The 90,725-nt window shown below is 54.1% G+C and carries 91 protein-coding genes, 3 tRNA genes and 1 pseudogene (1 of these 95 cut by a window edge); 48 read left to right on the top strand and 47 right to left on the bottom strand.

Annotation, left to right across the window (positions count from 1 at the left end; genetic code table 11):
• Positions 1-475: 475 nt before the first annotated feature.
• On the bottom strand, positions 476-1,006 hold the full coding sequence (locus tag TW80_RS09270; protein WP_045996921.1) for an adenine phosphoribosyltransferase: 531 nt from the start codon (positions 1,004-1,006) through the stop codon (positions 476-478).
• Positions 1,007-1,016: 10 nt separating this feature from the next.
• Positions 1,017-1,883: an S-methyl-5'-thioadenosine phosphorylase gene (locus tag TW80_RS09265; RefSeq protein ID WP_045996920.1), complete on the bottom strand. Its 867-nt coding sequence runs from the start codon at positions 1,881-1,883 to the stop codon at positions 1,017-1,019.
• A gap of 175 nt (positions 1,884-2,058) precedes the next feature.
• On the opposite strand from TW80_RS09265, the gene TW80_RS09260 reads away from it, so the two are divergent.
• From TW80_RS09260 to TW80_RS09250, 3 genes are all read left to right on the top strand, one after another.
• The gene (locus TW80_RS09260; RefSeq protein ID WP_045996919.1) at positions 2,059-3,675 is read left to right on the top strand and encodes a SulP family inorganic anion transporter; all 1,617 of its coding nucleotides are present in this window, start codon (positions 2,059-2,061) and stop codon (positions 3,673-3,675) included.
• A gap of 96 nt (positions 3,676-3,771) precedes the next feature.
• Entirely contained in the window at positions 3,772-4,692 is a 921-nt protein-coding gene (locus tag TW80_RS09255; RefSeq protein WP_045997142.1) for a calcium/sodium antiporter, read from the top strand.
• Positions 4,693-4,766: 74 nt separating this feature from the next.
• Positions 4,767-5,015, top strand: a complete 249-nt coding sequence (locus tag TW80_RS09250) for a peptidase (RefSeq protein ID WP_204218481.1) — start codon at positions 4,767-4,769, stop codon at positions 5,013-5,015.
• Here the strand turns inward: TW80_RS09250 and TW80_RS09245 are convergent.
• Complete coding sequence (locus TW80_RS09245; RefSeq protein ID WP_045996918.1) at positions 5,012-5,620, bottom strand: flavin reductase family protein; 609 nt, start codon at positions 5,618-5,620, stop codon at positions 5,012-5,014. The genes TW80_RS09250 and TW80_RS09245 overlap by 4 nt on opposite strands.
• Positions 5,621-5,689: 69 nt before the next feature.
• On the opposite strand from TW80_RS09245, the gene TW80_RS09240 reads away from it, so the two are divergent.
• Together TW80_RS09240 and TW80_RS09235 are read left to right on the top strand one after the other, a co-directional pair.
• Entirely contained in the window at positions 5,690-6,199 is a 510-nt protein-coding gene (locus TW80_RS09240; protein ID WP_045996917.1) for a GNAT family N-acetyltransferase, read from the top strand.
• Positions 6,200-6,220: 21 nt separating this feature from the next.
• Positions 6,221-7,012, top strand: coding sequence for an EcsC family protein (locus TW80_RS09235; RefSeq protein ID WP_045996916.1), 792 nt, complete (start codon positions 6,221-6,223; stop codon positions 7,010-7,012).
• Here TW80_RS09235 and ptsP read toward each other — a convergent pair.
• The 4 genes from ptsP to TW80_RS09215 all read right to left on the bottom strand — a co-directional run bounded on the left by ptsP (position 7,003) and on the right by TW80_RS09215 (position 11,541).
• Positions 7,003-9,246: a phosphoenolpyruvate--protein phosphotransferase gene (gene ptsP / locus TW80_RS09230; RefSeq protein ID WP_045996915.1), complete on the bottom strand. Its 2,244-nt coding sequence runs from the start codon at positions 9,244-9,246 to the stop codon at positions 7,003-7,005. The genes TW80_RS09235 and ptsP overlap by 10 nt on opposite strands.
• A 35-nt stretch (positions 9,247-9,281) precedes the next feature.
• A complete protein-coding gene (locus TW80_RS09225; protein ID WP_045996914.1) occupies positions 9,282-10,520 on the bottom strand; it encodes an aspartate kinase in 1,239 nt (412 codons plus the stop codon).
• Between the two features lie 100 nt (positions 10,521-10,620).
• Positions 10,621-11,025, bottom strand: a complete 405-nt coding sequence (locus TW80_RS09220; RefSeq protein WP_045996913.1) for a DUF1178 family protein — start codon at positions 11,023-11,025, stop codon at positions 10,621-10,623.
• A gap of 42 nt (positions 11,026-11,067) precedes the next feature.
• Complete coding sequence (locus tag TW80_RS09215) at positions 11,068-11,541, bottom strand: NUDIX hydrolase (RefSeq protein ID WP_045996912.1); 474 nt, start codon at positions 11,539-11,541, stop codon at positions 11,068-11,070.
• Positions 11,542-11,575: 34 nt separating this feature from the next.
• Between TW80_RS09215 and TW80_RS09210 the strand changes: the two genes are divergently transcribed.
• From TW80_RS09210 to modC, 4 genes are read left to right on the top strand one after another with little or no spacing between them, the layout of a single operon-like run.
• A complete protein-coding gene (locus TW80_RS09210) occupies positions 11,576-12,733 on the top strand; it encodes an acetoin utilization protein AcuC (protein WP_045997140.1) in 1,158 nt (385 codons plus the stop codon).
• Between the two features lie 41 nt (positions 12,734-12,774).
• Positions 12,775-13,515 (top strand): molybdate ABC transporter substrate-binding protein, encoded by a 741-nt coding sequence (modA, locus tag TW80_RS09205; protein ID WP_045996911.1) that lies wholly within the window; start codon positions 12,775-12,777, stop codon positions 13,513-13,515.
• Positions 13,512-14,207, top strand: coding sequence for a molybdate ABC transporter permease subunit (gene modB / locus TW80_RS09200; RefSeq protein WP_045996910.1), 696 nt, complete (start codon positions 13,512-13,514; stop codon positions 14,205-14,207). Before modA ends, modB begins: the two co-directional genes overlap by 4 nt.
• Complete coding sequence (gene modC, locus TW80_RS09195; RefSeq protein ID WP_045996909.1) at positions 14,207-15,268, top strand: molybdenum ABC transporter ATP-binding protein; 1,062 nt, start codon at positions 14,207-14,209, stop codon at positions 15,266-15,268. The genes modB and modC overlap by 1 nt, the downstream gene beginning before the upstream one ends.
• On the opposite strand, the gene TW80_RS09190 is transcribed toward modC, so the two are convergent.
• From TW80_RS09190 to neuC, 3 genes are read right to left on the bottom strand one after another with little or no spacing between them, the layout of a single operon-like run.
• A complete protein-coding gene (locus tag TW80_RS09190) occupies positions 15,265-16,548 on the bottom strand; it encodes a 3-deoxy-D-manno-octulosonic acid transferase (protein ID WP_045996908.1) in 1,284 nt (427 codons plus the stop codon). The two genes, modC and TW80_RS09190, sit on opposite strands and share 4 nt — an antisense overlap.
• Positions 16,545-17,804: a 3-deoxy-D-manno-octulosonic acid transferase gene (locus TW80_RS09185; RefSeq protein ID WP_052700936.1), complete on the bottom strand. Its 1,260-nt coding sequence runs from the start codon at positions 17,802-17,804 to the stop codon at positions 16,545-16,547. The genes TW80_RS09190 and TW80_RS09185 overlap by 4 nt, the downstream gene beginning before the upstream one ends.
• A complete protein-coding gene (neuC, locus tag TW80_RS09180; RefSeq protein ID WP_045996906.1) occupies positions 17,788-18,912 on the bottom strand; it encodes a UDP-N-acetylglucosamine 2-epimerase in 1,125 nt (374 codons plus the stop codon). Before neuC ends, TW80_RS09185 begins: the two co-directional genes overlap by 17 nt.
• A 180-nt stretch (positions 18,913-19,092) precedes the next feature.
• On the opposite strand from neuC, the gene TW80_RS09175 reads away from it, so the two are divergent.
• Positions 19,093-19,166 (top strand) — tRNA-Cys (locus tag TW80_RS09175).
• A 68-nt stretch (positions 19,167-19,234) separates the two neighbouring features.
• On the opposite strand, the gene TW80_RS09170 is transcribed toward TW80_RS09175, so the two are convergent.
• From TW80_RS09170 to TW80_RS09160, 3 genes are read right to left on the bottom strand one after another with little or no spacing between them, the layout of a single operon-like run.
• Positions 19,235-20,266 carry a site-specific integrase gene (locus tag TW80_RS09170; RefSeq protein WP_045996905.1) on the bottom strand — a complete coding sequence of 344 codons (1,032 nt, stop codon included), beginning with the start codon at positions 20,264-20,266 and terminating at the stop codon, positions 19,235-19,237.
• The gene (locus tag TW80_RS09165) at positions 20,266-20,454 is read right to left on the bottom strand and encodes a hypothetical protein (protein WP_045996904.1); all 189 of its coding nucleotides are present in this window, start codon (positions 20,452-20,454) and stop codon (positions 20,266-20,268) included. The genes TW80_RS09170 and TW80_RS09165 overlap by 1 nt, the downstream gene beginning before the upstream one ends.
• A complete protein-coding gene (locus tag TW80_RS09160) occupies positions 20,445-20,660 on the bottom strand; it encodes a helix-turn-helix domain-containing protein (RefSeq protein WP_045996903.1) in 216 nt (71 codons plus the stop codon). The genes TW80_RS09165 and TW80_RS09160 overlap by 10 nt, the downstream gene beginning before the upstream one ends.
• Positions 20,661-20,772: 112 nt before the next feature.
• Here TW80_RS09160 and TW80_RS09155 point away from each other — a divergent pair, with 112 nt between their 5' ends.
• Together TW80_RS09155 and TW80_RS09150 are read left to right on the top strand one after the other, a co-directional pair.
• Positions 20,773-21,186 carry a helix-turn-helix domain-containing protein gene (locus TW80_RS09155; RefSeq protein WP_045996902.1) on the top strand — a complete coding sequence of 138 codons (414 nt, stop codon included), beginning with the start codon at positions 20,773-20,775 and terminating at the stop codon, positions 21,184-21,186.
• A 5-nt stretch (positions 21,187-21,191) separates the two neighbouring features.
• Positions 21,192-21,461, top strand: a complete 270-nt coding sequence (locus TW80_RS09150) for a hypothetical protein (RefSeq protein WP_045996901.1) — start codon at positions 21,192-21,194, stop codon at positions 21,459-21,461.
• A gap of 577 nt (positions 21,462-22,038) precedes the next feature.
• Here the strand turns inward: TW80_RS09150 and TW80_RS09145 are convergent.
• Entirely contained in the window at positions 22,039-22,230 is a 192-nt protein-coding gene (locus tag TW80_RS09145; protein WP_045996900.1) for a hypothetical protein, read from the bottom strand.
• Between the two features lie 533 nt (positions 22,231-22,763).
• Between TW80_RS09145 and TW80_RS09135 the strand changes: the two genes are divergently transcribed.
• A complete protein-coding gene (locus TW80_RS09135; protein ID WP_045996898.1) occupies positions 22,764-23,282 on the top strand; it encodes an HD domain-containing protein in 519 nt (172 codons plus the stop codon).
• 604 nt (positions 23,283-23,886) lie between these two features.
• Here TW80_RS09135 and maiA read toward each other — a convergent pair.
• The 5 genes from maiA to hppD form a co-directional block, all read right to left on the bottom strand.
• Positions 23,887-24,531, bottom strand: coding sequence for a maleylacetoacetate isomerase (maiA, locus tag TW80_RS09125; protein ID WP_045996897.1), 645 nt, complete (start codon positions 24,529-24,531; stop codon positions 23,887-23,889).
• Positions 24,528-25,775, bottom strand: coding sequence for a fumarylacetoacetase (gene fahA / locus TW80_RS09120; RefSeq protein WP_045996896.1), 1,248 nt, complete (start codon positions 25,773-25,775; stop codon positions 24,528-24,530). The genes maiA and fahA overlap by 4 nt, the downstream gene beginning before the upstream one ends.
• Positions 25,776-25,841: 66 nt before the next feature.
• Complete coding sequence (hmgA, locus tag TW80_RS09115) at positions 25,842-27,194, bottom strand: homogentisate 1,2-dioxygenase (protein WP_045996895.1); 1,353 nt, start codon at positions 27,192-27,194, stop codon at positions 25,842-25,844.
• Entirely contained in the window at positions 27,191-27,574 is a 384-nt protein-coding gene (locus tag TW80_RS09110; RefSeq protein WP_045996894.1) for a Rieske (2Fe-2S) protein, read from the bottom strand. Before TW80_RS09110 ends, hmgA begins: the two co-directional genes overlap by 4 nt.
• A 43-nt stretch (positions 27,575-27,617) precedes the next feature.
• Positions 27,618-28,730 carry a 4-hydroxyphenylpyruvate dioxygenase gene (gene hppD / locus TW80_RS09105; protein ID WP_045996893.1) on the bottom strand — a complete coding sequence of 371 codons (1,113 nt, stop codon included), beginning with the start codon at positions 28,728-28,730 and terminating at the stop codon, positions 27,618-27,620.
• A 161-nt stretch (positions 28,731-28,891) separates the two neighbouring features.
• On the opposite strand from hppD, the gene TW80_RS09100 reads away from it, so the two are divergent.
• Positions 28,892-29,353, top strand: coding sequence for an Lrp/AsnC family transcriptional regulator (locus TW80_RS09100; protein WP_239450506.1), 462 nt, complete (start codon positions 28,892-28,894; stop codon positions 29,351-29,353).
• Positions 29,354-29,371: 18 nt separating this feature from the next.
• Here TW80_RS09100 and TW80_RS09095 read toward each other — a convergent pair whose 3' ends face one another.
• Positions 29,372-30,058, bottom strand: a complete 687-nt coding sequence (locus TW80_RS09095) for a GntR family transcriptional regulator (protein WP_052700934.1) — start codon at positions 30,056-30,058, stop codon at positions 29,372-29,374.
• A 159-nt stretch (positions 30,059-30,217) separates the two neighbouring features.
• Here TW80_RS09095 and TW80_RS09090 point away from each other — a divergent pair, with 159 nt between their 5' ends.
• The 8 genes from TW80_RS09090 to TW80_RS17835 all read left to right on the top strand — a co-directional run bounded on the left by TW80_RS09090 (position 30,218) and on the right by TW80_RS17835 (position 37,862).
• Positions 30,218-31,696 carry an FAD-binding oxidoreductase gene (locus TW80_RS09090; protein WP_084625737.1) on the top strand — a complete coding sequence of 493 codons (1,479 nt, stop codon included), beginning with the start codon at positions 30,218-30,220 and terminating at the stop codon, positions 31,694-31,696.
• A 136-nt stretch (positions 31,697-31,832) separates the two neighbouring features.
• Positions 31,833-32,885 (top strand): TRAP transporter substrate-binding protein, encoded by a 1,053-nt coding sequence (locus TW80_RS09085; protein WP_045996891.1) that lies wholly within the window; start codon positions 31,833-31,835, stop codon positions 32,883-32,885.
• 66 nt (positions 32,886-32,951) lie between these two features.
• Complete coding sequence (locus tag TW80_RS09080) at positions 32,952-33,440, top strand: TRAP transporter small permease (RefSeq protein ID WP_052700931.1); 489 nt, start codon at positions 32,952-32,954, stop codon at positions 33,438-33,440.
• Positions 33,437-34,762, top strand: a complete 1,326-nt coding sequence (locus TW80_RS09075) for a TRAP transporter large permease (protein WP_045996889.1) — start codon at positions 33,437-33,439, stop codon at positions 34,760-34,762. Before TW80_RS09080 ends, TW80_RS09075 begins: the two co-directional genes overlap by 4 nt.
• A 69-nt stretch (positions 34,763-34,831) precedes the next feature.
• Positions 34,832-35,590, top strand: coding sequence for an electron transfer flavoprotein subunit beta/FixA family protein (locus tag TW80_RS09070; RefSeq protein ID WP_045996888.1), 759 nt, complete (start codon positions 34,832-34,834; stop codon positions 35,588-35,590).
• Positions 35,590-36,516 (top strand): electron transfer flavoprotein subunit alpha/FixB family protein, encoded by a 927-nt coding sequence (locus tag TW80_RS09065; protein WP_045996887.1) that lies wholly within the window; start codon positions 35,590-35,592, stop codon positions 36,514-36,516. Before TW80_RS09070 ends, TW80_RS09065 begins: the two co-directional genes overlap by 1 nt.
• A 276-nt stretch (positions 36,517-36,792) precedes the next feature.
• Positions 36,793-37,593, top strand: a complete 801-nt coding sequence (locus TW80_RS09060) for an endonuclease/exonuclease/phosphatase family protein (RefSeq protein ID WP_045996886.1) — start codon at positions 36,793-36,795, stop codon at positions 37,591-37,593.
• Between the two features lie 38 nt (positions 37,594-37,631).
• On the top strand, positions 37,632-37,862 hold the full coding sequence (locus TW80_RS17835) for a tyrosine-type recombinase/integrase (protein WP_275041303.1): 231 nt from the start codon (positions 37,632-37,634) through the stop codon (positions 37,860-37,862).
• Between the two features lie 144 nt (positions 37,863-38,006).
• Here the strand turns inward: TW80_RS17835 and TW80_RS09050 are convergent, their stop codons facing one another.
• From TW80_RS09050 to TW80_RS18370, 8 genes are all read right to left on the bottom strand, one after another.
• Positions 38,007-38,996: a hypothetical protein gene (locus TW80_RS09050; RefSeq protein WP_045996884.1), complete on the bottom strand. Its 990-nt coding sequence runs from the start codon at positions 38,994-38,996 to the stop codon at positions 38,007-38,009.
• On the bottom strand, positions 38,993-41,464 hold the full coding sequence (locus tag TW80_RS09045) for a hypothetical protein (RefSeq protein ID WP_045996883.1): 2,472 nt from the start codon (positions 41,462-41,464) through the stop codon (positions 38,993-38,995). Before TW80_RS09045 ends, TW80_RS09050 begins: the two co-directional genes overlap by 4 nt.
• 397 nt (positions 41,465-41,861) lie before the next feature.
• Positions 41,862-42,920: a type IV secretion system protein gene (locus tag TW80_RS09040; protein WP_045996882.1), complete on the bottom strand. Its 1,059-nt coding sequence runs from the start codon at positions 42,918-42,920 to the stop codon at positions 41,862-41,864.
• Entirely contained in the window at positions 42,920-43,297 is a 378-nt protein-coding gene (locus TW80_RS09035) for a hypothetical protein (RefSeq protein WP_052700929.1), read from the bottom strand. Before TW80_RS09035 ends, TW80_RS09040 begins: the two co-directional genes overlap by 1 nt.
• On the bottom strand, positions 43,290-43,604 hold the full coding sequence (locus tag TW80_RS09030; protein WP_045996880.1) for a hypothetical protein: 315 nt from the start codon (positions 43,602-43,604) through the stop codon (positions 43,290-43,292). The genes TW80_RS09035 and TW80_RS09030 overlap by 8 nt, the downstream gene beginning before the upstream one ends.
• The gene (locus TW80_RS09025) at positions 43,588-45,147 is read right to left on the bottom strand and encodes a relaxase/mobilization nuclease domain-containing protein (RefSeq protein WP_045996879.1); all 1,560 of its coding nucleotides are present in this window, start codon (positions 45,145-45,147) and stop codon (positions 43,588-43,590) included. Before TW80_RS09025 ends, TW80_RS09030 begins: the two co-directional genes overlap by 17 nt.
• Entirely contained in the window at positions 45,141-45,617 is a 477-nt protein-coding gene (locus TW80_RS09020; RefSeq protein ID WP_204218480.1) for a plasmid mobilization relaxosome protein MobC, read from the bottom strand. Before TW80_RS09020 ends, TW80_RS09025 begins: the two co-directional genes overlap by 7 nt.
• On the bottom strand, positions 45,614-46,486 hold the full coding sequence (locus TW80_RS18370) for a helix-turn-helix domain-containing protein (RefSeq protein ID WP_239450505.1): 873 nt from the start codon (positions 46,484-46,486) through the stop codon (positions 45,614-45,616). The genes TW80_RS09020 and TW80_RS18370 overlap by 4 nt, the downstream gene beginning before the upstream one ends.
• 101 nt (positions 46,487-46,587) lie before the next feature.
• Here TW80_RS18370 and TW80_RS18070 point away from each other — a divergent pair.
• The 9 genes and pseudogenes from TW80_RS18070 (at position 46,588) to TW80_RS08970 (ending at position 56,628) form a co-directional block, all read left to right on the top strand.
• Positions 46,588-46,654, top strand: a tRNA-Cys gene (locus TW80_RS18070).
• A gap of 441 nt (positions 46,655-47,095) precedes the next feature.
• Positions 47,096-48,079 (top strand): annotated as a pseudogene (locus tag TW80_RS18365) (DNA-methyltransferase).
• Between the two features lie 16 nt (positions 48,080-48,095).
• A complete protein-coding gene (locus TW80_RS09000; protein ID WP_157033229.1) occupies positions 48,096-50,216 on the top strand; it encodes a DEAD/DEAH box helicase family protein in 2,121 nt (706 codons plus the stop codon).
• Complete coding sequence (locus TW80_RS08995) at positions 50,203-50,418, top strand: DNA modification system-associated small protein (protein ID WP_157033228.1); 216 nt, start codon at positions 50,203-50,205, stop codon at positions 50,416-50,418. Before TW80_RS09000 ends, TW80_RS08995 begins: the two co-directional genes overlap by 14 nt.
• Complete coding sequence (locus tag TW80_RS08990; RefSeq protein WP_045996877.1) at positions 50,415-51,056, top strand: AAA family ATPase; 642 nt, start codon at positions 50,415-50,417, stop codon at positions 51,054-51,056. The genes TW80_RS08995 and TW80_RS08990 overlap by 4 nt, the downstream gene beginning before the upstream one ends.
• Positions 51,013-52,401, top strand: coding sequence for a hypothetical protein (locus TW80_RS08985; protein WP_157033227.1), 1,389 nt, complete (start codon positions 51,013-51,015; stop codon positions 52,399-52,401). The genes TW80_RS08990 and TW80_RS08985 overlap by 44 nt, the downstream gene beginning before the upstream one ends.
• A complete protein-coding gene (locus TW80_RS08980) occupies positions 52,398-52,778 on the top strand; it encodes a hypothetical protein (protein ID WP_045996875.1) in 381 nt (126 codons plus the stop codon). Before TW80_RS08985 ends, TW80_RS08980 begins: the two co-directional genes overlap by 4 nt.
• Before the next feature lie 7 nt (positions 52,779-52,785).
• The gene (locus TW80_RS08975) at positions 52,786-55,257 is read left to right on the top strand and encodes a sigma factor-like helix-turn-helix DNA-binding protein (RefSeq protein WP_045996874.1); all 2,472 of its coding nucleotides are present in this window, start codon (positions 52,786-52,788) and stop codon (positions 55,255-55,257) included.
• A 198-nt stretch (positions 55,258-55,455) separates the two neighbouring features.
• Positions 55,456-56,628 carry a hypothetical protein gene (locus TW80_RS08970; RefSeq protein ID WP_157033226.1) on the top strand — a complete coding sequence of 391 codons (1,173 nt, stop codon included), beginning with the start codon at positions 55,456-55,458 and terminating at the stop codon, positions 56,626-56,628.
• 964 nt (positions 56,629-57,592) lie between these two features.
• Here the strand turns inward: TW80_RS08970 and TW80_RS08960 are convergent.
• Together TW80_RS08960 and TW80_RS08955 are read right to left on the bottom strand one after the other, a co-directional pair.
• Positions 57,593-57,668 (bottom strand) — tRNA-Ala (locus TW80_RS08960).
• An 81-nt stretch (positions 57,669-57,749) separates the two neighbouring features.
• Positions 57,750-58,070, bottom strand: coding sequence for a TIGR02300 family protein (locus TW80_RS08955; protein WP_045996871.1), 321 nt, complete (start codon positions 58,068-58,070; stop codon positions 57,750-57,752).
• 111 nt (positions 58,071-58,181) lie between these two features.
• On the opposite strand from TW80_RS08955, the gene TW80_RS08950 reads away from it, so the two are divergent.
• The gene (locus tag TW80_RS08950) at positions 58,182-58,874 is read left to right on the top strand and encodes a M48 family metallopeptidase (RefSeq protein WP_045996870.1); all 693 of its coding nucleotides are present in this window, start codon (positions 58,182-58,184) and stop codon (positions 58,872-58,874) included.
• A 33-nt stretch (positions 58,875-58,907) separates the two neighbouring features.
• The gene (locus TW80_RS08945; protein ID WP_045996869.1) at positions 58,908-59,555 is read left to right on the top strand and encodes a GntR family transcriptional regulator; all 648 of its coding nucleotides are present in this window, start codon (positions 58,908-58,910) and stop codon (positions 59,553-59,555) included.
• Here TW80_RS08945 and TW80_RS08940 read toward each other — a convergent pair.
• The 11 genes from TW80_RS08940 to mdh form a co-directional block, all read right to left on the bottom strand.
• A complete protein-coding gene (locus TW80_RS08940) occupies positions 59,552-60,385 on the bottom strand; it encodes a tellurite resistance TerB family protein (protein ID WP_052700927.1) in 834 nt (277 codons plus the stop codon). The two genes, TW80_RS08945 and TW80_RS08940, sit on opposite strands and share 4 nt — an antisense overlap.
• A gap of 173 nt (positions 60,386-60,558) precedes the next feature.
• Entirely contained in the window at positions 60,559-61,947 is a 1,389-nt protein-coding gene (gene lpdA / locus TW80_RS08935; protein ID WP_045996868.1) for a dihydrolipoyl dehydrogenase, read from the bottom strand.
• A 64-nt stretch (positions 61,948-62,011) separates the two neighbouring features.
• Positions 62,012-62,422, bottom strand: a complete 411-nt coding sequence (locus tag TW80_RS08930; protein ID WP_045996867.1) for an MAPEG family protein — start codon at positions 62,420-62,422, stop codon at positions 62,012-62,014.
• Between the two features lie 4 nt (positions 62,423-62,426).
• Positions 62,427-62,972, bottom strand: coding sequence for a L,D-transpeptidase family protein (locus TW80_RS08925; RefSeq protein WP_045996866.1), 546 nt, complete (start codon positions 62,970-62,972; stop codon positions 62,427-62,429).
• A gap of 136 nt (positions 62,973-63,108) precedes the next feature.
• Positions 63,109-64,296, bottom strand: a complete 1,188-nt coding sequence (odhB, locus tag TW80_RS08920; RefSeq protein ID WP_045996865.1) for a 2-oxoglutarate dehydrogenase complex dihydrolipoyllysine-residue succinyltransferase — start codon at positions 64,294-64,296, stop codon at positions 63,109-63,111.
• The gene (locus TW80_RS08915) at positions 64,296-67,253 is read right to left on the bottom strand and encodes a 2-oxoglutarate dehydrogenase E1 component (protein ID WP_045996864.1); all 2,958 of its coding nucleotides are present in this window, start codon (positions 67,251-67,253) and stop codon (positions 64,296-64,298) included. The genes odhB and TW80_RS08915 overlap by 1 nt, the downstream gene beginning before the upstream one ends.
• Positions 67,250-67,702: a hypothetical protein gene (locus tag TW80_RS08910; RefSeq protein ID WP_045996863.1), complete on the bottom strand. Its 453-nt coding sequence runs from the start codon at positions 67,700-67,702 to the stop codon at positions 67,250-67,252. Before TW80_RS08910 ends, TW80_RS08915 begins: the two co-directional genes overlap by 4 nt.
• Positions 67,703-67,773: 71 nt before the next feature.
• The gene (sucD, locus tag TW80_RS08905; RefSeq protein WP_045996862.1) at positions 67,774-68,655 is read right to left on the bottom strand and encodes a succinate--CoA ligase subunit alpha; all 882 of its coding nucleotides are present in this window, start codon (positions 68,653-68,655) and stop codon (positions 67,774-67,776) included.
• Positions 68,656-68,712: 57 nt separating this feature from the next.
• Entirely contained in the window at positions 68,713-69,906 is a 1,194-nt protein-coding gene (sucC, locus tag TW80_RS08900) for an ADP-forming succinate--CoA ligase subunit beta (RefSeq protein ID WP_045997131.1), read from the bottom strand.
• Between the two features lie 388 nt (positions 69,907-70,294).
• The gene (locus TW80_RS17635; protein ID WP_052700926.1) at positions 70,295-71,875 is read right to left on the bottom strand and encodes an FkbM family methyltransferase; all 1,581 of its coding nucleotides are present in this window, start codon (positions 71,873-71,875) and stop codon (positions 70,295-70,297) included.
• Positions 71,875-72,837 carry a malate dehydrogenase gene (gene mdh / locus TW80_RS08890; RefSeq protein WP_045997129.1) on the bottom strand — a complete coding sequence of 321 codons (963 nt, stop codon included), beginning with the start codon at positions 72,835-72,837 and terminating at the stop codon, positions 71,875-71,877. The genes TW80_RS17635 and mdh overlap by 1 nt, the downstream gene beginning before the upstream one ends.
• Positions 72,838-72,997: 160 nt before the next feature.
• On the opposite strand from mdh, the gene TW80_RS08885 reads away from it, so the two are divergent.
• A complete protein-coding gene (locus tag TW80_RS08885; RefSeq protein ID WP_045996861.1) occupies positions 72,998-73,753 on the top strand; it encodes a sulfite exporter TauE/SafE family protein in 756 nt (251 codons plus the stop codon).
• Between the two features lie 32 nt (positions 73,754-73,785).
• On the opposite strand, the gene TW80_RS17630 is transcribed toward TW80_RS08885, so the two are convergent.
• Positions 73,786-74,415 (bottom strand): PRC-barrel domain-containing protein, encoded by a 630-nt coding sequence (locus TW80_RS17630; RefSeq protein ID WP_052700925.1) that lies wholly within the window; start codon positions 74,413-74,415, stop codon positions 73,786-73,788.
• 114 nt (positions 74,416-74,529) lie between these two features.
• Positions 74,530-74,844, bottom strand: a complete 315-nt coding sequence (locus tag TW80_RS08875; RefSeq protein ID WP_052700924.1) for a hypothetical protein — start codon at positions 74,842-74,844, stop codon at positions 74,530-74,532.
• 164 nt (positions 74,845-75,008) lie between these two features.
• On the opposite strand from TW80_RS08875, the gene TW80_RS08870 reads away from it, so the two are divergent.
• Genes TW80_RS08870 through TW80_RS08855 form a run of 4 tightly spaced genes read left to right on the top strand, consistent with a single transcriptional unit; the run spans position 75,009 to position 77,623 of the window.
• Complete coding sequence (locus TW80_RS08870; protein ID WP_045996860.1) at positions 75,009-75,851, top strand: HpcH/HpaI aldolase/citrate lyase family protein; 843 nt, start codon at positions 75,009-75,011, stop codon at positions 75,849-75,851.
• Entirely contained in the window at positions 75,848-76,393 is a 546-nt protein-coding gene (locus TW80_RS08865; RefSeq protein WP_045996859.1) for an NnrU family protein, read from the top strand. The genes TW80_RS08870 and TW80_RS08865 overlap by 4 nt, the downstream gene beginning before the upstream one ends.
• A 4-nt stretch (positions 76,394-76,397) precedes the next feature.
• A complete protein-coding gene (locus tag TW80_RS08860; protein ID WP_045996858.1) occupies positions 76,398-76,601 on the top strand; it encodes a DUF1737 domain-containing protein in 204 nt (67 codons plus the stop codon).
• Positions 76,598-77,623 (top strand): MaoC family dehydratase, encoded by a 1,026-nt coding sequence (locus TW80_RS08855; RefSeq protein WP_045996857.1) that lies wholly within the window; start codon positions 76,598-76,600, stop codon positions 77,621-77,623. The genes TW80_RS08860 and TW80_RS08855 overlap by 4 nt, the downstream gene beginning before the upstream one ends.
• A gap of 115 nt (positions 77,624-77,738) precedes the next feature.
• On the opposite strand, the gene TW80_RS08850 is transcribed toward TW80_RS08855, so the two are convergent.
• Positions 77,739-78,290 carry a nucleotidyltransferase domain-containing protein gene (locus TW80_RS08850; RefSeq protein WP_045996856.1) on the bottom strand — a complete coding sequence of 184 codons (552 nt, stop codon included), beginning with the start codon at positions 78,288-78,290 and terminating at the stop codon, positions 77,739-77,741.
• A gap of 475 nt (positions 78,291-78,765) precedes the next feature.
• On the opposite strand from TW80_RS08850, the gene sdhC reads away from it, so the two are divergent.
• The 7 genes from sdhC to TW80_RS08815 are packed head-to-tail and all read left to right on the top strand — an operon-like array spanning position 78,766 to position 83,703.
• Positions 78,766-79,155 carry a succinate dehydrogenase, cytochrome b556 subunit gene (gene sdhC, locus TW80_RS08845; protein WP_045997126.1) on the top strand — a complete coding sequence of 130 codons (390 nt, stop codon included), beginning with the start codon at positions 78,766-78,768 and terminating at the stop codon, positions 79,153-79,155.
• 12 nt (positions 79,156-79,167) lie between these two features.
• Positions 79,168-79,539 (top strand): succinate dehydrogenase, hydrophobic membrane anchor protein, encoded by a 372-nt coding sequence (gene sdhD, locus TW80_RS08840; protein ID WP_045996855.1) that lies wholly within the window; start codon positions 79,168-79,170, stop codon positions 79,537-79,539.
• Between the two features lie 20 nt (positions 79,540-79,559).
• Positions 79,560-81,365: a succinate dehydrogenase flavoprotein subunit gene (gene sdhA, locus TW80_RS08835; RefSeq protein ID WP_045996854.1), complete on the top strand. Its 1,806-nt coding sequence runs from the start codon at positions 79,560-79,562 to the stop codon at positions 81,363-81,365.
• The gene (locus TW80_RS08830) at positions 81,365-81,688 is read left to right on the top strand and encodes a hypothetical protein (RefSeq protein WP_045996853.1); all 324 of its coding nucleotides are present in this window, start codon (positions 81,365-81,367) and stop codon (positions 81,686-81,688) included. The genes sdhA and TW80_RS08830 overlap by 1 nt, the downstream gene beginning before the upstream one ends.
• On the top strand, positions 81,685-81,981 hold the full coding sequence (locus TW80_RS08825; protein ID WP_239450504.1) for a hypothetical protein: 297 nt from the start codon (positions 81,685-81,687) through the stop codon (positions 81,979-81,981). Before TW80_RS08830 ends, TW80_RS08825 begins: the two co-directional genes overlap by 4 nt.
• 42 nt (positions 81,982-82,023) lie before the next feature.
• The gene (locus tag TW80_RS08820) at positions 82,024-82,803 is read left to right on the top strand and encodes a succinate dehydrogenase iron-sulfur subunit (protein WP_045996852.1); all 780 of its coding nucleotides are present in this window, start codon (positions 82,024-82,026) and stop codon (positions 82,801-82,803) included.
• Between the two features lie 54 nt (positions 82,804-82,857).
• The gene (locus TW80_RS08815; RefSeq protein ID WP_045996851.1) at positions 82,858-83,703 is read left to right on the top strand and encodes an urea carboxylase-associated family protein; all 846 of its coding nucleotides are present in this window, start codon (positions 82,858-82,860) and stop codon (positions 83,701-83,703) included.
• On the opposite strand, the gene deoD is transcribed toward TW80_RS08815, so the two are convergent.
• The 3 genes from deoD to TW80_RS08800 all read right to left on the bottom strand — a co-directional run bounded on the left by deoD (position 83,700) and on the right by TW80_RS08800 (position 86,869).
• Positions 83,700-84,404: a purine-nucleoside phosphorylase gene (gene deoD, locus TW80_RS08810; protein ID WP_045996850.1), complete on the bottom strand. Its 705-nt coding sequence runs from the start codon at positions 84,402-84,404 to the stop codon at positions 83,700-83,702. The genes TW80_RS08815 and deoD overlap by 4 nt on opposite strands.
• Before the next feature lie 65 nt (positions 84,405-84,469).
• The gene (locus tag TW80_RS08805) at positions 84,470-84,796 is read right to left on the bottom strand and encodes an H-NS histone family protein (protein WP_045996849.1); all 327 of its coding nucleotides are present in this window, start codon (positions 84,794-84,796) and stop codon (positions 84,470-84,472) included.
• 105 nt (positions 84,797-84,901) lie between these two features.
• Complete coding sequence (locus tag TW80_RS08800; protein WP_045996848.1) at positions 84,902-86,869, bottom strand: protein meaA; 1,968 nt, start codon at positions 86,867-86,869, stop codon at positions 84,902-84,904.
• Between the two features lie 135 nt (positions 86,870-87,004).
• On the opposite strand from TW80_RS08800, the gene TW80_RS08795 reads away from it, so the two are divergent.
• The 3 genes from TW80_RS08795 to TW80_RS08780 form a co-directional block, all read left to right on the top strand.
• The gene (locus tag TW80_RS08795) at positions 87,005-88,363 is read left to right on the top strand and encodes a 1-acyl-sn-glycerol-3-phosphate acyltransferase (protein ID WP_045996847.1); all 1,359 of its coding nucleotides are present in this window, start codon (positions 87,005-87,007) and stop codon (positions 88,361-88,363) included.
• A gap of 233 nt (positions 88,364-88,596) precedes the next feature.
• On the top strand, positions 88,597-89,877 hold the full coding sequence (gene ccrA / locus TW80_RS08790; RefSeq protein WP_045997124.1) for a crotonyl-CoA carboxylase/reductase: 1,281 nt from the start codon (positions 88,597-88,599) through the stop codon (positions 89,875-89,877).
• A gap of 390 nt (positions 89,878-90,267) precedes the next feature.
• A protein-coding gene (locus tag TW80_RS08780) for a helix-turn-helix transcriptional regulator (protein WP_045996845.1) crosses the window boundary here: on the top strand, positions 90,268-90,725 show its 5' portion. The gene runs 280 nt beyond the window's last position; the window shows 458 of its 738 coding nt (coding positions 1-458); its start codon is at positions 90,268-90,270; its stop codon lies beyond the right edge, outside the window.

Raw genomic sequence — 90,725 nt, 5'->3', positions numbered from 1 at the left:
TGCCCTCGAGAATTTTCCTCAGTCTGGATCGGACAAACTTTGGAAGCATGCGTTGCAGCCAGATTACTCATGCTAAGTCCCGCACGGCAGTCATCGGCGAGCAAAAATGAGCCAAACAACGTTTGCAGCTGCGACGAATGGCGGGGCGTTCAAGTCTTGGAAGATACGTTAGCCGGAAAAGCGAGAAGCCGGATGAGCTTTGGGCACTTCACGTCACGGAACCTTTTCTGCCTTAAAGCGTTGTACATCGTGGCGAAGCGTAAATCGGCATCCATATGATGATAAATCGCGTATGTTTGGGGTCTTCGGAGCGCTAGTTGCATGCTCATCAACGAGGCAAAAAGCGCCGCTTGTGGCAATGTGGCCTGAAAGCCACCCTACTAGTCAGCAGTCTGGACCAGTTGAAGCGGCCATCGGCGCTACTGCAGCGAAGGTCTGAAAAGTCCCGCAAACCTGCCGTCCAAGTGTTCGGTTACTATTCACCTTCAAACGAACATAGTGCGTGCACGTCCATTCCAAGGCCTTCAAGTCTTTTGCGGCCGCCGAGGTCGGGTAGGTCGATGACGAAGGCGCAGCCGACGACTTCGGCACCCATGCGTTCGATCAGTTTGATCCCGGCTTCGGCGGTGCCGCCGGTGGCAAGTAGGTCGTCGACGAGCAGAATTTTTTCACCTGGTTGCAGCGCGTCGTCGTGGATTTCGACGATGGCTTCGCCGTATTCGAGCGTATAGGCCTGTTCGATGGTTTTGCCGGGCAGTTTGCCTTTTTTACGGATGGGTACGAAACCTTTGCCCAGTTGGTGTGCGATGGCGCCGCCCAAGATGAAACCGCGCGCTTCTAGTCCGACAACTTTGTCGATGGGTTGTCCCGCATAGGGGTGAAGCAGTTGATCAATCGCAATCCGAAAACCACGTGGATCGCTGAACAATGTTGTCACATCGCGGAACATGATCCCTTCGTGTGGAAAATCAGGAATGGTGCGGATGTAATCTTGGACGGTTTTCATGTTGGTCTTTCTACAGGATACGGCCAGCGACGGCGTCTAGTTTGGCGACAAGATCAGGGTCGCGTTTTTCGAGGGCGGTCATTACCGCATATTCAAGCGCCCGATCACAGCCGTGCGGGCAAGTTTCGCGTTTTGCCCCGAGTAGCGCCGGGAGTCGAGAGACAAGATCGCGGGCTTTGGTCCCGTTGCCTTGTAGCGTTGCGATAATTTCGGTGATGTCCACTGCCCCATGGTCTGGGTGCCAACTATCGTAATCTGTGATCATCGCGACTGAGGCATAGCAAATCTCTGCTTCCCGAGCGAGCTTGGCTTCGGGCATGTTGGTCATACCAATCACATCGCAGCCCCATTCGCGGTACATTTTGCTTTCGGCCATGGAGGAAAACTGCGGCCCTTCCATCGCTAGATAGGTGCCACCCCGGTGTACGGTGATGCCCGCATCGCGGCCGGCGGTTTCGCAAGCGTCAGAAAGACGTTCGCAGGTGGGGTGGGCGACGCTGACATGTGCAACGCAACCCGTGCCAAAGAACGATTTTTCGCGTGCAAAGGTTCGGTCGATAAATTGATCAACGATGACAAAGTCGCCGGGTGCGAGCTCTTCTTTGAACGAACCACAGGCGCTGACGCTGATGATATCTGTGACGCCTAGGCGCTTGAGCGCATCGATATTGGCGCGGTAAGGAACGGTCGTCGGCGAATGCAGGTGCCCACGCCCGTGGCGCGGCAGGAAGGCCATATCAACACCGTTCAGTCGCCCGGTTAGGATGTCATCGGATGGGCTGCCCCAAGGGCTTGAGACGCTGACCCATTTCGGATCTTCGAGTCCGTCCATATCATAGATGCCCGATCCACCAATGATCCCAATTTTCGTTTGCATATTAACCACCTGCATTGAATTCGTCGCGCTTGAGTTTGACCGGGATGGTTGCAAATGTGAACCCCGCAGTCGTGCTGAAGGCGCAACAATAAAAGGCACTCACGCCCCAAGGGGTGACAATTACGCGCAGGTCCGGTAGGGCAGGCATAATATCCCCATCTAGACAGGATTCCCCATGGCCCGCGCTTTACTGGCGAGTTTCGCAGATAGTCTATCAATCAGCGATCCAAACGCACCTTTGACCCCGAAACAGCTTCGGATTGACGTATTGTCAGGTTTGACCGTTGCACTTGCTCTTGTGCCAGAAGCGGTGGCCTTTGCCTTTGTTGCGGGTGTGGCACCGTTGGTCGGGCTTTATGCTGCATTTATCGTGGGGCTGATTACGGCGGTCTTTGGTGGTCGTCCTGGGATGATCTCGGGAGCGACCGGGGCGCTGGCCGTTGTGATGGTTAGCTTGGTATCGCAGCACGGGGTGGAATACCTGTTTGCGACTGTCGTTTTGATGGGCCTGATCCAAATTTTCGTTGGCGTAATGCGCTGGGGCAAATTTATTCGCCTTGTGCCGCACCCGGTGATGTTGGGTTTTGTGAACGGTCTTGCGATTGTGATTTTCCTTGCACAATTGGGTCAGTTCAAAGTGCCCGGCACAGCCGAGGCCGTAGGGCATGGCGTCGGTGGCGGTGAGTGGCTGTCAGGTGGCCCGCTGGCGCTGATGCTGGGGCTGGTGGCTCTGACGATGGCGATCATCTATTTTATTCCAAAGCTGACAAATGCGGTCCCGGCACCGCTTGCTGGCATCGGTATTGTTGCTGCGATCGTGATTGGCCTTGGTCTGGACGTGCCACTGGTCGGTGATCTGGCCAGCATCGAAGGCGGTCTGCCACCGTTCCATATTCCGATGGTGCCTTTGACGTGGGAAACGCTCGAGATCATTGGGCCATATGCGCTGATCCTTGCTGCGATTGGTTTGATCGAAAGCCTGCTGACACTGAACCTTGTTGGTGAAATGACGGGCAACCGTGGTGGCGCAAGTCAAGAATGCATCGCGCAGGGTGCAGCGAACACTGTCACAGGTTTCTTTGGCGGTATGGGTGGTTGCGCCATGATTGGTCAGTCGATGATCAACGTCAAATCTGGCGGTCGTACGCGCGTGGCCGGCATTGCGGCGGCGCTGTTCCTGCTGATGTTCATCTTGTTCGCAAGCAGCCTGATCGAGCAAATCCCGCTTGCTGCGTTGGTTGGGGTGATGTTCATGGTTGTGATCGGGACCTTTGCTTGGAACTCGTTGACGATCCTACGCAAAGTTCCCCGCACTGATGCTTTTGTCACGATCCTTGTAACCGTCGTGACTGTTGCAACCGATCTGGCGACCGCCGTTGTGGTTGGTGTGATCGTTTCGGCGCTTGCCTATGCATGGAACAATGCAACACGCATTAACGCCAAGACACATGAAACGCCAGAAGGTGCGAAGGTTTACCAAATTCGTGGGCCGCTGTTCTTTGGGTCTTCGGATGGTTTTGCGGAATTGTTTGATGTCGAAAAAGATCCGTCATTGGTCATTATCGACTTTGACGAAAGCCGCGTCGTTGACCAATCAGCGCTGCAAGCGATCGAAGCAATTGCTGGAAAATACGAGGCTGCTGGAAAACGCATTCAGCTTCGTCACCTTAGCCATGATTGCCACCAACTACTCGCAAAGGCTGGGCATTTGATCGTCGATAGCGACGACGACCCTGACTATGCGCTGGCCGTTGACTACGGCGTTAAGACTGGGATCTTGGGCGGACATTAACCCCCTTGAATTTGGACGCGCTGCACCACAGATGTGTGGCGCGCCCATATGGCCAGTGGCGCCGCAACCGCGCGTTCACGGCCACGGACATCTAAGATGATTATTGATGCAATTTACGCTGCCGGAGGGCTTGCGGCCCTTGTTCTGTGTGGTGACGTGCTTGTGCGCGGGGCAGTGGCCGTCGCGCAGCGTGCCGGGTTGTCACCGTTTGTCATTGGATTAACGCTTGTGGGTTTTGGTACGTCGATGCCGGAGCTTATGACCAGCCTGATCGCCGCCTATCAGGGATATTCGGGTATCGCGTTGGGCAATGTTGTCGGTAGCAATATCGCAAATATCCTTTTGATTTTGGGCATCACCGCAGCGATGGGCGCAATTCCGGGTCGGGCATTGCTAGAACGTGACGGCATGGTGATGATTGGGGCGACAGCGCTCTGCGCGGTGTTTATCCTATATGGGCAGATTGGTCGCGTCGCGGGGCTGCTATGTCTTGCCGGGCTTGTGGGCTATTTGGTTGTGACTTTGCGCAGCGGTCGCCCTGAAGGGACTGCAAAAGAACAAACCACGGGCATGCCAGTTTGGGTGGGTCTTGGGGTGTTTATATTGGGCCTCTTGGGGGTCATGCTCGGGGCGAAATTCCTTGTCCAAGGTGCCAGTGCGATCGCGCGTACCTTCGCCGTGTCAGAGGCGGTCATTGGCCTGACCATTGTCGCTGTTGGGACATCCTTGCCAGAACTCGTGACTTCGGTGTTAGCTGCGCGCAAAGGTCAGGGTGAGATTGCGATCGGAAATATTATTGGCTCTAACATATTTAATGTGCTGGGCATTTTGGGGGTGACGGCAGCAGTCTATCCCATGACGGTTCCAGCCGATATGGCAGGCGTTACGCTTGGAGCCTTTATCATCGCTGCGGTCGCCCCGGCAATCGGGGCAAGGTTCTGGGGGCAAGTTCCACGCTGGGTCGGATTTTTGTTTGTCGCTGGCTACACGTGTTATGTCGTTGCAATTGTTGCTTGAACGCAAATTTCGCGCTAATCAAATAGTGTCACTCGCCGGGTCCACGGCGGACATTACCAAAGAAAACGATATCAATGACACTGATGACATTTGCTGTGTACGAGCAGCAACTGAAATGGGTTGCATTCGCCTTGGGGATCGCCAGCACGATTTGCGTGGTGCAGGGTTGGCAACTCGGGGCGATGCTATTTAGTCTGCCATTTTGCTTGATCTGGATGTACTGTGGCTGGCTCAGAAACGAGCGCCAGCTCAAATACATCAACATGCTCTTTACGGCACTATACGTCTACGGCATCGCCCGGTATTTCGTGGTCGCGGCCTAGCTTTGGCCCGGTCGTTTTAGGGTAAAGGTGTCCTGAATGACTGCGTAGTCTTGGTAGCCCATCCGCGCGAGCATGCCGAATTTTGTGACGTCGAAATAGCCATCAGTCATGCAATCATCGCGTAGATGCACACCCACGACCTCGCCAAAGACAGCAAAGGTTGCGCCGCCTGGCAAAGACACGATTTCGGTCAGTTTGCATTCAAGCGATGCAGGTGCATTCGCGACGCGCGGGCAGGGGATCTGGGTGCACTCAGCCTTGGGAACGCCAGCGAGTGTGAATTCATCGGTGCCTTTGTCCCATGGGCCAGAGGTCTGGTTCATCACGTCCCGGTCCGCAAATTCAACGATGTTGACCGCAAACACCCCGGTTTCGCGGATATGCGCAACAGTGTCCTTGGTCCCGTCGCGGTCTGGCTTCGCGCTGGTTGATGAAAACATCACCTGCGGCGGCTCATACGCAACCGCGTTAAAGAATGAATAAGGCGCAAGGTTATCTTGTCCATCTGCACCGCGCGTTGAAATCCAGCCAATAGGACGTGGAGAAACAATTGCATTGAATGGGTTATGCGGTAGGCCGTGTCCATTTTTTGGCTCGTAGTACATCGTGTTGTCTTTTCCTTGGGTTTACGAACAGGTAGCTTGCCCCGACGAGACTGGCCATGTGAAAGAATAATGCAGCAAGCCGCAATGACAATGGCCGAAGAAACGGCTGCCGACTGGTGGGAGGTCGAAGCGCTCTATGATTTGTGCTTTGCGCCGGGCCGATCCGCCCTGTCATCGTATCGTTTGCGCGACGGTGTGGCACCAATAGCACCGCTTTGTATCACGGCCCGTGACGAAAACGGTGTGCTCGCGGGGGCCGTGCGCAATTGGCCTGTGTGTATTGATGGTAGCTTGGTCGTTTTGCTGGGGCCGATTGCGGTGCATCCGACCCGCCAAGGCGAAGGCGTTGCAGCCATGCTCATGCGCCAATGTCTGGCTGTGGCGGCGCAACACGGCTGGGATCGGATCATGTTGGTCGGCGATGCGCCGTACTATCAGCGATTTGGGTTTGCCAAGCTGAACGGGGTTGAAATGCCGCCACCCACCAACCCTGATCGGGTGCTTGGGCTGGCGTTGCGTGACGGGGCTTGGGATGGCGTTGTTGGTGTCGTGACCCAAGCGACTGATTGTAAATCCTGAAATGATCCCCATCTTAAGGCTATGAAAGCCTTTGATCACGAACCCGCGACAGTTCTCGCCCCGCAATTGCCAGAACCACTGGATCACGCCGCGCTAGATGAAATTGTCGCGCTTGCGCGCAAGCAAAAACAGGCGGGTGGGCTGCTGATCAAAGCGATATCTACGGTCGGTGGGCAAGTCGAAGATGGGCTTAAGATGCTGCCTGCCGGATTTCGCAATCAGGTCGAGATAGCCGCGCGAAAAGCTCTAGAGCACAGCTACACCGTAGCGGCAAAGTCGCGGGGCGGCTTGGGGCGCTCTGTTGGTTCTGATCGGGTTCACAAGGCGCTTAGCACCGTGTCAGGCGCGATTGGTGGACTGGGTGGTTTGCCCACAGCGCTGGCCGAATTGCCGGTTGCCACGACGGTCATTTTCCGTGCTGTGCTACATGTCGCCGAAAGCTATGGCGAAGATCCTGATGCTGTAGAAACTCGTGTCGCCTGTCTGGCGGTGTTTGGTTCAGGTGGCCCGGGTGAGCAAGACGATGGATTGGATACGGCCTTTATCGGGGCGCGTCTTGGGCTATCGGGTGCGGCTGTTCACGGGTTTATCCGCAAGGTCGCGCCTCAATTTGCTGCTGTCATGTCACAAAAGCTTGCCGCGCAAACAGTGCCAATTTTGGGCGCTGCTGCTGGGGCGGGCACAAATTATGCCTTTGTCGATTACTACGTCTCGCTGGCCCATGTGCATTTCGGATTGCGAAAACTTGGGCGTATCCACGGGGATGCCCAAGTCACCGAAGCATTTCATGCGGCTTTGTCTGATCAGACCTGATAGACCAACCAATCGGCGACGGCCCGTCTGACGGATTGATCGCCACGCGCGATAGCATCGTCCATGACTTGCTTGACCTCATTCAGATCAACCCGCCGCAGCAGATGTTTGACCGGACCAACAGAGGCCGGGCGCATCGACAAAGTCCGCATTCCTAAAGCTGCGAGGCACAGGGCTTCGACCGGGCGTCCGGCATCCTCGCCGCAAAACGACAGGGCCGTGTTGGATTTATTGCAGCGTTCAATCACCTGCGAAATGAACGACAGAAAACTGACATTCAGCGTATCGTAACGCTTGCGCACGCGTTCATTTTCGCGATCCGCAGCAAAGAAGAATTGTTTCAGGTCATTCCCGCCGATCGAGATGAAATCGACCTCGTCAAAGAACACATCCGGTGCAAAACCAAGCGATGGTGTTTCCAGCATCGCACCGACCTCGAGCGTGGATGGCAAGTTGTGCCCCAAAATCTTTTCACGCTCGATCGCCTTGTCCATTTCCGCTTTGGCTGCGCGAAATTCCTCGAGCTGGGTGATGAAGGGAAACATCACCGCCAGAGGTCCGCCGTCGGCCGCGCGCAGCAGGGCTTGCAGTTGCATCCGCAAGACGCCGGGTTTGTCCAAACCAACCCGGATCGCGCGCCAACCCATAGCCGGGTTTGGTTCGTCGTTGGGCTTCATATACGGTAGAACTTTGTCCGAACCGATGTCCAGTGTCCGAAACGCGACGCGCTTGCCCTTGGCCGAAGACACAACACGCGAATAAAGCGCCGATAGCTCTGCGCGGCGGGGCATCTTATTTCGGACCAGAAACTGTAGTTCCGTCCGGAACAGGCCCACGCCTTCGGCGCCGGACCCTTCTAGCGAGGGAAGGTCCGCAATCAGCCCTGCGTTCATTTGAAGCGAAATCGTAGTGCCGCATTTCGTTGTCGCCGGTAGATCACGGATCGAAGCATAGCGTTCTTGGGCGCGGGTTTGCATCGCCAACTTGTCACGGAATGCGGTATGGACGGTTTCATCAGGCCGCAGGTGCGCAATACCCTGGTCGCCATCAACCAAGATGGTGTCGCCATTTAGGGCCTCGCGGGTGACGCCCTTTGCGTTGATCACCAGCGGGATAGCCCACGCCCGTGCGATCACTGTGGCGTGGCTGCCGACAGAGCCCTCTTCGAGGACGATACCTTTGAGCGTCTTACCGTATTCCAACAACTCGCCGGGGCCAATGTTGCGCGCGACAAGAATTGCGTTCTCGGGCATATCGTTTCGGGCGTCGGCACCTTGGCCTGTGAGAATCCGCAATAGGCGGTTCGACAGGTCGTCCAGATCGTGCAGGCGCTCGCGCATATAGGAATCGCCCGCTTTGCTTAGGCGACTACGCGCGAGCGATTGCTCTTTTTCGACGGCTGCTTCGGCAGAAAGCCCGCTGATTACATCGGCTTCCATGCGCCGCATCCAACTGCCCGAGTTCGCGAACATGCGATAGGCTTCGAGAATTTCGGTCTGGTCAGAATCGGTCGAGTGGGCACCTAGCAGCATGCTGTCGACGGTTGATCGCAGTTCATTGACGCCGTCACGCAGTCGCGCCAGTTCGATATCCGGATCGTCAGAGATGGGGTTTGTCACAACCACACGCGGTTCGTGCAGGTAAACCTTGCCTTCGCTCGTGCCTTCTTGGGCGACGGAGCCACGCAATAGAACATGTTGTTGGTGGCGGGCAGAAAGGGCTGCGCCTTCGCCGACAAAGGCACCTAGTTCGGTCATTTCCGCCAAAACCATTGCCACGATTTCAAGCGCATAGACCTCGTCTGCGGTGAATTCGCGTGCGGCTTTGGATTGTACAACAAGCACCCCAAGAGAATCGCCTAAGCGCTGAATGGGCACACCGCAGAAGGATGAATAGCGTTCCTCGCCGGTTTCCGGCATGTAACGGAACCCTTTTTCGGCGGGGGCATCGGCAGTGTTAATGACCGTGCGGCTTTTGGCGGTGCGACCAACAAGGCCCTCGCCAAGGCGCATACGGGTTTGGTGAACGGCTTCTGCTTGCAAACCTTTGGTTGCGCATAGCTCGAGCGTTTCTGGATCACGGAATAGATAAATCGAGCAAACCTCGGTCATCATCGAGGTTGCAATGAGCTCAACAACTTCGTCGAGCCGCGCCTGGCCTTCGTTATCGGCAGCGAGCGCCTCTCGCAGACGGCCAAGCAGCTTGCGGCTTTCGGTTTCAATCCGTTCTGGCATTGGTCCCCCGTGTGAGGCAGACCAATCGTTTCAGATCAGCCAGCCTTTTCCAATTCGAATGCATCATGCAGGGCCTGAACGGCAAGTTCCATGTATTTTCTGTCGATGAGGACGGAAATTTTGATCTCTGAGGTTGTGATGACCTTAATGTTCACACCTTCAGCGGATAAAACCTCGAACATTTTAGCAGCAACGCCTGTATGGCTGCGCATTCCGATGCCGACCACGGATACTTTGGCGACGCCTTCATCAGAGACCATATCGTGGAAATTGATATCGCCTTTGTCCTTGGCTTCTTGCATCGCTTTTTCAGCGCGCATCACCTGATCAACAGGACAAGAGAAGGTCATATCTGTCCGACCCTCTTCTGAGATATTTTGAACGATCATATCGACGTTGACGCCTGCATCGGACAGCGGGCCAAAAATCGCGGCTGCGATTCCGGGGCGGTCTGCAACCGAAATGAGGGTCATTTTTGCTTCGTCACGAGAATAGGCCACACCGGCCACGACGTTGGATTCCATGATTTCCTCCTCATCGCAGACGAGCGTCCCTGCGTCGTCCGATGGTTCTTCGAATGATGATAGTACGCGCAGGCGCACCTTGTAACGCATTGCCAATTCGACAGAGCGCGTTTGCAATACTTTCGCGCCCAATGACGCTAGCTCTAGCATTTCTTCAAATGCAATTTTGTCGAGCTTGCGCGCCTTTTTGGTGATCCGCGGGTCTGTTGTGTAGACACCGTCAACATCGGTATAGATGTCGCAACGTTCCGCGCCAAAGGCCGCAGCAAAGGCAACCGCAGTCGTATCAGAGCCGCCGCGGCCCAATGTCGTGATACGTCCTTCGGGGCTGATCCCTTGGAAACCGGCGACAACGGCGACTTTCATGCCTTCGCCAAATTTGGCGTTGATATTGTCGGTTGGGATTTCTTCGATCCGGGCACTGGAGTGCGCCGAAGTCGTCTTAACGGGTACTTGCCAGCCTTGCCAGCTACGGGCGGGGATATCCATCTCTTGCAGGCGTAGCGCCATCAGGCCAGCAGTGACGTTTTCACCCGATGAAACAATCGCGTCATATTCGCGCGCGTCATATAGTGGTGAGGTTTCATTTACCCAGCCAACCAATTCGTTGGTCTTGCCGGACATCGCCGAAACGATGACAATAACGTCGTATCCGTTGGCAACTTCGACGGCGACGCGTTTTGCCGCGCGGGCGATCCGGTCCAGATTGGCAACCGATGTGCCGCCAAATTTCATAACAAGCGTTGGCATGGTCGTGTCCCCCGAGGTTTCCACCCCTGTAGTAATTCCGCAGGTGTCTTAATGGGGTGTGCGCAATAGAGCAATGCGCAACCGACATGTTTAGGCGCGACTAATTCGTCTTTTTCTTTGGAATAAAAGGCAGAGGTAGAACCGGGATGCCATCATCAACCAGTTTTTTCGCCTCTTCCATCTTGGCCTCGCCATAGATTGGGCGTTCAGGTTTGACCCCGTCATGCATGTCGCGAGCTTCTTTGGCGAAATCGCTGCCGACATAATCTGACGTGCTCTCGACCTTTTTGCGTAACTCTTCGATCGGATTCGCCTCAGATTTTGGCGCGGCGATTCGGTTCGAAGTACTGACCGAGGGTGCCATGATCGATTTGGTCACGACTGACGATCCGCAGGTTTCACAATTGATCATTCCGGCTTTGCTAAGCTTGTCAAAAGCATCGCCAGATTGAAACCAGCTTTCAAAAGCATGGTCTTGGTCACATTTGAGATTGAAGCGGATCATGATTGTTAAATAGGCGTTTTACTGGCGCTTGCAAGCTTGTCGTTAGTGCAGGAAATTCTGTGGTTTGAATGACGCGACAATCCGCTTCAGCTCTGGTTCCTGTAGTTTTTTCGCAGCCTTTTTGGGGCTTAGCCATTTGCGCTTGCGCTGTCCTTTTTCGGGCCAGTCGCTGAGCACGTTGCGGGCGTGCACCGGGTAGACCATCACGACAATCGGCGCCTCACCCGTTTTGAGAGGTTTGACATAGCTATAAACCCCAAGGCAGCGGTCGGTTGCATCGCCGGTAATCCCTGCTTCTTCATAGGCTTCTGTGGCGGCGGCCTGCGCTGGGGTTTGTTTATGCATTGGCCAACCTTTGGGCAAAATCCATCGCCCCGTATTGCGGGTTGTTACAATACAGATTTCCAGCTTTCCGTTGTGCATGCGCCAGCAGAGTGCAGCAAACTGCGCGCGTACATCCGTCTTTCGTCCCGTTCTGAGCTTGATCGGAAGTTGGCGAAAGGCGATTTTTGCCATGGTTCTATTCTCGTTTTGGGGTACACCCCGGAAGATGCCGGACGTTACGCATGACCAGCCCATACAGGCAAGCCCTTTCCCGAGGTTCATAGGCTCCGAGATATATCGGAACTCAAGCTACGGGGCGTGGCATCCATTGCGCGTTCCGCGTGTTTCTACCGTAATGGATCTGACCCGTGCTATGGGCTGGCTACCTGCGAGGCAGTATATCACAAGCCCAAGGGCCAAGCCTGCCGCACTGACCGGGTTTCATACGCCCGCTTACTTGGCCGCGCTCGTCCAAGCGGAACGTGATCAATCTGTAACCGAAGCCACACGCGCGCGTTTCGGTCTGGGCACCCCTTCCAATCCCGTATTCCCCGAGATGTTTCGGCGCCCCGCAACAGCTGCGGGTGCGTCGCTGTTAGCCGGAGAGTTATTGGCCAAAGGTGGAACGATTTTCTCGCCCGGTGGTGGTACGCATCATGGAATGCCTGATCGGGCGAACGGGTTTTGCTATCTGAACGATCCGGTCCTCGCGATCCAGTCGCTTCGCCGCAATGGCGCGCAGCGCGTTGCCTATGTTGATATAGATGCCCATCACGCGGATGGGGTCGAATACGCCTTTGCCGAAGAGCCGGATGTGCTGCTGCTATCTGTGCACGAGGCAAACCGTTGGCCCCGAACGGGCGCATTGAGCGACCGAGGCGTCGGTCAGGTCTATAACTTGCCAGTGCCTGCGGGGATGCATGACGATGATATGGCGCTCGTGCGTGATGAATTGTTGCTAACTGCGGTCGCAGCATTTCGGCCAGATGCGATTGTCTTGCAGTGCGGTGCCGACGCGGTCACCGAAGACCCGCAATCCCGGCTATGCCTGTCAAATAATGCGCATTGGTCAATTGTTGCCGCACTGGCCACGATCGCGCCGCGCTATTTGGTTCTGGGTGGCGGAGGGTACAACCCGTGGTCAGTTGGCCGTTTATGGTCTGGGGTTTGGGCCACGTTGAACGGCATCGAAATTCCTGATCGGTTGCCTGTTGATGCCCAGTCGGTCTTGGCTGACTTGACGTGGAAAACCCACCGCCGCAATCAATCCCCGCAGAAGCATTGGCTAACGACAATCCGTGATGAGCCGCGCAATGGCGCAATCAGCGGCGAAATTCGGCGCGACTTGCGCGTGCTCGGCTCTGCCTTGCGCATCTGGGTCTAGCGCCTCTTGCGCCCTGTGTCGAAGCCACCGATAGTCTGCGCATGTTAAACCGACTTTTCTTTGTAATTCTGTGGGCTACGCTTTTTGCGGGGCAGGTTGCACGTGCAGAAGTCACAATCTTTGCTGCGGCGAGCCTCAAGGAACCTGTCGATGCAATCGTCGCAGAATTCCCCGGTGCGGTCGTATCATACGGCGGTAGTGGGACACTTGCGCGACAAATCAGCATAGGTGCCCCGGCAGATGTGGTCATGCTGGCCAATTCCGATTGGATGACATTCTTGCGCGATGGTGGACATGTTCAGCCGCAATCGGTCTTTGGTTTTGCAAGCAATAGCTTGGTCTTGATTGGTGGGCCTGGTCAACCGCCAGTGCAATTGGACCATGCGTCACTTGCTGCGGCTTTGCAGGGTGGGCGACTTGCCGTGGGGCTAACAAGGGCTGTACCAGCGGGGATATACGCAAAAGAAGCGCTGATTTATCTAGACCTATGGGACGCAGTTCGCGATCAATTGGCCGAAGTCGACAATGTGCGCGCGGCACTGGCGTTGGTTGCGCGGGGGCAGGCGCCATTGGGGATCGTCTACGCTACGGATGTGCGGATCGCCAATGATCTACAGGTCGTTGCCCAATTTCCACCAGAGGCTCATGCCCCCATCCGTTACACTGCTGCGCTGACAAATGATGCGTCTGATCAGGCTGTAGAATTTATCGCATACTTTCGGTCTGAGGCAGGGCAGGCGATACTCCAAGAGGCGGGATTTTTGCCGCCAGTCGCACAATGATTGCGGGGCTTGGCCCGCAAGAATGGACAGTCATTGCCCTGTCCATTCGGGTGGCTGTGGTGGCCATGATCGCGGCGTTGCCAGTGGCTGTCGGGGTTGCCTATGTCTTGGCGCGCAAACGCTTTCCGGGGCGTCAGATTTTGAACGGTATCGTACATTTACCCTTGGTGCTGCCGCCCGTGGTGACGGGGTATTTGTTGCTTGTCATCTTTAGCAAAAACGCACCTGTCGGCGCGTTTCTTGAGGCGACATTCGGGATCAGTTTTGGCTTTCGCTGGACTGGTGCTGCATTGGCAGCAGCAGTGATGGCGTTTCCGCTTATGGTGCGTGCCATCCGGCTCGGGATCGAGGCGGTCGATCCAGGGCTTGAGGAAGCAGCGGCGACCTTGGGGGCGTCGCGTTTGCGCATTTTTATGACTGTGACACTGCCGCTCATCACGCCAAGTGTTCTCGCTGGCGCAGTCTTGGGGTTCGCCAAAGCGCTGGGCGAATTTGGGGCGACAATCACCTTTGTTGCGGCGATTCCGGGGCAGACGCAGACGATACCATCAGCGATCTACGGGTTGCTGCAAGTGCCCGGTGCCGAAGGTGCGGTTCTCGGGTTGGTAATCGTGGCTGTGATCTTGGCGATGGGGGCGTTGCTGCTGTCTGAATGGCTAGCACAGCGCGCCGTGCGCAAGGTTGGTCGCTGATGCTAGAAATTGATGTGCGAAAATCCCAGGGTGCATTTCAATTGAATGCGACATTTGAGGCACCCGATGGTGTGACCGCTGTCTTTGGGCGCTCGGGGTCGGGAAAAACGACGCTGGTGAATGCAATTGCCGGGTTGGTCACACCGGACGCGGGGCGCATTGCCGTGGATGGCACTGTGATCTTTGATGCCAGCCGCCGGATTAATCTGCCCCCGCAAAAGAGGCGTGTGGGATATGTGTTTCAGGACGCGCGGCTATTCCCGCATATGACGGTCTATCAGAATTTGACCTATGGCGGCAGACATGACGCAGAACGCGTGATTGATATCCTTGGGCTGACGCAGCTGTTAGGGCGCAGACCCGCTGGATTGTCAGGCGGTGAACGCCAAAGGGTCGCGTTGGGGCGCGCGCTTATGTGCGATCCGCAGGTCTTGTTGATGGATGAGCCACTGGCGGCATTAGACGCGCAACGTAAATCCGAGATATTACCATATTTTGAAAGGCTCAGGGACGAGACACGCATTCCCATTGTCTATGTCAGCCACGATGTGTCAGAGGTCGCCCGGCTTGCCACAACGGTGATTGTATTAGACGTGGGCCAAGTCGCTGTTGCTGGACCCGTTGGGCAGGTGCTGTCGCGCGCAGATGTCGTTCCCGTGATTGGAACCCGTGCCGCAGGTGCAGTCATCGTGACCAAGGTTGCCGGGCGGTTGCTAGATGACGACCTGACGGAATTGCAATTCTCTGGCGGTCGTTTGGTTTTACCGGGGCAATTGGGGGAAATCGGCCAGCATGTGCGCGTCCGAATTCCGGCGCAGGATGTAATCCTGTCACGCGATGTGCCCGGCAATATGAGCGCGCTTAACGTGTTGCCCGTCACGATTACACAGATCAATCCGGGGCGCGGGCCGGGTGTTGCTGTGGGCCTCAAGGCGGGCGACGACCATCTGCTTGCGCGCGTCACCCGGCGCAGCGCGGGACGCATGGAATTGGCTGTGGGTCAGCAGCTCTATGCGATTATCAAGGCAACCGCCGTGGGGCCGCAGGATATTGGAACCTAAACTGAGCGTTCAATCGCGTCCAAAGTCTTTGTGACAGATCCTGCGTGATCTTGGTAGAATTGCGTGATTTGCTGGTCTGTTACCTCAACGGGGTGCTGCACTGCGCCTAGCAATTCAGCAGGGGTTTGCACATTATGACAAACGCCAGCAGCGATGGCCTCTTGGGCTGGGTAGGCGATTGTCCATATGTGTGGACCAACAATGACAGGTTTCCGCAGGGCGATCGGCTCGATTACGTTGTGCGCGCCTTTGGTGACGAACCCACCGCCAACGATGGCCCGATCCGCGAGCGAAAGATAAAAATACATCTCGCCCATACTGTCCCCCAGCAGGACATTGCAGGCAGGTGCGGCAGATTTAAGTTTGAGCTGATCGTCAAGAATATCGGACCTGCGTGCAAAACTAATCCCTGCATCCCCGAGCATTTGCGCCACCTCGTCAAAGCGTTCGGGCGCACGGGGAACATAGACGAAAAACGCATCAGGCGTGTTGCGGATCATGTCAATATAGATCGGGTCTTCGCCCTCAACCACAGAAGTCAGGGTAAAGCTGGGGCGGCCATCGACCAATTCCTGTTGAACCTCTTGCGCTGCAATCAGGTGGGCTTGCGGTATGGGTTGCTCAAACCGCAATTCGCCAGTGATATGGATGTTATCCATCCCAGCCGCCGCAAACCTATCGCGCTGATCTGCGGATTTCACAAAGCCCCCGGCAAAACCGCCCATCAGCGCAGCACGCAGTCCAAGCCCTTGGGTGTCTTTGTCAAAGCTCTTTTGCGGGTACTGCGCGTTGCACATAAACAGCGGTGTGCCCAGTTTGCGACATGCAATAATCATGCGGGGCCAGACCTCGATCTCCATGACGAGCCCATATTTGGGCGCGAAATGGCGAATAAAGCGGCGGTACGCAAACCCCAGTTCCAGCGGCACCCAGATCGACCTGACCTTGCCTTGTGCAATTTCGCTCGCGAATTCGCGTTCTGCCTCGCGTCGGCCCGCCGGGGTGAAATGTGTGGTTAGCACCGTTTCTCCGCGATCGAGCAAGGCGCGGATCAGGGGCGTAGCCGAACGCATTTCGCCCAGTGAAACTGCATGCACCCAAACGGGGTGAGTAAGTGCACTGCCATAACGGCCAAAACGTTCGCCTAGATGTTGCGCATAAAGCGGATCTTTGCGGCCACGGCGGCGCAAATATAATAGCGCAAAGGGCAGCAAGAGCCACCAGATGACCTCGTACAGCGCCATCGCGATACGTAGCTTTATTGGGGGGAACTGTTTCATTTAGGTGTCCTTAACAGCCCAAGCAGATCAAGCGCGAGCTGATCAGTCGATAGCGAAGCCTTTTCAACCACAGTTGAAGCGCGCGCGGCCAGATCAGCTAAATCGGCGTTGAGCAGGGCGTTTGCAATATCTTCGGGTGTCTTCACTGAGATTGCGGCGTTGCTGGCATGTAGCTGCGCAAAGTCAGACGTGAAATTACCGTATCGCGGGCCATGCAATATCGCGGTGTTTAGGGCTGCGGCTTCCCATGGGTTATGCCCTTCGACATCGGTAAACGTGCCGCCAATCAATGCGGCGTCGGTCAATCGGTAAATCAGTCCCAGGTCGCCATAAGTATCACAAAGCCAAACCGGATCGTCAGCTTTTGGATGCTGAGATTTCGATTTTCTGGGGATGTTTGGATCAGCCTCTTCAGGGCGTTTCGGATCGCGCGGCGCGATAATGAGCAGGGCGTCAGGCAACTGGCGCAACAAGAGCTCATGCGCTTTGCAGGCTATCACTTCGTCTCTTGGGTGGGAGGGCGCAACAACCCAGGTAAAGCGCCCCGCGATTTGTGCCCGAAGCTGGGACAGCTCTGCCTCTGAATGCGAAAGGGCAGGGGCCGCAGGTTTTAACGACCCAGTAATAGCTGCCTCTACCCCAAATTGCCCAAGATGTGTGGCGGTTGTCGCGTCTTGGGCCGTTACCAACTTCATCGCCTGATAGAGATCGCGATATAACGACTTTGCCCGCTGATGGGCCTTGAACGATTTGTCTGCCAAGCGCGCCGCGATAATCGCTTGGGGGATATCGCGCTGGGCAAGATCGCTGACAAAGCCGGGCCAGATATCTTGCTCTGCCCAAATGCATAGATCCGGCTCGAAGTGATCCAAGAACCGACGTCTGTAGAGCGGCGCATCAATCGGCAGAAACTGGTGTATTGTGCGCGGCGGCAGGTTTTGGGCAAACACTTGTGCCGATGCTCGCGTGGTAGAGGTGACTAGGAACGACAGCTCTGGTTGCTTGGCCGCCATCCGCGCGATCAATCCGCGCAAAGAGAGCGTTTCGCCCAAGCCTACCGCGTGCAGCCAGACCAACTGGCCTTTGGGGCGCGGGGCCAGATTGCGCCCTTGCTTTTCTGTCCAGCGGGTTGGGTGCTCTTTCCCCTTTGACAGTCGTTTTCGCAAAATGCGACCTGCCACCAGCGGAAACAGATAGGATCCCGCCAAGTAGATCCGCAGCAATGAACCGCGTTTCATCTTAGTCGGCGCTGTCATGAAAAGTTTTCTGAAGATTGCCATTCCAGAAGCTATCAGTATTGAGCACGGCAGTAAAACGTTCAGCGGCACTCCCCCCACCAAAGGCATCATGGCGCGGATAGGCTTTGCCCCATTCATTGTTCAAAAACGCGTCAATCTTATCGATCTCTGACGCATCCGCAAAAAACACCGACGGAGATTTCGCACGGTTCGTTTGGCGGGACCCGATATCAAGCGAAGGCACCCCGATAAATGGCGCCTCGCGCACCCCAGCCGAAGAATTGCCGATCATTGCACTTGCGTTCTTCATGAGCTCGGAAAAATGGGCAAATCGCATCGACGGCAACACTCGGAACCGATCCGACGGCAAGCGGTCAATCGCTGCAAAAATGCTGGCAGAGCCGGGGTCGTTGTTCGGGGCAATCACAACGAAATTTTTGCCGGACCGATCAAGCGCGGCGAACAAAGCGTCCGCCTGCGCGCCCATCGTTTCAGCCTCAGATGTGACCGGGTGAAAAACACAAATGCCAAAGTCGTCAAAGGGCAGGGCGTAACGTTCCTTTACTTCGGCCATGGTGACACCCGACGCGCCAGCATGAAAATCTAGCTCAGGCGATCCAATCGGGTGAATGTCATCTTGTGCCTCGCCCAACGACATAACCCGCTTGGCCGCATCTTCTGACGATACGAAATGCGCGCTTGCCAGCTTGCTGTTACAGTGACGATATATCTCGTCGATTGTGCCCGAGACTTCGCCCCCTTCGATATGTGCACAGCGCACATAGTTTGTCGCACACACCAAGGCGCAGGCCAATGCCTCGACGCGGTCTCCGTGTATCACAACAAGGTCAGGCGCGTGCTCTTTGATGAAATCAGAGAAGCCAATGACTGTCTTGGCCAGGATCATATCTTGCGGATCACCAGCGCGCTGATTCAAAAACTCATGCACCGCAACGCCGGGGGTCCGATGGACCTCAAGCTTGGTCAGGCCGTATTGCGCGAGCATATGCATGCCGGTGACAAAAAATGAGGTGTCAAACCCATTGTCGCGGGCCGCAATTGCCAGTGGCTCCAGCTTGCCAAAGTCAGCACGCGTGCCAGTCACAAATAAAATAGATCGCGCCATAGGGTGTCCAAATGAGTCAGTTATTGGCGGTCAGATTACTCAGCCGGTTCGCGAAAGGAAACCATGCGCGGCACGCACGCGCCGACCGGATGCAAAAAAGTCGACAGCCAAAGCGCAACAGCTCGCAAATCCCCTTGACGACCACGTCCCATCAGCCTAACCACAGCGCACACCACGGATGGCGAGTTGGCGGAGTGGTGACGCAGCGGATTGCAAATCCGTGTACACCGGTTCGATTCCGGTACTCGCCTCCAATAAAATCAATGACTTGCGTCATTTTCCTGCTCCTTCACTGCCGCTTTTGAAACAACCGTTGAAACTTTCACGTTTCGGTCCCGTCTTGTTCTTTTGAATTACGAGCACTCTGTGCACGCCTTGCCAGCTCTCGCTGGCGAACTTGACCACCATACTTTTTAAGCATTTCCACACCAGAATGCCCTGTAACCGCTTTGACCATCTCGTCGTCACAACCAGCTAGATAGAGCTCGATGGTTGCATTCTTTCGAAGTCCGTGAGTCACATATTCTTGGGCTCGGTCAAATTCCAACCCAGCCTTCACGTCCCTCATTTCTCCAGCCAAAGAACGGTAAGATGCGGGGCCTCCGGAGCGATTTGTGAGCACGGTACGTCCAGCCTTCGGAACCTCTGATAAGAAATCTTGCAGCCTCTTGGTCAAAGGTATCCAAAGTGGCTTATCTGTCTTGCCTTGATTGAAATCCCAAGCACCATCTTGGATGTCAGACCACCGGATTTTACGCGTGTCTCCAATTCTTTGACCAAGGCCAATGCTCAATTCGTATAGAAGTCTGGCCCGTGGCGTCGCTTTTTGCTCGAATTCTTCCCGCAACTCATCAGGCCACGGTTCCCAACCATCCCCCGCCTGCTCAAGAAGAGGTATGCCGTGAGCGGGGTTGGATTGATCACGTGGCAGGAATCCAATCAAGCGGGCGTGGTTCATGAGGACCACCATTACCTGCACTAGGTAGTTAGCTCGCCTCCACTTGTCAGCATTTGCTTGTTGCAAACCATAAATATGCTTGGTCTCGATCTTTGCTGGGTCTTTTTCCCCCCAAATTTCCCGGATATGACCGATATAGGTCCTGTAGTCTTGTTTGGTTCGGGGCTTTAATTTTTCAAATTTCTTGCTCTTATAATAGCTTAGGATGAGGTTTTCGAATGTTCGACGCCCAGAACTGACTGAAGGAGCTCCATTCACCAATTTGTTGTAGTGCTCCCAAAATTCAGCGGATCCGAAAGCCTCTTTCATCATTACTGACTGCCCTCGAGACCGGCGAATAAACCGCAAATAACCGCGATCCGAATAGACGTATTTGGGTAATGCTGAGCGTGTCATTATTTCATCCGCAAATCTTCGACAAAGAAATCATCCGCTCCGACATACTCCCCCATGCCCGCCTCGACGGTCACGCTTCCGTCTGGACGAATTTCAAATCTTGCATGTAACCAACCTGCTTTTCTGGCCTCTGCAATCAGCAGAGACACAACTTGCTTCGCCTTAGAATGAGATTGAACTACAGGCATTTGCGCTGCCCTGCATCGTTATCCTCGAGCTTAGATTGCACCATGTGCGCATCTAGGAATTCTACAACAGCGCGCTCAGGAACAAGAAACTGCCTACCGATACGCACGTGGCGTAGCTGTTCAGAGGCCAGCAACTTTCGCACTCTTCGGACTGAGATACTCAGCCGCTTCGCAACGTCTTTTGTTTCCAACAGGGCTTCGCTCATGTCTTCCCTTTCGCAAGATCAATGGTATACATTCGGTGACTATTATGTCGTTTCAGTGTATATTTAGGCCAAATATGGCCACTTAAGACCAAATAAGGCCAAAGACTGCAAGATGTCTAGCGAAAATGTGGAAATAGGGGCTCGCCTTAAGGAGCTCCGAAACAAAACTGGTCTGAATCAGCAAGAGTTTGCTGAAACAATCGGTGTTTCGTACAGGTCTTATCGAGCCTACGAAAGTGGGCAGCGAGAAGTCACGACTGCAGTGCTAACCAAGCTTTATGACCTTATGGGGCATAGCCCCATGTGGGTGCTGACTGGACGGCGAACCAGTCTCAGCGAAACTGATATGAGGGTTGTGAAACAGGCGATCTTAGCGGGCTTACAAACGCTTTCGCCTGAAGCCCTCAATAACAGCAAAGAGAAAGCTTCTGAGTTTCTGCAACTAGTAGTCAAACTGAGCCTACAACAAGGCGCTTGTTTATCCCTTGAGGATACGAAGGCAATTTCCCGTCAAGATTTTGAGTAGTAAAAATGAACCAATTTGCACCAAACCCCAAGCTCACCCTGCAGCTAGAAGCCTCATGGCGTCTGCAGCGATTGGCGAAGAAAAGTTTCTTCTCATTGACTATATTGATGATTGCGTCCGCTATTGGACTGGTGTGGACGATGCCTTTCCCCGAAGTTCAGCCCATCCTTATAGCTGCTTTCTGTGTATCTGCTTTTGCAGCATTGAAAGTCCGAAACCTGAAACTACTAAGCCAAGAAGTCATCTGCACACTACATCGCAAAGACGAAAGCTAGATCGTGACATAGCATCGATTTGACCTGCTGGGTTGTTGGGAAATCTCGGAAATTCGAAGTTTCAACTTAAAGGCATGTTGAAATTGAAAAAATCAACGGCACCTCGTACAGTACAAATGGCATCGGTACAGGACCAAAGAGACTAAAAGAGGCATCACTTGCAGACATCCGTTATCGATTTCTTTCGTGGTTGCGGTGGCACCAGCGCTGGTTTAGCCTAGGCTGGTATGAATGTGCTCGCCGGTATCGACTATGATGAGAGTGCGCTTAAGACCTACAAACACAACTTTCCTGACGCAAAAGTTCTTTCGACAGACATCTCCAAGCTAACTTGCAAGCAACTAGAAGAGGCGATTGGTGAAGTACCGAGATCAACAGGCGAAACAGCTTGGTGTTAGGCGACAATCACTGATTAAGCGCTGGATCGCTGAGCGGTTGGACTAGGCCGTGATGGGGGGCTTTCTGCCCCCGCGCCTGCGGCGCTCCCCCGAGGATAGTTTTGGGAAGATGAGGCGCCATTCTCATCAAGTTGAGTCTACGCCGAAGTCAAGTTCGTTACCGGAGTCAGATGATCGCTTCACGTGTCAGACACTGCTTCAGTGTCTGCGGTCAAAGGCTCGTTATCACAACAAATCCAGTCGGATAGCGCTTTTCTGTCAATATCTTGGTTGCGGTGGCCAAGCTCGTCGGCCACCGCAAGAATTGGCGCGAGGCGGTCCATCAAGCTCGTGCCCTTAGCAGGCCTTGGGTTGCCGCCTTTTTTCGTCATTGGAAACCACCTCCAAAGGCTGTCAGACCAGTTGCAAACAACGCGCTTAACAAAACGCAGGTGAGGGCATGGCCGATTGGGTACCAATTTACACGCGAAACAGGTTTCATCACAAGGTCCAAGCTCTTTAAGGTCAACCCTCACGAAACCCTATCTTTCATTCATCTGGTTGTTTCGCTTGATCCCGCTCTCCGATTGGAAAATCAGAGGCTATTTGAAGGTCAGACGGCGAAGCCGCCTGCTCCTGCAAATCTGCCACGTGGCGAACGCGGGTGGGGGCGAGGCAATGCAATTCGACAGGGTTGGTGCGGCCCGCAGGCGCAGCCGAGGACCCGGCCCGGTCTAATTGGGTTGCTCGAGGGGGAGGGTCGCGCCCTCAACCTTCTTTCCTTAGGGTCGGACGCGGTTGGCGCACCGCCCGTTTCCGGTGCGTCCGCGTTTGGCGTAACTGAGCCCAGAGAGATCGATGCTTACTTGAATGCTACAGAAGGTAACCCTATATAAATATTTGATTATATCGTTCGGAGGTCGTCATGCTGAAATCTACGGAAGACGCTTTCAACTTGCTCGAACGATTGGGCGCACCACCACGTTTGATAAAACACCTCGAACTGGTTGGGGAGGTCGGTGATGAAGTCAATTCAAAGCTTGATGACCTTGGGGTTCAGTACGATAAACGCTTCATTCAAATCGGCATTGCCGTACATGATGCGGGTAAAATCGTTCATCCCAGCGAGCTTGAGAAAGGTGGTAACCTGCATGAAGCAGCGGGCGAAAAATTACTTCTAGAACATGGTGTTGAGGCAAAGATTGCTCGGTGCTGCCTCAGCCACGCACAATACGCCAGCATGGGTGCATCGTTCGAAGAACTTATTGTCGCGCTTGCTGACACATTATGGAAAGGCTCACGAGCAGCCGACCTGGAGCTACAAGTTATCGATGACGTCGCCGCCCGGCTGCAAACTGATCGATGGGGATTGTTTCAAACCTTCGATAGCTGCTTCGAAGAAATCGCCGCCGCCGGAGATGAACGCCTATCTCGAAGCATTTGATTTACAATAGGCTATGTCCAAAAAGATGGAGCAGGTTGTTCCCACAGCCGATAACGATGATCCATTTGGCCGTGGTAATTAGGGGTTGAAGGGGGGACCGGCGGTCCACTGATCGGCGCGCAGCAGCGTCCGGCTTGTTCCAAGCCCAAGCAGCTAATCGGGATTCAACGACAGCTTTGGGCCGTTAGTGGCGTCGGGCTGAAAAGGGCGGAAAGGGGACATTCGCTGCGCGTGCGAATTATGATCGGCTGAGCGTCGAAGCGGACATTCACGGTATGGGTCATTTTTAGCTCGATTGATTGGTAAGCGCTGCGACGAGGTGGCGGTTTTTATAGGTTTTTGTTAGGGTGGTCACCTGTGGATTCCAATCACGCGACGCAACCGTGTTTGCTTGGAAGTCCAAAACGACCGAATTTCCCTCATTTAACAATGAGACGATGTGTGGTCCCATGACCTCGCGAAACTTTGACATGCACCGCATGTAGTCCGAAATCGACGACATTTCTTCAGAATAAAGACCATTTAGCCACTCATCTGCAAATGTACCTCTATACAGGGGACTCCATGCTTGCTGTTGGTGATGATGTCGAAACGAGCGCAAATTTTATCCGAGGGGCGCGTGATTATCAGGATCGCGCGCGGGGCCGCGGAAGGCATCAATGATTTCGCAGCTTCGGGCCACGCGCTGTATCCTTTGCAAGTCGTCGACAGGAACGCTCCAACGGGTGGCATTGTAAAGTTGGGGAACAAGGCACAGATCAGCTTGGGTCAGTGACGCGCCCATGCAGAAGGGACCTTCCGGATCGAGCATGCGTTCGACTGCTTCGAGACCAGTTCGAATGAAGTGTCGCATCCACTCTGCGCGCGTCTCTTCGCGCCCCGTCAGGGCCACTGCATGGGTCGCGACACGTAGGTTGCAAACGGGGTGCAGATCACAGGCAATAGCCATGCTGATCGCACGCATCCTAGCCGCCCGAGCAGGCTCTGCTGGAACTAAAGACACCCGCCCCGTCTCTTCGAGGTAGTCGAGGATGGCAAGGGATTGTGTCAAGCGGTGGCCGTCAATATCGAGCACCGGAACAAGTCCCTGCGGGTTGCGCGCGAGATGGGTCTCGCCAGACTGTTTTCCAGACAACAGGTCGACTGGGCAGCTACGCCAGCGAAGGCCTGACAAGTTCAGCGCGATCCGCACCCGCCAACTGGCAGTTGAGCGCCAGTAGTCGTACAAGATGATCTCACTTGAGCTCATGACGTAGCCTCGGAAGCCCAATCGGGCAGAGTAATAGCGGGCTGCACGGTGCCGCTGCACGTTCCGAAACCGATCCGGTATCCATCCCCGCACGCAGCTCCATAAAGCGTAAGGGTATCTCCATCTTCGAGGAAGCAACGTTGTCCGCCAGCGACCTCGACGGGTTCTTTGCCTCCCCAAGACATTTCGAGAAGCGATCCCCGGCTGTCCTTGTCCGGACCCGAGATCGTACCGGATCCCAAAAGGTCGCCTGTTCGCATGGAGCATCCGCTGGTCGTGTGATGGCACAGCTGTTGAGCGGCCGAGTAGTACATCTGCCCATAGTTGGTGCGACAGATAATCGTCTCGGAAGCACCCTGTGGCGCAAGCCCGACGCTCAGCTCGATATCATACAGCATCGGTCCGGGTTCATGTAGGTACGGAAGGAGCGGGCGATCGCGTTCCGGCGAGGTGGTTCGAAAGGGTTCCAGCGCCGCGCGGGTCACGATCCAAGGGCTGATCGTCGTAGCCGTCGCCTTGGCTTGGAACGGACCCAGAGGTTGGTATTCCCAAGCTTGGATGTCACGCGCCGACCAATCATTCAGCAACACATAGCCAAAGATCATTTCGTCGGCCTCTGCCACTGATACCATCCCGCTGGAGGGTCCTCCGACGATAGCTCCCAACTCAAGCTCCAAGTCGAACCGAGCCGATGGAGCGAACTGCGGCAGGGCCTCATCGGGGCGCTTTACTTGCCCCCAGGGGCGATGAACCGGCGTGCCAGAAACGACTACGGAAGAGGCCCGACCGTTGTAGCCGATGGGAATGGACAACCAATTCGGCGGCAAGGCATTTTCAGGTCCGCGAAACATTGTGCCAACATTGGTTGCATGGTGCTTCGACGCGTAGAAATCAGTGTATTCCGTAACGGTAAAAGGCATTAGCAAGCGCACATCGGACTGGGCCACGAGGTGCGGAGAAACTGCCGCCCCGTACGCAGGATCGCCAAGCAGCACCATTAGGCGAGCGCGCAGGGCATCCCACGTCGCGGGGCCGGACGCCATGACACTGTTCCATGTCGGTGCGGAGAACAGGTCAGGGTCCAGCCCGTGGTCCACGCGCGCCACATCGAGCACACAGTCGCCGATGGCGACACCCATTCGGGCACCGCTCCCATCGTCGAATACGCCATATGGCAGGTTATTGAGCGGAAAATCACAGTCGGGGGCATTTGCTGCCTCGACCCAAGATGTCATCAACGGCATCGTGCGCCTCGTATTTCTTTTTAGTCCAGATATTTTGGGGTGTGCGGGGGGCTGCCCCCGCACGGATCACTTTTTGCCCGGCGTCCCGTCGAATTTCTTCTCAAGGCTGTCCCAACAGTCGATGTAGTCGTCCTGCAAGGGTGCCTCTTTCGCGGCGAATTTGGTCAGGTGCTGGGGGAAGCGTGTCTCGAACATGAAGGACATCGTGTTGTCCAGCTTTTCGGCTTTCAGTTCGGCATTCGACGCACCTTCAAAGGCGTTCCGGTCGGGACCATGCGGCAGCATCATGTTGTGCAGGCTCATACCACCGGGGACAAAGCCCTGCGGTTTGGCATCGTACTGGCCGTAGATGTTGCCCATCAGCTCGGACATGATGTTCTTGTGGTACCACGGCGGACGGAAGGTGTTTTCCGCCACCATCCAGCGTTCGCGGAACAGGACAAAGTCGATATTCGCCGTTCCGGGCACACCACTGGGCGCGGTCAGAACCGTAAAGATCGACGGATCAGGGTGGTCGAACAGGACCGCGCCCACCGGACAGTAGGTCGACAGATCGTATTTGTAGGGTGCGTAGTTGCCATGCCATGCGACAACGTCCAGCGGGCTTTGCGCGATCTGCGTTTCGTGGAACTGGCCACACCACTTGATGGTCAGGGTCGACGGCACCTCGCGATCCTCATAGGCCGCAACGGGCGCTTTGAAGTCACGGGGGTTGGCAAGACAGTTCGCCCCGATCGGGCCACGGCCGGGCAGTTCGAATTTCTGCCCGTAGTTTTCACAGACAAAACCGCGGCACGGGCCTTCCAGCACCTCAACGCGATAGACCAGACCACGGGGGATGATCGCGATTTCCTGAGGAGCAAGGTCGATCACACCCAGTTCGGTGCAGAACCGCAGCCGGCCCTCTTGCGGCACCACCAGCAATTCACTGTCGGCGCTGTAGAAATAGCTGTTCACCATGCTTTCGGTCACAAGGTAGATGTGGCTGGCCATGCCGATCTGCGTGTTCACATCGCCCGCCGTCGTCATGGTGCGCATGCCTGTCAGCCACGTGGTTTCGCCGGTCGCCTCGACCGGATCCCAGCGGTACTGGCCAAGGCTGATCACATCGGGATCAACGCAAGGCGCGGATTTCCAGTAAGGAAGATCGATCTTCGTGTACCGCGCCGAATGTTTGACCGACGGGCGAATGCGATAGGTCCACGTGCGCTCTGGCGGGTTCGCGGTAAAGGCCGTGCCAGACAACTGTTCGCCATAAAGACCATAGTTACATTTCTGCGGGCTGTTCATGCCCTGCGGCAACGCACCGGGCAGCGCCTCGGTCTCAAAATCGTTTCCGAACCCCGGCATATAGCCTTCGTGCGTGCCAGTCACATGCGGCGCGCGGGTTAGCGTCGAAGAGGCGGTCATGTCTTTCATCTTTCATCCTCCGTTCTGTCGGGCATCTCGGTCCCGATTCTGATTTCATCGTCACATTCGACGACCGGCACTGGGTCGAGGCCGCATTCCGCCCCGGACAGAACCGAGCCGGAAAGGATGTCGAAACTGGCGCCATGCGCGGTGCATAAGAGCTTGCCGCCACAAGCCGAAACGACTTGGTCGCCGCGATAATCAAGCGGCAAGTACTGGTGGGGGCACGCGTTGACGTAGGCTCGGATACCCGATGAAGTTCGGACAACAATCATCGGGAAACGACCGCGTGGGCTGTCGATCACAATGGTGCGTATCGTGCCAACCGCATTACTGGCGCAGACCACGGTTCCCGAAGGCGGCGCGGTTGAATAATCTCTCCAGCTCATGAGGTTGCCCCCAAGCTGGCTTGAGAACGCGGCCCCGTCCCAGTCATTCCGCGGGCTCGGTGTTCAGGACGCCTCGGCGGATCTGGTCCTCTTCGATTGATTCAAAGAGCGCTTTGAAGTTGCCCTCGCCAAACCCGTCGTCCCCTTTGCGCTGGATGAACTCAAAGAAGATCGGGCCAATCACCGTTTTCGAGAAGATCTGCAAAAGGATACGGGTCATCCCACCGTCGATCACGCCTTCCCCGTCGATCAAGATGCCGCGATTGCGCATTCTTTCCAGCGGTTCATTGTGGTCTTTGACGCGCTTGTGAGACATCTCGTAATAGGTGTCCGGCGGCGCAGGCATGAATTCCATGCCGGCTTCGGCGATCCGGTCGGTGCCGCTGTAGATGTCCTCTGTCGCGATTGCGATATGCTGGATACCTTCGCCCTTGTATTCGCGTAGGTATTCCTCGATCTGGCTGTGAGCATCCGTACTTTCGTTGATCGGGATGCGGATTTTCCCATCGGGCGAGGTCAAGGCGCGGCTGACTAGGCCAGTCTGCTTTCCTTGGATGTCAAAGTACTTGATCTCGCGGAAATTGAATGTCTCGGCGTAGAACTTGTACCACGTATCCATATTGCCGCGGATCACGTTGTGGGTCAGGTGATCGAGATAATAGAAACCGAATCCTTCGGGACGCGGGTCATGCTCGTCCAGCCAGTCGTATTCCGCGTCGTAGCAGCTGCCGAGTGTTCCGTAGGTATCGACGAAATACAGCAAGGAACCGCCGATGCCGATCACGGCCGGCACATCCAGCGACTTGCCAGGGCCAGTGTATTCAGTCGCCCCCAGATCCAGCGCGCGTTTCAGGGCCACCTGCGCATCTACAACGCGCCAAGCCATGGCCGGAGCGCATGGCCCGTGATTGCGCACGAAGCTAGCGGCGTGAGTTTCCGGCTCGGCGTTCAGCAAGTAAGTGATGTCACCCTGACGGTAGAGGGTGATCGCCTTACTCTTGTGCTTGGCCACCGGGACAAAGCCCATCTGGCGGAATATCTGGTCCAACTTCTCCGGCTCTGGGTGGGCAAATTCGACGAATTCGAATCCGTCCGTGCCAGCAGGATTGGCGGCGTTGATTACGGCCTTGGGTGCGTCGTGCGGGAATGGTCCCATCGGTGGTGTCCTCGTTTTTTTCAGTGCTGTTGCCTTCAAAAAGGCGGTCGAAAAGATACGAAGAAAATGCACTGGACTGGATGCAAGGTGTATGTAAAGTTGTGCGCCTATCTCAGTAATTGCACACGGTTCGTGCATAAAATTTGGAAATTATGCGCACTATGCACCTAGATGAATTTGATCATGCGATTCTCGTGGCCCTGCAGCGGGACGGCAATTTGACAAATGCGGCCCTATCCGAATCCGTCGCTTTGTCGCCAAGCCAGATTTCGCGGCGGCGCGCCGCTCTGGAGCAGGCCGAGATCATCCTGGGCTATTCCGCGCGGTTGAATGCCGGAAAGCTCGGGTTTGGTATGCGGGCGATCACCCGTGTGAATCTGCGCAGCCACGGGCAGGAGCGCGAAAACGACTTTGCGCGGTTCGTGCAGCAGCGTTCGGAAATCTGCGCAGCCTTTTCGGTTTCGGGAGATTCGGACTACGTACTGGACATTCGGGTGCGTGGCCTAGACGCCTATGCGCAGTTTATCCACAACCACTTGCTGCCGCATCCACAAGTCAGCCAAGTCCGGTCGGACTTAGTGCTGATGACGCTCAAGGACCAAGGCGGCGTGATATTGAAATAACTTTGACAGTCCGGAAACTTATGTCACCGGTGATTGCGGTGGTTGGACTGCAGATTCCCGGCTTCTGCGGTAGTGATCAGCCAGCATGCGGACATGCCTTTCGATGATAGCTTGCCCCTGCTGGATGTCACCGGCTTCGCAGGCTGCCAGCAGAGCTGCGTGCTGGTCCATAGAAATCTGATTATCAGCGTGCATCTCGGTAAAGAGATGTGTGCGCAGTGCCATCAGCGGACCTATGGTGGAGCCGTAGACCCTGGCCATGGACAGGTTGCCGCTGCTGGTGACGATGGCTCGGTGAAACCGCATATCCGCCAGAGCATAGGCGGCTGCGTCTTTGGCTCGGATCGCTTTGTGCATATCCTCCATCGCTTGTCTCATTCCGCCCAGCAGAGTGTCGGGCGCACGGTCAAGCGCCATCTGTAAGCAGGCGCTTTCAAGACAGACACGGTGATCACAAAGATCAAGGACAGTCTTTTCGTCGGGGGTGAAGACAAACGTGCCCCGTTTCGGAAAAATCCGGACCAAACCTTCGATCTGAAGCAAGGCCAACGCCTCGCGTACGGGCGAACGGCTGATCGACAGCGCATCCGCGAGCCGCTGTTCGGACACCTTTGAGCCGAGCTGCAGTTCACCCACGATGATAGCTTCACGGATGCGATCGGCAGTCAGTTCCATCAACGACTGCGGGGGGGAGATGGGCTTCATCCGTGGGACCTTCAAGGCGGCTATCGCTTAATACCTGTATCTACCATGGCAGATTTATGTTGACAACGGCATCCCTGCCAGCCCATCTTCCGCTGAAATCGAATCTACCATGGTAGATACAATTATGGCGGCGCAGACCGGCAATAGACGGAGGACACCTTGAAGATCGACAACGAAATCCGTGTTCGGACAGGGGATTGCCTTCTTGACGCTTGCCGAGCACTTCTTGGTGAGGAACGCGTGCTGACCGGCACGTCTATGGATCCTTATCTGGAAGACTGGACGGGACGTTTCATTCCCTCGACGCAAGATCGCCCGCATGCTGTCCTGCGCCCTAGATCGACCACTGAAGTGGCTGCAGTTGTACGCCTGTGTGCCGAACATAGCATTGCAGTGGTTCCCCAGGGCGGACGAACCGGACTGTGTGGCGGGGCGCTTCCCGTTGTAGGGCAACCGTGCGTTATCTTGTCCCTCGACGGTATGGCCACGATCCGACGTATCGACACCAATGCACGCACGCTTACGGTCGAGGCAGGCGTCGTCCTTCAGAGTGCGCAGGCTGCAGCGCGCGACAAAGGGCTGGTTTTTCCTTTGACCTTCGGTGCTCAGGGCAGCTGCATGATCGGTGGCGCGCTGGCGACTAATGCCGGAGGGTCGAACGTGCTTCGTTACGGGAACACCCGTGAACTGTGTCTCGGGATCGAAGCCGTGCTGGCCGATGGATCGATCGTTTCAGACCTTGGAGGCCTACGCAAAAACAACACTGGTTACGATCTTCGGCATCTCTTGATAGGCTCCGAAGGAACGCTAGGCATCATCACGGCGGCAGTTTTCCGACTTGCTCCTGAACCGCGCGTGCGCGTCGCGGGCTTCATGGCGCTGGCTCAGCTGGACACAGCGGCAGAGGTGCTGAACCGAATGCAAGATTGCACGGGCGGCGCGGCCGAAGCCTTTGAATTTATGTCGGATCGCGCGACCGAGATGATTTGCCAGGCGTTTCCCGACATACGTCCGCCGCTTGAAAGCCCCGCCCCGAACGGCATTTTTTTTGAACTCGCATCTAGCCGCGTATCGGATGCAGCGCTGGATACCGATGGCAGCCCCGTGTTGCACTCAGCAGTGTTGGATGCTCTCGGAACATTGATGGACGAAGGGTTCGTGACAGACGCCATGATCGCTCAGTCAGAACAGCAGCGATTAGACTTATGGCGACTGCGCGAATCCGTCCTGGAGGCGATGATGCACCACGGTCCTGTATATCCCTTCGACATCTCGCTGCCTTTGTCGCGCATCGCGGAGTTCCTTAGCCGTGTCGATCCTGTCATGCAGCAAATCGGCTTTGTCCACGTCACGGTCGGTCACTTGGGGGACGGAAACCTGCACTACGCGCTAACTGCTGCTCCCGGGCATGACTGGAACGCGCTGCCATTGGATGCGGCACGAACGGTGATCCTTGATGTGCTCACCGAACTAGGAGGAGCATTCTCGGCCGAACATGGCATCGGGCAGGATAAGCTCGACGCCATGCGGTATCACAAGCAACCCGCTCAGCTTGCGGCCCTGCGCGCGATCAAGTCCGCGCTGGATCCGGAGGGCATCTTCAATCCCGGCAAACTGCTGCCCGATCCACACGCCTGACGCCGCACCTATCCTCGCATGCATTTGACCTGCCCGGGCCCGCTTCGCGGTGCAGCGGATGGCGTGTGCCAAAATCCCCGCGACCGCTCCTAACAAAAGGCGATCGCATAACCCGAACCAGATCAGGGAGGATCTTATGTTCGAACCGAAACCCACACGCCGCACAGTTCTAGCAGTGCTAGGTGCTGCATTGGCCACACCAGCACTGGTGCAACATGCCAATGCCGCTGAAGTAACGCTGAGGCTGCACCATTTTTTGCCTGCCGTAGCCCCCATGCACACAGAAGTGCTAGCCCCCTGGGCCGCACGACTGGCCGAAGCGTCGCAAGGTGCCATTGACGTACAAGTCTATCCGGCCATGCAGCTTGGCGGCAAACCGCCCCAACTGGCCGAGCAAGCGAAATCCGGCATTGTCGACATCGCCTGGGCTTTGCCGACATACACCACTGGCCGCTATCCGGTCGCCGAAACCATGGGCCTACCATTTCTAGCCAAGGGAGCCGAGGAAACCTCGGACGCGCTCTATACGCTAATGCAGGAGTTTGGCGGCGACGAATTCGCAGGCATGAAGCCACTCGCATTCTGGAGCCATGATGGCGGCAAGCTGCACATGCGCGGCTCGGCGATCCGTACGGCTGAGGACCTTAAAGGAAAGAAGATCCGTAGCCCCAATGCCGGAATGGGTGATCTTCTGGCGGCGCTCGGGGCAGAGCCCGTCTTCTTCCCGGTCACGGAGATGGTTGTCGGCCTGAGCAATGGTGTGATCGATGGATGTTGTCTGCCATACGAAGTCGTTCCGCCCTTCAAGCTGCATGAGCTGACCGCAGCTTCCAGCGAAGCCATGGCCGGTGCGCGCGGGCTTTACGCGAATACCAACGCGTTGCTGATGAACCAGCGCAGCTATGAGTCCCTCTCAGACGACCTGCGGCGTGTGATCGACGAAAATTCGGGACGGGAACTGTCGCGTCACATCGGTCAGGTTACAGAGTCACGGTTCGAAACTGCAGGGCGGCAGATGGTTGCCGACCATGGGAACGAGATCGCCCAAATCGACGCTGCGGAAATCGCCCGTTGGAAAGAGGCGGCCGAACCGGTTTACGCATCATGGATCACCCGCCTGAATGAGGCAGGCCACGACGGCGCAGCGATTTTGGCCCGCGTTAACGCGCTGCTAGATCAGGGGGGCTGAGGCATGAAACAACGGTCGACGAACTGGACCGTCGTCTGGCCTTCGCAAGGGAGGGGTTCCTCTCCCTTGCGTATTTGGTTGGATCGATTGGCCCGTGTACTTGCTGCCCTTGGCGGGCTTGCGATCCTCGCTACAGCGCTGGCCGTTACCCTCTCGGTTTTGGGCCGCAACATAGGTATCGGCGGCCTGCGCGGCGATTTTGAGTTGGTGGAATTTTCCTGCGTGTTAGCCGCTGGGCTATTCCTCCCGTTGTGCCAAGTCAGCCGCGGTCATGTGATGGTGGACCTTTTCACCAACTGGCTACCCTCTGCGGTCCGGAGGGTTATTGACCGCCTCTGGCTGGCTCTGTTCGCTGCAGGCTGGGGCGCTTTGACGGTCCTGACCCTCGAAGGGATGCAGGACAGCATGGCATATGGCGACCGCTCGATGATGCTCTCACTGCCTCTGTGGTGGACCTTCGTGCCATCGATCCTGGGCGGAGGCGCAGCCTGCCTGATTGCCAGTGCCCAAGTGGTTTGGCCGGGTGCCATGTCCACAACTGAAGCAGGAGCATGACCGTGGAACCTGTGACTCTTGCTATTCTTCTCGTTGCGATCTTGGTTGCGGCAATCCTGCTTAGGGCACCGATTGGCCTTGCCATGGCAGTGGTCGGCGCGGTCGGTTACGTCGCATTGTCCGGTTCGGCGGGCCTGCTAGCCTACCTGTCTTCGGCTTGGCCGGACAAGTTTCTGTCCTATGATCTAGCAATCATTCCGCTATTCATCCTGATGGGGCACCTGGCGACCCGATCGGGCATTTCTACGGCATTGTTCGCTGCATCCAATGCCTGGATCGGGCATTGGCGCGGTGGTTTGGCCATGGCCGCCGTAGCGGGTTGCGCAGTTTTCGGATCGATTTCGGGGTCGTCCATTGCTACGGCCTCGACAATGTCAAAGGTTGCCTTGCCGGAAATGCGCAAGCATGCCTACAGCCCGGCTCTGTCCTCGGGAGCGCTGGCAGCGGGTGGCACGTTGGGCATCTTGATTCCGCCGTCCATCGTGTTGATCATCTATGCCCTGTTGACCGAACAGAATATCGTCAAGCTATTCCTTGCAGCAACCATTCCCGGCATCATGGCGGTTCTCGGGTTTATCATTGCCATCGCGGTGATCGTCCGGCTGAAGCCTGACGCTGCTCCCGTACAGGCACGCGCCGGACTGTCAGTTCGACTGGCCAGCCTGAAAGAGATCTGGCACATCGTCAGTATCTTCGTGATCGTCCTTGGTGGGATCTATGGCGGCTTCTTCACACCTGCGGAAGGGGCGTCGATCGGGGTAGTCCTCACCGGATTGGCAGGTCTTCTGACACGCAGGCTCGATCTTGGTGCGCTGGTGGGTAGCCTGGTAGATACTGCAAGCGCCAGCGCGATGATCTTCGCGATCATCTTCGGCGCAGACCTGTTTAACGTGGCCATCGCGCTGTCTCGTCTGCCCTTAGCCCTATCAGACTGGTTCGCGGCAGCGGACGTCGCGCCTATGACCGTGCTGCTGCTTATCGTGGTCTTCTACCTCGTGATGGGCTGCGTAATGGACAGTCTGTCAATGATCGTGCTGACGGTGCCAGTTTTCTTTCCCACAATGATGACGCTGGATTTTGGCCTGCTTCCAGAACATCAGGCATTGTGGTTCGGCATCCTCACTTTGGTCGTCGTTGAAGTCGGCATGATCACCCCACCGGTCGGGATGAACCTTTTCGTCATCGCAGCGATTGCACGGGATATCCCGACGCGTGCGATCTTTCAGGGGACTATCCCATTCATTTTGGCGGAGCTGACACGCGTCGGATTGCTGATTGCCTTCCCAGCTCTGAGCTTCTGGCTGGTCAGGGTCTGGAGTTGAATAATTCGCCATATGGCGCGCGGCGTGGCAAAGGGTCCATCGCGCGCCCCAATAAGAGAAAGGAAACTTATGAAGGTCCTCGTACCGGTCAAGCGCGTGATCGACTACAACGTGAAGGTCCGCGTAAAGGCGGATGGCGCAGGGGTTGATCTAACGAACGTAAAGATGTCGATGAACCCTTTTGACGAAATCGCAGTCGAAGAAGCGATCCGCATGAAAGAGGCCGGCAAGGCCACCGAAGTGGTTGCTGTCTCCATAGGTGTGAAGCAGGCTCAAGAAACTCTGCGGACCGCTCTGGCGATGGGGGCCGACCGTGCAATCCTCGTCGAGGCTGCTGATGATGTGCATACCGACATCGAGCCGCTGGCTGTCGCGAAGATTATTGCCAAGATCGTCGAGAGCGAACAACCCGGCCTGATCGTGTTGGGCAAACAGGCTATCGATAATGACATGTGCTCCACAGGCCAAATGCTGGCAGCTCTTTTGGGTTGGCCGCAGGCGACCAATGCGAACACAGTGGAAATCAACGGTGACAGCGCGGTCGTTGCGCGTGAAGTGGACGGGGGCCTACAGACCGTGAAGATAAAGCTGCCGGCGATCATCACCACCGATCTGCGGCTGAACGAACCGCGCTACGCGTCGCTACCGAATATCATGAAGGCCAAGAAGAAGCGGCTAGACCTAAAGACCATCGTAGAACTTTGCGTTGATGTGACGCCACGTCTGGAGATTTTGAGAACCTCTGAACCGGAGACCCGCCAAGCCGGTGTGATTGTAGGCTCGGTCGAAGAACTGGTCGCTAAGCTAAAAGAGAAGGGGATTGTTTAATGGCTGTTCTGCTGCTTGCCGAAGTATCGGACGGTAAATTGGCCACCGATGCGGTCTCCAAAGCGCTAACCGCGGTCAAGGACCTGGGCTCTGTGACGGTGTTGGTCGCAGGTCAGTGTAGCGAGGCCGCCGCGGCCGAGGCAGCCACGCTGGAGGGTGTTGCCAAAGTACTTTCCGCTGCGGACCATGGTTTCTCCCGCATGCTGGCCGAGCCGGTTGCCGACCTGATTTTGTCCATTGCGGGCGACTACACGCACATAGCCGCCGCCGCCACGACAAACGCTAGGAATATCCTGCCACGCGTTGCAGGACTGCTGGATGTCATGGTGATTTCAGATGTGACAGCCATTGTCGATGCCGACACGTTTGAGCGACCAGTTTACGCGGGCAATGCGATCCAGACGGTAAAATCCAAGGACACCACCAAGATCTTGACTATCCGCACTACGTCCTTTGATCCTTCGGCCAAAGGTGGCGCGGCCACCGTGGAGCGGTTGGATACAGTCGCCATGTCTGACTTGTCCGAGTGGGTTCAGAACGAGGTTGCTGAGAGCGATCGCCCGGAACTTACCTCGGCCGAAATAATAGTGTCGGGTGGCCGTGGCGTCGGTTCCGAGGAAAACTTTGCCATAGTCGAGAAGCTCGCCGACAAGCTCGGCGCAGCGGTGGGCGCATCGCGCGCCGCAGTGGACAGCGGGTTTGCCCCGAACGATTGGCAGATCGGCCAGACCGGCAAGGTCGTCGCGCCGAACCTTTATGTTGCAGTGGGCATCTCGGGCGCGATCCAGCACCTAGCCGGCATGAAGGATTCCAAGGTAATCATCGCAATCAACAAGGACGAAGAGGCGCCCATATTCCAGGTCGCCGACTACGGTCTTGTCGCTGACCTTTTCGACGCGGTTCCGGAACTGACCGAGAAACTATAATCATGCTGGCTGAGCAGTACCCGGGCTCGCATGAGTTATTGGCTCGCCAGCCCGGGCACTGTCCTTCCGATAGTTAGCATATCGAGTGGCGGCTTCGACGGTTTGCGCTGCAGCAAATTAGGGCATGGTGATCGGCAGCTTTGGGCCGTTGGCGTAGACCATATCCGGGCCGAGCGCTTATGATGCAGCAAAGCGGAGAACGGCAGAAAAGAGCCCATCTTGCAGTATTTCTGTAATGCAGCGAATGTAAGGTTTGGATAGTGATAGGTGGGCGATATGGACATCATGTGTTTAAACGGTTGGGGAGGGAAACTCTTCGAATACCTGCTACCCTACATCCAAACGGCCGCTCCTGAAATCCTATGCTTGCAAGAGGTCGTCCATAGCCCAGCCTCCGATAAAGACTGGCTGACGTATCGAGATGGCGACCATATCCTACCGCAGCGCGCAAATTTCTTCCGTGACGTATGCCGAGTGTTGCCAGATCATGTCGCTATATTCTGTCCTGCCGCGCAGGGCGTGTTGTGGGATGATGATCTATCCATCCCGTCACAGTGGGGGCTGGCCACATTCGTCCATAAATCCATCCCGATCATTGGTCAGGCTCAAGGTTTCGTCCACAAGACTTTCTCGCCAGTTGGCTATGGTGAGCACCCTCGCTCCCGTAGCGCGCATGGTGTGCGCTTATACGACTACAATTCCAATCGTTCTGTTAGCGTTACTCATATGCATGGCTTGCGCGATCTAAATGGAAAAATGGACACACCCGAACGTGCGAAGCAGGCGCAGAATCTGCTTGATATTTCGCGGCAAGTATCGACGGCAGAAGACGTGCAAGTGATTTGTGGTGATTTCAACGTCGAGCCGGATAGCGAAACGCTTCGGATCTTAGCCGATGCAGGTTTTTCTGAACTGGTGACAGGACGCGGGTTCACCAGCACCCGAAACTCTCAATACAAAAAACCGGGCAGGTTCGCCGATTATATGATGATCAGTGATGCCGACCTCGTGCGGAAGTTTGATGTGGTTTACGATCCAGAGGTTTCAGATCACTGCCCGCTTGTACTGAGTATTTAACAGAAGCAGCCGTTCCACTTTTTTAGCTAACTTCAGCAATGTCCCGCAATCCAGTCTTTGGAGCAGGTCGAGATCTCGCCATCGCAGCGAATGTCTCCTACGGAACGCATTCGATGCGGCGCACGAAGGTGACGCAGATCTACAAGAAGACTGGCAACTTGAGAGCGGTCCAGCTTCTACTTGGACACACCAAGATGGACAGCACAGTCCGATACCTTGGCGTCGAACTCGAGGATGCCTTAGCGATTGCTGAAGCAATTGAAATCTAGGCCAAAGGGCCGTTCGAGAGGACGGCCCATTGCGGACATTGACCGGAAATCCAAACGCTGCATTGCAGCCCGTCAGACCAGACATTCGCTGCACTAGAAGCCGACGCAACATGTGGGCATGATGCGTCCCCAAAGGAGCAGCCCTTAGGACTGGTAGCAGTAGTCCAGTATTTCCCCAAAATTGACCTCTTCGCGTTCTAATCGGCGTTCGAGCTCTTCCAACTCGTCGATGCTCTGATATTCATCGCTGAACTCGACACTGAGCTGGAAATTTCCATCTTCCTGTTTCCCGATGTCCGTTAGCTGGTTGCTGAGTGTTTTCAGAACATGGGATGCCAGCTCGACTTGAAGCTTTCTAAATCTAATCAGGCGATGACAGATAAAGAAGTCTGAACGGTCGGGATGTGACGATGCTCTTCCGCTCCAACCTGTGGGCCGAGTGGCAGTAAACAGCGCTTCGTCTTGCGTTTTCTTCCACACGCGAAAGTCAAAATAGTTCTTCGGGTTTGGGTTTTCATGTGTTGGCCGAGGCATATGCTTCGCCCCACCATCATGGGCATACCTGTCCAAGGTCTTAAGGATGCGATTTTGGTAACGCACCTTCCTCCTTACAGAACTCTTCCAATCAAAAATGAGGAGACGCTTGCGTCTCAAAAAACGAACTTCGCGCCGCAAGGTTTCGTCATCGCGGTCCCAGTTCCGCCTAACACGTCGAGGCAAATATTGAAAAATTAAGCTCATAAATCTGAAGACTGAGTTGGCGGGGACGGCGCGGAAATACTGACCTTCATCCTCACACTCTTGCAGAATGTAAACTGCTTTGCCGTAGTAAATGAGGCTTTGGACTACCTCTTTGACTACCTCCTCTACAATGGAATGCCCACCCGAATAGCTCTGCCTGCTGACGAATGCTCCCAACAACTGGTCCTGCAGCTCTTGATTATTTGATGTAATCCGAAACGTGTTCGCGTCTCTCCGCGAGCTGCCAAAGAACATGTTGTGGAAGTCGTCATTGAACATGTTTTGACTGAAGTTTCCCATTCGGTCAACGGGACGAAAAACTAACGCCTCCAAGGCATTTGGTAAAATCTCATGATTGACAAAAAACTCAGGAGCACTGCGAGAAACTCTCATTCTGTCTCTCCTTTTCGCTGCCCAATCTGCGACTTAAAACTGGTGATTTGGTAATTGATTTTATCTTCTGACAAGTCCACCTCATCTAGCACGTGCAACGCAAAGAAGACGTCGCTGGCGCTGTAGTAGCCACCTCTAAATTCGTCGACGATATGGCTTGGATGCTTTGGTCCGTGAGAGGAATAACGGTCGTTGTATCCTGCATCTCGCAACAGGGCTTCGAACTTCATCTTCCACTCGGTTCTAATCAAGCTCCTTGGGGAAGCGTTCATGCTAAAGCTCCTGCTGTCGCTCAACAGCATCGTTCTTTCCAGATACCCCTTGCGGTCTGGTGCCGCTTCTAACAAGCCTTCCCAAATTTTCATTGGGATAGTCTTGAGCGCCTCATTCTGATGATGTTCAGCGTACAGAATTGAATACCCTAAAAGCGTCGCTAGGTCTTTGTTGGCACTTGAAACAAGATGAAGCCGAAACTCTTGGTTTACGTCCAAGTTGGGGTCGGTGAATTTGAAATTTGCCGCCAAAAACGCCAACCCGAAGAATGTCTGGAAAACACGTTCCAATACTTCCTCATCGTTCTGGTGGAGTGCATCGACGCATTCATTCGCAAGTACGAAATATGTCTGTCCAAAGTGGTCAGGCAGGCTTGCGTCATGGGCACGTGAAGCAAACAAATGACTCCCCAAATTTCTGTCGGACAAGAGCTTCATCAATTCACTACGCTGGACTTCAAATTGGTTTTGAAGTTTCTCAAAATCCAACGTTGGAAGCTTGTACATTTCGTCATCGTATAGCTGGTACTTAGCGTACCGCGTAAACAACCGCTCCAAGTCATCGTACCAGCCTGGCAGTTTCCAGTTGGAATGGAGGGTGCTCAAGACCACTTGGGTTGCTGCTGCTGGATGTCCTGATGCCACAAGAGTCTGGGCAAACTTCGGAAGTTCAGTACTTTCGAAATCCGCGACGGCTTCGACGATTTTGAAGTACTCTTCCAAAGCAGCTTTAATGGTAAGTTGCTGCAAGTACTTTGGTCGGGATAAGCGACGCTGCTCAATCTTTTGTTCAAAGACTATCCGCTTTTGAAGTGGGCGAATTTTGACCTGTAGAAAGGCTGGAAGATTCTTACTTGCGGCAAACGACCAGTCATCTTCTGCAAAAAACCGCATCAAATCCTTGTCAAAGGTCTGTATCCTGCGCAGCGTCTCAAGGAAGAAATTTTGAGCGATTGCGGCCCAAGTATCAGCCAATGCAATTGCGTGTTTCGACGTTTCACTATTCTTGCTGTCAAGCTCTGGCAGGTATTGTTCAAGCAAAAGCCGTACGGCCGCGAAATCGTCTAACCCTGTCTGAAAATATAGTCCATGCGCATACACAGACGCACGGTGCTGGAGGTCTGAAACCAGCCGAAGTGAAAGCTCCCACTTCTTTGCTCTTAGTGCTAGTTCAAGATGATGGTGAATTTTTTCGAGGACTGCACTTTCAAGCCAGTCTAAATCTGGTCGTTCTTCAGGTGTGATTTGAGAACTAGTTCGGAGGGCCATTGAAGTCGCTGAATCGCCAGCTAAGAACCAGTTTGGATGAAACTGAATCCGTGGGAACCAGTAGCTGTCCTCTGGAATTTTGTGCTTTTGCTTCAAGTAATAGGCTAGCAGGCCCGAGTACCTGCTGGTTAGAAGTGGTAGATTTTGCTCAACTTTGCTTTGCTCGCTTTGAAGTCTTTCGTTTATGAAATCGAGTTGCTTCAGCTTCGTTCTAGCCAACTGGGAAAAGTGGTTCTGATAGGAAATTGAGTTCCTGTCTTGAGCGACCCGTTCAATGTGCTGGGCGATTTTTGGAAGAATCTCACCGTCAATCAACGGCGTGAGCTCAAAGAACTCAAACAATCTCCGACCGATTGGGAAAAGTGTTAAGACAGATAACACAGTCAAGCAGCTTGAAACCACATATACTCCAAGCCCTGTTTGGTGGCCAAATATGTTGATGGCTGTGACCGTGAGACAAAAGGTGGTCGCAAAGATGAGGGTTGAAGTGTATAAGTTGCCGACTTGTTCGCCTATCAACAGGCTGACGATTTTTCGGTTCAATTTGGCGTAACCAGTGCTGAGAATGATACCGATGGTGGCAAAATAAATCGAAAAAATTGCAGCTAAGAGAACCGCATAGAACTCAAGTTGTTCGTTATAGTCGTCGTGTGTGGCAGCATCAGGCCAACTCGTAAGATGAAACACATCGACTATACGATGCTCTGCGAATTCCAATGCCAGTAAAGCCAAGCCAACGGTGAGAAATTTTTTTAAGCCAATCCAGATTAGTTGCCAGCCAATCCGCGATTTCTGAATCTGCGCTCTGACACCTGAGGTGCCATGATTCCTCAGCTTTTCAGCACGAAACAACTGCCGCGAGATCCAACCTCTCGCTTTCCAAAATCGGCCTGTGGAAACCGCCCAAACTCTTAATCGTGTTAACAATTCTTATTCCCAACCAGTTATCGTGACCTTATATCAACGTGGGCTTGCAGGTTTCAGCTATTGAGCGTGCCTTTTTCAAATATGAAGAAAAGTGTTACTCCCTAATACCAGACTAACTCACAAAGAATGTTGCTCTGTCCGGCCGTGTTCTGCAACCTATTGCTGAATGTTTTTGCATACGTTGCACAGCAGCTTTAGAAATTGTCGTTCAACTGTATGCATTTGCTGCGAATGGCTGCTTCCCGCCCTTGCCGCATCCCCTTGCACATGCAGCATGACAAATGCAGTCATTCAGCGCAAATCAATCAAGGTGGGTTTGTCCGCAAATAGGCGAACTTGGCTTTGACGATCTCGAACGTCTGCTCTCGAACAAAGCAAACACTATCATAGTGAAGCCTCAATTCCTTCTTTCATCCGTGCGGTCCTTGCTGGCTCGGTCGAGCCTTTCGTTGCGTGCCATGATGCGCGCTAGGCTCGCGCCAGTCCCGGTGCTTTGACGGGGTGGAGGGATTGGGGTTGGGTTTACTGGGTTTTGACTGGGTGGGCCAGTTGGCGTGCGTGGCTGCATCTGCGATCCGCGACGCGGCGATCCCAAGCCCAGATAGGCCTGACGACTGACGGCCCCGACGACTGATCCGGCCAAACCGGCGTTAAGATCACCGGAAAGAGTGCGCACAATGAGAGGGATGAACAGCACCAGTGCAAAGGATAGAAACACAACCATCAGGAACGGCAACGCCATACCGATGCTGCTGATGTCTGTGGCATCGCCTAGTTCCGCTTGCAGGAGGTCAATCAGGCCGAAAATCACTGAGAACACACCTGCGATGACGACCGGGTAGAGCGACCAACTGACCAGCGCCGCCAACCAGCGTTTGAAATAGTCTTCTGTGACCTTGAACAGCGACAGCGCAATCATGATAGGGGCAAGGCCCAGCAACAGCGTTGCGACCATCTTTGCCAAGACCATAATCAGCGCCGCAACCCCGCCCAGAAGAGACAACAGCACGACAAGCAGCACGCTCATCATCGCTCCTGCCATCCAATTAAGCTGCGCGCCGATCTGGTTGGCATAGGCAGACAGATCATTGGTAAGCTGATCAAACCGCTCCGCGAAAAACGCGCTACCTGTGCCGGTACCACCCGTGATCGAGCCAATAAAAAGCCCTGCCACGTTGTCGATACCGTCAATAATGCCGCCTGAGACCTGATTGAACTGAACCCAGTTGAAGGCGAAGATCTGGATCAGGACGATCTTAACCAGCAGGTAGAACACATCTGCGCCACTCATCGGCCGGATTTGCAGCGACATGTTGATGAACAGAAAGATGAGCGCCAATGTCATCATCAGCAAGATGGCGTTGCCCATGCCAGAGGCGATTGTGGCAAATTGCGATTCCGCGATAGTGTCTAGCCCCTGATCGGCGGCGTCAACGATGAACTGAACCATGCCCATTATTCAATCTCCCCGCATTGCGCGGCGACCGTATTGCGCAGTGTTTCCATGTTCGGGAAATACTCAACTTCCACCCAAGTGTCATAGTTTGCGCGCGGTCCCTGATTGAAACCAAGACGCTCAAATTCAGAAGCGATGACGGACCAGTCCGGTCGCAAAACATGGCAACCGCAAGAACCGTCCTCGATCACAGCGCGGTGTCGCATGAGACTATAGAGCTTGTCGGCAGCCACACTACGCCAAGCATCGCGAAAGGTGGAAAAGGTCAGCTCATCTGGTCGTTCCAGAATGGCACATCCAAATTCATCAAGGCGGGCGCTGTCATCGGCATGGACCTGCCCACCGATCACCAAACATACTGCAACTGTTCTAAGCATCTTTCTCTCCTTCATTCTGTGATTTCGAGGGCTGCGGGACTGTCGAGGCGGCATGCCGCCAGCCAAGAATAGCTGCCTGATTGCCATGCTCCCGCACGACCATTTCAAGCCCGAGCAGGAACCCGAGCGAGCATTGTTCCGCATAGCGGCGAGCGCTCTCACCCAATGTGAAAGCGTATCCAGCGGTGATATGTTCATGCCGATTAATCAAAACGCTGACCCGCTCCAACGCATCAGCAGCGGGGTCTATACCGGGTCGCCAAACCTGCCATGGGTTTGACGGCTTGTTTTCAGTGACGGAGGCCATGTGGTTCCTCCGCGTCGGTCTTTCGGTTCAAGGCGTGTCGATCTGTCTCTGTGCCTTCTGGACGCTCTCCAAGCTGTCCTTGAGCCTCTGCGATAGCTCCGCGTAGGTCTGATCTTCGGCCATCCAGCCGTTCAATGCAGCGACCAACGAAGCCTGCGACCTCACCAGCCCGATCACGCAGAGCTTCAAGCCATCCAGTTCCGCCTTTGTGTCCTGCGCCCATCGCGCCTCGCAGGCTTTCAATTCCTGCGCAGAGGCTTTCGAGGCCTCCGTCAACTGCTCGACGTAATTCAGCAATTCGCGCTCCAACGGCGTCAGACCATCCATCCCTTACGACCCTTCGATCTTGAGGCAATCGACCGTCCGGTTTCCCAGACGACATTGCGCTATGCTGACCTGATCCGTGATGGGCACCAGATAGGTCGCCTCCTCCCGCACCACTGGCCTCACGCCCGAATAGCTCTCCCTGGGCTGCATGATCGTCCCAATCGCCCAGATCGACAGGCCCGAGCTGATCATCACGCACAGGCTCACTCCCATCATCCACATCACGCGGCGAGGGTCCGGCTTCCTGTTCTGGTTGCTCTGCATCAAGAGGTGCTTCCGCACGCTCAACAGATACGTTTCCATATCGGTCTTGATTATAGCCAGCCCGCTTTCGGCAGTGGTCCTCAAATCGTCTCTGAAGCTCTGCAATTGAGCTTCCATCAAGGCGGCGTTCTCGCGGCGCATCTGTTCCAGGTCCGCGTTCAGCTTTTCGCTCAAGCGTTGTTTCGGCTCTCCAGTCTTCATGGAAAAATTCTCCTTTCAAGCGCCAGCGCTCGTTGGTTATAGGGTCTTTGACGGTGATGTAATTCTTGCCAGCGCGGGGCACTTCAAAACCCGCCTCTTTAAGCGCACCGGTCAGCGCGGCACGATCCGTGATCAGACCCTCATATATCTGATCACGGATCCAGCCGTGCAGCGCCTCGCGTCCGGCAGCGCGATCCGGTGCCTCAGCCACCCTCTTCGTCTCAAGAGCACGGCTTGAGTCCATTGGATCATCCCAACTGTGAGTTTTGTTCAACAAGTCACGAACGCTGTTAAAGGCATGTTCGTGACCGGGCGGCGCAATGTTGAGGCTAAGGCCGGTTTGAAGTTCTATGCTTGGCGTGCAGAAATGCAGCTCAACGCGATCTTCATGCGTATGTCGCACCCATAGGCAGGCATATTGATCGGCGTCCAATCCAGCAAATGCGATTTGTTCGAATTGATCGATGACCTCGTGTTGCTGATCTTCCGAAGGCGCATCTTCGGTGGAAAAACTGACGACGCCCGCTTTGTACGCGCGCTTATTTCGACAACTATCGATCAGATCAATTATGCTTTTTGGATCGCCGCGCAACACCTCTGGCAACGGATCGCGTATGACTGTTTTCGGGTGCCCAAAATCATCGCGGATCAGGTCGCGATTTTCGTCATACGCTAGAACTGTGCGCGCGATCAGATAATTGACTGGGGCAGCACCCCCTCCCGTACCGTTGGAGAAAAACTTGATCAACATTCGGGTGGCTTTCGATGCTGAGCGATTATGTTTGCCAATCCACGCTCAATGCCGACGAGCATTGCCGCTATTCGCAGGGCATCGATCTCGCTCGCGCGACCGGTGCGGGTTGCAGTGTTGAGCCATCGAGCAACTTGATTGAGGTTACCGCCATAGCTCGCCACCGCACGAACAAGATTAGGATCAACTGTCGGAAATGGGCGCGGACGCCGCCGCTCGGTTCCAACGACAAGTTCGCGAACGAAGGCAGATACTGATTGCAGTTGGGCATCAGCCCGCTCGCGAACGAGAACCTTAAGTTCGTCCGAGCATTCAACGTAGATTGCCTTGGGTCGTTCCTTCGGCGCACAGGAATTGTGCGGCTTGGTGGGGTTCGAAGGGGAGGCTTGCCCCCCCTCGCAAGGGTTCTTCAAATCTCTAGGGATTTGTGACCTTGCTCTTAGCGCTTCTTTGGGATCGATCTCGCTCATGATATGAGGCCCGCAGCTTGAATTTGCGCCATCGTGACCAATTTTGAGGCAAGCAGCGCCGCGACTTGCGGAGCTGTGATGTGTTTGCACATCGGGCTGCGATCATTGATCCAGCAGGCCAACCGCGCATGGTGATCGGCTTGCAGCGCTGCCGTCTTCTCTCGGTCGTCTACCTGCTTCTCGACATAGCGCTGCCAGCGCCGCGATTGAAACCAGTTGTCAGAAAAGCAGACCTTGGAGCGAGTGAACCCTGCGCTGTCGGTTGCGTAGGCTTGGACGGCTTGCAGCAAGGCCTCCGGTGCAATCCCTTCCTTCATGGCTTCTTTGATCTGGGCAAGACAGGCTGCTTTGCCCCGTAATCGGTCGGGCGGATATGCCGCCAAAACCTTCTCAGCCTCCCCCGCCTCGCGCCTGCGCGAAGGAGGTTCCTTTACAGGTTCAATGGTAAGGTTCCTGTCCCGATTTGAGACTACCCCCGTCTCACCCTTGAGACTTTTCCCTCGCTTTTTTGAGACGTTTCCCCCCGTCTCATTTTGAGATGAAACCCCATTGGGACCGCTGTCCCCACGTTTCGGACGCGAGCTGGGTCCAAGAGTGATATCAAGGTGCAGTTCATACTGATTGGACCCACGCCCGCCATCGCCGTCACCTCGAGCATGGCGCGTTACAAGCCCACATTCTTCCAAGCTCGTCATATGCCGAAACAGCGTTGCGCGGCCCATCTCGCATTCGTCTGCCAACCGCTGGGCGCTTGGATTGCACTGGCCAGTTTCTTTGTTGTGGAAGTCCGCTAGTTGGATCAGCACAATCTTGGCTGCAGGTTTCAAGCCTTTGACGTTCGCGGCCCAGATCAATGCCATGCCACTCATGGCTTTTCCTCCAAGGAGGTCGATAGCGGTTTCAGGGTGTTTGAAACATTCTTGTTTAGTTCACGGTTTGTACGGGGCTGTTTTGAAACATAGCCCCCTTGAAATGAACGGATAAATGGCCGGATTGCAAATCCGTGTACACCGGTTCGATTCCGGTACTCGCCTCCAATTATCACCACATTACAGACACTTAGACGGATGCAATGGGCATGACCCCCTATAGCCCCCACCTAAGGACTCCGTTCTTGGTAGGTCACCGATCCGCATCACTGTTCGCTTCGAGACTTGTGTACGGCCAGCTACAGGAAAAACGGGTTCAGTTAGCACCCCAGGAAGTCACATCGCAACAACCAGATCTAGACACATCGGCAGCACGAGTTCGATAAGCGATAGCAGCGCTATGCTCGAAAAAAAGCCAAGGTCGCCGGTCGCACTAGACGGTTTCAACATAGCCTATCTACAACCCCGGATACCAGACCACCTTGGAAAGATGCACCATATATGCTCTACATAAGCCAACTTGATCTGAATACTCAGTCAGAAGTTGATTCCGAACCGGCCGACAAACAGTTCTTGGCCCAATAAAAACATGATGAGACAAATACTTAAATGAAAGATGGCGCTTCAAACCCGAAAGGCACACCTGACCCAAAATCGGTAAAGCCAGCTTACGAAACACCCTTTGGTAGCGTCCTAGAGGGGAAAATTGAAGATGCTCTGGAGAGCGAACACCTCAATCGCCTAAAGGGCAAGGTCAATCTAATTCTGACATCGCCTCCCTACCCATTGGTCCGGAAGAAACAGTATGGCAACTCAAACGGACAGGAGTATTTGGATTGGTTGTCTTCATTGGCAGTTGGCCTAAGCGACTTGCTCGCAGATGACGGCTCAATCGTCGTGGAAATTGGCAATGCTTGGGAACCGGGCTCGCCCACAATGTCAACTTTGCCACTGGAAGCGCTCATGGCTTTCAAACGCAAAGCCAACCTAAATCTCTGCTAACACGTTATCTGTCACAACCCAGCGAGACTTCCCAGCCCAGCCGCGTGGGTCAATGTGAAGCGTATACGACTGAAAGACTCTTTCACTCACGTTTGGTGGATGTCGAAGAGCGAGTATCCAAAGGCTGATAACCGCAAGGTATTGAATCCTTATAGTAAGGATATGAAGCGCCTGCTCAAAAGAAAGAGCTACAATGCCGGAGCTCGCCCTTCTGGTCACGTGATTTCTGAGACTGGTTTTTTGAATGACCATGGTGGAGCCATCGGGCCAAATGTCCTTGATCTAGAAGGAAACGCCTTCCCCGAAGCACTTTTAAAGTACTCTGGAACTCAGTGGGACGCCAAGTACAGAGCGTATTGTGAAGAAAAAGAGCTGCCTGCGCACCCCGCGAGGATGCAATCGGCGCTATCCGCTTTTTTCATTCAGTTCCTAACCGATGAGGATGATCTGGTGTTCGACCCATTCTTAGGATCGAACACGACCGGGGCTGTTGCGCAAGAACTCGGACGCCGCTGGTTGGGCGTGGAAGCCAAGAGCGAATATATTGAAGGCTCGAAGGGGCGCTTTGAAGAGATTGTAGAACGCACCTAGATTATGGAATTTCTTTTTGACGGTTACTGAAAGCGAAAAAACCAACGAAACCCACACGTACTTTGGCAACCTTTCCTCGCTGCCATTGGAAACGGAGTATCGCACCACCAAGGATGATCCAGTCGGCCACTTCTATGCGAGGTGTCTCAGGAATTCAGGCCTCTATGAAAGGGCCGTGGGTTACTTTAGCTCCTCTGTTTTCCATGTTGTCGGCGCACCAGTTCAAGAATTTGCATTGAAAGGCGGAAAAATCCGTCTAATTTGTTCTCCCTCGCTTAGTCCCGAAGATATTGAAGCAATCGCCGGAGGGTATGCTGACCGAGACAAAGTGATATCAGACGCTCTAAAAAAGGATATAGACCGACTTATTGCAGACGAAAACACCAATCCAAACACTCGAATTCTATCAACTTTGATTGCCTGTGGCACGCTCGATATCAAATTGGCCACACCAAAAGTAGGTCGAGGAATCTACCACGAAAAACTAGGTGTGTTTTCCGACACCCTTGGACACCACGTCTCTTTCCGAGGATCGACAAATGAAACTTGGAACGGGTGGCATGATGATGGCAACTTTGAAACCATCGAGGTCTTTTGTAGCTGGCGAGGTGGCCTTGAAGAAGAAAGGGTCAACAAACACCTGAACCACTTCCACTCCATGTGGAGTGGCGAGTATACAGATTTGGATGTTATCCCATTTCCCTCTTCGGTTCGGGAGTATTTGGATAAATTTTCACTCGGCAGCCTGAAAGACCTGAGAACCGTCGAGGCTAACCCGCCCTCCGAAAAACGAGATAGGGATCCTCTTGAGCACCAAAAACTCGCCGTCCTTCGCTGGAAGCAGCAGAGCTGTCGAGGAATATTCGAACACGCGACCGGAACTGGCAAGACATTTACGGCCATTTTGGCAATTAAGGAGCATGTGCTTACAGGCAATCCCGCACTGATTTTGGTGCCCAGCAAATTGCTACACGGCCAATGGCATGAGGAGATTGTATCTGAGATTCCAGAGGCCACGATTTTGCTGGCCGGTTCTGGAAACACCAAATGGAAACAAACCGGACGGCTCGCTGCAATGTGCGCCCCTGACACCAGCTTAGGGGCTCGTGTCGTAATCGCAACAATGAAGACTGCAAGCTCTGCTCAATTCCGCGCGTTGGTTGGAAGTGGAGCCAATTTGCTAATCGTGGCCGACGAAGTTCATCAGATCGGTAGCCCCCAAAACTCAAAGTGCCTTGAGATTAATGCCGAATGTCGCCTTGGGTTGAGCGCTACACCGAAACGGTTTGGCGACCCTGAGGGAACATCTAAGATTTTCAACTATTTCGGACCGGTTGTTCCGCCTGCGATATCGCTAACAGATGCGATAAAGATGGATCGTCTAGTTCCGTACGAGTATTTCCCACACCCAGTAAACTTGAGTGCTTCCGAAGCAGACGAGTGGCGTGAGTACACTAGACGCATTCGCAATGAGATGGCGCGGCTCAAAGCGGATGAAACCGGTCACAAGGTGCTTACGGAACGCGTCAAGATGTTGCTGATACAAAGATCAAGGATCGCAAAGAAGGCAACTGCAAAGGTCGATCTAGCGCAGCGGGTTGTGTTGTCTGAGTATGCCGAAGGCCAAAGCTGGCTGGTCTACTGTGAAGACAGTGAACAACTTGCAGAAGTGATCGATTCACTCCGAAGCAATGGCATGAGCCCTATAGAATACCACTCAAACATGAGTGGCGACGGTGAAGCCACTCTTGAGTGGTTCAGGAAATACGGTGGCGTTCTCGTATCCATTAAGTGTTTGGATGAGGGAGTAGACATTCCCGCAGTGTCTCACGCGTTGATACTTGCCTCTTCCCAGAACCCTCGACAGTTCATTCAACGGCGGGGCCGAGTTCTGCGAAAGTCAGACCACAAATACATGGCGGTGGTTCACGACGCTATTGTAGTTCCTGTTGACCCGGAATCCGAACCAGATCAGCTTAGCCTGCTAAGCTCAGAACTGGTCAGGTCTGTGGAGTTCGCCGCCAATTCCATCAACCGATCAGCAAGTGCAGAGTTGAGAGAAATAGCAATCAGAATGCAAATCGATGTCGACGGTTTGCTCTCTCTAGAAGGTATAGAAGAAGATGACGACTCCTGAAAATGACATTGCGCTATCAACATTGATTGCTGCCAGAGAAAGCATCGCACCAAACCTAGACGATGATATCGTGCAAAAATGCTACCTGATCCAAAAAAAGTACCAATTCAGTGACGACAGAAGTCTTTCCCTAGCAGCAATGGAGCGACTGGTTGAAGCCGCCCTTGAACGCAGAGTTCCCTCTGCAGAGGACGCAAAATGAAATTAGTACAACTCAAAGCTAAAAACTTCATGCCATTCAAGGAACAACTGTCCCTTGATTTTCCCACCGACGAGTCGCGCAATATTATGCTGGTTCTGGGTGACAACATGCGCGGCAAGACATCCCTACTGAATGCAATCAGATGGGGACTCTACGGAAAGGCGATTGGAAGACACTCTCGACAAATTCCGTTGCATTTGATCGCGAACAAGGATGCAACTTTAGAGGATGATTGGAGCATTGAGGTTTTTCTTAAATTTCAAGAGGGGGAAAACCTTTACGAAGTGAGACGCACAGCAGACCGCCGCTCACATGTCGTCGCCCCTTCAAAAAACGCTGATTTCCAAACAAGTGTTTATCTTCGCAAGAATGGGAAATTGGTTAGCGGAGCAGATGTAGAATCCGAAATCAATCAGGCTGCGCCTGAACAGATTTCGCGCTTCTTCCTCTTCGACGGCGAACTTCTACAAGAGTACGAGGAACTGCTGGTCGAAGGTAGCGATCAAGGAAGACGAATTAAGGACACCATTGAACAAGTTTTGGGGGTTCCATCTCTCACCATGGGGCGCGACGAGCTGAAGGCGATGCTCCGAGATGCGCAAAAAAAAGCAAGCTCAAGCCATGGCCCAAATCAATAGCCTTAAGGGAGCAGCTCAGGACTCTGAACGATTGACCACGGAGCTAGAGGCAAGGGAAGAGGACTTAAAGCAGCTTGCCGACACGCTTTCCAACACCCGCACTCGTCGAGAAAACTTGGACGAAGAGCTCGAAGCTGCCGCATCATTGATAGCATTGGATGAACGCTTGAAAGCTGCAAAGCAAAAAGTGGGTGAGCTAAGAACTGCTATAGACGAGAAATCAGACGAACGCCGAAAAGTAATTTCCTCATCTTGGCTCGATATGCTGAGCGCGAAGATCTCCGCTAAGAAGTCATCTCTTCTGGCGCAACAAGAAACGTTGCAAGAAAGTAGCAATGAGGATGCAATCCTTAGCAACAGACTCGTGGAAACACAGCGGCTATTAGAAACCGCGACCTGCCCGACGTGTCAGCAGCAAATCTCTGACGAGCGCAGGGAGTATTTCGGCCGCATTGTTGCAAAACTCGAAGAGAAAGTTGCACGGCAGATCGACGCATCATCTGATTTACGATCCATCATGATGAAACTATCTAAGCTGGACCGCATAGGTCGAGTCGGAGCCAAGGACCGCCTACAATCGCTCGAAAAAGAACTACGAACTGCGAACGTGAACCTTCAGAAAACTGAAAACGCAATAGTAGAGCTTGAAGACAAGATTGAAGGAAGCGATCCTACCGCGCTGACTCGAAAACGCCTCGAACGGGACGAAAAACTGCGTGAAGAAGGGCGTCTGACGGAAGACATAAAGCTGGTAAAATCGGATATTCAAAAAACGAACGAAAAACTGACAGTACTTCAGTCTCGAATTCGTGGAATGTCAGGAGGGAGATCGGAGCGAGCTACTGCCAAGGTAACCTTGGTCAGCGAGCTTCACGATGTCTTTGATGCCAGTATCGAGCACCTACGCGACCAACTGCGATCCACAGTCGAAGCCAAGTCCAGCGCAGCATTTAGGGCGATGACAACCCAGTCCGCCTACCAAGGTCTGAAAATAAACGAAAACTATGGTTTGAGCATACTCGACAGCGCCGGACGCGAAGTTTCCCTCCGTAGCGCGGGGGCGGAACAGGTCGTAGCATTGTCGCTTATCGACGGCCTAAACCGTACTGGGCGATCAACCGGACCGGTCATAATGGACACACCATTCGGTCGTTTGGACATGCAGCACCGGGACAATATCCTCAGCTACCTGCCGAGTGTAACAAGTCAGTTTGTACTTCTTGTCCATAGTGGGGAAATCCGGCCGGAGACCGACTTGGCTTCGGTCAAAGACAAAATTGGTGCCGTGTACAAGATATCCGAGATATCTGAGACACAATCAAAAGTAGAAAGGGCGTCGATTTGATTGAGCAAGAAGTTGTTACAATCGGCCTTACCCAAGAAGCCGATGACATGTTGGAAGCGATGGTTGATGACGGCACATTTGCACAGAAAGTCGATGGATATCGCTTCGCCTTCTCCTTGGCGCTTGCCCAAGGTGCACAGCCCGGTGAACTATCCAAACGCAAGACCATTTTTAATGTCGGAACAGTTGATCCCGACAATACCCTCCAGAACATCATCGAAGAGCTCGCGCCTGAATTGCTTACCAAGTCGAGCCCGTATCGGGCAATCGAAAGGCTCGCGGAGTGGGGCGTGCGTGAACTGTACCAGCAAGCAATTGGACCGGGCATCGACTTTGTCGGTCTCCTGACAGAGGTAGAAGAAGTGAACGGGGAGTAAAAACTAAATGTCGAGCCCGTTGCGTGCCTATCTGATGATTTTTGGTCTTGATAACGGTCCGGTAACTAGAGTGCACTCTGACCTGAAGGACATAGTTGGGGACTGGGATGCTCGGGCGACAGAAAACACCTCCGCAGTTTTACATGTTGGATTTGATCGGGTGGCCACGCGCCACTTTCAAACCTTAGCTCAAGAGTTTCCCGGTCAAGTTCTGCTAACAAAAGGCGCAAAGGCCTGTTTGCCCAAGGGCTATGCGGCCTCAAAAGGCTCAGTTGGGAGTGTTCGCGACGAAGAAATCTTCCTGGGTTTGACCGGTTGGGGCTATGTTGCGGATGATCCGTCTCCACCGCCACCTTCCAAACCCACCGAGACAAAAAGTGCAGTCGGTGGTACAGCACAAAAAGAACTTTGGATCGAAGGCTACTTGATGGCTTTCCCGAAAGACAGAGATCAACTGGACCAAGCCAGTATATTATGTGACGCGAGTTATTTAGAGAACGAACACGTTTTACCACATGCGCTTCGGAAATCTCTGGGGCAATTTCGCCAAAACCATCTTACCCTAGGGAACTCTAGCGATCCTTGCCTTGTCGCACGGCACTCTCCACCGTGGCTACAGGAACGTCGTTTCGATACCCTGCCGATTTCAGTCCGTGTATCAAATGTCTTCTCGCAGAACGGAATCAACTCGGTTTCTGACCTAGCTTCATTCACGACGGCGGGCTTGCTGCGCATAAAGAACTTCGGAAGAACGAGTATCAAAAACGTTATAAGCGCCCTGAATCAAGGTATTGCTGAAGGCCCCTTTTCGGAGAAAGATGAACTGGCGAAAGGGTTAAACCTCGCTTTCTTACCGTCACTTCGAAATGCACTGGAAAACCTGAATGATAGAGAAAAGGACATTGTTAACAAGCGTATGGGTCTCGACACCGCGCAAATGACTCTGGCCGAGATCGGAGACCAATACGAAGTGACCAGAGAGCGTATTCGTCAAGTCGAAGCCAAGGCTGTTACCAAAATTATTGCCACAGAAATCTGGGATGACATTTTCGAAAGAAAAATTCTCGAATTCCTCGATGATCGAAGCGAACCATTGCCTCTGCGGGCATTGGAGTTGTTGGACGATTGGTTTGAAGGTGCGCAAGAGAAACCAAAGGTGTTCTCTTACTGGTTGGACGCAATTCCGACTCTGGATGCCCACCTCATCTCGATAGATGATATCGACTATGTCACAGAGCTAAACCAAAACGATTGGGAAGTCGCGGAACGAGAAGCGAAGGCCCTAATTCAAAGCGGCATCGGGTCGGGTTGGTCTGAAGAACTGTGCAGAGACAATGTACGCGGCCTGCTCGCCAGCAAAGGGCGGGAACTCAGAGATGTTCTTTGGGAGCGAGTCAGTGTTCTTTGCCATTTTGCAGACACCGGATCAGGTAGAATACTCCAGTCGTATGGAAGAGGCGCTGAGCAAGCTGTTCTAGTAGTGATGGAAGAAAGCGATAACGCTTTGCACTTCACCGACTTGGCAGAAGGAGTGGCTTCGCGTTTTGAACAGGAATTCGATGTCAGACGTGTTCACAATGCAGCATCTAACGTTGGCCTTCTTCTGGGAAGGGGGACTTACGGCCTGAGAAAGCACATACCCTTGTCGAACGAGGAGTTTAGTAATCTTGGGGATCTAGCAGAGGAAATTGTGCTGGATGGTCCGGAAGAACGACAGTGGCACGCCTCTGAAATCCTCGGGCTGTTGGCGGACCGCGCCGAATTGCAGTATGCAAATGTTGATCAGTACATTGTCAGCGCCTCGCTTGGTGGCCGCGAAGCGGTTGAAGACCTCGGTAGATTGGTTTGGCGCAAGCAGGGAGCAGATGGGACAGATAACCATGCTCGGATCGACATTCGGCAAGCATTGCTCTTTATTCTAGAAGAAGCCGGGCACCCCCTTCATACAAAAGAACTCCGAAAACGACTGAATGAGAAAAGGGGAACCAAACAGGCTTTTCAAATTGTACCTGCTGACCCTCTTATTCGAGTAGGAACATCGTTGTGGGGCATCAATGATCGTGACGTTCCTATCAAACGCCAAGATCAAAAGCATCTCGCCACCTTAGCTAAGTCAATTCTTGGCGAAATTCAGCACGGCATCCACGTTACAGAAGCAACCAAATATTTTTACAGCCTCCCCAAAATGGACCCCGAAGCACTTTTCAGCCTACTGACTTTGGATAACTCTCTTCGCGTCAGCGTCGGACGATATCTCTTTTTGGCAGACTGGAGTGAACCAAGGCGCGTATCTCTCCCGGACGCTCTTGCGGAAGTATTGGCGAATGCTCATGAACCACTATCGCTCAACGAGATACTTGTACAATCTACTGCAAAAATGGGTCGAGCGTGCGAAAAAACCGCACTGTCCAGCGCATTGCAAGGCTCATCCGCAATACTTGATGAATGGGGCAACTGGTTTCTTTCCCCCGCCAATTAATTGGATTTGACCTCCTAAATCCGCACGAACGGGCTCAGTGAAAGAGCCCTGATAGATCACCAACCTGAATTGAGTTTTTTCCAAATGCCCGACTTCTCTATCGATGTTTCTTCGGACAGAATTCTAGACAAGCGCACTCGTCAATATTTCGAGGAAGTCTCACGTTCATATTCGAATGGATGCTATCGGAGTAGTCTCGTGATGCTTTGGACGGTAGTAATATGCGATCTTGTATATAAACTTCAGACACTTCGTGATTTGCACGGTGACAAGAAGGCCAAAAAGCTTCTGGAAGATGTCGAAGTCAAGCGAGCCGCAAACCCGACCAGCCCGGATTGGGAGGTGTACCTTCTCGACGAGGTATCAAAACGCACAGCTCTTCTAGAAACCGGAGAACACACTCAACTTCAAAACCTTCAGAAGCTTCGACACCTTTCAGCGCACCCAGTGCTGTCTGGGGCGGATCTTTTGTTCCAGCCCACAAAAGAAATGGTCAGGGCAAACATTAGGTTAGCGCTTGAATCTCTGCTACTTAAACCTCCAATGTTCTCTAAAAGAATAGTTGAAGCATTGGTTTCTGACATTGCTTCGAACAAGGCGATCTTGATTTCTGGGGCTAAGCTCAAATCTTACCTAGAAGCACGTTACTTTCCCAATATGCGTCCGGAAATCGAATTGGAACTCTTCAAGGCACTGTGGAAATTTTGCTTTAAGCTGAGAAACACGGACACCGACACCCATCGAGACATCAATTTGGTAGCATTGAACGTGGTTTTCGAGCGCAACTCAGCGACTCTGCGCGCAGCAATCGATGGTGACCAGCCCTATTTTAGTGACGTCGGCCCGGATGATGATCTGCTTAGTGCTTTGGTGAATTTTCTGACTGATCAGCCTTCTCTATTCCAGTCTCTCAACAACGCTGCTCAGGTTCTTATCGAAGGTCACATAGATGGTGACATCAACCTAAAGGTATCAGCCAGTTTTTTGCACGCAGACTTCCCCAGTCAGCTAAAAGCACTGTCAGCCGAAGACGGAGGTACCTTCCAGAAACTGAAGGAAAAAAACTGGCGAGGCTTTCTGGAGGTTGCCGAACATGAAGGGCACCTTCAAGAGGCATGTGGGCTTGCGATCGAGCACTACGGAAGCTCCGGGTCATTTGACAACGCCGATAAGAGGTTCGGTCGGTTGGTAGCGCCAATTCTTGAGCACCTCGATTCAACACGCCTAGAAGAACTGTTAGGTGCTATTGAAGACAATTCTCAAACTTATGACCGACGACGTGCAAAGACTGACCATAGCGAGGTCAAGGAACGGGCCAACGCCCTTGGGGTAGATACAAGCCCTTACAAGAATTTCGAAGCCACTTTGTGATGATCTAAGGACGCGCGGCTTAAGCTTAGGCATAGGCCCGCGTTACCGCTTAAATGCATCGCCACACGTCCGCAGACGTCCGCCAAGGCCCGTTGTTGCTTTTGGTGGCGGTCTACTCAGCCCAAGGCGCATCGCCTGCCTATGTGCCCAGCAATATGCCAACCCAATCGGCGCATTGTCCAGTGAATCAAGCACGCGGTTGTACCCGGCATATGAGTGATGCGCCCTCTCTTTTGGGTTCGGACGCGGAAACGGTCAACTCCATCAAAACTCTCCAGAGTTCCACGCGTCAGACACACCAAGTCGGATGGACGCAAAAGCGACGTGATCTGGCTCGGCGAAATATGTCGACAAAGCGGGCTGCAATCTGTGATCCAAACCGCCAGCCCTTTCAGCGCATCGGCCTCTTTGACTTTTGCGGCCTCACGCTCGATCTGAGCATCATTGACATACCGCTGCCAACGGTCAGAGCTCAACCAGTTATCCGAAAAGCAAACCTTGGAGCGGGTGAAGTCCGCGCTTTTATTGGCATATGGGCCGTCACCCACATGTCCTGGGCCATTTGTTTGCTGGGAAAGACCCAGACTTTATTGCTCATCCATGTATCGGCTGAAGCCATGATCCGTCCAACAATCAAATGCTGGACAGGGGATAATACATTGTCACCGCTCACCTGCGGACGGCAACGTTGGCTAGTTCAGCGTTGGATCGCTAAGCTCCTCGGCTGAGGCGCCTCTGAGTGATCTTTTGTTCGCAGTGAAAACGTCTATTCACGCTTTCCATAGGTATCGATGATGTCTTTTTGAACGACGACGTGGTGGTAATAGGTTGCTCCGCGGCGATACAGACGAGTGTGTCCGGTCATCTTTTCAAGGTGCCACCCTAGAACACCTTAGTGTAACAACCCTCAAAGAAATCCGCGCGAAATCATCGGGTTGCTGAATTTTCTAGAAATATTGGTATTTGGTGGAGCCTAGGGGAGTCGAACCCCTGACCTCTTGCATGCCATGCAAGCGCTCTCCCAACTGAGCTAAGGCCCCATTTGCAACATCGGTTGCGAGGTGCTGTCTATGCAGCGATCCGGGCGAGATCAAGTGCAAATCGCGCCCGGGATCAGAAAATTAATCTTCGTCGTTGGATGCGACGTCTGCGAGCTCGTCAAGCGAGACTGTATCGTCATCATCGTCGTCATCGAGAACATCGTCGCCCAGATCTACGTCATCGGCGTCGTCGTCCAATACCAGATCGTCATCATCAGCAACGTCTGCTGCCTTCTTGGATTGCGCGTCTTCAGCATCTGCGACCATCGTCCGGGTTTTGGACGTATCGACAGTAACCTCATTGCCTGTGTAGGGGCTAATGATTGGTGTCGCGTTCAGGTCGTAAAAGCGTTTGCCAGTTTCAGGGCAGACACGCTTTGTGCCCCATTCTTCCTTAGGCATAGGCTATCCCTTCAAAATCTTGTCGTACCCTTGCGGGTGATCGGTGCCAACTGCCATAAGCAGGCAGGCGTGTCAAAGCCTTTGACACATGAATAATGCGAGTACCTCGATATGGGACGTCATACGCTTGAAGGCAACCCCCCGATTGCAGTGAGTTTGCGACGATCTGCGCGTGCGCGGCGATTATCGTTACGTGTTTCGCGTCTTGATGGGCGTGTGACACTGACAATGCCCAATCGAACGCCAGATCGTGAGGGAATCGCCTTTCTAGAGGGGCAAGAGACCTGGTTGCGTGGGCATTTGGCGAATATTGGGCCGGTGAGGCCTGTTCGGCCGGGGGGGGCGGTCCTGTTACGTGGTCGCGAAGTCCCCATTCGTACTGCCGATATTCGGCGGTTGCGGGTATTACCCGATGCTATCGAAACGCCAGTGGCCCTGTCAGAGGTCGGGTCAGCGTTACGTGCGAAATTTCGGGTGATGGCGCGTGATGCGCTGGCGGCGGCCTCTGATCGTTATGCGGCGCAGTTGGGTGTAACCTACAATCGGATAACGATTCGCGATACGCGGTCGCGTTGGGGATCGTGTAGTAGTGCAGGGGCGTTGATGTATTCGTGGCGTCTGATCATGGCGCCGCCAGACGTGTTAGATTACGTCGCTGCGCATGAGGTCGCCCACCTACGCGAGATGAACCATTCGGCGGCATTTTGGGCGGTGGTTGCGCAGATATGTCCTGAATACAAAACGCATCGTCAGTGGTTGCGCGATCACGGAGATCAGTTGCATCGGTTTTCATTCGCGGATTGACGAATGCAGATATTGTGATCACATAGACCTAATATGATCCAGCCACGTCCCATTGATCCTGCATCTGCTGCCCACGAGCGCGTATATCGCGCGCTGCGTACCCGTATCATGCATGGTGAAATTGATCCGGGCGAGGCTCTGACCTTGCGCGGGATCGGTAAGGAATACGAAGTTTCGATGACGCCAGCCCGAGAGGCCGTGCGCCGGTTGGTTGCCGAAGGCGCATTGTTCTTGTCGACTTCGGGGCGCGTGTCGACGCCGGCCTTGACCAATGACCGTATTGAGGAATTGGCAACCCTGCGCGCGCTGCTCGAGCCAGAGTTGGCGTCACGCGCTTTGCCGCGTGCGCATTTTGCGCTGATTGACCGATTAGAAGCAATTAATCAGAGCGTCAGCCAAATGATTTCGCGCCAAGATGCGGCGGGCTATATTCGTATGAACCTAGAGTTCCACAGGACGCTGTATTTGCGGGCACAGGCACCAGCGATGCTTGCGATGACGGAAACCGTATGGCTGCAACTGGGACCGACGATGCGGGCGCTCTATGGTCGGTTAAACCGGACAGAGCCGCCTTATCATCACAAGCTGATCCTAAGCGCCCTGAAGGCTGGGGATGAGCCGGGGTTGCGCCTCGCTGTACGCACCGACGCGACACAAGGTCTACGGATGCTCAAAACCTAAGGTTTCGTTGCCTCGAAAGCGAGATCAAGGACGCGACGGAAATCTTCACCGGGCATGCCCAAGCCGTAGGCCAATTCAGACGCAAACGCGTGTTCATTGGGCTGCATCCGATTGCTGGCGAGAGCGACTGTCAGAACGCCTTCCATCATCATGTCTTTCTCGCGGTCGCGTAGACCTTTGCCAAAGGCGATGAAGTCGTTTTCGTCCAGCCCATGGGACATATCTATTGAATCAGCAATCTGGATTACCTCGGACGAAGGGTAGTCCCGACCAGTCAGCCGCTTGGCTGTGCTACGGATGTGCGCGATTTCCTTAGCATCAACGATCCCATCGCATTTTGCCATGTGACACATGGCCGATAGGATGCGCTGCGCTGCCTTTTTGCGCATTGGGCCGTTGGGGTCGTACCCCAGCAGAGATTTCATCCGGCGTATGATGACGGCAATCAGAGCAAGGCAAACAGCGGCGATAACACCATAGACGGATAGATTACGCTCCCAGTCATTTCTGGCGACCGGGTCAACCTCGGCAGGAATGAGATTAAGCGCCTGAGCCGCGATAATCTTGTCCTCGCTATAAAGCTGTTCGTAGGTTTCGGTACAGCCGTCGTTAGACAGTGCATAGCTTGTGATGTCACTGGTAATCCGCAGCCCCATAATCATGAGGTCTTCGGTCAAGTAGCACAGTGACATAAACTGGTCGTCGGGGTCAGGTATCCGAGTTTCAGCGACGAATTCTAGCCCATCAACTCGTGCAACGCCAAAATCGGCTGCCTGCGCCGATGTACCAAATGAGACGAGTAAAAATAGGGCTGCTGCGATGTTTTTCATTCGGGCTCTCAATAACTTTTACACGTTAAATCACTAATAAGGGCCAAAAATATGGCGGCGATGTGTCTGACATCGTCGTCCAATCATTGGTGGTATTCTACACCGTATCGCGCAGCGTGCCAATCAACAGAAAGTCATAGCCGCGCCGAAACTGTCCGGCGCGGCCAATGTGTTTAGACGTGGATTGCACCGTCACCACAAGCCAAAGCTGCCTCGCGGACGGCCTCGGAGTAGGTTGGGTGGGCATGACAGGTGCGTGCGATGTCTTCTGCTGCTGCGCCAAATTCCATCGCGACACAGATTTCGTGGATCAGGTCGCCTGCCATTGGGCCAATGATATGTGCGCCCAAGATGCGGTCTGTTTTCGCGTCCACCAGCATTTTGACAAAGCCATCACCCGCAAAGTTCGCCTTGGCGCGAGCGTTACCCAAGAATGGGAACTTGCCAACCTTATAGGCGCGACCAGCGGCCTTTAGGGTTTCTTCGGTTTCGCCGACGCTGCCGACCTCTGGGTGGGTGTAGATCACGCCGGGGATTACACCGTAGTTCACGTGCGGATGCTGACCGGCGATGCCTTCGGCGACGGCCATGCCTTCGTCCTCGGCTTTGTGCGCCAGCATAGGTCCTTCGATCGTGTCACCGATGGCATAAATGCCGGGTACATTGGTTGCATATTTCGCATCCGTTTTGATCTGACCACGTTCTGTCAATGCAACGCCAAGCGCATCAAGGCCCAGACCTTCGGTGTAGGGCTTACGGCCTGTTGCGACCAGAACGGTGTCGGCTGTGATTTCGTGCTCGCTATCGTCTTTGCGTAGCTTGTAAGAAACAGTTGCTTTGCCACCTTTGGTGGTTACACCCTGAACCGCAGCGCCAAGGTTAAATTTCAGGCCCTGCTTGGTCAGCATTTTCTGGAACTGACGTGCCACTTCGGCGTCCATACCGGGGGTGATGGCGTCAAGGAATTCAATCACTGTTACTTCAGCGCCGAGGCGCGAATAGACTGAACCCAGTTCCAGACCGATGACGCCTGCGCCGATGACTACCATGGATTTTGGTACTTTGTTCAGTTCCAATGCGCCAGTCGAGGTGACAACGGTTTTCTCGTCGACTTCGATGCCGGGCAGGACAGATGCTTCTGATCCGGTCGCGATGATGATATTCTTAGTCTCGTATGTGTCGTCACCAACCTTGACCTTGCCGGCCTCGGGGATCGTGGCCCAGCCTTTGATCCAGTCGATCTTGTTCTTTTTGAACAAGAATTCGATGCCGCCGGTGTTTTGGCCAACTGTCTTTTCTTTGTAGGAAATCATCTGTTTCCAATCGACAGATGGGGCTTTGCCCTTGAGACCCATTTCAGCAAAGTTATGCTCTGCCTCGTGCAGCATGTGGGTTGCGTGCAGCAGCGCCTTGGACGGGATACAACCCACGTTCAGGCATGTCCCGCCGAGCGTCTCACGCCCTTCAACGCAGGCCACTTTCATGCCAAGCTGAGCGCAGCGGATGGCGCTGACATATCCGCCGGGGCCGGCGCCGATTACGATTACATCATAGCTAGACATGGTGTCTCCTTTGGTATGATAGGCGTACACACGGAGTATAGAATCTGTGGGTACATCTTAAGTCTTAGTAGAGTGCCGATAGGATCATCAGCATAGTTGCGAGAAATCCCACAGCCCAGATCAGCGACCGCCAAGGGGCCCAACCGAAATAGTATGCGGGGACATAAAGGATGCGCGCGCCCAGATAGGTCCACGCACAGGCGGCGGAAAAACCAGTACCCTTATCGCCGAGGCTGACGACGACAACAGCAATGGTAAAGAGGATCAGCGCCTCAAAGTGGTTATTCATGGCACGGTGCAGGCGGCCTGTGCCGACACTAACCTGTTCCATCAGTGGTTTGCTCAGGCGCTGGGGATCACGCGGCGATGCGGTTTTGCCTGTACCAAGTTCAAGATTGGCAGGGACCGCCATGAGCACGAACTGGACCCCTTGAAGCAGTCCGGCAAGAGCAAGCACTGTGAGTTCGGGTGTCATGGCGTCATTCCTGAATTGTGATTGGTGTACCGTTTGGCACGCGTGACCAAATTTCGCGCATAGCGGTATTATTCACAGCGATGCACCCGTTTGTCCAATCCCACATCGGATTAAGAAACCCAAGCCAACCCCATCCATTCAGAATACCGTGGATCATGATGTTCCCACCTGGGGAAACACCACGTGCCTCGGCTTGGGCGATATCGTCGGCATTGGGGTATGAGATATGCAGCGACAGATGCGCGATCGAGTTTTCATTCCGCCAGTCGATCTCATAGGTGCCGGTAGGGGTCCGCTCATCACCTTCTTGGGTTTTGTGCCCAGTGGGGGCATCTCCAAGCGCGATGGGGTAGGTTGTGATGACGTCTCCGTCGCGAAGGAGCGTCATGATACGGTCGCTCTTGTCCACGAAAATCGCATCAGCCTGTTCGCTGGCTGGTGCCATAGGAGGGGGCGTACCTGAGCCAACCCGCAGCATGACTTGGGTGTAGGCGAAAAGGCCGAGCGCAATCAAAGCCAGTAGGGCGAGTGGTTTCAGAAAGCGTGGCATATCATTCTACAGTTTCAATAAAGCCCTGCGTTTGTGGGGTGGTCTTGCCCGGCATCGCCGGGCAGCGCCCGGACCTCCCCCATGGGGAGGGCGCTTTGCACCCACCCCGAGGTCCGGTCGTTGCCCAATGTTTTGCTTACAGATCCATCAACAGGCGACGTGGGTCTTCCAGTGCTTCTTTGACGCGCACGAGGAATGTCACGGCGCCTTTGCCGTCTACGATGCGGTGGTCGTAGGACAGGGCGAGGTACATCATTGGGCGGATGACCACTTGGCCGTTGATTGCCATTGGGCGTTCCTGAATTTTGTGCATGCCGAGGATACCGGACTGCGGGGGGTTCAGGATGGGCGAGGACATCAGTGACCCGTAGACACCGCCGTTCGAGATGGTGAATGTGCCGCCCTGCATTTCTGCCATGGACAGTTTGCCGTCACGTGCACGTGCGCCTTTTTCGGCAATCGCTTTCTCGATTTCAGCGAATGACATTTGGTCGGCGTCCATCAGGACCGGAACAACCAGACCGGTTGGCGTACCCGCAGCGATACCCATGTTCACGAAGTTTTTGTAGACGATGTCTGTGCCGTCGATTTCGGCGTTTACTTCGGGAACTTCTTTGAGGGCGTGGATACAAGCCTTGGTGAAGAAGGACATGAAGCCCAGTTTCACGCCGTGCTTTTTCAGGAACAGGTCTTTGTATTCGTTGCGCAGTGCCATCACCTCGGTCATGTCGACCTCGTTATAGGTGGTCAGCATGGCAGCGGTGTTTTGGCTGTCTTTCAGACGCTTAGCGATGGTCTGACGCAGACGTGTCATTTTCACGCGCTCTTCACGGTCAGCCTGAGATGCAGCGACGGGTGCCCGTGGTGCTGCGCTTGCGGCAGGTGCTGGGCTGCTCAGTGCGTTCAGCACGTCTTCTTTCATGACGCGGCCGTCTTTGCCGGTGCCTTGAACGTTTGACAGGTTGTTTTCTGCCATCAGTTTCTTTGCGGATGGGGCGTCTTCGACGTCTTTGCCAGCGGGGGCAGCGGCAGGTACTGGTGCAGCCTCGGCTTTTGGAGCCTCAGCTTTGGGTGCGGGCGCTGCGTCGCCTTCGGCGATTTGGGCCAACAATGCGTCAACGCCAACTGTGTCGCCTTCGGCAGCGACGATTTCTGACAGTGTGCCAGCAACAGGCGAAGGAACCTCGACCGTTACTTTATCTGTTTCCAGCTCGCAGAGCATTTCGTCAACAGCAACGGCATCGCCGGGCTGTTTGAACCATGTGGCCACGGTGGCCTCGGTGACGGATTCGCCTAGTGTCGGTACGCGGACTTCGGTGCTCATTACTTAGTTCCTTCGATGGTCAGCGCGTCATTCACGAGCGCCGTTTGTTCTGCTTTGTGTTTGCTGGCTAGACCTGTTGCGGGCGACGCAGATGCTGCACGACCTGCGTAAACAGGGCGCGAATGCTTTGCACCGATCCGGGTTAGGACCCATTCGATATTTGGTTCGATGAATGACCAAGCGCCTTGGTTCTTGGGCTCTTCCTGACACCAGACCATTTCAGCGTTCTTAAACCGTTCAAGTTCATTCACAGCGGATTGGGCCGGGAATGGGTAGAACTGTTCAAACCGCAGGATGTAGACGTCGTTCAGGCCACGCTTGTCACGTTCTTCCAGCAGGTCGTAATAGACCTTACCCGAACACATCACGACGCGTTTGATTTTGTCGTCTGCCACCAGTTTGGTGTCTGAATTGCCTTGCTGCGCATCATCCCATAGTACGCGGTGGAAGCTGGAACCCGTGGTGAATTCTTCGGCCTTTGATACCGCGAGCTTGTGACGCAACAAAGATTTTGGCGTCATCATGATCAGCGGCTTACGGTAGCTGCGGTGCAGCTGACGACGCAAGATGTGGAAGTAGTTCGCTGGTGTGGTGCAGTTCGCAACGATCCAGTTGTCTCCGCCACACATGGTCAGGAAACGTTCCAGACGCGCGCTTGAGTGCTCTGGCCCTTGGCCTTCATAGCCGTGCGGCAACAGGCAAACCAGACCGGACATGCGGAGCCATTTGCTTTCGCCTGAGCTGATGAACTGGTCAAACATGATCTGTGCGCCGTTGGCAAAATCGCCGAATTGCGCTTCCCAGAGGGTCAGCGCATTTGGTTCAGCCAACGAGTAGCCATATTCAAAGCCCAGCACAGCGTATTCGGACAGCATGCTGTCGATTACTTCATAGTGCGCCTGACCCTCACGGATGTGGTTCAGCGGGTAGAAACGATCTTCGTTCTCTTGGTTGATCAGGCCAGAGTGACGTTGGCTGAATGTACCGCGTGTACTGTCCTGACCGGACAGGCGCACAGGGTAACCTTCGGTCATCAATGACCCGAATGCCAATGCCTCGCCAGTTGCCCAATCGATCCCTTCGCCTGTTTCGAACATTTGTTCTTTAGCTTTGAGAATACGACCAACAGTTTTGTGCAGCGGGAAACCCTCTGGCACATTGGTCAGGGCGCGACCGACTTCGGCGAATGTCTTTTCGTCGATCGCAGTTGCGCCACGCTGATAGTCTTCTTTCTGGGTGTCCAGATGCGACCATTTCCCGTCGAGCCAATCGGCCTTGTTGGGCTTGTAGGTTTTGCCGGTCTCAAACTCTGCATTCAGATGCGCTTGGAACGACGCCTTCATATCCTCGATTTCGCCCTCAGGGATCAGGCCATCTTTGACAAGACGTTCAGTGTAAAGCGTCAGCGTTGTCTTCTGCTTTTTGATCTTCTTGTACATCATCGGGTTGGTGAACATGGGCTCGTCGCCCTCGTTGTGACCAAAGCGACGGTAACAGATGATGTCCAGAACCACGTCTTTGTGGAACTTCTGACGGAACTCAGTGGCAACGCGGGCAGCGTGGACGACGGCCTCTGGGTCATCACCGTTCACGTGGAAGATCGGCGCCTCAACCATCAGCGCGATGTCTGTGGGGTAGGGGCTGGAGCGGCTAAAATGCGGCGCCGTGGTAAAACCAATCTGGTTGTTCACAACGATATGCATGGTGCCGCCAGTACGGTGACCGCGCAGGCCGGACAGGCCGAAACCCTCAGCAACAACACCTTGACCTGCAAAAGCCGCATCACCGTGCAGCAGTACACCCATGACCTTCGTGCGATCTGTGTCGCCCAGTTGGTCTTGTTTCGCGCGGACCTTACCCAGAACGACGGGGTTCACGGCCTCTAGGTGCGATGGGTTCGCTGTCAGCGATAGGTGGACATTGTTGCCGTCAAAAGCACGATCAGACGACGCACCCAGGTGGTATTTCACATCGCCAGAGCCATCGACGTCTTCTGGTTTGAACGATCCGCCTTGGAATTCATTAAAGATCGCCCGGTAGGGTTTCTCCATCACGTTGGCCAGAACCGACAGACGCCCACGGTGTGGCATACCGATCACGATATCCTCGAGACCCAGTTGACCGCCGCGTTTGATGATCTGCTCCATCGCAGGGATCAGGCTTTCGCCGCCGTCAAGGCCGAAGCGTTTCGTGCCCATGTATTTGACGTGCAGGAATTTTTCGAAACCTTCAGCCTCGACCAAGGAGTTCAGGATCGCCTTGCGGCCTTCCTTAGTGAACGCGATCTCCTTGCCGTAGCCTTCAATACGCTCTTTCAGCCAACCCGCTTCTTCAGGGTTTGAGATGTGCATGTATTGCAACGCAAACGTGCCACAGTAGGTACGTTTTACGATGGCGATGATTTCATTCATCGTCGCCACTTCGAGGCCAAGAACGTTGTCGATAAAGATCGGACGATCCATATCAGCCGCAGTAAAGCCGTAAGATGCAGGATCCAGCTCTGGGTGCGGCTCGTTTGAGCGCATGCCCAGCGGGTCCAGATCAGCAATCAAGTGGCCGCGAATGCGGTAAGCGCGGATAATCATCAACGCGCGGACAGAATCCAGAACGGCAGCGCGGATTTGATCTTCAGACAGGCTCACACCTTTTTCGGCGGCTTTATCTTTGATCTTTTTGCCAGCGGCGGCGGGTTCAGCCGGCCATTGGCCATCGAGTGCGGCGGTCAGATCATCGTTCGGTGTCTGTGGCCAGTCAAGGCGCGACCAAGAAGGGCCAGCGGCCTCAGCCTTGGCTTCGGCTGGGGCGTCGCCCAAGGCCTTGAAAAATTCCTGCCAGCTTTCGTCAACCGTGTTGGGGTTGTCAGCATAGCGGGCATATAGCTGTTCAACATATTCCGCATTGTGCCCCTGCAAGAACGAAGAAGCGTGGAAGATATCGTTAGGAGATTGGTCGTTCATGAGAGAGCCTCATTGGGTGGCTGATTTAAGGGGGGCTTCAGGCCAATCCTAGTCAGTATCGCAAGGCCTAGGATAAATAGAAATACAGCTATTGCTGGGAAGTATTCAGTGGCTGTTGGGTCAGGTGCCAATCCAGACATATGGATACTGTATAAGCCGATTCCGAAGAGCGAGGTGCATGGTCCGTATATAGCGCCATTGTGGCCCAAGCCCGCTTCGTTTGACCGACGGGCAGCCATTCCCATCACCGGCATTAGAATCATAGCGGCAATGAAAAATGCGGCAAAGATAGCATTCTTTGAGTGGGTGAACGGAACTAGAGCCATAAAGACCACAACAGACAGTGTTAGAGGTAAAGGAACAAATGTCCAAAATTCTCGGCTAGACGCCTGACTCTCAAAGTCAAACGTCGAAAGAACTCCTGCACGGATGAATTGCAGCGACTTCATTTTGTCTTCCTTAGAGCGCCCGACGCGCAATGGATGGCACGGCGCAAACAAAATGCACCGCGCAGTTTCAATTAGCCGATTGCCTTCAGCACAGCTTCGCCAAGTGTGGCGGGGCTGTCTGCGACGACGATACCGGCGGATTTCATAGCTTCGATCTTGCTTTCCGCGTCGCCTTTACCACCGGCAACAATCGCACCAGCGTGGCCCATGCGGCGGCCCGGAGGCGCTGTGCGGCCTGCGATGAAACCAGCGACTGGCTTCCAGCGGCCTTTTTTCTTTTGTTCCGCAAGGAATTCGGCGGCTTCCTCTTCTGCAGAACCACCGATTTCACCGATCATGATGATGGATTGGGTTTCATCATCGTCAAGGAACATGTCCAGCACGTCGATGTGCTCTGTCCCTTTGATCGGGTCACCACCGATACCAACCGCTGTAGACTGACCAAGGCCAGAGTCAGATGTCTGCTTCACGGCTTCATATGTCAGCGTACCGGAACGGGACACGACACCAACAGAACCACGCTTGTGGATGTGGCCCGGCATGATGCCGATTTTGCAAGCATCAGGTGTGATGATACCTGGGCAGTTTGGACCGATCAGACGTGATGCGGAACCTTCAAGCGCGCGCTTGACCTTCATCATGTCCAGCACAGGGATGCCTTCGGTGATACAGATGATCAATTCCATTTCAGCGTCGATCGCTTCGAGGATGGAATCCGCTGCGAAGGGCGGAGGCACGTAGATCACCGATGCATTGGCTTCGGTCACGTGCTTTGCTTCGTGGACAGAGTTGAACACGGGCAGGTCAAGGTGCGTTTGACCACCTTTGCCGGGCGTCACGCCGCCAACCATTTTGGTGCCATAAGCAATGGCTTGTTCAGAGTGGAATGTCCCCTGAGAGCCGGTCAGACCCTGACAGATGACTTTAGTGTTTTCGTTTACGAGAATGGCCATGTGTGTGGCTCCTTAGAAATCTAGCAATGAAGGTGGATCTAGATCCACCCTACAGAGTTACCCTTTGACGGCTTTCACGATTTTCTGTGCGCCGTCTTTCAGGTCGTCAGCAGCAATCACGTTCAGGCCAGAGGTGTTGATGATCTCTTTGCCTTTTTCCACGTTAGTACCTTCGAGGCGGACAACCAGCGGTACTTCTAGGCCGACTTCTTTGACTGCAGCAACCACGCCTTCGGCGATGACGTCGCAGCGCATGATGCCGCCAAAGATGTTCACGAGGATGCCTTTGACGTTTGGATCAGATGTGATGATCTTGAACGCTTCGGTTACTTTTTCTTTGGTCGCGCCGCCGCCTACGTCAAGGAAGTTGGCGGGTTCAGCACCGTAGAGTTTGATGATGTCCATTGTGGCCATCGCCAGACCCGCACCGTTCACCATGCAGCCGATTTCACCGTCAAGCGCGATGTAGTTCAGGTCGAACTTGGACGCTGCCAGTTCTTTGGGGTCTTCTTCTGTTTCGTCGCGCAGGGCGGCGATGTCAGCGTGGCGGTAGATCGCGTTACCGTCGAATGCGACCTTGGCGTCGAGCACCTTGAGGTTGCCCTCGTCAGTGACGATCAGCGGGTTGATTTCCAGCATTTCCATGTCTTTTTCGACAAATGCTGTATAAAGCTGACCCATCAGTTGGACGCATTGTTTGATTTGCTGACCTTTCAGACCCAGCGCAAATGCAACGCGGCGGCCGTGGAAGGGCTGGTAACCTGTTGCAGGATCAACAGTGAAGTTCAGGATTTTCTCAGGAGTGCTTGCTGCAACTTCTTCGATGTCCATGCCGCCTTCGGTCGAGCAGACAAAGCCGATGCGGCTAGTTGCGCGGTCAACGAGCAGGGCAAGGTAGAGTTCAGTTTCAATGCCAGAACCGTCTTCGATGTAGATACGGTTAACTTGCTTGCCGACTGGACCAGTTTGGTGCGTGACCAATGTGCGGCCAAGCATCTTCTTAGCTTCTTCAGCAGCTTCTTCGACGGATTTTGCAAGGCGTACGCCGCCTGCTTCACCAGCGTCGGCTTCTTTGAATTTACCCTTGCCACGGCCACCAGCGTGGATCTGTGCCTTAACAACCCATAATGGGCCATCAAGTTCGCCTGCGGCAGTTTTGGCATCTTCGGCGCGCGTCACGGGGCGGCCGTCGGAAACAGGTGCGCCATAGCTGCGGAGCAGTGCTTTGGCCTGATATTCGTGGATGTTCATGATCACATATCCAGTTTTGGCTTCGGTTGCCCCATCTAAAGCACAAGGAATGAACGTTTTGTAACTGAAAAATGTCAGATTGGCGGATAATCGAACATTTGTGATCACACCGTAAAATGGTGTGATCACAAACACCTCAGTTGCGATGCTACTTGAGAATCATGTCCGAGTTTGGTTCGCGAGTTTGCTGATGCCGGACGTGACAAACAGTGCGTTGCGATCCGAGCGGAGAGATTTCAGCCCCTGTAGTGCAGCGATCAGACACGGCAATCAATTTCAGATGCTAGCTGCACGTGTAGGAACTTTAGACAGGTCAAATAGTCGCTGTCGGCGGGCTGTTTAGAATTTTGCAGTCAAACGCGAAAGCAATCTCCAAACGGGTAAACTGCTATTCCCACTCTGCTATCGACAGCAATGCAAAGGTGTCTACGATGCTTTGTGGTAGCCAGTCATTTCTGATCGCGATCACGTCATTGTTCATCGGGTACATTCTGTATCCATTTCGAGCCAAATTCGCGTGAATCTCTGTGGCATCGGCGTCTGTGATCTGTGTAAACTCGAACATAATTACGATAGGTCGGAACGACTTAAGCGAAAAACTGCGAAAGATGTTGGCCTCGTAACCTTCCACGTCAATGATGAGGATGTCAGCGCTTAGGGCATCATGTGCTTCTAAAATGCGATCAAGCCGGTCGACGGGAACATCGACGCTTAGGATCATTTCATCGTTAACGTCACCTACCGCAGATAGAGATCTGACCAACACATCGCGATGCATCGACGCGCAGCCCCTTGCCCAATTCGGGAATGAACCCTGATGCAAAGGGTGCAACTGGTGTAGTGTCAGTGTGCCTCGCTCTTCGGCGACGCCGACATTGAGCGTTTCAATATGAGGCTGCTGTCCGTAGAGTTGGGTGAGCGATTCATAGTAGATTGGTGACGGTTCAATGAGCAGGCCATCAAAGTTATGATCTTTGGCGTGCGCAAATAGTGGATCGGCCAGTCGGCCATCATTTGCACCCACTTGCACATACTTCAAGCGCCCGCCGTTTTCGGACCGTGCCCTAGCAAGGATATCAAATACAAGCCGTTGAGCAATGCGCCTATTGCGCCGTTGCCATTTTTTGTCGGCTTGTTTCGGCAATCCAACCTCGGCAGTTTTCACAACTGGTGACGGCGCAGTTGGTGCCGAAATCCCGTGCTTTTCAGCGAGATGAGCCAGATAACTCTCAGGTGGGATGGTGCCAGAAGCAATATGTTTCCGAAACCCAGTGGCATAAAAATGCACTGAGATCGTGTCGTCTTTGATAAAGGATTCAGCAATACTTGGCGAGCGAAGTGGTACGCTCTTCCTGGTTTGTGGTAACGGATAGAGAACATGCGGTGGTAGTGCGTGTTCGATCTCACTCGATTGTTTCATAAAGTGGTTGAGGCCAGCGGGACCAGTCGTTCCCCACTTGAAATTACCAAAATCTGGCGTCAATCCAGTCGCTGCAAAGGCGTCTTTATCCTTTGGTCGCCACCAAGGGGGCAATGTTCCGGGCGTAGATAGAAAATCGTCGAAAGCGCGCAACGCAGGGCTATCTTTGGGAAGTCGGAGTACGCCGTTTGCGACGCCGCGCTTGTCCTGCAGCCCTACCAAATAGCCATTTGTGACTGTAAACGGTCGTAGACAGTAGGCATCTGTGTCGACCCAGATTGCGTCAGACTTCTGCATCAACTTGAGGCGCCAGATATCACTATGGATTGCAGGGGACTGCCGTTGATGGTGAATGATGATTTTGTCGTTATCCCAGATTTCACGGGCATCCCGAATTTCACAAAATTCGGGCGGATTTTCGAGCTCGCCGTAAGTATAAAGGGTAACGTGATGTCCTGCGTCAGCGAATGACTTCAGGCACAAAATCTCTAGGAAGCTAAGCCGCTTCCCAATCCACAAGGATGCTATGTTGGGAAGCGGCGCTGTCATTATGCGAGTGAGCCGTCGATGCCTTTACAGGCTTCTACGAGGCCTTTTACCGCGTCGACGGATTTGTCGAACATCGCTTGCTCGTCTTTGTTCATCTTGATTTCGACAACACGTTCAACGCCGCCAGCACCGATTACGGTTGGAACGCCAACGTAGAAACCGTCAAGACCGTATGCGCCGTCAACATGTGCCGCACATGGCAGCAGGCGTTTTTGGTCTTTCAGATAGGCTTCGGCCATTTCGATCGCTGATGTCGCGGGCGCATAGTAAGCAGAGCCAGTTTTCAGCAGGCCAACGATTTCTGCACCGCCGTCGCGTGTACGCTGAACGATTGCGTCCAGCTTGTCTTGGGTTGTCCAGCCCATGTCTACCAGATCAGGCAGAGGAATACCGGCAACGGTTGAATAGCGTGTCAGCGGGACCATTGTGTCACCGTGGCCGCCCAGAACAAAAGCTGTCACGTCGCGCATGGAAACTTCGAACTCTTCAGCAAGGAAGTGACGGAAACGCGCAGAGTCCAGAACACCAGCCATGCCGCAAACTTTGTTGTGTGGCAGGCCAGAGAATTCGCGCAGTGCCCAAACCATCGCGTCAAGCGGGTTGGTGATACAGATCACAAAGGCGTTTGGCGCATGGGCTGCAATGCCTTCACCAACGGATTTCATAACCTTGAGGTTGATGCCCAGCAGGTCATCACGGCTCATACCTGGCTTGCGTGGAACGCCAGCTGTGACGATGCAAACATCCGCACCTGCGATATCGGCGTAGTCGTTGGTGCCTTTGAAGCTGCCGTCAAATTTCGCAGCAGGGCCGGATTCAGCGATATCAAGCGCCTTACCTTGTGGAATGCCTTCGGTAATGTCGAAAAGCACAACGTCACCCAGCTCTTTGACAGCCGCAAGGTGTGCGAGCGTGCCGCCAATTTGTCCGGCGCCGATGAGGGCAATCTTTGGTCTAGCCATGGAAATAGATCCTTTGGTCGGTTGGATTTGCAACATTGGGTAAGCCTTTGAAGGCGCGCGCGCAAGTGCGCTGCGTCGCGGCATCCCTTATTTGAGACTGGTTTGATAGCCTGTAAGGCGCTAACGAAGGATGAATTCAAGGTATTTCAGGAGCAGGCAGGTGATTGAATTTGACTGGCATTTTTTCATTGTTGGGGCGCCTGCGATCATGTTTGGAGGGATTTCTAAAGGTGGTTTCGGGTCCGGTGCCGCCTTTGTTGGTGGGGCGATTCTCGCACTTGTGGTGCCGCCGGGGGCAGCGCTGGCGGTGATCTTGCCACTGTTTATGTTGATCGATGTCGCGACTTTAAAGCCCTACTGGGGGAAATGGCACACGCCATCTGCAAAGGGGATGATCCTTGGGGCGATACCGGGCGTTGCACTGGCGGCTTGGGTCTACACGGCCGTGGATGCCGATTTCTTTCGGTTGTTGATCGGCGCAATCTGCTTGGGGTTTGTCGCGTTTCAACTTGCGCGGGCCCAAGGGTGGCTCAGGATCGAGCAGATGCCATTTTCACGCCCCTTTGCATGGGGGGCGGGGCTAGTTGGTGGGTTCACCAGCTTTGTCAGCCACGCGGGTGGGCCTCCAACTGCGGTCTTTTTGTTGTCACAGGGGCTGAGTAAAACGGCCTATCAGGCGACGACAGTCATTACATTTTGGGCCGTGAACTGGATGAAGGTCGCGCCCTATGCATTCTTAGGCATCTTTACGTGGAACACGCTACTGGGGAGCCTGCTGCTCGCTCCTTTTGCGCTGATTGGTGCGTGGATCGGTGTACGCGCACATGACTATGTTCCCGAAAGAGCATTCTTTGCACTGAGCTATATTTTGCTCGTTGTGACTGGGGTGCGATTGATATGGGTGGCAGTGGCTTAGCCCCCAGCCTAGGCCGGGGGCTAAGAAAGCGATTAGCTCGCTTCGAATTCTGGCATTGCTTCCAGTTCTTCTTTGGTTGCAGCGACATAGACAAAGATCTCGCCATCGGCCTCTGTCTTCAGCAGGGCCAGCTCTTCGAATGGAACCGCGACAGATTTTTCGCCAATCCCGATAAAGCCGCCTACGTCAATTACGGCTTTCTCGGCTGTACCATCCGCAGAAAGAATGATTTCGCTGACCTCGCCGATCTCGGCATCGGTTTCGTCATAGACAACGGCACCTTCCAGATCGCCCGCGACCATGACATCCGCCTGCGCTGAGATCATCGAACCGTTCTCGATCATTGGGCTGGTCAAGGTTTCGTTCGTTTCGGCGATAAATGCGTCTGCCTCGGCGCCAACTTTGTCGGCGGCGTTGGCGATGGCGTTACCTGTAGCCTCTGCACCAGATTTGATGCTTTCGCCAGCTTCGGCCAATGCGTTACCTGCGTCATCGAACAACGTTGTTTCTGCGTCAGCGTTCAGGTCATGCTCCATTGAAACGGTAGAGCCGTCAGCCTGCGCAGTGATTTCAGCATCAGCGCTTGTATTCAAGTCGCTTTGTGCAAAACCGGCTGTACCAACCAAAAGCGTCAGGGCTGTTGTTGTCATCATGCGTTTCATTTTGTTTCCTTTCACAATCTGTGATGGCGGTCGCAACGTGTTGCTGTCGCCTTGTGATAGGAAAACAATTCAGAGCGATTTGGGTTGCATAGAAAGTAAAAAATTTTCACCCTGTCATAGATTTGACGTGCGCAGACTTGTGTTTCTGTATTTTATATCAAATGCTTGACCGGCTTCCGATAGGCAGGTCAGTTGTCCGGACTTTGTCGTTGTGATCGTCCAACTACCTGTGGCCGGTGCAACAAATATGGACGAGACAGTCCCGTTCGCCGCGATATCCTGACGGTGCAGACGTTCGCCAAACGCGGAGTCTAGCCTTGCGGCGATCTGATCAAACGGGGCGCATGTCGCCGCCGCCTGCGCGTCATGGCAGGCGACAAAGATCGAGCCCAAGAACACGGGCAGATAAAAAACGATCGGTTTCATCATTAACGTGGGCGTGAGTGGTGGTCATTAAGCTACGAGTAACTAAACCGTTAATTCGTTAACGTAAGGTTACTTTTCTCGTAATTCGCCGCACTGCGGCAAAATTGTAATTGAACTATCATTCAAAATATGCCCTTTAATGCGCAACAATATTGCGAGGACATGTCATGCATAACCGCCCCTTCCGATCTGCTCTTTATATTCCTGGGTCAAAGGATCGTGCATTGGATAAGGCGCGCGGGCTGCCAGTCGATGCGATTCTATTTGACCTAGAAGATGCCGTCGCCCCGGACGCCAAACTTCCCGCGCGCGAGACATTGGCATCGGCGCTTGCGCAAGGTGGCTATGGGGCGCGATACAAAGTCGTGCGGATCAATGGACTTGATACTGAATGGGGCGCAGGGGATGCCGCCGCAGTCGCCACAATGGATTGTGACGCTGTTCTCTTGCCCAAGGTAAATAGTACCGATGATGTCGATGCTTTGGCCGCTTTGATACCGGGCCTGCCTATCTGGGCAATGATGGAAACGCCGCAAGGGATATTGAATGCTGCCAGCATTGCGGCTCATCCGCGAATCGAGGGGTTCGTGCTGGGCACCAATGATCTGGCCAAAGACCTGAACGCCCGTGGTCGCGCGGCGATGTTGACCTCGCTTCAGCTATGCCTGCTTGCGGCCAAGGCGGCTGGGATCGTCGCACTTGATGGTGTCTACAACGCGTTTAAAGACGAAGATGGTTTGCGCGCCGAATGTACTGAGGGGCGTGACATGGGCTTTGACGGGAAAACGCTCATCCATCCGGCGCAAGTGGCCGTCACCAATGCGGCCTTTGGCCCAAGCGAGGATGAAATTGACCTCGCACGCCGTCAGATCGAAGCCTTTGAAACCGCCGAAGCCGAAGGGCAGGGCGTCGCTGTAGTGGATGGGCGCATCGTAGAAAACTTGCATATTGTCACCGCGCGGGCGACGCTAGCGAAAGCTGACGCCATCGCCGCATTGGAGACTTCATGACATTAATCATTCTTGGACTGGTTCTTTGGGCCGGGGTTCATTTTTGGAAACGACTTGCGCCGGCAAGCCGCGAAGCGCTGGGCGACAAAGGCAAGCTTATCGTCACCGCCGGGTCGATTATTGGGGTGGTGCTGATGGTCGTTGGCTACCGCGCTTCGGACGGTACATTTTATTGGGGGCGTTCGCCTGCGCTGACGGGTATCAACAATCTGTTGATGTTGCTCGTATTCTATCTATTCGCTGCCGCTGGATCAAAGGCGCGCATTACGCAATATATCCGCCACCCGCAGTTAACTGCCGTAATGCTTTGGGCGGTGGCGCATCTGCTGGTAAACGGCGACTCGCCGTCGTTCATTCTATTCGGTGGTTTGCTGGTTTGGGCGAGCTCTGAAATCCAGCTGATCAACCGGGCAGAGCCTGACTGGACCCCGGCACCCGCCGTACCCATGAAAAAAGAAATCACAGCTTTGGTTGCAACTGTTGTCGTTTTTGCCGGTGTGGCGGGCGTTCATATTGCGCTGGGCTATAACCCGTTTGGATGAAAACATGAAAATCTATCGACTACTCACCGAGGACGACACCGCAGCATTCTGCCACAAGGTGTCAGAAGCGCTCTCAAAGGGGTGGGAGCTATACGGCAGCCCGTCTTATGCATTTGATCAGGCGAATGGGGTTATGCGTTGTGCGCAGGCCGTGACCAAAGATGTCGATACACCTTACACGCCAGACATGAAGTTGGGCCAGCAATGACCAAAACAAACGCAGGCCGCTTTTTCGAAGATTACGCCGTTGGTGATGTGATCACCCATGCGGTGCCGCGCACAATCAAGATGGGTGAACGGGCGCTATACCACGCGCTTTATCCCGCGCGTCATGCGTTACATTCCTCTGATCAATTTGCGCAAAGCTGCGGTCTGCCGTTTAGCCCGCTGGATGATCTGGTGACGTTCCACACGGTGTTTGGGAAAACCGTTCCCGATGTTTCGCTGAACGCTGTCGCGAACTTGGGTTACGCAGAGGGCCGATGGATTACGTCGCTCTGGCCCGGCGATACGATCACCGCCACGTCAGAGGTGATTGGGGTCAAGCAGAATTCAAACGGCAAAAGCGGCGTTGTCTGGGTTCGTACAACTGGGCGCAATCAACACAGCGAAGAGCTGATGTCCTACGTGCGTTGGGTCATGGTGCGCAAACGCGGCGAAGGGCCAGCGCCCGAAGCCGTAATTCCCGAACTGGCCAAGGCCGTTTCGGCCCAAGACCTCGTGATCCCCAAGGGATTGGATTTCACGAACTACGATTTTGCGCTTGCTGGAGAGCCGCATCGCCTGTCGGATTACTCTGTGGGCGAGGTGATCGATCACGTTGATGGCGTCACCATTGAAGAGGCCGAGCATATGCTCGCGACGCGCTTGTGGCAGAACACTGCCAAGGTTCATTTTGATGCGACCAATCGACCAGATGGCAAGCGCCTGATTTACGGTGGCCATGTGATCAGCCTTGCGCGGGCACTGTCTTTCAACGGTCTGGCAAATGCGCAGATGATCGTGGCACTAAGCGGCGGCGCGCACGCAAACCCCTGTTTTGCAGGTGACACCGTACGTGCGTGGTCCGAGGTCTTGGACATTGCCGAAACACCAGCACCCGGCGTCGGCGCAATACGCTTGCGGCTGGTAGCGACCAAGGGCGAGACTGGTGTATTGCGCGGCGAAGACGGAAAATACGCGCCAGAGGTTCTTCTGGACTTGGATTACTGGGCGCTGATGCCTGTATGAACGCGTTGCGTAGCTATTGGAATAAAAACCAGGCTCAGTGTTTAAGGTAGACGAAGCTGTCGTTTGCTCCAATAGTATGAATGGCCGCTTTAGGTTGCTGATACGGTTCTAGAGCTCATCCCCCCAGCCGCCGTAGATAACCTTTGGCCAAGTCGGTGTTGCCTCGGCTCAACCACTTTATGCAGTCAACCAATTCCCAAATGAGGCCCTCGTCACCATTTTCATAAACCGGGAAGTCTTCATGCTTGATCGGAGGGGCATCTGTCGTGCGTTTTGACACGAGGTCATCTTTGTCAATGAGTATCTGGAACGGTTTGGACAATCGGAGAGGCGCAGATAAGTCCATGCAGTGGATTTCGGCACTCGTTAGGTCTCCAAACAGATACTTACGAAACCTAGTGGGTCCGTTGCCATCGCTTTGAAGGCAATAGATGATTTCTTTGCCAGCTTCGAATCTCTTGTATCCATCCACGCTGTTTCGGTGGTAGTCGTTACAGGTGAAGACCACGACATCGGCGTCCGACACCCTATCACCTTTGCCAGAAACCAGCGAGCCGACAAGGACAATAGCGCGAACGTCGGGTGCGCTGGCAAAAGCTTCATATGCCGACGTTACTAGATTTTGATGCAAAGGCAGATGTGCGAATTTCGAAGTGTCAAAAGTCATCGTGCTGCACGTTTATCCAGATCTGGTGGGCCATTTTACTCTTTATGCTGCGATATAAGCAAGTTTTTGGCATTCTGAGCTAATCGAACTGTTTTCGGTTTCGAAGCAAAATTGGTCGCCAAGCCGACATTCGGCGCACTCGCAGCATATGTCAAGCTGGGCTCTTAGCTGCCGTTCGCTGCGCAGAGGATAGGGGGGCAAAGTTATTTGATGTAGGAAAGCTTGCTCGGGCGTTCTTCGTTAGGCCGCCGGCGTTATGATGTTACGCTCGGTGTAAAATCCGACAAAATAAGTCAGCTTATTGTTTGTGATCACATGGAAAAAATGTGTGATCACAAAATTGCGAAAATTTCAAAATTGGCGTATTATTTCAGCGTTTATGCGGGTTCCACTGCGTGACTCTTGTTGGGAACTGGTGCAAAACAAGATCAAAGGCGCGACCGAAATGGCAGCCAAGCCAAAGAAGGGAACATTCATGGCCGACAATCCTCAGGACAAACGTCCGCTGTCTCCGTTTATGATCGGGCAATACTATCGACCACAATGGACTTCGATGTCGTCGATCTTTACCCGTATCACTGGTCTTTCGCTGCTGGTTTCGGCGCTCATGATTGTATGGTGGTTCGTGGCCGCATCTGTTGGGGCAGAGGCATTCGCTATCGCGAACGGTTTCCTGACAAGCTGGTTTGGTGATCTGGTCTTGTTCTTGTCGACTTGGGCGATGTGGTACCACATGCTTTTCGGTGTTCGTCACCTGATCTGGGACTCGGGTCGCATGCTTGAGGTCGACCAGTCCGAGCTATACGCGCAAGCCGCGTTGGTGGTCTCTGTTTTGCTGACAATCTTTGTCGTTATCGTTCTTTAAGGGAGGCAGATCATGGCTTTTATGACTGACCGTAAACGGGCTGCTGGTCTTGGTTCTGCAAAAACAGGTACCGAGCATCATTGGCATATGACTGTAACCTCTGTGGCGCTTGTGCCGCTGGTGGTGCTGTTTATCTTTACATTCGGTGCGATCCTAGGGTCACCCTATGAAGAGGTGATCGCCTATTACCAACGCCCAGTGCCTGCGACGATTGCGCTGCTTACAATGCTGGTTGGCTTTAACCACTTTGCGAACGGTGTCCGTGCGACCATCGAAGACTATACTGGTGGTATGACCCGTAAAGCGCTGATCATTGGCATGACTTGCCTTTCCTATACTGCTGCCGCTTTTGCGATCTTCGCAATCGTGCGCATCGCCCTTTAATTCCGCGGAGCAACTGAACAATGGCTGCATACGAATACGAAACCCATAATTATGACGCGATTGTTGTTGGCGCTGGCGGCGCTGGCCTGCGCGCAACATTGGGTCTGGCAGAGCAGGGTCTGCGCACCGCTTGTATTTCAAAGGTTTTCCCAACACGTTCGCACACTGTTGCTGCCCAAGGTGGTATCGCTGCGTCCCTTGGTAACATGGGCCCAGATAGCTGGCAGTGGCACATGTATGACACTGTGAAAGGCTCTGACTGGCTGGGTGATACTGACGCAATGGAGTACCTTGCGCGCGAAGCCCCCAAAGCGGTGTACGAGCTAGAGCACTACGGTGTGCCATTCAGCCGGACCGAAGAGGGTAAGATTTACCAGCGCCCATTCGGTGGCCACACAACTGAATTTGGTGAAGGCCCGCCCGTACAACGGACTTGTGCCGCTGCTGACCGGACTGGCCACGCGATCCTTCACACGCTTTATGGTCAGTCGCTGAAACAGCAGGCTGAATTCTACATCGAATATTTTGCGCTTGATCTGATCATGTCCGAAGACGGCGTTTGTCAGGGTGTTGTCTGCTGGAAGCTCGACGACGGTACAATGCACGTCTTTAACGCCAAAATGGTTGTTCTGGCGACTGGCGGTTATGGCCGTGCCTATTTCAGCGCGACGTCTGCCCACACCTGTACAGGTGACGGTGGCGGCATGGTTGCCCGTCAGGGTCTTGCGCTGCAGGATATGGAATTCGTCCAGTTCCACCCAACCGGTATTTACGGCTCTGGCTGCCTGATCACCGAAGGTGCCCGTGGTGAGGGTGGTTACCTGACCAACTCTGAGGGTGAGCGTTTCATGGAACGCTATGCGCCCAACTACAAAGACCTTGCGCCACGTGACTATGTCAGCCGCTGTATGACAATGGAAATTCGCGAAGGTCGCGGTGTTGGTCCCGGTGGCGATCACATCCACCTGAACCTGAACCACCTGCCAGCCGAAGCACTGGCGGAACGTTTGCCCGGTATTTCTGAATCGGCCAAAATTTTCGCAGGTGTTGACGTGACCAAAGAGCCGATCCCGGTTCTACCAACGGTTCACTACAACATGGGTGGTATCCCAACGAACTACTACGGTGAGGTTCTGAACCCAACCGCCAAAGACCCGAATGCGATTGTTCCCGGTCTGATGGCAGTGGGTGAGGCGGGCTGTGCCTCTGTCCACGGTGCGAACCGTCTGGGGTCGAACTCGCTGATTGACCTTGTGGTGTTTGGCCGTGCCGCCGCGATCCGCGCGGGTCAGGTTGTTGACCGCGCTGCTGCAAACCCAACGTTGAACCAACCATCTGTTGACGCATGTTTCGACCGCTTTGATGGTTTGCGTAATGCAAACGGTAACGTTGCAACTGCTGATCTGCGTTTGGAAATGCAAAAGGCAATGCAGGCTGATGCGGCTGTGTTCCGTACAGACAAAACCCTTGCTGAAGGCGTTGAGAAGATGACAGCGATTGCGGGCAAATTGGATGACCTCAAGGTCACCGACCGCAGTCTTGTCTGGAACTCTGACCTGATGGAAACGCTTGAGCTGACCAACCTGATGCCAAACGCATTGGCAACGATTGTTGGTGCCGAGGCGCGTAAAGAAAGCCGTGGCGCACACGCGCACGAAGATTACGCGACACGTGACGACGAAAACTGGCGGGTGCACACCATCAGCCACGTTGACGGCAACAAGGTGACCCTAAGCCACCGCCCCGTCATCACCGCGCCGCTGACAACCGAGGCCGAAGGCGGGATTTCAGAGGCGAAGATCGCACCAAAAGAGCGGACGTTCTGATGCGCGCGCTGGCCCTTCTTGGCGTTGTTGGCATGGCTCTTGCGGGCTGCATGCAAGACATCGGCGCGCAGGGCGATGTCTTGGCCCGGACAGCGGCCAAAGGTGTGGTGAACAACGTCGTTGCGGCCAAGCTGCCCGGCGTTGACGCGACACCTGTCACCGACTGCATTATCGACAACGCCTCTGGCGCAGAAATTCTCACAATCGCCGAAGCAGCGGTTGTTGGGGTGGATGACGCGACCTCTGAGTTGATTGTCGATATTCTTGCACGCCCTGAAACGGCGCGATGCGCTGCATCGGGTATGTTGGGGGTCAGCCTGTGAAACAATCATTCGCATTCATCATGATGGCTGGACTGGCCGCGGCTTGTTCACCGACACCGCCCACGCCTGAAGAGGCGGCACAGCGTTGTGAAAAACGTGCACAAGCGGCTCAGGCTCCAACGGGTGGCGTGACCGTCGGGATGAATAGCGAAACTGGAATGTCGACCGGTATCGAGATCGGCCTTTCAGCAGATTTTCTACGCGGGCGTGACCCGTTCGAGGTTTATGAAAGCTGTGTCATTGATCTGACCGGCGAACCGCCTATCCGCCCCGCGCGGTTGCGGTCTTTGTAAAAATTTTCGGGCAATACTGTCCGTGACGGAAGGAACATCACTATGGTGCAACTGACACTCCCTAAGAATTCCCGCATGACCGTCGGGAAAACATGGCCAAAGCCCGAAGGCGCAACAAATCTGCGCAAGGTCCAGATCTATCGCTGGAACCCTGATGACGGCAAAAACCCGCAGCTGGACACATATTTCGTTGATATGGATACGTGCGGCCCGATGGTTCTGGACGTTCTGATCAAAATCAAGAACGAGATTGACCCAACGCTGACCTTCCGTCGTTCTTGCCGCGAAGGTATCTGTGGCTCTTGTGCGATGAACATCGACGGGATCAACACGCTGGCCTGTATTTACGGCCTTGATGAGATCAAAGGCGACGTAAAGATTTACCCGCTGCCGCACATGCCAGTGATCAAGGATCTGATCCCTGACCTGACCCATTTCTATGCACAGCACGCGTCGATCATGCCTTGGCTTGAGACAAAGACAAACCGTCCTGCAAAAGAATGGAAGCAGTCGATCGAAGACCGTAAAAAGCTGGATGGCCTGTATGAATGTGTGATGTGTGCGTCATGCTCGACATCTTGCCCGTCATACTGGTGGAACAGTGATCGTTACCTCGGACCAGCAGCACTGTTGCACGCGTACCGCTGGATCATCGACAGCCGTGATGAAGCAACGGGCGAGCGTTTGGATGATTTGGAAGATCCGTTCAAACTGTACCGCTGCCACACCATCATGAACTGCGCCAAGACATGCCCCAAGGGCCTGAACCCCGCCAAAGCCATCGCGCACATCAAAGGCATGATGGTTGAGCGAGTTGTCTAAGATTAGGCGCCGCCGTTGGGCGGCGTTTCCTTTGATACAGGGTGGTTCTGCATAATGGCTGAGCCACCCAATGATGCGGATGAACGCCGCGCTGTACCGCCAGTTATTTGTTATCCAACTGAGACTCTGCCTTCGCCGAATATGGTGATTTACGATGCGGCGCGTGCGCAGTTGATGACAACAACCCGTGCAGTTGTCCCGCCGCGTGAGGCCGCGACAGTTGTTGTGCCAGCGGGGCACTTTATGCGTATTCACTCTGTTGAGGGTCCACAGGTCGGCGATCTGAATTTGTTCAATGCAAGCAATCTCGCTGAACGGTTCTATTCGGGCAAAACGCGGGCATTGCATGGCACGCATGTTTCGACCGGGGACCGTTTGTGGTCGTGTTTTCCGTATTTGCGCCCCATGGCAACGGTTACGCATGATACTTTGGATTGGTATGGGATCGACGCCTACGGTGGCTCTGTGCACGACGTAATCGGCACACGATGTGATCCTTATACTGGGCGGCTGTTATCTGGCGAAGACTATCATCATTGTTGTCATTCAAATCTGACCCGCGCGTTGGCCGCGCATACTGGGCAAGAACTGTCCGACGCAGAGCAACATGTGCATGATGTCTTGAACGTCTTTATGTGCACTGGGTTTACCCGCGATACGGGCCAGTATTTTATGAAGGCAAGCCCAGTGCGTCCGGGTGACTATTTTGAGGTATTTGCAGAAATTGATTTGCTTGCCGTACTGAGCGCCTGCCCGGGTGGTGATTGCAGCGCAGAACATTCTAGCGATGCCGCCGCTTGCTATCCTCTTGAGATGGAGGTGCTGCGCCCAGCGGATGGAACCCTAGCGGACTGGGCTCCACCATTGGTAAATCAGTATGATCAGAGCCACGGCACCTAGGCAAAGGCCGCTTCGAGCGCAATTTCTACCATATCTCCAAATGTTTTCTCGCGGTCTTCGGCAGGCAGAGCCTCGTGCGTAATAAGGTGGTCACTGACTGTCAGCACAGCAAGGGCACGCCGTCCGTAACGCGCGGCAAGGTTGTATAGCTCTGCGGCTTCCATTTCGACGCCCAGAATGCCGTGCCGCGTCATCTGTTCATTCAAATCGGGGCGTTCATCATAAAAGACGTCCGAGGAATAGATGCCGCCAACATGCGTCGCGACTTCTTTGGATTGTGCCGCCTTGTGCGCGGCGCTGAGCAACTCAAAATCTGCACAGGGCGCAAAATTGAGTTCCTTGAAAATACCGCTGGACGGTGTCGAAAGGGTCGAGGCGGTCATGGCCAAGATCACATCGCGAATGCCTACATGTTCCTGCATACCGCCACATGATCCGATGCGAATCAATGTTTGCACGTCAAAGTCTTTGATGAGCTCGTTGGCGTAGATAGAAAGCGAGGGCATCCCCATTCCCGACCCGTGGATGGTCACTGGGTGGCCGTTCCACGTACCGGTAAAGCCCAGCATTCCGCGGACTTGATTGATGCAGCGTATGTCGGAAAGAAAGGTTTCGGCCGCCCATTTTGCCCGGTATGGATCGCCGGGCATTAGAACGGTTGGGGCAATGTCGCCTGGTTCGGCGCCGATGTGTGTTGTCATCTCAAGTCTCCTGATGCGTTTGTCGCCAGTCTAGGCCGCTAACGCATCAGGGTGGAGACCAGAAATTAGATTTCCATCGCGTCAGGCGATTGGCCGGCCGCTATTGCTTCTTTGAACCACTGCGGCTGACGCCCTTTGCCTGTCCATGTTTGCTCTGGATCCGCTGGGTTGCGGTATTTGGGTGATGACAATGATTTGCCACGCCCATTGCGTCCTCTTCCGCCAGAGCCAGTAATATCTGCCAACGAATAGCCAAATGCGGCAACCGCTTTTTCAGCGGCATCACGAGCAGCCTGCTTTTCTTTCTCCGCGACTTCCACCAATGCAGCTTCGACTTCGGTCTTCAGAGTTTCCAGCTCAATACGTGACATTGAGGTTAGATCGAGGTTCATCCAAGTCTCCTTTTTTGTTTCCGCGTGCTAGCATCGGTTGTGTTGGCAGCGACACATAAAAAGGGCGATGTCTGTACAAAAGTATAATTCTAAGGGGGTCGCATACTACTCTGCGGCGATTAATTGGGCATCAACAAGGTTAACGATGTCAGCCATGATGACATTCAATTCGAAATCCTTCGGAGTGTAAACTTTGGCTACGCCCATACCGCGCAGAGCTTCGGCATCCTCGTCTGGAACGATTCCTCCGACGATGACAGGGATGTTGCTGATCCCGGCGGCCTGCAATTTTGTCATGACATCTTTGACCAGCGGCAGGTGTGAACCTGAAAGGATCGACAGCCCGATGACATGGGCTTCATCCTCAAGAGCCGCCTCGACAATTTCGTCAGGTGTCAATCGGATGCCTTCGTAGGAAATATCCATGCCACAATCGCGTGCGCGGGTCGCAATTTGCTCTGCCCCATTTGAGTGACCATCTAGCCCCGGCTTGCCGACCAAGAACTTGAGCCTCCGCCCCAGTGTCGCGCTTACCCGATCGACTTGTTCGCGCAATTCGTCCAGGCCTTCGGTGCGGTTCGACTGATTGCTGCTGACGCCCGTCGGTGCACGGTATTGCCCAAATACGGATCGAATGACATCTGCCCATTCGCCGGTCGTAACCCCGGCGCGCGCGCAAGCAATTGATGGCGGCATCACGTTGCTGCCGTCTTGTGCCGCGGCACGTAGTTGGCCTAGCGCTTTGGCGACTGCTTCACTATCGCGGTTGGCTTTCCACGCGTCGAGGCGGCGCAATTGGTCTGCCTCGGCCTTTGGATCAGATACCATGATCGCGTCGTCGCCTGCGGTCAGCGGTGACGGTTCACCAGCCTGCCATTTATTCACGCCTACAACCGTTGTTTCGCCGGTTTCGATACTTGCGATCCGGGTCGCGTTGCTTTCGACAAGTCGTGATTTCATATATTCGATTGCACCAACGGCACCGCCCATCCCGTCAATTTGGGCTAGCTCGGCGCGGGCACCTTCCTTCAGCGCGTTGACCTTGCGATCAATGGCGGGGTTGCCGTCGAATAGATCATCGAACTCGAGCAGGTCGGTTTCATAGGCCAAAATCTGCTGCATCCGCAGGGACCATTGCTGATCCCACGGGCGGGGCAGGCCAAGTGCCTCGTTCCATGCGGGCAGCTGAACAGCACGCGCGCGGGCTTTTTTCGAAAGCGTAACGGCCAAGGTTTCAAGTAGGATGCGATATACGTTGTTTTCTGGCTGTTGCTCCGTCAGCCCGAGCGAGTTCACCTGCACGCCATAGCGGAAGCGGCGATACTTGGCGTCCTCAACGCCGTAACGTGTGGCGCAGATTTCATCCCACAGCTCGACAAAGGCGCGCATTTTGCACAGTTCGGTCACGAAACGGATGCCTGCGTTAACGAAAAACGAAATACGACCGACCATAGCTGGGAAGTTTTCGGCGGGTACTTTGCCTTTCAAGTCGTCCAACACGGCGGTGGCTGTCGCCAAAGCAAAGGCGAGCTCTTCTTCGGGTGTCGCTCCGGCCTCTTGCAGATGGTATGAACAGACGTTCATCGGGTTCCATTTGGGCAAATGTTCGCGGGTATATGCCGCAACATCCGTAATCATCCGCAACGATGGTTCCGGCGGGCAGATATATGTGCCGCGCGACAGGTATTCTTTGATGATGTCGTTTTGAACGGTGCCTTGAAGCGCGCTGATATCTGCGCCTTGTTCTTCGGCGACCGCAATATACAACGATAGCAACCAAGGCGCAGTCGCATTGATCGTCATTGACGTATTCATCTGATCAAGCGGGATATTGTCGAACAGGGCCCGCATGTCGCCTAGGTGGCTAACAGGTACGCCAACTTTGCCGACCTCGCCTTTGGCGAGAATATGATCGCTGTCGTAACCAGTCTGTGTTGGCAGATCAAAGGCAACCGAGAGACCCGTTTGCCCCTTTGCCAGATTGCCGCGGTAAAGCGCGTTAGAGGCGGCCGCGGTCGAGTGACCCGCGTAGGTCCGAAATAGCCATGGGCGATCTTTCTGCGTCTGCGACATTTCTGGGTCCTCTAATTTCGTGCGCAACTTTATTGCTCATTAATATGATTATCCGATATTTTGTACCCCTGTCAATTCGCTGCAATGCGGCATCACGGGATTTACGTCAGGTCGTTTCCCTGTCAGGTTCGCGCAATGACGCAAACTGTTTCGATGCCGCTGTGGGTCTTTGCCCTTATTGTCCTGTTTGCAGCAGTGACGTTTGCATCGCATTTCTTGTTTCCGTCCGTGCGCTGGTTCTTTCGCAAAAGGGCAGAGCGTGTCATTGAGCGCGTAAATAAAAGGCTTCAGCGGCCCATTGAGCCATTTAAGCTGGCGCGGCGTTACGACATGATTCAACGTCTGATCTATGATCCAGAGGTCACAAAGGCGATCGTCGAATACGCGCGAAAACAAAACGTTCCAGAAAACGTCGCCTTTGAAAAAGCCAAAGGTTATGCGCGTGAAATCGTGCCTTCGTTTTCCGCGACCGCATATTTCAGCATTGGGATTCGCTTGGCGCGGTGGTTGTCAAAATCGCTCTATCGGATTCGTTTAGGCACATTTGACCGCAAGAAACTGGCAGAAATCGACCCAGATGCGGCTGTGGTCTTTGTGATCAATCATCGCAGTAACATGGACTATGTGCTGGTGACGTATCTCGCGGCGAGCGCAGGTGCGCTGTCTTATGCGGTTGGTGAATGGGCACGTGTATGGCCATTGTCGCCGATTATCCGCGCCATGGGCGCATATTTCATCAGGCGGAAATCGCGTGGAGCCTTATACCGCAAGGTATTGGCGCGCTATGTTCAGATGGCGACGCGCGGCGGCGTGAGCCAAGCGGTCTTTCCCGAAGGTGGGTTAAGTCTTGATGGGCGCATGGCGCAGCCACGCGTTGGACTGCTGAACTATATCATCGACGATTTTGATCCCGAACAGCGCGAAGTTATCTTTGTTCCCGTTGCGATCAATTATGACCGTGTTCTCGAAGATAACATTTTGATTGCCGCCGACAAATCTGGCACGCGCAAATTTCGCCCACCGTTTTGGGATGTTGCGGGGCGGGTCGGGCGCCATATCTGGTTGCGTATAACCCGACGGTTTAACTCTTTTGGTACCGCCTCGGTGAGCTTCGGTGATCCGCTTGAGCTGTCGAAGTTCCGCGAAGGCGCGACCGGTGATCTTACTAACGAAGTTGCCGATGAGTTAATGGCGCGGATCGGACGTGTCATTCCGGTGCTTAGCGTGCCGATTGTGGCGCATACAATGGTCCATGATCAGATTCTTACCGCTGATGCATTGGCTATTCGGATCACTGAGAAGCTGGAGCAGCTGAAATCTGGTCATATGCCTCTACCACGGCGACCCGCCGAGGTGATCGTTTCCGAGGCGCTAGATCGGTTCGCTGTGCGGGGCATCATACATCGCGATGGTGATGGTATCGTCGTACAAGAGAATGGGCATGATATTTTGGCATATTACGCCAATTCGATTGCCCATCATTTCGACGGTTAATCCGAACTTAAATTCACTTTTGGTTACACCAACACGGCCCTTCGTTGGGGCTGTGCGCCTTTTCTTGTGCTCTAGTTATTGATTTTACTCAAGTTACGCTGCGGCGCAGCAGACATATAATTACAAAATGAACGTCAGTAAGGTTGCAAAGTTGCGCAATGGATATTATCCATCAATTCGAGCGTCGATTCTGCGACGCAGCAACAAATGGATTTTCAGTGATGGAGACCGACATGGCACTAGATCAAAATGCCCCCGAAACTGCACCAAAGAAGGCGCTTTACGAGGTCGGTGAACTGCCGCCCGTCGGTCATGTGCCTGACCAAATGTATGCTTGGACCATCCGCCGGGAACGCCACGGCGAACCGGACGAGGCGTTTCAAGTAGAAGTTGTCGACACCCCAAAGCCGGACAGCAACGAAGTTCTTGTTCTCGTGATGGCGGCAGGCGTGAACTACAACGGGATCTGGGCCGGACTCGGCGTGCCGATTAGCCCGTTTGACGTGCACGGCGCTGATTTCCATATCGCTGGCTCTGATGCGTCCGGCATTGTTTGGGCCGTTGGTGACAAGGTAAAGCGCTGGAAGGTCGGCGACGAGGTCGTCATTCACTGCAACCAAGATGATGGTGATGACGAGCATTGTAACGGTGGCGATCCGATGTATTCCGAAAGCCAGCGGATTTGGGGCTATGAAACACCTGACGGGTCGTTTGCACAGTTTACATGTGTGCAATCCCAACAGCTGATGCACCGCCCGCGCCACCAGTCATGGGAGGAAAGCGCCTGCTACACGCTGACGCTTGCGACAGCCTACCGGATGCTCTTTGGGCACCACCCGCACGAGCTAAAGCCGGGCCAGAACGTACTCGTTTGGGGCGCTTCTGGAGGATTGGGGTCTTATGCAATTCAGCTGATTAATACGGCTGGTGCAAATGCCATCGGGGTCATCAGCGATGAATCGAAACGTGATTTCGTGATGTCGCTGGGCGCAAAAGGGGTCATTAACCGGAATGATTTTAATTGCTGGGGGCAAATGCCAACGGTCAATACACCCGAATACAAGGAATGGTTCACAGAGGCGCGTAAATTCGGCAAAGCAATTTGGGAGATTACGGGTAAGGGAAATAACGTCGATATGGTATTCGAGCACCCAGGCGAAGCGACATTCCCGGTTTCAACCTTTGTGTGTAAACGCGGAGGCATGGTAGTGATCTGCGCCGGGACGACGGGATACAACCTGACGTTCGACGTGCGTTACATGTGGATGCACCAAAAACGTTTGCAGGGCAGTCACTTCGCCAACCTAAAGCAGGCCAGCGCAGCGAACCAGTTGATGATCGAACGTCGCCTTGATCCGTGCATGTCAGAGCTATTTACTTGGGATGAGTTGCCAGAAGCACACAGTAAGATGCGCCGAAATGAACATAAGCCGGGCAATATGTCGGTCCTGATTCAGGCGACAAAACCGGGATTGCGGTCGTATGAGGATACTTTGGAAGCCTCAATAAAATAGGCGTCATATCCACAATGCATGAAGAATAAAGGCGCAATTCATTTGAGTTGCGCCTTTAATTTGTATCAAAGTGAATTAATTCATAATTGCGTCTACTCACTATTTTGGGGGGGTTGAAGCTATGAACAATTGTTTCATATTTTCAATATTACTCTTGCCGTTGGTGCTGAAGGAATGATTAGTAGTGAGACAGGGAAATGGGACACGACTGGATTATCGACGTACTCGCTGATCTGAAACGTTTCGCGAGCACACACAATCTGCCTTTGCTAGAAGCGCAACTGGAAGCGACGACGCAAATCGCTTCAGCAGAAATAGCAGACAACAACGATAATGCGTGCCAATTGACGCAGGGAGAAGGTCCTGAATTTAGACAGATTTCTCCAAGATTTGGAGCAGGCAAGCGCGCTGGATGATATTCAAGCGTTGATCGTACAGTTGCGGGATGAATTCCAAGTTAAACATGCTGTTTATCACTGGCTAAGTGCGGATGGTGAGCAATACGGATTTGGAACGTATGACCCTATATGGGTGCAGCGCTACACCGAAAATGACTACATGCGCATTGATCCAGTCGTGATTGGAAGCTTTCAGCGGTTCCATCCTGTGGACTGGCGCGAGCTGGATTGGTCGTCACGTGCTGTTCAGGCGTTTAGAAAAGACTCGATCAAGCATGGTGTTGGGACACAGGGATTTTCGTTCCCGATCCGAGGCCCCAATGGCCAGTTGTCACTATTGTCGACATCCGATTCGACTGACGACGCGAGTTGGGACGACTTTACCAAGAGCAATCAACGCGAATGGATTGTGATAGCGCATTGTTTAAATAGAAAAACATTGGAATTGGT

Origin of the sequence: Loktanella sp. S4079 (assembly GCF_000967725.1) — a bacterium.
Lineage (GTDB): Bacteria > Pseudomonadota > Alphaproteobacteria > Rhodobacterales > Rhodobacteraceae > Yoonia.
The sequence above is the reverse complement of the archived record's forward strand: the minus strand, read 5'-3'. Positions and strand labels throughout refer to the sequence as shown.

What these genes read in the sequence shown, in the direction of transcription:
- TW80_RS09270 (WP_045996921.1), bottom strand. Translation starts at nt 1,006, where the DNA reads ATGAAAACCGTCCAAGATTACATCCGCACCATTCCTGATTTTCCACAC.
- TW80_RS09265 (WP_045996920.1), bottom strand. Translation starts at nt 1,883, where the DNA reads ATGCAAACGAAAATTGGGATCATTGGTGGATCGGGCATCTATGATATG.
- TW80_RS09260 (WP_045996919.1), top strand. Translation starts at nt 2,059, where the DNA reads ATGGCCCGCGCTTTACTGGCGAGTTTCGCAGATAGTCTATCAATCAGC.
- TW80_RS09255 (WP_045997142.1), top strand. Translation starts at nt 3,772, where the DNA reads ATGATTATTGATGCAATTTACGCTGCCGGAGGGCTTGCGGCCCTTGTT.
- TW80_RS09250 (WP_204218481.1), top strand. Translation starts at nt 4,767, where the DNA reads ATGACACTGATGACATTTGCTGTGTACGAGCAGCAACTGAAATGGGTT.
- TW80_RS09245 (WP_045996918.1), bottom strand. Translation starts at nt 5,620, where the DNA reads ATGTACTACGAGCCAAAAAATGGACACGGCCTACCGCATAACCCATTC.
- TW80_RS09240 (WP_045996917.1), top strand. Translation starts at nt 5,690, where the DNA reads ATGCAGCAAGCCGCAATGACAATGGCCGAAGAAACGGCTGCCGACTGG.
- TW80_RS09235 (WP_045996916.1), top strand. Translation starts at nt 6,221, where the DNA reads ATGAAAGCCTTTGATCACGAACCCGCGACAGTTCTCGCCCCGCAATTG.
- ptsP (WP_045996915.1), bottom strand. Translation starts at nt 9,246, where the DNA reads ATGCCAGAACGGATTGAAACCGAAAGCCGCAAGCTGCTTGGCCGTCTG.
- TW80_RS09225 (WP_045996914.1), bottom strand. Translation starts at nt 10,520, where the DNA reads ATGCCAACGCTTGTTATGAAATTTGGCGGCACATCGGTTGCCAATCTG.
- TW80_RS09220 (WP_045996913.1), bottom strand. Translation starts at nt 11,025, where the DNA reads ATGATCCGCTTCAATCTCAAATGTGACCAAGACCATGCTTTTGAAAGC.
- TW80_RS09215 (WP_045996912.1), bottom strand. Translation starts at nt 11,541, where the DNA reads ATGGCAAAAATCGCCTTTCGCCAACTTCCGATCAAGCTCAGAACGGGA.
- TW80_RS09210 (WP_045997140.1), top strand. Translation starts at nt 11,576, where the DNA reads ATGCCGGACGTTACGCATGACCAGCCCATACAGGCAAGCCCTTTCCCG.
- modA (WP_045996911.1), top strand. Translation starts at nt 12,775, where the DNA reads ATGTTAAACCGACTTTTCTTTGTAATTCTGTGGGCTACGCTTTTTGCG.
- modB (WP_045996910.1), top strand. Translation starts at nt 13,512, where the DNA reads ATGATTGCGGGGCTTGGCCCGCAAGAATGGACAGTCATTGCCCTGTCC.
- modC (WP_045996909.1), top strand. Translation starts at nt 14,207, where the DNA reads ATGCTAGAAATTGATGTGCGAAAATCCCAGGGTGCATTTCAATTGAAT.
- TW80_RS09190 (WP_045996908.1), bottom strand. Translation starts at nt 16,548, where the DNA reads ATGAAACAGTTCCCCCCAATAAAGCTACGTATCGCGATGGCGCTGTAC.
- TW80_RS09185 (WP_052700936.1), bottom strand. Translation starts at nt 17,804, where the DNA reads ATGACAGCGCCGACTAAGATGAAACGCGGTTCATTGCTGCGGATCTAC.
- neuC (WP_045996906.1), bottom strand. Translation starts at nt 18,912, where the DNA reads ATGGCGCGATCTATTTTATTTGTGACTGGCACGCGTGCTGACTTTGGC.
- TW80_RS09170 (WP_045996905.1), bottom strand. Translation starts at nt 20,266, where the DNA reads ATGACACGCTCAGCATTACCCAAATACGTCTATTCGGATCGCGGTTAT.
- TW80_RS09165 (WP_045996904.1), bottom strand. Translation starts at nt 20,454, where the DNA reads ATGCCTGTAGTTCAATCTCATTCTAAGGCGAAGCAAGTTGTGTCTCTG.
- TW80_RS09160 (WP_045996903.1), bottom strand. Translation starts at nt 20,660, where the DNA reads ATGAGCGAAGCCCTGTTGGAAACAAAAGACGTTGCGAAGCGGCTGAGT.
- TW80_RS09155 (WP_045996902.1), top strand. Translation starts at nt 20,773, where the DNA reads ATGTCTAGCGAAAATGTGGAAATAGGGGCTCGCCTTAAGGAGCTCCGA.
- TW80_RS09150 (WP_045996901.1), top strand. Translation starts at nt 21,192, where the DNA reads ATGAACCAATTTGCACCAAACCCCAAGCTCACCCTGCAGCTAGAAGCC.
- TW80_RS09145 (WP_045996900.1), bottom strand. Translation starts at nt 22,230, where the DNA reads ATGACGAAAAAAGGCGGCAACCCAAGGCCTGCTAAGGGCACGAGCTTG.
- TW80_RS09135 (WP_045996898.1), top strand. Translation starts at nt 22,764, where the DNA reads ATGCTGAAATCTACGGAAGACGCTTTCAACTTGCTCGAACGATTGGGC.
- maiA (WP_045996897.1), bottom strand. Translation starts at nt 24,531, where the DNA reads ATGAGCTCAAGTGAGATCATCTTGTACGACTACTGGCGCTCAACTGCC.
- fahA (WP_045996896.1), bottom strand. Translation starts at nt 25,775, where the DNA reads ATGCCGTTGATGACATCTTGGGTCGAGGCAGCAAATGCCCCCGACTGT.
- hmgA (WP_045996895.1), bottom strand. Translation starts at nt 27,194, where the DNA reads ATGAAAGACATGACCGCCTCTTCGACGCTAACCCGCGCGCCGCATGTG.
- TW80_RS09110 (WP_045996894.1), bottom strand. Translation starts at nt 27,574, where the DNA reads ATGAGCTGGAGAGATTATTCAACCGCGCCGCCTTCGGGAACCGTGGTC.
- hppD (WP_045996893.1), bottom strand. Translation starts at nt 28,730, where the DNA reads ATGGGACCATTCCCGCACGACGCACCCAAGGCCGTAATCAACGCCGCC.
- TW80_RS09100 (WP_239450506.1), top strand. Translation starts at nt 28,892, where the DNA reads ATGCACCTAGATGAATTTGATCATGCGATTCTCGTGGCCCTGCAGCGG.
- TW80_RS09095 (WP_052700934.1), bottom strand. Translation starts at nt 30,058, where the DNA reads ATGAAGCCCATCTCCCCCCCGCAGTCGTTGATGGAACTGACTGCCGAT.
- TW80_RS09085 (WP_045996891.1), top strand. Translation starts at nt 31,833, where the DNA reads ATGTTCGAACCGAAACCCACACGCCGCACAGTTCTAGCAGTGCTAGGT.
- TW80_RS09075 (WP_045996889.1), top strand. Translation starts at nt 33,437, where the DNA reads ATGACCGTGGAACCTGTGACTCTTGCTATTCTTCTCGTTGCGATCTTG.
- TW80_RS09070 (WP_045996888.1), top strand. Translation starts at nt 34,832, where the DNA reads ATGAAGGTCCTCGTACCGGTCAAGCGCGTGATCGACTACAACGTGAAG.
- TW80_RS09065 (WP_045996887.1), top strand. Translation starts at nt 35,590, where the DNA reads ATGGCTGTTCTGCTGCTTGCCGAAGTATCGGACGGTAAATTGGCCACC.
- TW80_RS09060 (WP_045996886.1), top strand. Translation starts at nt 36,793, where the DNA reads ATGGACATCATGTGTTTAAACGGTTGGGGAGGGAAACTCTTCGAATAC.
- TW80_RS17835 (WP_275041303.1), top strand. Translation starts at nt 37,632, where the DNA reads ATGTCCCGCAATCCAGTCTTTGGAGCAGGTCGAGATCTCGCCATCGCA.
- TW80_RS09050 (WP_045996884.1), bottom strand. Translation starts at nt 38,996, where the DNA reads ATGAGAGTTTCTCGCAGTGCTCCTGAGTTTTTTGTCAATCATGAGATT.
- TW80_RS09040 (WP_045996882.1), bottom strand. Translation starts at nt 42,920, where the DNA reads ATGGGCATGGTTCAGTTCATCGTTGACGCCGCCGATCAGGGGCTAGAC.
- TW80_RS09035 (WP_052700929.1), bottom strand. Translation starts at nt 43,297, where the DNA reads ATGCTTAGAACAGTTGCAGTATGTTTGGTGATCGGTGGGCAGGTCCAT.
- TW80_RS09030 (WP_045996880.1), bottom strand. Translation starts at nt 43,604, where the DNA reads ATGGCCTCCGTCACTGAAAACAAGCCGTCAAACCCATGGCAGGTTTGG.
- TW80_RS09025 (WP_045996879.1), bottom strand. Translation starts at nt 45,147, where the DNA reads ATGTTGATCAAGTTTTTCTCCAACGGTACGGGAGGGGGTGCTGCCCCA.
- TW80_RS09020 (WP_204218480.1), bottom strand. Translation starts at nt 45,617, where the DNA reads ATGAGCGAGATCGATCCCAAAGAAGCGCTAAGAGCAAGGTCACAAATC.
- TW80_RS18370 (WP_239450505.1), bottom strand. Translation starts at nt 46,486, where the DNA reads ATGAGTGGCATGGCATTGATCTGGGCCGCGAACGTCAAAGGCTTGAAA.
- TW80_RS08995 (WP_157033228.1), top strand. Translation starts at nt 50,203, where the DNA reads ATGACGACTCCTGAAAATGACATTGCGCTATCAACATTGATTGCTGCC.
- TW80_RS08990 (WP_045996877.1), top strand. Translation starts at nt 50,415, where the DNA reads ATGAAATTAGTACAACTCAAAGCTAAAAACTTCATGCCATTCAAGGAA.
- TW80_RS08985 (WP_157033227.1), top strand. Translation starts at nt 51,013, where the DNA reads ATGCGCAAAAAAAAGCAAGCTCAAGCCATGGCCCAAATCAATAGCCTT.
- TW80_RS08975 (WP_045996874.1), top strand. Translation starts at nt 52,786, where the DNA reads ATGTCGAGCCCGTTGCGTGCCTATCTGATGATTTTTGGTCTTGATAAC.
- TW80_RS08955 (WP_045996871.1), bottom strand. Translation starts at nt 58,070, where the DNA reads ATGCCTAAGGAAGAATGGGGCACAAAGCGTGTCTGCCCTGAAACTGGC.
- TW80_RS08950 (WP_045996870.1), top strand. Translation starts at nt 58,182, where the DNA reads ATGGGACGTCATACGCTTGAAGGCAACCCCCCGATTGCAGTGAGTTTG.
- TW80_RS08945 (WP_045996869.1), top strand. Translation starts at nt 58,908, where the DNA reads ATGATCCAGCCACGTCCCATTGATCCTGCATCTGCTGCCCACGAGCGC.
- TW80_RS08940 (WP_052700927.1), bottom strand. Translation starts at nt 60,385, where the DNA reads ATGAAAAACATCGCAGCAGCCCTATTTTTACTCGTCTCATTTGGTACA.
- lpdA (WP_045996868.1), bottom strand. Translation starts at nt 61,947, where the DNA reads ATGTCTAGCTATGATGTAATCGTAATCGGCGCCGGCCCCGGCGGATAT.
- TW80_RS08930 (WP_045996867.1), bottom strand. Translation starts at nt 62,422, where the DNA reads ATGACACCCGAACTCACAGTGCTTGCTCTTGCCGGACTGCTTCAAGGG.
- TW80_RS08925 (WP_045996866.1), bottom strand. Translation starts at nt 62,972, where the DNA reads ATGCCACGCTTTCTGAAACCACTCGCCCTACTGGCTTTGATTGCGCTC.
- odhB (WP_045996865.1), bottom strand. Translation starts at nt 64,296, where the DNA reads ATGAGCACCGAAGTCCGCGTACCGACACTAGGCGAATCCGTCACCGAG.
- TW80_RS08915 (WP_045996864.1), bottom strand. Translation starts at nt 67,253, where the DNA reads ATGAACGACCAATCTCCTAACGATATCTTCCACGCTTCTTCGTTCTTG.
- TW80_RS08910 (WP_045996863.1), bottom strand. Translation starts at nt 67,702, where the DNA reads ATGAAGTCGCTGCAATTCATCCGTGCAGGAGTTCTTTCGACGTTTGAC.
- sucD (WP_045996862.1), bottom strand. Translation starts at nt 68,655, where the DNA reads ATGGCCATTCTCGTAAACGAAAACACTAAAGTCATCTGTCAGGGTCTG.
- sucC (WP_045997131.1), bottom strand. Translation starts at nt 69,906, where the DNA reads ATGAACATCCACGAATATCAGGCCAAAGCACTGCTCCGCAGCTATGGC.
- TW80_RS17635 (WP_052700926.1), bottom strand. Translation starts at nt 71,875, where the DNA reads ATGACAGCGCCGCTTCCCAACATAGCATCCTTGTGGATTGGGAAGCGG.
- mdh (WP_045997129.1), bottom strand. Translation starts at nt 72,837, where the DNA reads ATGGCTAGACCAAAGATTGCCCTCATCGGCGCCGGACAAATTGGCGGC.
- TW80_RS17630 (WP_052700925.1), bottom strand. Translation starts at nt 74,415, where the DNA reads ATGAAACGCATGATGACAACAACAGCCCTGACGCTTTTGGTTGGTACA.
- TW80_RS08875 (WP_052700924.1), bottom strand. Translation starts at nt 74,844, where the DNA reads ATGATGAAACCGATCGTTTTTTATCTGCCCGTGTTCTTGGGCTCGATC.
- TW80_RS08870 (WP_045996860.1), top strand. Translation starts at nt 75,009, where the DNA reads ATGCATAACCGCCCCTTCCGATCTGCTCTTTATATTCCTGGGTCAAAG.
- TW80_RS08865 (WP_045996859.1), top strand. Translation starts at nt 75,848, where the DNA reads ATGACATTAATCATTCTTGGACTGGTTCTTTGGGCCGGGGTTCATTTT.
- TW80_RS08860 (WP_045996858.1), top strand. Translation starts at nt 76,398, where the DNA reads ATGAAAATCTATCGACTACTCACCGAGGACGACACCGCAGCATTCTGC.
- TW80_RS08855 (WP_045996857.1), top strand. Translation starts at nt 76,598, where the DNA reads ATGACCAAAACAAACGCAGGCCGCTTTTTCGAAGATTACGCCGTTGGT.
- TW80_RS08850 (WP_045996856.1), bottom strand. Translation starts at nt 78,290, where the DNA reads ATGACTTTTGACACTTCGAAATTCGCACATCTGCCTTTGCATCAAAAT.
- sdhC (WP_045997126.1), top strand. Translation starts at nt 78,766, where the DNA reads ATGGCCGACAATCCTCAGGACAAACGTCCGCTGTCTCCGTTTATGATC.
- sdhD (WP_045996855.1), top strand. Translation starts at nt 79,168, where the DNA reads ATGGCTTTTATGACTGACCGTAAACGGGCTGCTGGTCTTGGTTCTGCA.
- sdhA (WP_045996854.1), top strand. Translation starts at nt 79,560, where the DNA reads ATGGCTGCATACGAATACGAAACCCATAATTATGACGCGATTGTTGTT.
- TW80_RS08830 (WP_045996853.1), top strand. Translation starts at nt 81,365, where the DNA reads ATGCGCGCGCTGGCCCTTCTTGGCGTTGTTGGCATGGCTCTTGCGGGC.
- TW80_RS08820 (WP_045996852.1), top strand. Translation starts at nt 82,024, where the DNA reads ATGGTGCAACTGACACTCCCTAAGAATTCCCGCATGACCGTCGGGAAA.
- TW80_RS08815 (WP_045996851.1), top strand. Translation starts at nt 82,858, where the DNA reads ATGGCTGAGCCACCCAATGATGCGGATGAACGCCGCGCTGTACCGCCA.
- deoD (WP_045996850.1), bottom strand. Translation starts at nt 84,404, where the DNA reads ATGACAACACACATCGGCGCCGAACCAGGCGACATTGCCCCAACCGTT.
- TW80_RS08805 (WP_045996849.1), bottom strand. Translation starts at nt 84,796, where the DNA reads ATGAACCTCGATCTAACCTCAATGTCACGTATTGAGCTGGAAACTCTG.
- TW80_RS08800 (WP_045996848.1), bottom strand. Translation starts at nt 86,869, where the DNA reads ATGTCGCAGACGCAGAAAGATCGCCCATGGCTATTTCGGACCTACGCG.
- TW80_RS08795 (WP_045996847.1), top strand. Translation starts at nt 87,005, where the DNA reads ATGACGCAAACTGTTTCGATGCCGCTGTGGGTCTTTGCCCTTATTGTC.
- ccrA (WP_045997124.1), top strand. Translation starts at nt 88,597, where the DNA reads ATGGCACTAGATCAAAATGCCCCCGAAACTGCACCAAAGAAGGCGCTT.